The sequence below is a fragment of the Bradyrhizobium aeschynomenes genome (genome assembly GCF_013178945.1).
Lineage (GTDB): Bacteria > Pseudomonadota > Alphaproteobacteria > Rhizobiales > Xanthobacteraceae > Bradyrhizobium > Bradyrhizobium aeschynomenes.
Window position 1 is genome coordinate 1 of record NZ_JABFDM010000013.1, and the last position, 113,963, is coordinate 113,963.

104 protein-coding genes (1 of these 104 running past the window's edge) are annotated in these 113,963 nt (G+C 65.6%); 49 read left to right on the forward strand and 55 right to left on the reverse strand.

The window, feature by feature from the left end:
- On the reverse strand, nt 1–160 hold a 160-nt coding region (locus HL666_RS28325), incomplete at its 3' end, for a transposase (RefSeq protein ID WP_172184803.1).
- Nucleotides 161–329: 169 nt separating this feature from the next.
- Here HL666_RS28325 and HL666_RS34310 point away from each other — a divergent pair.
- Both HL666_RS34310 and HL666_RS34315 read left to right on the forward strand, forming a co-directional pair.
- Complete coding sequence (locus HL666_RS34310; protein WP_246741640.1) at nt 330–944, forward strand: hypothetical protein; 615 nt, start codon at nt 330–332, stop codon at nt 942–944.
- A complete protein-coding gene (locus HL666_RS34315) occupies nt 941–1,237 on the forward strand; it encodes a hypothetical protein (protein WP_246741641.1) in 297 nt (98 codons plus the stop codon). The genes HL666_RS34310 and HL666_RS34315 overlap by 4 nt, the downstream gene beginning before the upstream one ends.
- 142 nt (nt 1,238–1,379) lie before the next feature.
- On the opposite strand, the gene HL666_RS28335 is transcribed toward HL666_RS34315, so the two are convergent.
- The 17 genes from HL666_RS28335 to HL666_RS28415 all read right to left on the reverse strand — a co-directional run bounded on the left by HL666_RS28335 (nt 1,380) and on the right by HL666_RS28415 (nt 19,872).
- A complete protein-coding gene (locus HL666_RS28335; protein WP_172184805.1) occupies nt 1,380–1,757 on the reverse strand; it encodes a c-type cytochrome in 378 nt (125 codons plus the stop codon).
- Nucleotides 1,758–1,810: 53 nt separating this feature from the next.
- Complete coding sequence (locus HL666_RS28340; RefSeq protein ID WP_172184807.1) at nt 1,811–2,245, reverse strand: c-type cytochrome; 435 nt, start codon at nt 2,243–2,245, stop codon at nt 1,811–1,813.
- Nucleotides 2,242–2,787, reverse strand: a complete 546-nt coding sequence (locus tag HL666_RS28345; RefSeq protein ID WP_210262266.1) for a methylamine dehydrogenase light chain — start codon at nt 2,785–2,787, stop codon at nt 2,242–2,244. The genes HL666_RS28340 and HL666_RS28345 overlap by 4 nt, the downstream gene beginning before the upstream one ends.
- A 24-nt stretch (nt 2,788–2,811) precedes the next feature.
- Entirely contained in the window at nt 2,812–3,408 is a 597-nt protein-coding gene (gene mauD, locus HL666_RS28350) for a methylamine dehydrogenase accessory protein MauD (protein ID WP_172132030.1), read from the reverse strand.
- Nucleotides 3,409–3,415: 7 nt separating this feature from the next.
- Nucleotides 3,416–4,012 carry a MauE/DoxX family redox-associated membrane protein gene (locus HL666_RS28355; RefSeq protein ID WP_172184809.1) on the reverse strand — a complete coding sequence of 199 codons (597 nt, stop codon included), beginning with the start codon at nt 4,010–4,012 and terminating at the stop codon, nt 3,416–3,418.
- Entirely contained in the window at nt 4,009–5,148 is a 1,140-nt protein-coding gene (locus HL666_RS28360) for an amine dehydrogenase large subunit (protein WP_172184811.1), read from the reverse strand. The genes HL666_RS28355 and HL666_RS28360 overlap by 4 nt, the downstream gene beginning before the upstream one ends.
- A 134-nt stretch (nt 5,149–5,282) precedes the next feature.
- Nucleotides 5,283–7,595, reverse strand: a complete 2,313-nt coding sequence (locus tag HL666_RS28365; RefSeq protein ID WP_172184813.1) for a LamG domain-containing protein — start codon at nt 7,593–7,595, stop codon at nt 5,283–5,285.
- 10 nt (nt 7,596–7,605) lie between these two features.
- Complete coding sequence (locus tag HL666_RS28370; protein ID WP_210262267.1) at nt 7,606–9,141, reverse strand: branched-chain amino acid ABC transporter permease; 1,536 nt, start codon at nt 9,139–9,141, stop codon at nt 7,606–7,608.
- Nucleotides 9,138–10,061 carry a branched-chain amino acid ABC transporter permease gene (locus HL666_RS28375; RefSeq protein ID WP_172184815.1) on the reverse strand — a complete coding sequence of 308 codons (924 nt, stop codon included), beginning with the start codon at nt 10,059–10,061 and terminating at the stop codon, nt 9,138–9,140. The genes HL666_RS28370 and HL666_RS28375 overlap by 4 nt, the downstream gene beginning before the upstream one ends.
- Nucleotides 10,061–10,762 (reverse strand): ABC transporter ATP-binding protein, encoded by a 702-nt coding sequence (locus tag HL666_RS28380; protein ID WP_172184817.1) that lies wholly within the window; start codon nt 10,760–10,762, stop codon nt 10,061–10,063. Before HL666_RS28380 ends, HL666_RS28375 begins: the two co-directional genes overlap by 1 nt.
- Nucleotides 10,759–11,409 (reverse strand): ABC transporter ATP-binding protein, encoded by a 651-nt coding sequence (locus tag HL666_RS28385; RefSeq protein WP_311976583.1) that lies wholly within the window; start codon nt 11,407–11,409, stop codon nt 10,759–10,761. The genes HL666_RS28380 and HL666_RS28385 overlap by 4 nt, the downstream gene beginning before the upstream one ends.
- A gap of 100 nt (nt 11,410–11,509) precedes the next feature.
- Complete coding sequence (locus HL666_RS28390) at nt 11,510–12,730, reverse strand: ABC transporter substrate-binding protein (protein WP_246741644.1); 1,221 nt, start codon at nt 12,728–12,730, stop codon at nt 11,510–11,512.
- Nucleotides 12,731–12,876: 146 nt separating this feature from the next.
- A complete protein-coding gene (locus tag HL666_RS34525) occupies nt 12,877–13,773 on the reverse strand; it encodes a helix-turn-helix transcriptional regulator (RefSeq protein ID WP_172132022.1) in 897 nt (298 codons plus the stop codon).
- A gap of 430 nt (nt 13,774–14,203) precedes the next feature.
- Entirely contained in the window at nt 14,204–15,397 is a 1,194-nt protein-coding gene (locus tag HL666_RS28400) for a 2Fe-2S iron-sulfur cluster-binding protein (protein ID WP_172184823.1), read from the reverse strand.
- Nucleotides 15,394–16,224 (reverse strand): FAD binding domain-containing protein, encoded by an 831-nt coding sequence (locus HL666_RS28405; RefSeq protein WP_172184825.1) that lies wholly within the window; start codon nt 16,222–16,224, stop codon nt 15,394–15,396. Before HL666_RS28405 ends, HL666_RS28400 begins: the two co-directional genes overlap by 4 nt.
- The gene (locus HL666_RS28410; protein WP_172184827.1) at nt 16,221–18,593 is read right to left on the reverse strand and encodes a xanthine dehydrogenase family protein molybdopterin-binding subunit; all 2,373 of its coding nucleotides are present in this window, start codon (nt 18,591–18,593) and stop codon (nt 16,221–16,223) included. Before HL666_RS28410 ends, HL666_RS28405 begins: the two co-directional genes overlap by 4 nt.
- A gap of 1 nt (nt 18,594) precedes the next feature.
- Nucleotides 18,595–19,872, reverse strand: coding sequence for an amidohydrolase/deacetylase family metallohydrolase (locus tag HL666_RS28415; protein ID WP_172184829.1), 1,278 nt, complete (start codon nt 19,870–19,872; stop codon nt 18,595–18,597).
- Between the two features lie 174 nt (nt 19,873–20,046).
- On the opposite strand from HL666_RS28415, the gene HL666_RS28420 reads away from it, so the two are divergent.
- From HL666_RS28420 to HL666_RS28465, 10 genes are all read left to right on the forward strand, one after another.
- Complete coding sequence (locus HL666_RS28420; protein ID WP_172132121.1) at nt 20,047–20,532, forward strand: MarR family winged helix-turn-helix transcriptional regulator; 486 nt, start codon at nt 20,047–20,049, stop codon at nt 20,530–20,532.
- A 429-nt stretch (nt 20,533–20,961) separates the two neighbouring features.
- A complete protein-coding gene (locus HL666_RS28425; RefSeq protein ID WP_172184831.1) occupies nt 20,962–21,795 on the forward strand; it encodes a nitroreductase family protein in 834 nt (277 codons plus the stop codon).
- 24 nt (nt 21,796–21,819) lie between these two features.
- A complete protein-coding gene (locus HL666_RS28430; protein ID WP_172109412.1) occupies nt 21,820–22,674 on the forward strand; it encodes a transporter substrate-binding domain-containing protein in 855 nt (284 codons plus the stop codon).
- Nucleotides 22,675–22,806: 132 nt separating this feature from the next.
- The gene (locus HL666_RS28435) at nt 22,807–23,451 is read left to right on the forward strand and encodes an amino acid ABC transporter permease (protein WP_172132017.1); all 645 of its coding nucleotides are present in this window, start codon (nt 22,807–22,809) and stop codon (nt 23,449–23,451) included.
- Nucleotides 23,448–24,104 carry an amino acid ABC transporter permease gene (locus HL666_RS28440; protein WP_172109410.1) on the forward strand — a complete coding sequence of 219 codons (657 nt, stop codon included), beginning with the start codon at nt 23,448–23,450 and terminating at the stop codon, nt 24,102–24,104. Before HL666_RS28435 ends, HL666_RS28440 begins: the two co-directional genes overlap by 4 nt.
- 12 nt (nt 24,105–24,116) lie before the next feature.
- Nucleotides 24,117–24,884: an amino acid ABC transporter ATP-binding protein gene (locus tag HL666_RS28445; protein WP_210262269.1), complete on the forward strand. Its 768-nt coding sequence runs from the start codon at nt 24,117–24,119 to the stop codon at nt 24,882–24,884.
- Between the two features lie 24 nt (nt 24,885–24,908).
- Nucleotides 24,909–25,301 (forward strand): RidA family protein, encoded by a 393-nt coding sequence (locus HL666_RS28450; RefSeq protein WP_172184833.1) that lies wholly within the window; start codon nt 24,909–24,911, stop codon nt 25,299–25,301.
- 11 nt (nt 25,302–25,312) lie between these two features.
- On the forward strand, nt 25,313–25,915 hold the full coding sequence (locus tag HL666_RS28455; protein ID WP_172184835.1) for a DUF1989 domain-containing protein: 603 nt from the start codon (nt 25,313–25,315) through the stop codon (nt 25,913–25,915).
- Nucleotides 25,912–26,721, forward strand: a complete 810-nt coding sequence (locus HL666_RS28460; RefSeq protein ID WP_172184837.1) for an urea amidolyase associated protein UAAP1 — start codon at nt 25,912–25,914, stop codon at nt 26,719–26,721. The genes HL666_RS28455 and HL666_RS28460 overlap by 4 nt, the downstream gene beginning before the upstream one ends.
- 12 nt (nt 26,722–26,733) lie before the next feature.
- On the forward strand, nt 26,734–27,375 hold the full coding sequence (locus HL666_RS28465) for an urea amidolyase associated protein UAAP2 (protein WP_172109406.1): 642 nt from the start codon (nt 26,734–26,736) through the stop codon (nt 27,373–27,375).
- A 235-nt stretch (nt 27,376–27,610) separates the two neighbouring features.
- On the opposite strand, the gene HL666_RS28470 is transcribed toward HL666_RS28465, so the two are convergent.
- Nucleotides 27,611–29,011, reverse strand: coding sequence for an amidase (locus HL666_RS28470; protein WP_172109405.1), 1,401 nt, complete (start codon nt 29,009–29,011; stop codon nt 27,611–27,613).
- Nucleotides 29,012–29,525: 514 nt separating this feature from the next.
- A complete protein-coding gene (locus HL666_RS28475; RefSeq protein ID WP_172184839.1) occupies nt 29,526–29,900 on the reverse strand; it encodes a hypothetical protein in 375 nt (124 codons plus the stop codon).
- A gap of 403 nt (nt 29,901–30,303) precedes the next feature.
- Between HL666_RS28475 and HL666_RS28480 the strand changes: the two genes are divergently transcribed.
- The 9 genes from HL666_RS28480 to HL666_RS28520 all read left to right on the forward strand — a co-directional run bounded on the left by HL666_RS28480 (nt 30,304) and on the right by HL666_RS28520 (nt 39,997).
- The gene (locus HL666_RS28480) at nt 30,304–30,876 is read left to right on the forward strand and encodes a cupin domain-containing protein (RefSeq protein WP_311976542.1); all 573 of its coding nucleotides are present in this window, start codon (nt 30,304–30,306) and stop codon (nt 30,874–30,876) included.
- 423 nt (nt 30,877–31,299) lie between these two features.
- Nucleotides 31,300–32,316 (forward strand): ABC transporter permease, encoded by a 1,017-nt coding sequence (locus tag HL666_RS28485; protein ID WP_210262283.1) that lies wholly within the window; start codon nt 31,300–31,302, stop codon nt 32,314–32,316.
- 3 nt (nt 32,317–32,319) lie between these two features.
- Nucleotides 32,320–33,171 carry an ABC transporter permease gene (locus tag HL666_RS28490; RefSeq protein WP_172109401.1) on the forward strand — a complete coding sequence of 284 codons (852 nt, stop codon included), beginning with the start codon at nt 32,320–32,322 and terminating at the stop codon, nt 33,169–33,171.
- Nucleotides 33,171–34,133: an ABC transporter ATP-binding protein gene (locus HL666_RS28495; protein ID WP_172184843.1), complete on the forward strand. Its 963-nt coding sequence runs from the start codon at nt 33,171–33,173 to the stop codon at nt 34,131–34,133. The genes HL666_RS28490 and HL666_RS28495 overlap by 1 nt, the downstream gene beginning before the upstream one ends.
- A complete protein-coding gene (locus HL666_RS28500) occupies nt 34,130–35,122 on the forward strand; it encodes an ABC transporter ATP-binding protein (protein ID WP_172184845.1) in 993 nt (330 codons plus the stop codon). The genes HL666_RS28495 and HL666_RS28500 overlap by 4 nt, the downstream gene beginning before the upstream one ends.
- Nucleotides 35,112–36,566: an amidase gene (locus HL666_RS28505; protein WP_172184847.1), complete on the forward strand. Its 1,455-nt coding sequence runs from the start codon at nt 35,112–35,114 to the stop codon at nt 36,564–36,566. The genes HL666_RS28500 and HL666_RS28505 overlap by 11 nt, the downstream gene beginning before the upstream one ends.
- Nucleotides 36,567–36,611: 45 nt before the next feature.
- Nucleotides 36,612–38,222, forward strand: a complete 1,611-nt coding sequence (locus HL666_RS28510) for an ABC transporter substrate-binding protein (RefSeq protein WP_172184849.1) — start codon at nt 36,612–36,614, stop codon at nt 38,220–38,222.
- A gap of 84 nt (nt 38,223–38,306) precedes the next feature.
- Nucleotides 38,307–39,509: an amidase gene (locus tag HL666_RS28515; protein WP_210262271.1), complete on the forward strand. Its 1,203-nt coding sequence runs from the start codon at nt 38,307–38,309 to the stop codon at nt 39,507–39,509.
- Entirely contained in the window at nt 39,506–39,997 is a 492-nt protein-coding gene (locus HL666_RS28520; RefSeq protein WP_172109395.1) for a GlcG/HbpS family heme-binding protein, read from the forward strand. The genes HL666_RS28515 and HL666_RS28520 overlap by 4 nt, the downstream gene beginning before the upstream one ends.
- A 269-nt stretch (nt 39,998–40,266) precedes the next feature.
- Here the strand turns inward: HL666_RS28520 and HL666_RS28525 are convergent, their stop codons facing one another.
- Nucleotides 40,267–42,000, reverse strand: a complete 1,734-nt coding sequence (locus HL666_RS28525) for a winged helix-turn-helix domain-containing protein (RefSeq protein WP_172184851.1) — start codon at nt 41,998–42,000, stop codon at nt 40,267–40,269.
- A gap of 189 nt (nt 42,001–42,189) precedes the next feature.
- Between HL666_RS28525 and HL666_RS28530 the strand changes: the two genes are divergently transcribed.
- The 5 genes from HL666_RS28530 (at nt 42,190) to HL666_RS28550 (ending at nt 51,817) form a co-directional block, all read left to right on the forward strand.
- Nucleotides 42,190–45,963, forward strand: a complete 3,774-nt coding sequence (locus tag HL666_RS28530; RefSeq protein ID WP_172184853.1) for an autotransporter domain-containing protein — start codon at nt 42,190–42,192, stop codon at nt 45,961–45,963.
- 1,117 nt (nt 45,964–47,080) lie between these two features.
- Nucleotides 47,081–48,772 carry a PQQ-dependent methanol/ethanol family dehydrogenase gene (locus tag HL666_RS28535; RefSeq protein ID WP_172109818.1) on the forward strand — a complete coding sequence of 564 codons (1,692 nt, stop codon included), beginning with the start codon at nt 47,081–47,083 and terminating at the stop codon, nt 48,770–48,772.
- 149 nt (nt 48,773–48,921) lie between these two features.
- Nucleotides 48,922–50,133, forward strand: coding sequence for a c-type cytochrome (locus HL666_RS28540; protein ID WP_172184855.1), 1,212 nt, complete (start codon nt 48,922–48,924; stop codon nt 50,131–50,133).
- 72 nt (nt 50,134–50,205) lie between these two features.
- A complete protein-coding gene (locus HL666_RS28545) occupies nt 50,206–50,892 on the forward strand; it encodes a response regulator (protein WP_172109391.1) in 687 nt (228 codons plus the stop codon).
- Between the two features lie 202 nt (nt 50,893–51,094).
- On the forward strand, nt 51,095–51,817 hold the full coding sequence (locus HL666_RS28550; RefSeq protein WP_172184857.1) for a response regulator: 723 nt from the start codon (nt 51,095–51,097) through the stop codon (nt 51,815–51,817).
- Here HL666_RS28550 and HL666_RS28555 read toward each other — a convergent pair.
- On the reverse strand, nt 51,771–53,123 hold the full coding sequence (locus HL666_RS28555) for a hybrid sensor histidine kinase/response regulator (RefSeq protein ID WP_172184859.1): 1,353 nt from the start codon (nt 53,121–53,123) through the stop codon (nt 51,771–51,773). The genes HL666_RS28550 and HL666_RS28555 overlap by 47 nt on opposite strands.
- Nucleotides 53,120–54,292 carry an FIST N-terminal domain-containing protein gene (locus HL666_RS28560; protein ID WP_172109388.1) on the reverse strand — a complete coding sequence of 391 codons (1,173 nt, stop codon included), beginning with the start codon at nt 54,290–54,292 and terminating at the stop codon, nt 53,120–53,122. The genes HL666_RS28555 and HL666_RS28560 overlap by 4 nt, the downstream gene beginning before the upstream one ends.
- 217 nt (nt 54,293–54,509) lie before the next feature.
- On the opposite strand from HL666_RS28560, the gene HL666_RS28565 reads away from it, so the two are divergent.
- Nucleotides 54,510–54,881: a c-type cytochrome gene (locus HL666_RS28565; protein ID WP_172132001.1), complete on the forward strand. Its 372-nt coding sequence runs from the start codon at nt 54,510–54,512 to the stop codon at nt 54,879–54,881.
- Nucleotides 54,882–54,962: 81 nt separating this feature from the next.
- On the opposite strand, the gene HL666_RS28570 is transcribed toward HL666_RS28565, so the two are convergent.
- The gene (locus tag HL666_RS28570) at nt 54,963–57,782 is read right to left on the reverse strand and encodes a PGAP1-like alpha/beta domain-containing protein (protein WP_172184861.1); all 2,820 of its coding nucleotides are present in this window, start codon (nt 57,780–57,782) and stop codon (nt 54,963–54,965) included.
- On the opposite strand from HL666_RS28570, the gene HL666_RS28575 reads away from it, so the two are divergent.
- Nucleotides 57,745–58,974, forward strand: coding sequence for a TCR/Tet family MFS transporter (locus HL666_RS28575; protein WP_246739036.1), 1,230 nt, complete (start codon nt 57,745–57,747; stop codon nt 58,972–58,974). The two genes, HL666_RS28570 and HL666_RS28575, sit on opposite strands and share 38 nt — an antisense overlap.
- 112 nt (nt 58,975–59,086) lie before the next feature.
- Here HL666_RS28575 and HL666_RS28580 read toward each other — a convergent pair whose 3' ends face one another.
- From HL666_RS28580 to HL666_RS28590, 3 genes are all read right to left on the reverse strand, one after another.
- Nucleotides 59,087–60,313, reverse strand: a complete 1,227-nt coding sequence (locus HL666_RS28580) for an ABC transporter substrate-binding protein (RefSeq protein ID WP_172109383.1) — start codon at nt 60,311–60,313, stop codon at nt 59,087–59,089.
- 144 nt (nt 60,314–60,457) lie between these two features.
- A complete protein-coding gene (locus HL666_RS28585; RefSeq protein ID WP_172184863.1) occupies nt 60,458–61,594 on the reverse strand; it encodes an NHL repeat-containing protein in 1,137 nt (378 codons plus the stop codon).
- A gap of 95 nt (nt 61,595–61,689) precedes the next feature.
- On the reverse strand, nt 61,690–62,310 hold the full coding sequence (locus HL666_RS28590; protein WP_172109381.1) for a TetR/AcrR family transcriptional regulator: 621 nt from the start codon (nt 62,308–62,310) through the stop codon (nt 61,690–61,692).
- Nucleotides 62,311–62,488: 178 nt separating this feature from the next.
- On the opposite strand from HL666_RS28590, the gene HL666_RS28595 reads away from it, so the two are divergent.
- The 4 genes from HL666_RS28595 (at nt 62,489) to HL666_RS28610 (ending at nt 67,047) form a co-directional block, all read left to right on the forward strand.
- Nucleotides 62,489–63,379, forward strand: a complete 891-nt coding sequence (locus HL666_RS28595; protein ID WP_172109380.1) for a DUF3313 family protein — start codon at nt 62,489–62,491, stop codon at nt 63,377–63,379.
- Nucleotides 63,376–64,614, forward strand: coding sequence for a patatin-like phospholipase family protein (locus HL666_RS28600; RefSeq protein ID WP_172184865.1), 1,239 nt, complete (start codon nt 63,376–63,378; stop codon nt 64,612–64,614). The genes HL666_RS28595 and HL666_RS28600 overlap by 4 nt, the downstream gene beginning before the upstream one ends.
- On the forward strand, nt 64,611–64,931 hold the full coding sequence (locus HL666_RS28605) for a hypothetical protein (protein ID WP_172184867.1): 321 nt from the start codon (nt 64,611–64,613) through the stop codon (nt 64,929–64,931). Before HL666_RS28600 ends, HL666_RS28605 begins: the two co-directional genes overlap by 4 nt.
- A gap of 424 nt (nt 64,932–65,355) precedes the next feature.
- Nucleotides 65,356–67,047 (forward strand): hypothetical protein, encoded by a 1,692-nt coding sequence (locus tag HL666_RS28610; RefSeq protein WP_172184869.1) that lies wholly within the window; start codon nt 65,356–65,358, stop codon nt 67,045–67,047.
- Nucleotides 67,048–67,053: 6 nt separating this feature from the next.
- Here the strand turns inward: HL666_RS28610 and HL666_RS28615 are convergent, their stop codons facing one another.
- From HL666_RS28615 to HL666_RS28640, 6 genes are all read right to left on the reverse strand, one after another.
- Nucleotides 67,054–67,797, reverse strand: a complete 744-nt coding sequence (locus tag HL666_RS28615; protein ID WP_172184871.1) for an SDR family NAD(P)-dependent oxidoreductase — start codon at nt 67,795–67,797, stop codon at nt 67,054–67,056.
- A 163-nt stretch (nt 67,798–67,960) separates the two neighbouring features.
- Nucleotides 67,961–68,131: a hypothetical protein gene (locus HL666_RS28620; protein WP_172107823.1), complete on the reverse strand. Its 171-nt coding sequence runs from the start codon at nt 68,129–68,131 to the stop codon at nt 67,961–67,963.
- 10 nt (nt 68,132–68,141) lie between these two features.
- Nucleotides 68,142–69,638, reverse strand: a complete 1,497-nt coding sequence (gene purF, locus HL666_RS28625) for an amidophosphoribosyltransferase (RefSeq protein WP_246739034.1) — start codon at nt 69,636–69,638, stop codon at nt 68,142–68,144.
- Between the two features lie 59 nt (nt 69,639–69,697).
- Nucleotides 69,698–70,324 (reverse strand): CvpA family protein, encoded by a 627-nt coding sequence (locus tag HL666_RS28630; RefSeq protein ID WP_172109375.1) that lies wholly within the window; start codon nt 70,322–70,324, stop codon nt 69,698–69,700.
- A 187-nt stretch (nt 70,325–70,511) separates the two neighbouring features.
- A complete protein-coding gene (gene radA, locus HL666_RS28635; protein ID WP_172109374.1) occupies nt 70,512–72,011 on the reverse strand; it encodes a DNA repair protein RadA in 1,500 nt (499 codons plus the stop codon).
- Nucleotides 72,012–72,031: 20 nt separating this feature from the next.
- Complete coding sequence (locus HL666_RS28640) at nt 72,032–72,757, reverse strand: sulfite exporter TauE/SafE family protein (RefSeq protein WP_172131995.1); 726 nt, start codon at nt 72,755–72,757, stop codon at nt 72,032–72,034.
- Between the two features lie 253 nt (nt 72,758–73,010).
- Between HL666_RS28640 and HL666_RS28645 the strand changes: the two genes are divergently transcribed.
- Both HL666_RS28645 and HL666_RS28650 read left to right on the forward strand, forming a co-directional pair.
- Nucleotides 73,011–73,313, forward strand: a complete 303-nt coding sequence (locus HL666_RS28645; RefSeq protein WP_172184873.1) for a hypothetical protein — start codon at nt 73,011–73,013, stop codon at nt 73,311–73,313.
- A gap of 213 nt (nt 73,314–73,526) precedes the next feature.
- Nucleotides 73,527–74,357, forward strand: coding sequence for an LssY C-terminal domain-containing protein (locus HL666_RS28650; protein ID WP_311976551.1), 831 nt, complete (start codon nt 73,527–73,529; stop codon nt 74,355–74,357).
- Here the strand turns inward: HL666_RS28650 and HL666_RS28655 are convergent.
- From HL666_RS28655 to HL666_RS28670, 4 genes are all read right to left on the reverse strand, one after another.
- Nucleotides 74,354–75,859 carry an MFS transporter gene (locus HL666_RS28655; RefSeq protein ID WP_172184888.1) on the reverse strand — a complete coding sequence of 502 codons (1,506 nt, stop codon included), beginning with the start codon at nt 75,857–75,859 and terminating at the stop codon, nt 74,354–74,356. The two genes, HL666_RS28650 and HL666_RS28655, sit on opposite strands and share 4 nt — an antisense overlap.
- Before the next feature lie 56 nt (nt 75,860–75,915).
- Nucleotides 75,916–76,680, reverse strand: coding sequence for a hypothetical protein (locus HL666_RS28660; RefSeq protein WP_246741646.1), 765 nt, complete (start codon nt 76,678–76,680; stop codon nt 75,916–75,918).
- A gap of 143 nt (nt 76,681–76,823) precedes the next feature.
- Nucleotides 76,824–78,320, reverse strand: a complete 1,497-nt coding sequence (locus HL666_RS28665; protein ID WP_172184892.1) for an amidase — start codon at nt 78,318–78,320, stop codon at nt 76,824–76,826.
- Nucleotides 78,321–78,398: 78 nt separating this feature from the next.
- On the reverse strand, nt 78,399–78,548 hold the full coding sequence (locus tag HL666_RS28670) for a hypothetical protein (RefSeq protein ID WP_172109367.1): 150 nt from the start codon (nt 78,546–78,548) through the stop codon (nt 78,399–78,401).
- Between the two features lie 510 nt (nt 78,549–79,058).
- Between HL666_RS28670 and HL666_RS28675 the strand changes: the two genes are divergently transcribed.
- Complete coding sequence (locus HL666_RS28675) at nt 79,059–79,352, forward strand: GlsB/YeaQ/YmgE family stress response membrane protein (RefSeq protein ID WP_172109366.1); 294 nt, start codon at nt 79,059–79,061, stop codon at nt 79,350–79,352.
- Between the two features lie 13 nt (nt 79,353–79,365).
- Here HL666_RS28675 and HL666_RS28680 read toward each other — a convergent pair whose 3' ends face one another.
- On the reverse strand, nt 79,366–80,355 hold the full coding sequence (locus tag HL666_RS28680; RefSeq protein ID WP_311976554.1) for a helix-turn-helix domain-containing protein: 990 nt from the start codon (nt 80,353–80,355) through the stop codon (nt 79,366–79,368).
- Nucleotides 80,356–80,459: 104 nt separating this feature from the next.
- On the opposite strand from HL666_RS28680, the gene HL666_RS28685 reads away from it, so the two are divergent.
- Entirely contained in the window at nt 80,460–81,185 is a 726-nt protein-coding gene (locus tag HL666_RS28685; RefSeq protein ID WP_172131989.1) for an alpha/beta hydrolase, read from the forward strand.
- A gap of 178 nt (nt 81,186–81,363) precedes the next feature.
- Nucleotides 81,364–81,882, forward strand: coding sequence for a hypothetical protein (locus HL666_RS28690; RefSeq protein ID WP_172109364.1), 519 nt, complete (start codon nt 81,364–81,366; stop codon nt 81,880–81,882).
- Between the two features lie 58 nt (nt 81,883–81,940).
- Here HL666_RS28690 and xth read toward each other — a convergent pair whose 3' ends face one another.
- Complete coding sequence (gene xth, locus HL666_RS28695) at nt 81,941–82,711, reverse strand: exodeoxyribonuclease III (RefSeq protein ID WP_172109363.1); 771 nt, start codon at nt 82,709–82,711, stop codon at nt 81,941–81,943.
- A gap of 26 nt (nt 82,712–82,737) precedes the next feature.
- On the opposite strand from xth, the gene HL666_RS28700 reads away from it, so the two are divergent.
- Complete coding sequence (locus HL666_RS28700) at nt 82,738–82,980, forward strand: hypothetical protein (RefSeq protein WP_172109362.1); 243 nt, start codon at nt 82,738–82,740, stop codon at nt 82,978–82,980.
- A 61-nt stretch (nt 82,981–83,041) separates the two neighbouring features.
- On the forward strand, nt 83,042–83,620 hold the full coding sequence (locus HL666_RS28705; protein WP_172131988.1) for a GNAT family N-acetyltransferase: 579 nt from the start codon (nt 83,042–83,044) through the stop codon (nt 83,618–83,620).
- 151 nt (nt 83,621–83,771) lie between these two features.
- Here HL666_RS28705 and HL666_RS28710 read toward each other — a convergent pair whose 3' ends face one another.
- Nucleotides 83,772–84,350, reverse strand: a complete 579-nt coding sequence (locus HL666_RS28710) for a TetR/AcrR family transcriptional regulator (protein WP_172184894.1) — start codon at nt 84,348–84,350, stop codon at nt 83,772–83,774.
- A gap of 94 nt (nt 84,351–84,444) precedes the next feature.
- Between HL666_RS28710 and HL666_RS28715 the strand changes: the two genes are divergently transcribed.
- Entirely contained in the window at nt 84,445–85,263 is an 819-nt protein-coding gene (locus HL666_RS28715; RefSeq protein WP_172131986.1) for an SDR family NAD(P)-dependent oxidoreductase, read from the forward strand.
- Nucleotides 85,264–85,296: 33 nt separating this feature from the next.
- Nucleotides 85,297–86,604 (forward strand): SCP2 sterol-binding domain-containing protein, encoded by a 1,308-nt coding sequence (locus HL666_RS28720; protein WP_172184896.1) that lies wholly within the window; start codon nt 85,297–85,299, stop codon nt 86,602–86,604.
- Between the two features lie 55 nt (nt 86,605–86,659).
- On the opposite strand, the gene HL666_RS28725 is transcribed toward HL666_RS28720, so the two are convergent.
- The 5 genes from HL666_RS28725 to HL666_RS28745 form a co-directional block, all read right to left on the reverse strand.
- A complete protein-coding gene (locus HL666_RS28725; RefSeq protein WP_210262274.1) occupies nt 86,660–87,310 on the reverse strand; it encodes a hypothetical protein in 651 nt (216 codons plus the stop codon).
- 203 nt (nt 87,311–87,513) lie between these two features.
- Nucleotides 87,514–87,981, reverse strand: coding sequence for a hypothetical protein (locus tag HL666_RS28730; RefSeq protein WP_172109355.1), 468 nt, complete (start codon nt 87,979–87,981; stop codon nt 87,514–87,516).
- Between the two features lie 1,042 nt (nt 87,982–89,023).
- A complete protein-coding gene (gene alr, locus HL666_RS28735; RefSeq protein ID WP_172184900.1) occupies nt 89,024–90,211 on the reverse strand; it encodes an alanine racemase in 1,188 nt (395 codons plus the stop codon).
- A gap of 45 nt (nt 90,212–90,256) precedes the next feature.
- A complete protein-coding gene (locus HL666_RS28740) occupies nt 90,257–91,765 on the reverse strand; it encodes a replicative DNA helicase (protein WP_172109353.1) in 1,509 nt (502 codons plus the stop codon).
- Between the two features lie 635 nt (nt 91,766–92,400).
- On the reverse strand, nt 92,401–93,651 hold the full coding sequence (locus HL666_RS28745) for a cyclopropane fatty acid synthase (RefSeq protein ID WP_172184902.1): 1,251 nt from the start codon (nt 93,649–93,651) through the stop codon (nt 92,401–92,403).
- 413 nt (nt 93,652–94,064) lie between these two features.
- On the opposite strand from HL666_RS28745, the gene HL666_RS28750 reads away from it, so the two are divergent.
- Nucleotides 94,065–94,862, forward strand: a complete 798-nt coding sequence (locus tag HL666_RS28750) for a hypothetical protein (protein WP_172184904.1) — start codon at nt 94,065–94,067, stop codon at nt 94,860–94,862.
- Between the two features lie 60 nt (nt 94,863–94,922).
- Here the strand turns inward: HL666_RS28750 and rplI are convergent, their stop codons facing one another.
- The 4 genes from rplI to rpsF all read right to left on the reverse strand — a co-directional run bounded on the left by rplI (nt 94,923) and on the right by rpsF (nt 97,361).
- The gene (gene rplI, locus HL666_RS28755) at nt 94,923–95,516 is read right to left on the reverse strand and encodes a 50S ribosomal protein L9 (RefSeq protein WP_172109351.1); all 594 of its coding nucleotides are present in this window, start codon (nt 95,514–95,516) and stop codon (nt 94,923–94,925) included.
- A 49-nt stretch (nt 95,517–95,565) separates the two neighbouring features.
- The gene (locus HL666_RS28760; protein ID WP_172131980.1) at nt 95,566–96,522 is read right to left on the reverse strand and encodes a DUF2232 domain-containing protein; all 957 of its coding nucleotides are present in this window, start codon (nt 96,520–96,522) and stop codon (nt 95,566–95,568) included.
- A gap of 132 nt (nt 96,523–96,654) precedes the next feature.
- A complete protein-coding gene (gene rpsR, locus HL666_RS28765; RefSeq protein ID WP_006610961.1) occupies nt 96,655–96,894 on the reverse strand; it encodes a 30S ribosomal protein S18 in 240 nt (79 codons plus the stop codon).
- A 5-nt stretch (nt 96,895–96,899) separates the two neighbouring features.
- On the reverse strand, nt 96,900–97,361 hold the full coding sequence (rpsF, locus tag HL666_RS28770; RefSeq protein ID WP_172109349.1) for a 30S ribosomal protein S6: 462 nt from the start codon (nt 97,359–97,361) through the stop codon (nt 96,900–96,902).
- A gap of 344 nt (nt 97,362–97,705) precedes the next feature.
- Between rpsF and fabD the strand changes: the two genes are divergently transcribed.
- From fabD to gmk, 7 genes are all read left to right on the forward strand, one after another.
- Nucleotides 97,706–98,665 carry an ACP S-malonyltransferase gene (fabD, locus tag HL666_RS28775; protein WP_172184965.1) on the forward strand — a complete coding sequence of 320 codons (960 nt, stop codon included), beginning with the start codon at nt 97,706–97,708 and terminating at the stop codon, nt 98,663–98,665.
- Between the two features lie 33 nt (nt 98,666–98,698).
- Nucleotides 98,699–99,436, forward strand: a complete 738-nt coding sequence (gene fabG, locus HL666_RS28780; protein WP_172184906.1) for a 3-oxoacyl-[acyl-carrier-protein] reductase — start codon at nt 98,699–98,701, stop codon at nt 99,434–99,436.
- A 450-nt stretch (nt 99,437–99,886) separates the two neighbouring features.
- Entirely contained in the window at nt 99,887–100,126 is a 240-nt protein-coding gene (locus HL666_RS28785; RefSeq protein ID WP_006610957.1) for an acyl carrier protein, read from the forward strand.
- Nucleotides 100,127–100,347: 221 nt separating this feature from the next.
- The gene (gene fabF / locus HL666_RS28790; RefSeq protein WP_172109346.1) at nt 100,348–101,613 is read left to right on the forward strand and encodes a beta-ketoacyl-ACP synthase II; all 1,266 of its coding nucleotides are present in this window, start codon (nt 100,348–100,350) and stop codon (nt 101,611–101,613) included.
- A gap of 287 nt (nt 101,614–101,900) precedes the next feature.
- Nucleotides 101,901–103,181, forward strand: a complete 1,281-nt coding sequence (gene mltG, locus HL666_RS28795; protein WP_172184908.1) for an endolytic transglycosylase MltG — start codon at nt 101,901–101,903, stop codon at nt 103,179–103,181.
- A gap of 123 nt (nt 103,182–103,304) precedes the next feature.
- Entirely contained in the window at nt 103,305–104,192 is an 888-nt protein-coding gene (locus HL666_RS28800) for a YicC/YloC family endoribonuclease (RefSeq protein WP_172184910.1), read from the forward strand.
- 3 nt (nt 104,193–104,195) lie between these two features.
- Nucleotides 104,196–104,855: a guanylate kinase gene (gene gmk / locus HL666_RS28805; RefSeq protein WP_172109343.1), complete on the forward strand. Its 660-nt coding sequence runs from the start codon at nt 104,196–104,198 to the stop codon at nt 104,853–104,855.
- Nucleotides 104,856–104,923: 68 nt separating this feature from the next.
- On the opposite strand, the gene HL666_RS28810 is transcribed toward gmk, so the two are convergent.
- From HL666_RS28810 to HL666_RS28835, 6 genes are all read right to left on the reverse strand, one after another.
- The gene (locus tag HL666_RS28810; RefSeq protein ID WP_172184912.1) at nt 104,924–107,311 is read right to left on the reverse strand and encodes a hypothetical protein; all 2,388 of its coding nucleotides are present in this window, start codon (nt 107,309–107,311) and stop codon (nt 104,924–104,926) included.
- Between the two features lie 392 nt (nt 107,312–107,703).
- The gene (locus HL666_RS28815) at nt 107,704–108,762 is read right to left on the reverse strand and encodes an alcohol dehydrogenase (RefSeq protein WP_172184914.1); all 1,059 of its coding nucleotides are present in this window, start codon (nt 108,760–108,762) and stop codon (nt 107,704–107,706) included.
- A 26-nt stretch (nt 108,763–108,788) separates the two neighbouring features.
- Nucleotides 108,789–109,649 (reverse strand): 16S rRNA (adenine(1518)-N(6)/adenine(1519)-N(6))-dimethyltransferase RsmA, encoded by an 861-nt coding sequence (gene rsmA, locus HL666_RS28820; protein ID WP_172184916.1) that lies wholly within the window; start codon nt 109,647–109,649, stop codon nt 108,789–108,791.
- Nucleotides 109,646–110,647 carry a 4-hydroxythreonine-4-phosphate dehydrogenase PdxA gene (gene pdxA / locus HL666_RS28825; protein WP_172184918.1) on the reverse strand — a complete coding sequence of 334 codons (1,002 nt, stop codon included), beginning with the start codon at nt 110,645–110,647 and terminating at the stop codon, nt 109,646–109,648. Before pdxA ends, rsmA begins: the two co-directional genes overlap by 4 nt.
- Nucleotides 110,647–111,585: a SurA N-terminal domain-containing protein gene (locus HL666_RS28830; RefSeq protein WP_172131974.1), complete on the reverse strand. Its 939-nt coding sequence runs from the start codon at nt 111,583–111,585 to the stop codon at nt 110,647–110,649. The genes pdxA and HL666_RS28830 overlap by 1 nt, the downstream gene beginning before the upstream one ends.
- 120 nt (nt 111,586–111,705) lie before the next feature.
- Nucleotides 111,706–113,963, reverse strand: the 3' portion of a protein-coding gene (locus HL666_RS28835) for an LPS-assembly protein LptD (RefSeq protein ID WP_172109337.1). Its footprint extends 238 nt past the window's final position; 2,258 of the gene's 2,496 nt are visible here — the last part of the coding sequence; its start codon lies beyond the right edge, outside the window — the gene reads right to left on this strand; it ends in the stop codon at nt 111,706–111,708.

The following is a 113,963-nucleotide window of genomic DNA, read 5'->3' on the forward strand; positions in this document are numbered from 1 at the left end:
TGGCCTCCGAGACGTCCATTCCACCGAATTTGGCCTTCCACTTGTAAATGCTGGCGTCGCTCACGCCGTGCTTGCGGCACAGATCGGCGACAGGAACGCCAGCCTCGTGCTCCTTCAAAATCTCGATGATCTGCTCTTCCGTAAAGCGACTGCGCTTCATGCTCTGGTCCTCTCTAGGGGCCAGAACGAACTTCAAACTAGATTAAGCCCGAGGGGCAAGGTCACACCCATTCGATGAAACGGAGGCACTGGCCTGGCTGCGCTCCCAACCCATGGGCCGCCTGACGATCAGTGCCGCTGAGCTTGGACGGCGATGGGGTTGGAACAGGATGCGAACCGGTCGTCGTCTGAAAGCTTGGGAACGCGCTGGCCTGATCCGCCGTAACGCTGAATCAATCATTGTGACGGGCAGCGTGACGTCGACCATTGAAGAGGGCTCGGTCTCCGTTACAGAGGTCGCCGCTGTCACAGGGAAATCCCGAGCTGAAGCGTCTGGTGGTTATACGACACCAGTCAACCTCGCATCTTTGATTGTGGCTTTGGCGATGGCGAGCGTTTCGGCGGCCTTCTCCATTGATGGCCTGACAGCAATCTTCGCCGGCGCCTTTTTGCTTGTCATCATGATGGGCGCGGTATTGGAGGCCGGTAAGCTCGTCGCAGCCGCCTGGTTGACCGAGCACTGGAATTCGGCCCCGTTACTCCTGCGGTACGTCCTCGTCCTGATGATCGGAGCCCTGATGGGCCTGAACGCTATAGGCGTATTCGGCTTCCTCACCCACGCTCACCTCGACCATATGACATCTATAGATCTCACCCTTGCGCAGACGTCGAGACCCGCCTCGCAATACAGAGCCAGAAGGTTGCGGACATTGACCGGCGTACTGCGCAGATCGACGCCGCTATCGACGAGTCCACACGCCTTGGCCGTCCGGTCGGCGCGATGACAATCGCTGACCAAAAGCGCCACGAACGAGCCAACATTGCCGCTGAACGCAGTCGCGAGTCGGAGTCGCTCGCGAACTTACAGATCGAAAGGGCCAGGATCCAAGCGCTGCGACGGCGCGCCGAGGCTGAAGTGGGACCGATCCGATACCTCGCCGAGTTGATGGGGATACCTGCTACCGACATTGAGCGAGCAGTCCGGCTGCTCACGCTGGCGCTCGTCGCCGTCCTTGATCCGATGGCAGTCACGCTCCTTCTCGCCGCCGGTCTTCACAGGCTTGCGCGTTCGTCATGACCATCGCCGTTTTATCTAGAGCAAGTTCGCCTGCTCGCTTCAATCATGCTCGTTCGTGCAAACCTTTGAGCATGCTGAAGGCGTCAGCCATCCGGACCGGAGCCTCGGGCGGCAGAGATCGAGGCCGTGGGATCCGTGACTTTCAATAGGCGATCGAGATGCGCTTTTTGGCGAGTTCGACAGCGAGGGCCTGTCTGAGCGCCGTGATGTCGTCCACCGGCCTGGCTCGCAGGTGATGGACTTCTTCCGCCGTGAACGGCTTGCCCCGATCGCGCGTGGGCGTGCCCCAGACGCGAAGGACGTAGTTCAGGAGCTCCGCGGTCTCGCCATCAGGAAGGGCAGCATTCACAACGCCGGGTACGTTCGCAAGATAGAGCCGGCCCTGTTCACTGCCGGCGAAATGTCCGACGATGCCGGGAAAGGGCGGGATGCGTCCGACGGACGACCCTTCGCCATCGAGACCGTGGCAACCGGAGCAGTGCAGTCGATAGAGATATTCAGTGCTCTCTGCTGCCTGCATGCGTTCGATGGCGCCGATCGTGGTTGCTGCGATCAGGACGAGGGTCAGACATCTCATGGCATCAGGCCGGAACGGATCTGCTTGATTTCGTCATTGCCGATCGGGCGGCTGCGGGTGCGAGCGACGTCGGCGGATTTGAGCTGGACCTTGGCGCGGTTCAAGCGGAACACGTAATTGACCACGGCGGCGGTCGCTTCGTCGTTCAAACCCGGTTGGGGCGGCATCGCGCTGGTGATGGTCTCACCCCCTTCGAGCGGAAGCGTACCTGAAAGCCCGTTGATTATGACCATTGCGGGATAGTCAGGCCGCTTGGTCGCCGCGTTGGAGAGCACAGGCGAGACCAATGGCGGGGCTAGCCCGGGCGAGCCGACGCCGCCGACTTGATGGCAGGCCTGACAGGTCTCGGCGTAGATCTTGGCGCCGTCGGCAGCGAGCGCGATGCCGGGCCATGTCAATGCGGCGCAAGCGGCGAAGATTGCGGTTCTCATTTCTTGTCAGCCACGCCGACCAGTACCGACACCGTGCAGTGATACATGCTCTGGGTATTGGCCATGCACCAGTTGATGTCGTTGTGGACGCCCATGCGGTAGCCGGGGCGCTCGCCGACATTGCCGTTGCAGAGACAGCGGCCGCATGTCGTCTTGCCGCAGCAATCATTGTAGGAGACGAGATAGTCCTTGCCATCGACCGGATTGTGGCAGGTGCCGACCCAGGTGACCTTCGAAGGCTCGGCGCCGGGCGGGCAGGACGAGACGCTGCCGCCGCAGCACGAGCACAGGAAGCCATCGAGCGCGCAATAGCGCCAGTAGTCGCAACTGGCCTCGTTCGCATCCGGCTTCGATGCGCCTTGGGCATGAGCCTGCCCCGAACGGTCGAACGGCAGCACCGGGAGCAGGGCCCCGCCCACCAGCAGTTTGCCTATCCCGCTCAGCGCGGAGCGTCGGCCGATGCTCTGCGCCGAGCGCCGGAAGGCCAGCTCCGCGGCCCGGTCGAAGGCCGCCATCAGCCTGTCGATGATGATGTCGGACATCAGCTTCTCCGCATGGGGCCGTGGCTAGTGGGCGGGGTGGGGCGCATCGAGATAGGACTGGATCGAAGCGACGCCGAGATCGCGGGCATTGAACAGGCTCTCGAGCTGCTCGCGGTTGTTGATCAATCCCTTGGCGCGCACCAGCCCGTTGCCGTCGATCAGCGCGGCATAAGGCAGCCGGCTGACGCGGAACGCCAGGCCGAGCTCGCGCGAGAGCACGAAGGGAAATTTGTCCAGGCGGCGTTGCGCGACGAAGGCTCGGTGCGCGGCGATGTCGCCGTCGCCGGCGAGGATCAGGTCCAGCCAGGAGCTTTCGGCTGCGGCGACGGAGGAGAGGATCGGCAGCAGTTTCTTGCAGACCGGGCAGGTCGGCGACAGGAAGAACACCAGCTGCGAGCGGGCGCCGGCGGCGCCGATCGAAATATTGCGGCCGTCGAGCGCGGTGAGATCGAAGCGCTGCACCTTCTCGCCGACCGCGGGGCCGGAGTCGGTCATGAGGGCCCCCATCGGGGAGATCCGTTCGTACAGAATGCCGACCTGGCGCGCCAGCGCGAACACCGCGATGGCCAGTCCGAGCACCAGGATACAGAGCAGGATGAATGCGACGACGAGACCGTCCATGGTCACCTCAGTTGAACGAGCCGGAGTCGAGCCGGCGAATGACCGCCCATGTTCCGATGGTTTTTTCGGCCGTTGCGAGTAGCAGCAGCAGCACGAACACGGCCATTGGCCCGATCAGCATGTCGGACCAGCCCATTGGACGTGGCGACGTCTGCAGCATGATGGCGGCACTGACCGCGACCAGCACCGCATTTCTGGCAACGAGCGTCCAGCTGACGAGCTGGCCCTCGCCGCCGCAGCCGCATTCGATCTCGCTGCGACCTGCAATCAGGACTGCAGCCATGGCGAAGGCGTAAAGGCAGAGCAGCAGGGAGNTCAGGACTGCAGCCATGGCGAAGGCGTAAAGGCAGAGCAGCAGGGAGGCGAGGATGGCTCCGATCTGGCTTGCGGCAGGATACATCAGGCACCCAATCGCCGCGATTTCCGCCGCCAGCAGCAACGGCGCGGCGAGGGGAGCCAACGCCTCAGGCAGCAGACGATAGTCGCGCAGGTTCGCCACGAAGAGAGCGTAGCCTTGAACCTTCTCCAGCACCGCGCGTGCCAGCACGACGATGATGAAGCCGCTTGCCACCAGATGCAGAAGGGGATCGAGCTGCCAATTCATCGGGGAGCCTCGACCAAAGCGGCGGTCTCGCCGAGCTTGATGTCCGCGGAGCGCGAGACCTTTCCAGTCGCATCGATCGTGAGGCGCTCGATCTTCTGGTCGACCGGATTGATCGCGAACAGCACGGTCGGGTCAACCGCCGACAATGTCAGCGACGTCAGGTTGGCAGCCGGCGAGCGCGCCAGAAGACGCTTATTGCCGATGTCGTAGGACCAGATTTCGGCGCTCGGATTCTTGTGCGCTCCGTCCTTGTCATCGGAATGCATGAGGATATAGGCGATTTTCGCCTTTGCGTCGACGGCAAAGGGCTGATAGCCGCCCGGCGCCCAGCCGGTCGCATCGGCCGGAATGATATCGAGCGTCTCGATGGCTGTGGCGCGCTCGCCCTCCAGCGAGGCGCGCAGCAGCTTGCCCTTGAAGCTAAGGAAAATGTAGCTGTCCTGGTCGTGCTCGGCGTGAATGAAAAGAGGATCGGCGCCGGCATCGAACAGCTTACCGCTCACCTTACGGTCCGCGCTGCGCAGATTTGCCGTGATCGTGTATGTGCCCACCGTTCCGTCACCGCATAGGGTCGAAAAGCGCAGCGGCGTGGACAGTGCGGGATAGATGCCGAAACATCCAGGCGCCGGAGCCTCGAGCTGACGCTTGCTGTCGGGATCGACGATGCTGACAGAGGTTGCCGGGGTGGCGTTCTGAATGAACAGCAATCTGCCGTCGCTGGAGCGTTGGAACAGGCTGCGATAGCCGAGCGCCTGGGCACGTCGCGTCAGGATCGGAATTTCGTCGATCACCTTCAAGGTCTGGTCGTCGAACACCTGGATGACGTCGGTCCGTTTGCCGCGGGTGAGCCGCTCGTAAAAGGTCGTCGCGACATAGACGCGGTGCTTGTCGGGCGCCGCGACCATCATGCCGGCGAAGCCGGCTTCCAGCATTCCTTTGAGGCTGAGGTCAGAGGCATCGAGCACGTAGACGCGTCCATCGACCATGTGGGGAAGCGCGGGGTCGGCCACATAGACGCGGTTCATGGTCGCGGGAATCGTGCTGCTCGATGTCGCCTCCGGCTTGAATTCGGCCGCAGCGCACGGGCGGAGCATCAGCGCGAGCCCGAGCAGGGATATGAACGAAGACGACCTCATCTCAATCTCTCCGCCGCCGGGCCCCCAGTACGCCTACCCCGTCGCCTTTGCAGCAGCCAAGGCTGCGACGTGCTCCGGGGAGCAAAGCATACGATGGGACGCTCCGGCTCCGTAATGATGCATATGCATCACGATCAACGCCAGAGCTTTTCGTCGCCCACGAATTCGCTACCAGGCAGGGGGCCGGGACGTAGGAAGGCGGTCAGCACGTTGCGCATGATGGTTGCGACGTTGTTGTCGCCCCCTCTGACCGGCAGCGCCTGGCTCCAGGCGATGGAGCCGATCGATAGGCAGGCGCCGTTCGAGCCGGTCGTGAAATAGGTCATGTCGGCCCGAACCAGGGGATCCTGGGTACCGCCGCGGCCGGGGAACGCGTAGGTGATCTCCTCGGATACCAGCGGGTAATTGTCGGAATGCCCGTGCGACGAGGCGACCAGCAGCGTGTGCGGTGGCGTGCCCAGCGCCAGATCATAGCGGTCGATTTCGATTCCCGCCGCCCCGCCGAGCCCCAGCCCGAAATTGCCGATCTCTTCCCGGTCGCCGATGCCTTCGAACATCCATGCTATCAGGCGGTGAAAGGAATCCGGCATGCGCTCGAACGGCTGGCTTTCGTCCATGCCCTCGGAGGTGAAGCCGACGCCGACCAGCTTTTGCGGGGCCCGGCCGCGGGAGCGCCACAGCCCCGACCGCTCGCCGGTGCTGACGAGATAGGCTTCTCCCGGATCGGCCTGCCAAGCCCGCGAGCCGTTGTCGAGCTTGCGCACTTCCATGCAATGCGGCTCGTCCTCGCGCAAGCCCGACACCCAGTAGTAGCCGTTGCCGCCGGCATAGATCAGGCGGCCGCCCGCGCGCAGATAGTCCTCGGTGCCGTCCATCATCCGCTCGGAATAATATTCCGGATGGGTGCAGTTGATGACCGCGCGATAGGGACGCAGCGCAGCGGCCCCTTCTGCATGCAGATCGTGGTCGGTGAGGATCTCGAAATCGTAGCCGGCATGTTGCAGCCACCACAAGAGCGACAGATCGGCCGGCAGGCCCCAGGTGACACCGGTTGCTGCGTTGCGATGCCGCGGCCGCATGTTGATGATCGGTCGCCGCCAGGACGAATAGCAGCACCCCGAACCGTCGGAATGGTGATCGTAGGTCGACAATCCGAATTCCTGGAGCTTGTAGAAGTCGATATCGGCCTCGCTGAAGATCGGCGTGTGGGCGGTGATCGCCTGGGCGATCGGCGCATCGAAGCCGAGGCGCTCGTTGGCATAGGCGAGATAGGTGAATGTCGACATCAGGACCGCCAGCGGCGCGCGCGGCGTCGCCGCCCGGACGAAGAACGGAATATGGTCTTCACTCTCGCCGGCCCGCAGTCGCAGCGCGTAGACGCCACTCCTCAGATCATTCGGAATCCGCAGCGTCACGGTCGGCGACCAGCGGCAGTCGGTCAGCGCATCATCGCGGAAAGCGATGCCACCGTATTGTTTGGGGTCGAGGCGAAAGCTGTCCTCCCGTCCAGCCCAGTTCCACCCCGTCATGCCGCGCACCGGCCGGTTGACGCCGAGCGCATCAAGACCATGTGGTCCAACATCGGTGATGACATCGCCGATGCCCCTGTCGGTGTACCCGGCGCTGGTGTCCCAATGAGCGATGATCGCGTCGGTGGACGGCAGCTCGCCTTGCGCCAGAGCGGCGATCGCCTCAGGCGGCAAGGCCGTGTTGAGGATTCCGGGGCGGTCGATCTTGCCTGAATAGAGCATCCCGACGAAGCGGCCGCGGCGATCGTTCTCCTCGCTCGCGCCCGCCCACAGAAACGGGACCGACTCGTCGGGCGCCTGGGGCATCACGCGGAAGGTCTCGGCGACGCGGGAATCGTAGTCGATCGGCACCACGAGGCCGAGCAGGGAGTTGTAGCGATTGACGACACCGATCTGATAGAGTCGGGCCTCCAAGGTGGCGGCATTGAACGTCGCCGCCACGAAGTACCAGGCACGGGGACGCAGCGGCACCTCGGCGGTCACATGGTCGATCAATTCGCCATTGCCGACCCAGAACTCGAGCCGGCCTTCGGTGTTGATGCCGATGCCATAGCCCTTGCCGGACATGATGTCCCACTTCGACAGGATGGCCTGGCGGCTGCCGCCCGGCCGAGTCGGAAATACGAAGCCATAGACGGTGAAATCACCAGCAGGAACGAGGCGCCGAGAGACGTCCTCGACGACGGCGTGGGCGCCGATCTGGGTGAACTGGCGCTGTACGTTCAGGGTGACCGGAATATCGCAATCGATCTCCTCTTCGAGGAATCCGGGACCGTCCGGGTGTTCGTCGCCGTGAACGAGACGAACCAGGCGGGCGTCAACGGTGTCGGTCCCTTCGGCCGAGATCATGAAGGACAGGGTCTCGCCCTGCTTGACTGTCCAGGGGTCGCAATAGCCGTAGAGCTTCTTCTCTGCCATGGCGTCGGTCTCAGCTCGCAAGCAAGTCGTTGATTCGGAGCAGGAACACCGCGTGATAGGCCTCGTCGAGGGTCGGATAGAGCTTGTCGTCGACGAGGCGGGGCGGATGGCCGGCGCGGCCGGACAAGGCCATCACGCGATAGCTGCAGGAACGCAGCGGGCCGACCCTGAGGATGGCGTATTTGTCGGGCATCTCCTCGCGGCGGAAATAGTTCAGCAGACGATCGAGCGCGTCGGAGTGCTGGCCGAGCGGTTTGGCGCGGTGTTCCGCGATCAGGTCCGGCGTGATCGACGACTTCAGCGCATCGCGCAGCCGCTTGTCGAACAGGCGCCGGTAGATCAACTGCTTGTCGGAAATCTCGGTGGCTTCCTCGGGCATGACCTCGCCCCCTTTCTCCGTCCGCGCGGCGCGCCGCTCGCTCTTCTTCCGGTTCCTGAAGGCCTGGAATTGGGCCTTGATGCCGGTCAGTCCCTCGCGCGCCGTCAGCGCGACGATGATCATGACGGCGGTGACGATGATGATGCGAAGGGGCCCGAGGCCGATCAGGCCCTTGTCGATCAGCACCACGATCGCGGTGCCGAGCACGGCGCCCTCGGAGCGGCCGAGGCCGCCGATCACGATCATCGCGAACAGCAGCAGGAGCTGATCGAGCGAGAACACCGCCAGCGAGATCGAGCGGTAAAACATCGCATAGAAGGCACCGATGGCGCCAAGCGCGCTCGAGGCGAGCACGAAGACGAGCCAGCGCGCGCGGCGGTAGTCGATACCGACGGCCTCGGCGAAGGCTTCGTCCTCGCGCGCGGTCTGCAGCAGCAGGCCAAGTCGCTCGGTGTTGACAAGGCGAAACACCAGGAGCGCACAGAGCAGAAGGACGAACGCGCCGGCAAATCCGAGGAGCAATCCGGGTCTCTGCAGGTGCCAGGCGGAAGGGATGAAGGAGGCGACCCCGTTGATGCTGCTGTTGGACGGCGCAAGCGCCTTGATCTGCGAAATCGAAACCCGACAGATCTCGGCGATCCCGAGCGTCAACAGGGCGTAATAGAGGCCGTCGAGTCGCGTCGAGGGCAGGGCGAGCAGCAGCCCGAAGATCAGGCCTACGGCGGCTCCGACCGGCATCATCAGCGGCCAGGGCAGGCCGAGATAGACGTTGGCCGCGGCGGCGGCATAGGCGCTCAGGCCGACGACCGCCATGGTCGCCAGCGAGAAGATGCCAGCCGCCCCCACGATCAACGTCCAGATCACGTTGATGGCGGCGAAGATGCAGAAGATCGCAGCAATGTTGACGAACTGATCGGACAGGAAGGGAACGGCGATCAGCAGGCCACCGAGCCCCAACGTCCACCACAGCGGCCGTTTGTCGACGAGCAGTCGCTCGCGCTGCAGCGATTTTGGATTGTAGCGTCCGCGCCAGGCCAGCCAGTGCCGCCGGCTGAAAGGCGGCCGCCAGCGATGCCACAGCTGCCCGCCGTCCGGCTTCAGCGTGACCTCGTCCGGCCTGCGGCCGACCTTCGCATACGAGGCTGCAGGTTTGTCCGCGCGCATCATTCCCGCGTCTCGTCCAGCAGGCCGCCGAGACCCCGGGGGCGAATGAGAAGAACCAGAACGATGAAGGCGAACTGCACCACCAGAACGTAGCGCTGGCCGAGAAAGGGAATGATCCCGGTAATGGCCTCGAGAAAGCCGACCAGGATCGCGCCGAGCACGGCGCCCGGGACCGAGCCGAGACCGCCGAGGAGGGCAATGGTCAGCCCCTTGATCAGCGGCGTGGTGCCGGCACTCGGGTTCACGAAGATGCTCTGCGACAGCAGCACGGCGGCGAGGCCTGCAAGCGATCCCGTCAACATCATGACTGGAAGCGCCGTCCAGCGAGTCGATATGCCACACAAGGCCGCGCCCTCGGAGTTCTGCATCACGGCACGAATTTCCAGGCCCCGGCGGCTGATCCGCAGCCACAACAACACCAGTCCGAGGAGTACGATCGTCGTTAAGATGGTGATGGCCTGATCCAGGCGCATTGGCGTGCCGAGCAGGTTGAAGCGTCCGACGCCGAAGATGCGCGGCAGCGCCTTCTGCTGGGGCCCGAAGGCGAACAACAGGGCCTGAACAGCCGCAAGATTGATGGCAAGCGTGACGATGAGACTGCGGACAGCGAAGTTCGGCTTGTCGTGGATCGGCAGGAAGGCCACCAGATAGACGAGGATGCCGAACAGCGCGCCTGCGATCATCCCCGCCATGACGGTAAGGACCGCAAGCAGAACCATTCCGTCAACGCCTGTGCTCCAGCTTCGAATAGCCGGTGCGATCGAGTCGGCCGCGAAATAGGCGGCGTAGCCGGCCACTGCGAACGTCGCACCATAGGCCATGTTGACCATGCCGATGCTCGACCAGACCAGCGAGATGCCGATCGCCATCAGCGCATAGATGGCGGCGAGATAGAGCGCATAGATGACGAGGGTTGCGTCCATCACGCGAGCCCCACATGCCCGACCTCGCCGCGCAGGCGGCCGGCGTGCATTCCCATCATGCGGCTCACGGCGCCGGAGAGCAGCGCAACGTTCTGCTCGGTGATGACCATAGCCTTGCCCTCGAGCGGGATATTCACGAGCGCCTCGATCACCCGCTTGGAGACCTTCGGCGCAAGACCGAGGGTCGGCTCGTCGATCAGGTAGAGCCTGGCGTCCGACATCAGCGCACGGCCGATCGAGACCATCCGGCGTTCGCCGCCGGAGAGCTTGCCGACCAGGGCACCTTGCAACTCATCCAATTGCGGAAACAACTGATAGACGCGCTCGCGGCGGCGAGTGCGGTCTCGCCAGGCCGTCTTGGCGTGGGCACCGCAATCCAGATGCTCCCGCACCGTCAGCCCCGGAAAGATCGCATCGCCCTGCGGCGTCATGGCAATGCCGAGCCTGACGATTCCCGGCGTATAGCGTCCCTCGCCGAGCGAGCGGGTGCCGCCGATCTCCTTGCCGTCGAACAGGATCGAGCCGCGCTGCCAGCCGACGAGCTGCATGATGGCGCGGAACAGCGTGGTCTTGCCATGGCCATTCAGGCCGACGATCGCGAGCCGCTCGCCCGGCGCAATCGAGAAGTCGATGTCGTGAAGCACCCGCAGCGGCCCGTAGCCGGCGGACAGGCCGCGAACGGCGAGGAGCGTGCCGCTCATGCGACGCCTCCGAAATACGCCGCCTGGACCCGATCGTCGCGAAACACGTCTTCGGGCGCTCCCTCCGCGATCATCGCGCCGAGATCGAGCACATAGACCCGGTCGGCGATGGCTCCGAGCAATTCGAGCCGGTGCTCGATGAGGATGATGGCGAGATGATACTCGTCTGCGAATTTGCGCAGCAGGAGATCGAGCTCCGCGATCTCGGTGTTGATCAGTCCGGAGGCCGGCTCGTCCATCAGCAATACACGCGGCCGGCGCATCATGAGGCAGGCCAGCAGGAGCTTGCGCCGATCGAACGTATCGAGCGATCCGGCCGGCCGGTCCCAGCTGGCGTCCAGCCGCACGAGGCGGGCGGCCCATTCGGCGTCATGCGCCGACATCATCGGCGCATAGGCCTTGCGAGCGGCGCGCAAGGTCTGACCTATGGTCAGCGCATTGGGAACGACGGGGCTCTGATAGGTTCGGGCGACGCCGAGCCTGGCCCGCCGAAAGATATCGAGGCGATCGAGCCGCAGCTCGTCGAGAAAGACCGATCCTCGTTGCGGATGGTAGCGCCCGGACAGGACCTCGAACAGGGAGGTCTTGCCCGCGCCGTTCGGGCCGATCAGGCCGAGCACCTCGCCGCGCTTCACGTGGAGGGACACGTCGCTCAAGATCCGCCGGCCTCCCAGCGACAGCATGACGCCTTCGCATCCGAAGCACGCGCCAGTGGGCAGCATGGTCGGTGATCCGCGTGCGTTGCGTTCAGAACCAGGGAGCAGGCTTGATCTTGACCTCCGCCAGTTCGGCCGGTGCGATGATCTTATGCTGACCGTCCTGCACCTGCAGCAGCAGATGGCTGATCCCCGCCTTCACATCCTCTGTCTGCCAGGGATGACAGGGCGGCGCCTGTTCGGCGTTGTCGAACATATAGGTGCCGCAGACGCCCTCGTAGCGAAGCTTGCGGATCGCAGAGCCGACGGCGTCGAAATTCGACGGATCGGTTTTCTCCCACACGGTCGCGAGCAGTTTGACGGTGTCGTAGCCGCTGCCCGTATAAACCAGGCCCATATTGTCGCCGAAGCGCTTGATGTACTTGCTACGGAAATCCTTGCCCTTGCCGTCGGCGTGCGTGCCGATCACGGTCCCCCAGATCATGCCTTCGGCGCTGCCGGCGGCGAGCTTGAGAAACTCCGGCTGGCTCGGGCCATATTGCAGATAGACCAGCGAGCCCTTGACCGGATCGGCCGCGAACTGCTGGGCAAAGGTGGCGAGCTCCGCCGCGACCCAATGGTCGATGAACATGACGCCGGCATCGGAATCGTGCAGCGCACGTAGTACCGGCGACCAGTCCTGAACCGGAAACTGAATGTCGGTGACGGGACCAAGCACCCATTCGCCGCCGGATTCGGCGATGGCTTTTTGCACCGACTTGGAGATCACCTGGGTGTAGGAGATCTGCTCCTGCACGATATGGATCTTGTTGTTCTTCGGCTTCCATCCAGCGGCCGCGAGCTGTTTCAGATAGCGCACGAAGCCGTAGCCGTACCAGGTCTCGGCAGGGTCGATCTGGAAGATATTCTTGTATTTGGCGGGATTTGACTTCACGAGCTCAAGCGAGGCGATCGAGGTATTGCCGTGCAGGTAGGGGGTCCCCGACGCCGCGGCGGCATCCATGGCCGGCTGTGGAATGAGCACGAAAGCCGAGGCGATGGCATGGACCCGCTTGCCCGTCAGGGTCTGCATCGCCGACACCGTGCCTTCCGGTGTCATGATGTCGATATCGGTGACTTCCGCGCGCAGCTTGCGCCCGGCGACTCCGCCGGCTGCGTTGATCTCATCGATCGCCAGCGTGACCCCGTTGAGCCAGTCCTTCTGGTCGCCGACCCCGACGGGGGATGATTGGGCGGTAGGCACCCCGATCAAAATATCATCCGCGGCCGCGGCACGGCCGGCCAGCGAGCCGGTCAGAGCGGATGCTGCCATTCCTCCGAGCAGGGTTCTGCGTGCGATCTGCATGTGCGGTGTCCTGTCCTGACCTGCGTACGATCATCAGCGATCGTTACGGTACGGCGATGGAAGGGACCCCGGTATGATGCAGATGCATTAGGGCAGGGCGAATGGCTCGCGGTTCAGCCGGCGGCCGCGGAATGGATCAGTTTGAGCAGCGCGGCCTTGTTGCGGGCGCCGAGCTTGGTCAGCACCGCCTGGGTATGATTGCGCACCGTCGCCGGCGAGATGCCGAGATGTCGTGCGATTTCCTTATGCGTCAAGCCGTCGGCGATATGGGTGACGATCTGCCGCTCGCGCAAAGTGAGATTGTCACAAGGGTCCTTGCCGAGCAGGCGGATATAATAGAGGTGCGGGTCCGCCAGCTGAGATGCGAGCTGGATTTCGAAGCGGACTTTCTCAATCGACACGATCTGCCGCGACGAATGCCGCGGCGGCCGGGCCGGCAGACGGTCTCCCTTCCAGCCAGGCCAGACATCGCGCAGGGCACGAAGCGTCTCCGGTGAAGCGGCCAGCACACGGCCGCTCTCATTGACCAGAAGATGCTTCCCGTCTGGCCCACCCAGCGCCTTGCGCTCGACGGCCAATTCCACATGGTCCAGTGCCGCGCGCAAAAATCTGAGCTCGTTCTCGGCGAGCGTTCGTGCCGAGCGGCCGCTCCGGTAGCAGGACAGAAACAGCATCACGGGCAATCGCTTGTTGTCGACCACGATGGTCGAAAACTTGTCGATGTTGTACCTGTCGGACAGCGCGACCATGCCTTCGGTGTGGCGCGTCCCCTGGCGGTTATAGGTCGGGTATGCGCAACCGGTCTCGATGAAGTCCCGGGCAAGCAGATCTTCGTGTTTGATGTCGGACCAGAATTTCACGAAGTCGGGCGGCAGGTTACGGGAGACCGAGCCGCAGATCTCGATGGCGTCGCGGCTGAGGTCGGCCCAGCCCCCCCAATTAGCATCGCACGCGGTTGTGACACCGAGGCTTTCTATGCTCCAGTGCAGGAGATCGACGGGATCAAGCACCTGGCTGCGCTCGTACAGCTCGAGAACGAACGCGCTGAAGGTCCTAAGATCGGCTCGAGCTTCCATATCGGTGTCTCAGACCGGACGGGTGATCTCGCGAGTATCATGCAAATGCCATGCAAATTGAACCAGCCTTTTCGCGGGCTGCCAAGGCCTCTGATGCGGGCCGGTGCCAAAAAGCGATGCTGCATCAGCTAACACGTAACAGTGTCATATCAGAGCAGCGCGATAGCTCCGGAAATTGCCAAGTCGCTCCAGGGCTGCATTCCGGTGGACTTATTTGCTCTAAGAAGGACCGGTCAGGGCCAAATAGCTGGCCGTATCGGGGCTGCAGCTCGGCCTCGTAGCCTTGAGCTGCTCTGCATTTTTTGGCGCTACTTTGCCTTTACAGCCGGATGAAGATCGGAGCGGACGTTCGCGAGTGGCGGCTTCATGACCTGCGCAGGCGCCGGACGATGGCGGTGAAACGTGTCCATGCGACGTCCAGCAGCAAGCCAAATGCATCGAGGCGCTGGGGCTCGATGGTCTCCGCCGAACTGAACGTCCCGTTGATGTGCCGCTCGCAGTTTTGCGCGAACGTCGTGGTGAGGCGCGACGCCAGATCGCGCACCAGCCCATCACGCGCGATCTGCGCCAACGGACCGGTGAGGCTGTAGCCGATCGCGAGCTCGACCCGGGTGGCTCGCCCGTCGTCGATCGGAATCATACGCCAGCCGATCTGTCCGGAGGTCGAGGTGCGGCTCTGCTGGTCACGGCCCGTACCAAAGAGGCGGCCGGAGAGATCCACCGGGTTCCGTTCGATGCGCGCAGAACCGCGGAAGGCGGCCGACAGCGGACCGATGGCGACCCTGATCTCACCTTCGATACGATCCGGCGCCGGGATGTCGGTGACGGTGGCGCCGGGAAAGCATGCAGCCAGGATCTTCGGCTGACCGAATAGCGCGAAGACTTGCTCGGGCGCGGCGCTCACCGTGAACGCGGCATCGAAGCTCTTGGCGGGCACGACCTCCAGAGGATCGAGCCCATTGGAGGCTGCGCTGCGAGAAAGCTTGACCTCCGTTGCCGCTGGCCGCATCGACGAGATGGCGGTCGCGCCCGGCTGCGATCCTACCGGGCCGAGCGAAGTTCGTCCTGCACCGACCATAGCCGCGATGCCTCGCTGCCGTCGTGCTGAGATCACCGCGCTGATCGCGCGCACGATCCCCGCATAGCCGGTACAGCGGCACAGATTGCCGCTCAAGCCGACGCGGATGGCCTGCTCGTCGGCGTGGTCGAGACGCAGCACGAGGTCGCGCGCCGACATGATCATCCCCGGCGTGCAGTAGCCGCATTGCAACGCATGCTCGCGCGCAAAGGCCGTCCGCAGCTCGGCTGCGATCTCGTCCTCATCCAGGCCTTCGATGGTCGTGACGGCAGCGCCATCACAGGCCACGGCCAGCGTGATGCAGGAGCGGGCCGTAGCGCCGTCGAGCAGCAACGTGCAGGCGCCGCAGACGCCGTGCTCGCAGCCGAGATGCGTACCGGTGAGGTCGAGCTGATCGCGCAGGACGTCGGCGAGATGGGCGCGGGGTTCGATTGTGGCCTCGGCCACGCGGCCGTTGACGGTGAGCTGGATCGTCGTCACGCAGCGGCCTCCGCGATCGCCCGCGCGAGTACGGTCAGATGGATGTGGCGGGCGGCCGGATCGCTCACGCCGGCCTGCATCAGCAGGCGGCAGGCGAGGTCGCGATCGAAACGCTGCCTTACATCGGTGATCGCTCCGCCGAACAGCGATGAATCGTCGACGACGATCGGCGTCGTGTCGATGGCGCCGATGACGACCCGGCTGCGGGACAGATCCGGCTCGATCAGCACGGCGGCCATCGCGTGGGCGAATTCACCGGGCTTGCGACAGGCCTTGGCGTAGCCGAAGCGCGCCGTGGGCGACAGCGAGGGGAGACGGATGGCGGTGACGAGCTCGCCGGGACGCAGCGCCGTCTGCAGTGCGCCCTGGACGAACTCCGTCACGACGAGGTCACGCTGGGCTTTGGAGTTCGTCAGCCTCACGCGGGCGCCGAGGGCAGCCAGCGTCGTCACCCAGTCGGCGGCCGGGTCGGCATGGCTGAGAGAGCCTCCGATCGTGCCGCGGTTGCGTACGGCGCGATAGGCGATGCCGCGGGCGATCCGCGGCAGCACGCCATGGGTGACGTCGGGGATGCGGCCGTCCTCAATGTTGGCGTGGGTGACGCAGGCGCCGATCACGAGAGCATCGCCATCGCGCTCGACGGAACGAAGCTCGGCAAGGCCGGCGATGTCGACGATGCGCGGCGGCTGCATCAGACGCAGGTTCAGCATCGGGCCGAGCGACTGGCCGCCGGCCATGATCCGGGCTTCGCCATCAGCGCCCGCGAGCAGCGCGAGCGCGTCGCTCATGCTGCGGGGGCGTTCATAGGCGAAGGATGCGGCCTTCACGGTGTGCTTGCCTGTTTCGCAGCGAGCACCGCCGCGACGATCCGGCGCGGCGACAGCGGCGACTGCATCAGCTCGGCACCGAGCGGCCGCAGCGCGTCGTTGACGGCATTGGCGATCGCCGCCGGCGGCGCGATGGCGCCGCCTTCGCCGATGCCCTTGACGCCGAACATCGTGTAGGGCGACGGCGTCTCCATATGAATCAGGCGCGGTGCGGGGACTTCGGTCGGACCCGGCAGCAAATAGTCGGCCAGAGTCGTCGCCAGCGGCTGGGCTGCGTCGTCGAACGGCATCTCCTCGTACAGCGCGGTGCCGATGCCCTGCGCGAGGCCACCGAGAATCTGGCCGTCGACGATCATCGGATTGACGAGGACGCCGCCGTCTTCGACGATGACGTAGTCGAGCAGCTCGACCTCGCCGAGATCCGGATCGACCGCGACCGTCACGGCATGCGCCGCGTAGGAGAAGGTGCCGCTGTCGCGCACGGGCTTGTAGCCGCCGGTGACTTCGAGGCCGGAGGGATCGACGTCGTTGGGCAGATCCTGCGGCCGGCGGTACCAGGTGTGGGCGATCTCGGCGAGGCCCACGCTGCCGTTCGGCCCGCAGGCCCGGCCCCCGCGCCAGGTGACGGCCTCCGGCGCGAGCTGCAGCAGCTTGGCGCCGATGCGCGTGGCCCGCGCGGCAAGCTGTTCGCAGGCCGTACCCACGGCGCCGCCTGCCATCACCATCGACCGCGAGCCCCAGGTGCCGGTGGAGTAGGGCGTCATGGCGGTGTCGCCGAGGATGACGCGGATTTTGTCCGGGTCGACGCCGAGGATCTCGTGCGCGACCTGGGCAAGCGTCGTCTCGAGCCCCTGGCCATGGGAATGCACGCCGACGCGCAGCTCGAGCCCGCCGTCGGGCGTCAGGCGTGCGGTCGCCTGCTCATGGCCGGGCACCATCGGAATGCCCCAGCCGGCATAGACCGAGGTGCCGTGCGCGGCCTGCTCGCAATAGATCGAAACGCCGGTGCCGATCAGCCGGCCGTCCGGCTCTCCCTGCCGCTGGCGCACGCGCACGGCGGCAACATCAATCGCTGCCAGCGCCCGCTGCAGCGCCTCGGGATAGTCGCCGCTGTCGAAATGCTTGTTGGTGATGTTGTCGAACGGCATGTCCTGCGGCTGCACCAGATTGCGCAGCCGCACGTAGCCGGGCTCGAGCCCGGCCTCCGCGGCGACGGCGTCGAGCAGCAGCTCGAGCGCGAAGCAGACGCCGGTGCGGGCCACGCCGCGATAGGGCAGGATCGGACATTTGTTGGTCGCGACCGAATAGGTGCGGCAGCGATAGGCCGGCATCCGATACGGGCCCGGCAGGATGCTCGCGATCTGCGCCGCTTCGAGGCAGGCCGAGAACGGATACGACGAGTAGGCGCCGGAATCCACGATCGCCTCGCAGTCGATGCCGCGCAAGCGTCCGTCGCGATCGGCATAGACCGTGATGTGATAGGCGTGCTCGCGGCAATTCGCGCTCGCGCTCAAATGCTCGCGCCGGTCTTCGAGCCAGCGCACCGTCATGCCCTTGTGCATGGCGAGCCAGCTCAGGCAGACCTCCTCGGGCAGCAGGATGCCCTTATGGCCGAAGCCGCCGCCGATATCCGGCGCGATGATGCGGATGCGACCCTGTTCGATGCCGAGGCAGTCGGACAGGCCGTTGCGCACGATGTGCGGCATCTGCGATCCCGTGTGGAGCGTCAGCTGATCGAGCCGGTGATCGAAGGTCGCGACGACGCCGCGGCCTTCCAGCGGCGCCATGCACTGGCGGGCGGTCGTGATGTCGCGCGTCACCTTGATCGGCGCGTCAAGCGCGGCTGATATGTCGACCTCGAAATTCGTTTCCAGGAAGACGTTGTCGCCCCAGTGCTCGTGCACCAGTGCACTGCCGGCCGCGCGTGCCAGCCGCATGTCGTGCACCGCCGGCAAGGGCTCCAGCTCGAGCTCGACGGAAGCTGCGATGTCCTCGGCCTCGGCGCGGCTGCGCCCGACGCACATCGCCACGAGCTCGCCGACGTGGCGCACCTTGCCCACAGCCAGCACCGGCTGCTCGGAGACCTTGAAGCCGGGCAGGCCGGAGACGGCGCGGATCGGCTTGATGCCGGTGAGGTCGTCGGCCGTGAACACGACGTCGCGATATTCCGCGGGAATGTGGATCGCCCTGATCTGGGCATGCGCCACCGGGCTGCGCACGAAGGCCACGTCCTTCAATCCCGGCAGTCTGATGTCGGCGACGTATTGACCGCGGCCGCGCAGAAAACGATCGTCTTCCTTGCGCGGCAAGCGCGCGCCGACGCCGCGCGGTGCGCGATCATCCGAGACGGTCGGAGCCGTGTCGGTCACGTCAGGCCGCGACCGCTGCGGGCAGGATCGGCGCCGTCGCGTCGTGACGGACTCCGGCGCGCAGGCAGAACACCGGCTGCAGCAGCTTCTCGGCGATCACCTCGGTCTTCTCGTTGTCGCGCAGGACGAACCGGCCCTGCTGCTCGCGGAGTACGCTGACATCGGCGGCCATGTCGGGCCGCAGCGCGCCGATCTGGTCGGACAGGCCGAGCATCGCGGCGGGATTGGACGTGACCATCGGCACGACCTGCTCCAAGGTCAGACCGAGCGCGACCAGTGAGCTCATCGCCTGCACCAGGCTGAACTTGGCCTGGCCGGCGAACGGATGGCTCTCGTCGTCGGCAGGCTCGTCCGGCGTGCCCGCGGGCGCCGGCACATGTGTGTTGTAGCCGTGGATGTCGGCGCCGAGCGTATGCGGCACGATGCCGGCGTCGATCGCCTTGCGCGCCAGCCGGTAGGAGAAGTGACTGCCGTGACCGACGTCGACCTTGAGCCCGCGATCGAGCGCGGCCTGGATCACTGGATGTACCTCGCCCTTGGTATTGACGAAGCCGCCGGGATGCCGCGTGAACGGATGCGCCAGCACGTCCCCCGGCCGCAGCAGCGGGATCACGCGCTCCAGGATCGTGTCGACATCCTCGCCATTGGTGCCGCTCGTGGGCAGTCCCCAGAGCTGGCCGAAATGGACGTAGACGGGGAGCTCGGCGCGGCGGCCGATCTCGGCGGCCATCTCGATGACGCGGATGCCCCAGCGCGCGAAGCCGCCGATCTCGGCATGCGCCTTGATGCCGCGAACGAGGTCGCGGTTGGCGACCGCGGATTTCACGGTGGCGTCGATGTCAACGCAGTCGGGACGATAGAGATCAGGGTAGTAGTGGCCTTCGAGGCCGCCGACGAGATAGGCCGACAGGAACGCGTAGACGCGCGACTGCGCCGGCTCGGCGACGAAGTGCCGGAAGCCCGGCAGGGTCATGCAGGACGGGCCGCCCTGGTCGATCAGGCTGGTGACGCCCGACTGTACGCCGACCATGTCAGCATTCATGCCGAAGCGGCCGGTGACGTACTGATAGACATGGGCGTGGGTGTCGATCAATCCCGGCAGCACGAGCTGGTCGGTGACGTCGACGACGTCCCTGGCACTCGATGGCAGGATGTCGGACTGGACGGCCGCGATGCGGCCATCGCGGATGGCAACATCTTTCAAGCCATCGATGCCGGAGGCGGGGTCAATGACGCGGCCGCCGCGCAGCAGCAGGTCGAACGAGGCGCTCACGGACATGCAAGCTCTCCTTATCCGGGTTGTTGTTTGTCCCGGTCAAAGCTGTCCTCGACGAGCCGGCGCGGATGATGCGCCGACCGATTTACGAAGCATACTTCGCATTACATCAAGATCCGTGCCATAGACAGCTTCAAATTGATGCAGCGTGACCAGCGCTTATGCGGGAGCCGTTCGATGGCCGGAAGGAACAAGACGAAAGCAGATGTATCGTGGCCGCTCGAGGAACGTCCGGGCTATCTGATCCGCCGCCTGCATCAGATCCACGTCGCCCTGTTCCAGGAAAAATGTGCCGCCTATGAGATCACGCCCTTGCAGTACAGCCTGTTGACGGCGCTGGCGAAACGGGGAACGGCGGACCAGACCGCATTGGCCCAGGACATCGCCCTCGACCGGACCACCACCACCGGCGCGTTGAAACGGCTGCAGGCGCGCGGCTTCGTCGACCGCAGCATCGGCCCGCACGACCGGCGCTCGCGGACCTGTCGTTTGACCCGGTCCGGCGCGGCATTGCTGCGCAAGATCGAGCGTCCCGCGCGGGCGGCGCATCTGGCGACGATCGCGGATCTCAGCAAGGCCGACCAGAAACGGTTCATCGCCATGATGCAGGCGATCGTCGCGGCGCAGGGGCAGAGGCTCGACGCGACACGATCGCCGGACTGACCGCATCGCGCTCCGATTAGATAATGGGCACCGTGCTGCCCGAAAAGCAGCGCATCGCCGAAGTGCGGTATCGGGGCGAGGTGTGCGCTAGCGCAACTACGAAGCATGCTCCGCATTCCCTGCTGCTGCGGTTTCTTTCGCAAACGGCGCTCGTGGCTGCTCAATTTCATCGGAGATGGCCGCGACAGCGGGGGCGCGCATGCTGCGCTGCGCCGGGCTCCACGAGCTCTGGCATGTCCCTTGCTGACATCTCTCATAAGAGCTGCGCGAGAAACTGCGGCGACATGAATCCGGGGCGGCGACATCGATGTCGCAGTGCGTGGAGAGAGCGATGCGATGTCTGCCGCGGCGGGATCCGCCGATCATTGCCCTGGCCAACGGCGTCCGTTGGACGTGCTGCGCCGCGCGCGACGGAAAAAGGGCGGCCTGATGTCGGAGCATGCCGATCTCATCGCGACACGATTTGGCGACGGCGGCCCCGATGCCGGCGACGTCAACGCGAATGAATTCCTGCGCGGCGTGCTGTCCCGCAAGACGGTCCGTCGCTACAGCGACCGGATGCCGGAGGAGCGGCTGCTCGATCTGCTGGTCGCCAGCGCGCTGAGCGCCTCGGCCAAGTCGGACTTCCAGCAGGCCTCGGTGATGCGCCTGCGCGATGCCGAGAAACGGGCCGCGATCGGCAAGCTGTTTCCGAGCATGCCCTGGATCGGAGCGTCGCCGGTCTTCTTCGTTTTTCTCGGCGATGCCCGCCGGCTGCAGCGGATCGGTGAACTGCGCGGCAAGCCCGTCAAGAACGGCACCCTGGAAGGCTTCTTCAACGCCTCGGTCGACGCGGCGCTGGCGCTGCAGACGATGATCCTGTGCGCGGAGTCGGTTGGTCTCGGAACCTGTCCGATCAGCGTGATCCGCAACGAGATCGACACGGTCGCCAAGGTGCTGGAACTGCCGGACATGGTGTTCCCGGTCGCCGGGCTGTGCCTGGGCTATCCCGCCGCGGAGGGGCATGTCAGCCTGCGGCTGCCGCGCAGCGTCACCACGCATCTCGATCGCTACGGCGACGACGCGCTGCCCGCGGCGCTCGACGACTACGACCGGCGGCGCCATGCCCGGCACGCGATTCCGAAAGACCAGCAGCGCGGCAATGCCGAGTTCGGCGAGGCCGAGTTCTACGGCTGGTCGGAGGACAAGGCGCGCCAGGCGGCCAAGGCGGAAGGCGCGGCCTTCCCGCCCTATCTGCGCGCGCACGGCTTCAGCTTCGACTGATCAGTTCATATGAGGAGATGCGAGATGACCAAGCCTTCGTTTCCCCGCCTTCACGTGCCGTCGCGGCGCCTCGCGCTGGCGCTGCTGGCCGCGGCGCTGACCTTGCCGGCTGCGTTCAGCGCCAAGGCCGGCAGCATGGACGAGATCAAGAAGCGCGGCCTGATCGTCGCCACCGAGGACGATTTCCGTCCCTTCGAATTCGTCAAGGACGGCAAGCCGACCGGCTTCGACAATGAGCTGATCGAGGATCTGCGCAAATACGCGCCGTTCGAAATCAAGCAGCAGATCCTGCCCTGGACCGGCATCCTGGCCGGCGTCTCCACCGGCAAGTACGATGTCGCCATCACCGCGGCGATCATCACCAAGGAGCGCAAGAAATCGCTCGACTTCACCAGCCCGATCGCCGACGCGACCCACTATTACGTCAAGCGCAAGGACGACAAGAGCATCAACGCAATCAAGGATCTCAGCGGCAAGACCGTCGGCGTCCAGGCCGGCAGCGCGCTGCTCGGCCGTCTGCCCGAGCTCCAGGCCATGCTGGAGAAGGAAGGCGGCAAGCTCGGCAAGGTGGTCGAATACACCTCCTATCCCGAAGCCTATCAGGATCTCGCGCTCGGCCGCGTCGACTACGTCGTCAACACCATCATCAACATCAAGGCGCTGGTCGCCGAGAAGCCGAACGTGTTCGCGGTCGGCCAGCCCGTCTCCGGCAAATCCTATCCGGCCTGGGCGGTCGCCAAGGGCAACACCGAGCTGGTGGAATTCCTGAACGGCTTCATCGCCAAGGAGAAGGAAACCGGCCGCTTCGCGGAGTTGCAGAAGAAGTGGTTCGGCGAGGCCTTCCCGGATCTGCCGGTCACGTTCGAGCCGGAATTCTGAGACCGCGATCGAGGTGCCGCTGATGTGCGGGTGGCGATCGCTACGCGCCTGTGCCTTTGACGGTGAATTGACCGTCGAGGGCTCGCGGCCCGCTTCGGTGCGCCTGCCGCACACGGCGACGGATGGACGGCGATGAGCGCGGCCGACGTGCTGGCCATCCTGCAGGGCGCCGTGGTCACGGTGACGCTGTCCTTGATCGGCATCCTGATCGGATTGCCGATCGGACTTGGCCTGGCGCTGCTGCGCTGGGCCAACGTCCCCGTCATCGCCCGCGTGGTCGCCGTCTACGTCTCGGTGCTGCGCGCGACGCCGCTGGTGACCCTGCTGCTGCTGCTGTTCTTCGCGCTGCCCAATGTCGGGATCGCGATCGGTCCGGTGTCGGCGGCGATCCTGGCGCTGGTCATGAACACCTCGGCGTTCAACTGCGAGGTCTGGCGCGCCGCGCTGATGAACTTCCCGAAAGAGCAGTACGAGGCGGCGCAGTCGGTCGGCATGCATGCGAGCCTGCGCTTTCGCCGCATCGTACTGCCGCAGATCGTGCGCGTCAGCCTTCCCGGACTCGTCAACGAGATGTCGCTGCTGATCAAGGTCACGCCGGTGCTGGCGGTGGTCGGCGTCGTCGACATCACCCGTGCCGCGGTGCGGATTGGCGCCGAGACCTACGAGCCGCTGCCGCCGTTCCTGGTGGCGATCGCGATGTATGCGCCGATCGTGTTCGCGCTCGTTTCCCTGCAGCGCTTCATCGAGCGGCGGCAGCTTGCAGCCGAGGCCGCATGATCCGCGATTTCGCCATCGTCTGGAGCGAGCGCGATCTGCTGCTGAGCGGGCTCGGCAACACCACGATCCTCTCGGTGCTGTCGGCCATTGCCGGGCTCGTGATCGCCTTCGTTCTGACGCCGGCGTTGATGTCGAAGCGGCGCTGGCTGGCGCTCACGGTGCGGGTGTTCGTCGACGGCATGCGCTGCGTGCCGTTCCTGCTGTTCGCCTACATCGTCTACTACGGCCTGCCGTCGTTCGGCATCCGGCTCGACAATTGGAGCTCGGGGCTGGTGGCGCTGACCGTCTATCATGCCGCCTATCTCGCCGAGATCCTGCGCGGCGCCTGGGTGGCGCAGCCGCGCGAGCCGATCGAGGCCGGGGTGGCCTTCGGCTTCTCGGGGCCGCGTCTGTTCCGGCGCATCATTTTGCCGCCGCTGCTGCTCGCCGCGGGTCCGGTGATCGGCAACCAGATGATCCAGATCGTCAAGGACAGCGCCTTCCTCACCATCATTGCGCTGCCCGAGCTGACGCACGCCGCGAGCTCGATCCAGTCGCGCCATTATGTGCCGTTCGCCGCCTTCATCACCGCCGTGTTCCTCTATTGGGGCCTCTGTCTGGTGATCGAGGCAGGCGTCAGCGGCATCGACCGGCTGGCGTCGGCACGACGCTGAGGGGAGGCTCGGATGACCAACGACATGGCCGTGCTCGACGTCGCCGGCATCTCCAAGCGCTTCGGCGACCTCCAGGTGCTGTCCGACATCAGCTTCACGGTGACGCGCGGCGAGACGGTCTGCGTGCTCGGCCCGTCCGGCTCCGGCAAGTCGACCTTGCTACGCTGCATCAACTGGCTGGAGCGGCCCGATGCCGGCCAGATCTATCTCAATGGCGACCGCATCGGCATCAACAATGGCGGCGTCGTGATGTCCGACCGCGAGCTGTCGCGGGTCCGCACCCGGATCGGCATGGTGTTCCAGCACTTCGCGCTCTGGCCGCATCTGACCGTGCTTCAGAACCTGATGGAGGCGCCTGTGCAAGTGCAGAGGCGCCCCGCGGCCGAGGTGCGCGAGGAGGCGATGGCGCTGCTCGCCAAGGTCGGGCTCTCCGACAAGGCCGATGTGTTTCCGGCGCGGCTGTCCGGCGGGCAGAAGCAGCGCGTCGGCATTGCGCGCGCGCTGGCGATGAAGCCCGATGTGCTGCTGTTCGACGAGCCGACCAGCGCGCTCGATCCGGAGCTCGTCGGCGAGGTGCTGCTGGTGATGCGCGAGCTCGCCCGCGAGGGCCGCACGATGGTGATCGTGACCCATGAGATGGGCTTTGCCCGCGACGCCGCCACCCGCATCCTGTTCATGGATCGCGGTCGCGTCGTCGAGACCGGGCCGCCGGAGCGCTTCTTCGTCAGCCCGGACACCGAGCGCGCGCGCCAGTTCATTCAGCGCTACGCCGCCGGATAGCCAAGAGAACAGCGAGAACACGCCATGGATCCGATCTATCATCTGCTTCCCGACGCGCCGAAGCCGGTCACGCCCTACAGCCATGCGGTGCAGGCAGGCCCGTTCCTGTTCGTCACCGGCCAGCTGGCGACCGATCCCGATGACGATTCGCTGCCGCTTCCCGACGGCATCGAGGCGCAGACGCGCAAGGTGATGGACAACCTCGCGCGGGTGCTGAAGGGCTGCGGCATGAGCTTTGCGAATGTCGTGTTCGCCCGCATCTATCTGACCGATTTCAAGCGCGACTACGCGCCGATGAACGCGATCTTCTCCAGCCATTTCGACGACGCGCACCGGCCGGGCCGGACCACCATCGGCGTCTGCGATCTCGCGCGCGGCGGCATCGTCGAGATCGATATGGTCGCCTATAAGCCCTGAGGGAGAGTGCAATGGAACCGATCGAGATTCCCGCGCGGCGCGGCAAGGCGGCGTTCGTGGCGGCAGGCCAGATCGTCACCGTGATCAACACCCATGGCGAGCAGGTGGTCGATACCTGGGCGTTCAACCGTGCCGACCTCTCCGAGTTCATGTCGAACGAGCACACGCGCGCGCATTCGCTGCATCTGGTGCCGCGGCCGGGCGACGTGCTCCGGACCAACATGCGCCGGCCGATCCTGACGATGATCGAGGACACTTCGGGCGGCATCCACGACACCCTGATCGCGGCATGCGACCGCTATCGCTACGCGTTTCTCGGGCACGAGGGCCATCACGACAATTGCACCGACAATCTGTTCGCCGGCATGGCCGAGCTCGGCCTGACGCCGCCGGAGGTGCCGAGCCCGCTCAACCTCTTCATGAACATTCCGTGGGACGCCCAGGGCACGCTCGGCTTTGCCGCGCCGCCTCGCCCCGTGCCCGGCGGCCATGTGCGCCTGCGCGCCGAGATGGACCTTGTGATCGCGTTCTCGGCCTGTCCGCAGGATATCCTGCCGATCAACGGCAAGGCCGGGAAGCCGGTCGAGGCGCATTTCACGGTGACATCAGCATGAGCGGAGGAGGCAAGTCCAAGCGGGCCGCGGCCAACCGCCGCCGCTATGAGGAGCTGCGCGCGGCGGGGCAGGAGCTCAAGCAGTTGCCAGCACCGACGGCGCTCGACGGTGCGCCGGTCGCGCCGGACGCGATCATCCAGACCGAGCAGGTGCCGCCCGGCTGGCACACGACGGTGCGGCTGGCGCGCGGCGAGGGCCTGCGCATCATCGATGATCTCGGGCGCTCGAGCGTGTCGCTGCTGGCGTGGCGGACCGAGGATCCGAGCGAGCGGATCAACTGCGCCGATACGGTGAAGGTGCAGTGGAGCGCAGCACTGTCGAAGGGCCGGATGATCCTGTCGGACATGGGACGGGTGCTCCTGTCGGTGATCGAGGATACGTCCGGCGCGCATGATCTCCTGGTCGGCGGCTCGACCGCGGACTCGACGCTCTCGCCCTATGGCGAGGTGATGCGCAACACGCAGGCGAACTTCATCTCCGCGGCCGCCAAGATTGGGCTCGGCCTGCGCGACATCCCGCCCTGCGTGACCTTCTTTGCGCCGGTGACGACGGATGCGACGGGGCGCTTCGTCTGGCACGCCGCGCGCAAGCGCGCCGGCGATTTCGTCGATCTGCGTGCCGAGATGAACCTGATCGTCGCGGTCTCCAACTGCGCCCATCCGCTCGACCCGGCGCGGCCGGCCACGACCGCCCCGGTCACGCTGATCCGCCACCGTCTGCCGCCGCCCGCCGCCGACGACGTCTGCCGCACGGCGTCGCCGGAGGCGCTGCGCGCCTACGCTTTCACCGATCAGCTGTTCGTCTGAGGGAGCGTGATCATGTCATCGACCGACCCGGGCACTCTCGTCTACGCCTTCGACATTCCCGCCGAGCAGCCCTGGTCGCGGGTGCTGAAGAAGGGCCAGACGCTGCGCATCATCGACAGCGAAGGCGAGCAGGCGGTTGACGCGCTGATGTATGTCGCCGACGATTCCGCCGAGCGCTACAGCGCGCAGGATACGTTGCGTGTCCAGGGCTCCGCCTATCTCGAGCTCGGCACGCAGCTCATCTCCAACCGCGGCCGGGTGATGGCAAGGATCACCGCCGACACCTGCGGCCGCCACGACACCTCCGCGGGCTGCTGTTCCTGCGAGAGCAACGCCGTGCGCTTCGGCGAGGCGACACGCTACCAGCATGCCTGCCGGGAGAACTTCATCCTGGAGCTGTCGCGACACGGCCTGACCAAGCGCGACATCGTCTCCAACCTCAACTTCTTCATGAACGTGCCGATCGAGCCCACCGGCAATTTCACCGTGCTGGATGGTCCCTCAGTGCCGGGCAACTATGTCGACGTCACCGCCGAACTGGACGTGCTGTTCGTGATCTCGAACTGTCCGCAGGTCAACAACCCCTGCAATGGTTTCGATCCGACGCCGATCCGCGTCGAGATCAGGGAGGCGGCTGCGGCTGAGATGTCCTGAACGGCCGTTTCCGAAGTCCTGGCACATTGATCATGGTCACCGGCTGTCATCGTCCGCGAAAGCGGGCGATCCAGTACGCCGTGACACCTCGGTGAATCTCTTCTGCCGCGGAGTACTGGATGCTCCGCTTTCGCGGAGCGTGACCGCAATGGAGATGGCGAGACCTCGATCGGGAAGCGACCGGTTCTAACGAACGCTCGTCTAGTTCTGCGGGCGAACCTGATCGCTGTCCGTATCAGATCCCGGGATGACGCTTGTGCCAGTCGGTGACGCGCTGAAACGCATCGCCGGCGCGGACCAGGCTGGCCTCGTCGAAATGACGGCCGACGAACTGGAAGCCCACCGGACCGCCATTCGCAGCAAAGCCTCCCGGCAAGGTCACGGTCGGACTTCCCGTCATGTCGAACGGGCAGGTGAAACGCAGCAGGCCACCGATCAGCGAAGCGTCCTCGCCGAGTGTCGCCATCTTGGCGAGGCTCGGCGCAGCAAAGGCCTGCGCCGGAACCGCAAGCAGATCGATGGACTCGAACAACACGCGGACCGCGCCGCGAAACGCCTCGCGCCGAAGCACGATCTTCTGATAGTCCCTGCCTGATTGTTGCCGGCCGAGATCCAGCAGGCCCGCGAGTCCGGGACCGTACTCGTCCTTGCGCGCAGGATAGGTGTCCTCGTGCGCGACCGCGGCCTCGATGCCACAAAGCGGGAACCAATCGTCGATGATCGCCTGGGGATCAGGGAATTCGATCTCCTTGATCTCAGCACCGAGATCGGCCGCCACACGCAGGCCTTCGGCCAGCGCGCCGGCTGCGTCGCTGTCGGTGCCTTCGCTCGTCCAGCGCCTGTCGATCCCGATCCTCACGCCCCGGAGATTGCCGGAGAGATCGGCGAGATAGTCGGGCACAGGCAGCGGAACCGAGGTCGTGTCCTTGGGATCCTGTCCTGCGATAACGCCAAGGATGGCACCGCAGTCGACCGCGCGCCGCGCCATCGGCCCAATGTGATCCAGCGTCGCCGCGAGCTCGTACGCGCCGTAGCGGCTGACACGTCCCCAGGTCGGCTTGAGTCCGGTGACGCCATTGGCTGCGGATGGGAAGCGGATCGAGCCGCCCGTATCCGTGCCGAGCGAGCCGAAGCAGAGGCCGGCTGCCGTAGCGGCGCCGGACCCGCTCGAGGATGCGCCGGGCCATAGATCTGCATTCCAGGGATTCTTTGGCGGATCGATCTTCGGATGATGATCGGCGTAAGCGCCTTCGGTCTGCTGTAGCTTGCCAAGGATGACGGCGCCGGCATCCTTCAGCCGCGCGACCACCGTGGCGTCCTCCGTCGGACGGAAGTCACGATGAATGGTCATGCCGTGCGCCGCCGGCGCGCCCTTGGCCCAGCACAGATCCTTCACCGCCACCGGCACGCCGTGCAGCGGTCCCCTGATCTTGCCGGAGGCAATCTCTGTCTCGGCCGCCGCAGCCTCGGCGAGCGCGGAGTCCGCCATCACATAGGCGAAGCTCTTGAGCTTGCCGTCGAGTTGCTCGATCCGCCCGAGCATGGCCTTGGTCACCTCGACCGGCGACAGCTCCTTGGCCTGGATCTTCCGCCCGATATCGACGAGTCCGAGATAGTGGAGATCTGTTGCTGCCATCGTTCTTTCCTCTCTCGCGATAAGGTGCACGCTCGCACTCGGACATGCGTTGCCGTTCTGGCCACGCGGACGCATCGGACGCTTCTCAAGCGGCAAACGAAAAAAGCCATCCGTACCTCCCGAATGAGGCAACGAATGGCTTACATGCCGCGTCCATGATTCTCGTCAGGGTCCGTCTTCAAACGAAGCGTCTAATGCAAGGAGCCGGACGACGTCGGCCAGATCAGTGCATGCCACGTTCGACGAGGACACCCTTCAAATAAGGTAGATAACTGTCCCTCGCATTGTCAACGAAGGAATCCAATCTGGCCGCGGTTCTGTGCGAGGACGGCGACATTGTGCCGCTCGCGCGTTAACTGATCATTCCCTGCGTCGAGATGCACGGGATTGAGTTCGCGAAGATGTGCGCAGAAGGACGTGCGATCGAACTCGGTAGGACAATTGGCGGCGGTCGGTGCCGGCGGCCGGCCAGGGAGGCGCGGCCGCCGTTCCGAGGTATCGATCAGGATAGGCCTCAGCGGCAATTCCAGGTCGTGCCCTGGGCGCAGACCGCATTCGGGCTGTCGCCGCCATAGACCTGATAGGGGTATTCGCCCTTGCGATAATAGCCGTAGGCGTTCGGGTTCGGGCCGTAATAGGACGGCGCCGCGTGGTAGGCCGGGCCGCCATAGACCGGACCATCATAATAATCGTAGGCGTCGCGGCTCGCGGCGATCGCAAGACCGGTGCCGATGACGCCTGCCGCGATCGCTGCGCCGGCCGCGGCGCCGCCGCCGTGCCAGCGGCCATTTCGCGCGTCGGCACTGGTCGGGCTCAAGGCGCCGATCGCGAGTGCGGTCAATGAAGCGATGACGGCCGTGCGGCCGAGCAGAGCAGGTTTGGTCGACATGTCAGGCCTCCAGTGAAGTATGCCGTAATCAGCGGATATGTCTGGTGTTCGCGGTCTGCCAAGAGCTGTCGACGACTGTCAGAACCGAAAGACACCATACGGATGAGAAGTGTCAGCTCGGGACCTGACCTCGCGCGCGCGGCGCTAGCGGTGCCACTCAGGCGAATGTCCAATCCTCCGAACTAGAACTTCAACTTGCCTTTCGGGTTCCGGCCCGGCGAACACCGTGCTTTGCTCGCGTGAACCGCGGATATCAGCCGATTGGCGGGGAGGCGGTGCGGCCTGGCTCAACGCGGCGCAGCGATCAGATGCCCCTGATTACCTTTCGGTCCGCACAACATGCTGGTAAATCACGTGATTATTATGCATAGATCGGTCAGCTGAAATTGCTGGAACCCGCTGCGTGAGCTCGGAAAGCACATTGGATATCGGTCCGCGCCTTCGGCGCGCCCGTCTGGCCAAGGGAATGCGGATGCGCGACCTTGCGCACGTGGTCGGCTGCGATGAAAGCATGATCTCCAAGATCGAGGCCGGCAAGGTCATGCCGTCGCTGCCGATGCTCGACAAGATGGTCCACGCGCTCGACCGCGACATGGCCTCGTTCTTCGGCCTGAGGGTCGACGACTACAAGCTGGTGCAGAAGCCTGAGGATCGGATGAAGGTGCCGGTCGATGCGCTGCGCGGCGGCGAGGGCGTCATCTACGAGCGCCTGGTGCCGGTGGCCGCAGGGAATTTGCTCGAGGCGAACATTCACGTCGTCGCCCCCGGCGGTGAGAAGGTCGATCTCATCACTCATCAGGGTGAGGCTGTCGGCTATCTCGTGTCCGGAACCATCGAACTCACCATCGACGACACGACTTATCTGATGACCGCCGGCGACTCCTTCTTCTTCAAGGCCTATCTGACCAACAGCTATCGCAACGTCGGATCCGACGAGGCGCGGATCGTCTGGGTCAACACGCCTCAGGTCCACTAGATCATGAGGCGATTCCACGGAAGCGCATCATGGTCCTATCCCTTTGTTTGAGCATGATCTTCCCGGAAAACCGGTTTCCACTTTTCCGGATCATGCTCTAGGTCGATTGCAGGCATCGGTCATCTCGCTGATCTCTGCGCGATTGCATGAATTTCATGCATGTGGCGAGAACGGAAGCAATGAGCGTAAAGCGCGCTGAGTTCCGCAGTTCTCCATGCAACAGAATTGGCGCACAACCCGCGAGCTTTTCCTCCAATCCTGCAGTTGAAAAGGCCGCTGCGACGGTGGCATAGCGTTTGCTTGAATTCGACAGGATTGTGATGCATGCCAATTGCCCCTGGCTGCGTCCGACTGTCGATGGGGCCTCACCCGTTGAGGCGCGCGGCGCAAGCCGTCGCCGCGGCGATGATGGCAGGCGAACCGCTGATGGCTTTCGTTTGGAAACGACTGCTCGGCACTATCCCGAGCCTGGTGGGCGTCGTCGTTCTCACGTTTTTCATTTCGCGCGCGCTGCCCGGAGATCCCGCAGCGTTCTTCGCCGGGCCTGCGGCCAATGCCGCGTCGATCGCCAGCATTCGCGCCACGTTAGGACTGGATCGTCCGCTGCCGGCGCAGTTCGTCAGCTACATCGCCGATCTCGCGCACGGCAATCTCGGCCGCTCCCTCACGACCGGGCAGCCGGTGCTGACCGATCTGCTCGAACGGCTGCCCGCATCGCTGGAGCTGTCGTCCTTCGCGCTACTGTTCGCCATCGGCATCGCCATTCCGATGGGAGTCTGGGCGGCGACCCGCATCAATGGCGGCGTCGATCATGCCTGCCGCGCGCTGGTCACCGTCAGCGCCGCCTTTCCGACCTTCTTCGTCGGCCTTCTATTCGTCTACATCTTCTACTTTCTGCTCGGCTGGGCGCCGCAGCCGCTCGGCCGGCTCGACGAGATCGCCTTCTCGCCGCCGCCCCGCGTCACCGGCGCCTATACGATCGACGCCGTCATCGCGGGCGACTGGCCGGTGTTGCGCGCGGCGTTGGCACAACTTGTCCTGCCTGCGATCTCACTCGGCCTGTTCGCACTGGCGCCGATTGCGCGGATCACGCGCGCCGCGATGCTCGAGGCGCTGAGCAGCGATTTCATCCGCACCGCGCGGGCCAGCGGCCTGCCGGTGCGCAAGATCCTGATGGCCTACGCCTTCCGCAATGTGCTGCTGCCGGTCTCGAGCGTGCTCGGCATGGTGTTCTCCTTCCTGATCGGCTCCAACGTGCTGATCGAGCAGGTGTTCGGCTGGCAGGGCGTGGGCGCCTATGCGGTGGCAGCGGTCATCGCCTCCGATTACGCGGCGGTGCAGGGCTTCGTGCTGATGATGGCCGTGCTCTACGTGCTGCTCAATCTCGCGGTCGACGTGTTCGCAACGCTGGTCGATCCCCGCGTCCGGTTCGAGGGCTGAGCGATGAGTCTCGTCACGCTCGCCCGCAACACCGGCTACGCGTTTGGCGAAAACCGCCTCACGTTGGTCGCCGCGATCATCCTGGCACTGCTGACGCTGTGCGCGATCTTCGGTCCCTCCATCGCGCCTTACGATCCTCTGCTCACCTCGGCGACGACCAAGCTCGCGCGCCCGAGCCTGTTGCATCCGTTCGGCACCGATGCGCTCGGACGCGACATCCTGAGCCGCGTCATCGTCGCGACGCGGCTCGATCTCGGCATGGCGGTGTCGGCGGTGGCGCTGTCCTTCGTGGTCGGCCTCGCGCTCGGCGCGCTCGCCGGCTATTTCGGCGGCTGGACCGATCGCATCATCGGCCGGGCGATGGACACCATCATGGCGTTCCCGCTGTTCGTGCTCGCGATGGGCATCGTGGTGGCGCTCGGCAACAGCGTCGCCAACATCATCATCGCCACCATGATCATCAACCTGCCGTTCTACTGCCGCTTCGCCCGCGCGGAGGTGAACGTGCGGCGCGAGCTCGGCTATGTCGAGGCGGCGCGCATGGGCGGCAATGGGCCGCTGCGCGTGCTGATCAACCACATCGTCCCGAACATCCTGCCGCCGATGATGGTGCAGGCCTCGCTCAACATGGGCTGGGCGATCCTCAATGCCGCCGGCCTGTCCTTCATCGGGCTCGGAGTCCGGCCGCCGACGCCGGAATGGGGCATCATGGTGTCGGAAGGCGCGAGCTACATCATTTCCGGCGAGTGGTGGGCGTTCATGTTCCCGGGCGCGGCGCTCGTGCTCGCGGTGTTCTCCTTCAACATGCTGGGTGACGGGCTGCGCGATCTGCTCGATCCGAGAAAGCGCGTGTGATGGCGCAGCTCGAGATCGATAATCTCTCCGTGGAATTTCGCACCCGGCACGGCGTGGTACGGGCACTGGATGCCGTCAGCCTGTCGGTCTCGCGCGGCGAGATCGTCGGCGTGGTCGGCGAAAGCGGCTCCGGCAAATCCGTCACCGCCTACACTGTCATGGGCCTCAACGATGCCGCTGCACGCATCACCAAGGGCGCGATCACGATGGGCGGCATCGATCTCTTGGCGGCGCGCCCCGAGGCGATGCGCGAGCTGCGCGGACGCGAGATGGCGATGATTTTCCAGAGCCCGCGCACCGCACTCAATCCGATCCGCAAGGTCGGCAAGCAGATCGAGGACGTCCTGCAGGAACATGCCGCGCTGCCGCGGCGCGACCTGAAGAAGGCGGCGATATCAGCACTCGCGCGGGTGCGCATTCCCGATCCCGAACGCCGCGCGGAGGCTTATCCGTTCGAGCTCTCCGGCGGCATGTGCCAGCGCGTGATGATCGCGATGGCGCTGGCCTGCACGCCGTCCGTGCTGATCGCCGACGAGCCGACGACGGGGCTCGATGTGACGACCCAGGCCGTGATCATGGACCTGATCCGGGAGATGAGCCGCGCGACGCAGATGTCGACCCTGCTGATCACCCATGACCTCGGCCTCGCCGGCGAATATTGCGACCGCATCGCCGTCATGCATGCCGGCCACATCGTCGAGATCGCGCCGACCGAGGAGCTGCTGGAGCGTCCGGCGCATCCGTACACGCGCCGGCTGCTGGCGGCCACGCCGGTGCCGGATTCGCGGCTCGACGATCTCAATGCCATTCCGGGCCATCTGCCCGATCTGCGCGGCGCGCTGCCGCCGTGCCGCTTCAGCGGACGCTGCGAGCTGAGGCAGCCCATCTGTGACGAGGCGGAGCTGCCCTGGACCGAGTTGTCGCCCCAGCACCTCGTGCGTTGCCGGTTTCCGCTGTCATGACGGCGCTGCTCGAGCTCAGGTCACTGTCCAAGTTGTACCCGATCAAGCGGGCGGGGAAGGGGGCGAACCTTCATGCGGTGGACGATGTCAGCCTGATGATGTCAGCCGGAGAAAGCGTCGGTCTCGTCGGTGAGTCCGGCTGCGGCAAGTCCACTATGGTGCGCCTCCTCGGCCGGCTGATCGATCCCACCGCGGGCCAGGTCCTGATGGATGGCGAGGATCTCACCGCGATCGCGCAGGCGAAGTTTGCCGCCTCGCCGAACCGGCGGCGCATCCAGGTCGTGTTCCAGGATGCGACCGAGAGCCTCAATCCCTCCTTCCGTGCCTTTCAGGCGATCGCCGATCCCTTGAAGCGGCTGCTCGGCCTCAGCGACAGCGCCGAGATCGCGCGCCGCGTTCATGCCACCGCCGCCCTGGTCGGGCTGCCGGACGAACTGCTGCAGCGCTATCCGCATCAGCTCTCGGGCGGTCAGCGCGCGCGCGTCGGCATCGCGCGCGCGGTCGCCGTCGAGCCCTCGCTGCTGATCCTGGACGAGCCGACCTCGGCGCTCGACGTCTCCGTGCAGGCCGTGATCCTGCGGCTGCTCGCCGATTTGCGCGCGCGGCTGTCGATGAGCTATCTGTTCGTGTCGCACGATCTCAACGTCGTGCGGCTGCTCTGCTCCCGCGTGGTCGTGATGTATCTCGGCAAGATCGTCGAGATTGCGCCGGCGGAGGCGCTGTTCACCGCGCCAAGCCATCCCTACACGCAGGCGCTGGTCGCCGCGATCCCGGATCCCGCGCGGCGTGGCGAAGCGCGGCCCCGGCTCGACGGCAGCCCGGCCAGCCCGATCAATCCCGATCCCAACGTCTGCCGCTTCTACGGACGCTGTCCGAAGGCGGCTGACCTCTGCGCCAGCGCCATGCCGCCGCTGCGCGCGGTGGGACCGGATCATTTCGCCGCCTGCCACTTCGCTGTTTCACCCGCTGGAGGAAACGATGAGCGCTGACAACGAAATCTGCCGCATGGACGCCGTCACCGTTGCGGCGAAGGTCAAGGACAAGACTCTCTCGGCCACTGAGGTCACCGAGGCGGTCCTGCGCCGCATGGACAAGCTCGAGCCGCACATCCATGCCTTCTGCACGCCGACCCCCGACGTTGCGCGTGCTGCGGCCGCCGCCGTCGACGCGAAGATCGCGGCTGGCGAGGATCCCGGCCTGCTCGCCGGCGTGCCGATCGGCATCAAGGATCTGGTCGCGACCAAGGACATCCTCACGGTGATGGGGTCGCCGCTCTACCGCGACTTCGTGCCGGATGAGGACGACATCGTCGTCGAGCGCCTCAAGGCCGCTGGCGCCGTCATCATCGGCAAGACCAATGTGCCGGAGTTCGGCTACAGCGGCGTCGGCCACAATCCGGTATTTCCGGCGACGCGCAATCCTTGGAATCTCGACATGACGTCGGGTGGATCGAGCGCCGGCTCGGGTGCCTCGGTCGCGTCAGGTGTCGCGCCGTTCGCGATCGGCTCCGACGGCGGCGGCTCGATCCGCATTCCCTCGGCGCTGTGCGGCCTCTACGGCATCAAGGCTTCGATGGGCCGCGTGCCGCTGTATCCGGGCTGCCGCGACGAGCGCTATCCCGGCGTGTCGAGCTGGGAATCGCTCGAACATGTAGGCCCGATGAGCCGCACCGTGGCCGACTCCGCGTTGATGCTGAAGGTCATTACGGGACCCGATCCGCGTGATCGCTACTCGATTCCATCAGCCGATTTCGACTACGTCGATGCCACCAAGGAGAGCATCAAGGGCCTGCGCATCGCCTATAGCGAGGACTGGGGCTATGCGCCGGTCGACCCGGAGGTCCGGCGCGTCGTCTCCGAGGCGGTGCGCGTATTCGAGACCGATCTCGGCTGCACGGTCGAGCGCGCCAATCCGGGCTGGGACGATCCGTTTCCGCATTTCTGGACCATCGTCGCCGGCGACACCGATCTCACCGGCATGCGCCGGATGATGAAGGGGCGCGAGAAGGAGATGTCGCCGCATCTCGTGGCGCTGTTGCAGCGGCAGTGGACGGCGGAGGAGTTCACCGATGCCAAGATGATCCGCCAGATGGTCTGCAACCGCATGTGGCGGTTCATGGCCAACTACGATCTCCTGATCACGCCTACGCTCGCGGTGCCGGCCTTTCCGCTCTACATGCAGGGGCCCGAGATCATCGAAGACAAGATGGTCACGACCGGCGACTGGCTCTGCTTCACCTTCATCTGCAACCTCACCGGCCAGCCCGCCGCGACGATCCCCGCGGGCTTCACCAAGACGGGCCTTCCTGTCGGCATGCAGATCATCGGCCGCCATCTGGCGGATCGGACCGTGCTCGCCGCCTCCGGCGCCTTCGAACAGGCGCGCCCATGGGCTCACAAATGGCCGAAGCTTTTGACCGAGCTCGGCCTCTGACACTGCCTCCACCCCCACCTGAAACATCCAGAAAGGACGCACGATATGAAGCTCTATCGCAGTCTCGTTGCAGCGGCGTTGCTCACAGCGTCCGCTGTGCTGCCAGGCGCCATCGCGCATGCGGAGATCGCCAAGGACACTTTGGTGATCGTATCGGAGATGGGCCCCAACGGCCTCGACACGATGGTGCCGACCGCCAACGATCACAGCCGCATGGTGGTCTGGCAGGCCTATGACCGGCTCGTCAGCCATGGCGAGAAGACGCTGGCGGACGGCACGGTGTCCTACGACGCCAAGATCATGACGCCGGAGCTCGCCGAGAGCTGGGAAGCCAGCGAGGACGGCAAGACCTACATCTTTCATCTGCGCAAGGACGCGACATTCCACGACGGCACGCCGGTCACCGCCAAGGACGTCAAATGGTCGTTCGACCGCGCCATCGCCGCCGGCGGCTTTCCGGCCGTGCAGATGGCGGCCGGCTCGCTGGTCAAGCCCGAGCAGTTCTCGGTGGTCGACGATCACACCTTCAAGGCCACGTTCGACCAGTTCAACAAGCTGACCATGCCGGACCTCGTCGTGCCGGTGCCGGTCATCATCAACTCCGAGCTCGCCAAGAAGCACGCCACCGCGCAGGACCCGTGGGCGTTCGACTGGGTGTCGCGCAACGATTGCGGCGGCGGCGCCTACAAGGTCGAATCGTGGACGCCGGGACAGCAGACCGTCTTCACGCGGTTCGACGCCTGGAAGTCCGGACCGCTGCCCAAGCTCAAGCGCGTGGTCTATCGGCAGATCGCCTCGGCCGGCACGCGCCGCGCACTGCTGGAGAAGGGCGACGTCGACATGTCGGTCGGACTGCCGCCGAAGGACTATGCCGAGTTGGCGGAGCAGGGCAAGGTCACGATCATCGGCGTGCCCGTGCAGAACGACCTCGTCTTCGTCGACATGAACGTGAAGATCGCCCCGTTCGACAATCCGAAGGTGCGTGAAGCGATCTCCTACGCCATTCCCTACAAGGAGATCGTCAGCTCCGCGCTCTACAACCGCGCCAAGCCAATGTTCGGCGGCGATCCGGCAAAGCCCTATCCCGACGCGACCTGGCCGGTGCCGATCAAGCACGGCCAGGATCTCGCGAAGGCCAAGCAGCTACTCACCGAGGCCGGCTTCCCGAACGGCTTCAAGACGACGCTGTCGATCGACCTCAGCGAGTCCACGGTGCGTGAGCCGACCGCGATCCTGATCCAGGAGGCCCTCAAGAACATCGGTGTGGAGCTGACGATCGAAAAGGTGCCAGGCTCGAACTGGTTCGCGCAGATGGCCAGCAAGACGATGCCGATGGTGATCGCCGAATTCTACGGCTGGCTCGATTATCCCGACTACTTCTTCTTCTGGACGTTCCATGGCGGCAACAATTCGGTATTCAACACCGCCAACTACGTCAATCCCGACCTCGACAAGGTCATCGACGAGGCCCGCTTCACCCGAGATCCGGAAGTTTACAAGACCAGCCTGAACAAGATGGTCGACATCGTCATGACAGATCTGCCGCGCATCCCGCTCTACACCCGCTTCGCCGACTACGCGATGCAGAAGAACGTCAAGGGCTTCGAATATTGGTTCCACACGCATCCGGACTTCCGCAAACTCTACAAGGAGTGACGCGGAGTGAGCGGACAGCAGGCGCGCCCGGGCCGGGCACGCCTGCCAGCATTTCAGAATACTCTTCGGGCGATCGGGAGATCCATGGTGCAGGACACACTCGGAGCCTTCCTTCCTGGCACGATCATTCAGCGTCCGCCGCATCGGTCGGGGCCGTTGTCGGGCCTAAGTTTCGCGGTCAAGGACCTGTTCGACGTCGGCGGTGACGTCACCGGCTGCGGCAACCCGGATTGGGCGGCTAGTCATGACACCCCGGAGACGGATGCCTGGGCGGTCGACGCGCTGCGCGGCGCCGGTGCGACGCTGATCGGCAAGACCATCACGGATGAAATTTCGCTCGGGCTGCTCGGCATCAACAAGTTCTACGGTACGCCGCTCAATCCGCGCGCGCCAGATCGCGTTCCCGGCGGCTCCTCGAGTGGCTCCGCGTCTGCCGTGGCCGGTGGACTTGTCCATGTTGCCTTGGGCACCGACTCCGGCGGCTCCGTGCGCACGCCCGCGAGCTTCTGCGGGATCTACGGCCTGCGCCCGACGCACGGCCGTATCTCGGTCGCCGGCCTGATGACTCAGGCGCCGTCGTTCGACACGGTGGGCTATTTTACGAGGGACGCGCAGACGTTCAGCCGGGTCGGCGCCGTGCTTCTCGGCGAGCCGATCGCGGACGCCTTGCTCCCGGAGATCGTCATTGCATCTGACTGTTTCGCGCTCGCCGATGCGCCGGCCTGGGACGCGCTGCAACCGGTTGTCGGCCGGCTCGGCAATGCCACGGCAACCCATTCGTTGCCTCTGGCTGACGGTGAGCTGCTCGACTGGGCACGCCATCAGCGCGTCCTGCAGAAGAGCGAATTCCACGCGACGTTTCGCGACTGGATCGATCGGGTGAACCCGCGCTTCTCCTCGGAGGTGGCCGGCGCCTTCGCTGATGACGGCCGCATCACGGTGGACGAACTCGCTGCCGCCAAGGCGTTCCGCGCGGCCGCCGCGAAGCGTCTCGACGATCTCCTGGACGGGCGGCGCATGCTGTGTCTGCCGACCTCGCCCATTCTGCCGATCGCGCGCAATGCGCGTCTGTCGGAGATCCGCGCTGCCGTGAACCGGATCGTCGATCTCACCTGCATCGCCGGACTGACGGGGCTTCCGCAGGTGAGCCTGCCTGTGGCGACATCCGGCCCGATTCCGGTTGGGCTGTCTTTGATCGGCTGGCGCGGCGGCGATGCGCCGCTGATCGCTGCAGCGCGCACGCTGGCCCGGGACTTCTCCATTGGCCTGTTCGAGGAGCAACCATGACCGACGTCAAGGACACGAGGACGCTGACGCTTCCAGGTGGGCTTAAGGTGCTGAACGCGGCCATCGCGGAGGCGACGCGGATCGGACAGCCCATGTGCATTGCTGTTGTCGATAGTGGCGGCAACCTGCTGGCGTTTGGGCGCATGGACGGTGCGAAGGGACTGAGCGTGACCTCGTCGATCAACAAGGCGCGGACCTCGGCGCTGTCGGGGACGCCGACGGGCGGGGCTCATGCGGACGTGGAAATCCAGGTCACCCTGGCGCATGAGAGCCGCTGGACCAACCTGATCGGCGGGCTGCCGATTTGCGTCGACGGCTTCATCCTCGGCGCAGTGTCGGCGGGCTCCGGGTCTGGTGCGCAGGATCTCGCCGTCGCCCGCGCTGGCGCGGCCGCCATCCCCGGCGCCGACATGTACATCGACTTCAAACCCATGGGGGCAGAAGATACAGGGATCATCAGGGGGACGACGCACCAGGGGCAGGTCTGACCACCCAATCTCCTGCGTGAAAATGCCTGGCGATTAGCTCGAAACCAAGGTGCGGTTATGTGGGAATTGGCGGTCTGAAGACGGCGGTTGTGCTGAAGAATACTGGCGCCAGAAAGTGCCCATCTCCGTTCGATAAGCACCGTTTCGGTCCGCTTGCGAGATAAGCCATTGAAATCGCAACCGACGTCTCCGCCCTCCGAGCGCACCAAGCACAATAAGTCAGATATGAAGCGGATTTCAGCGCGCGCCAGTTGATGCGCTAGCGGGCCTTACTGCTCCGGCAAGCCTGCATCGACCATGGACTGAACGATGCGAACCGAGGCTGCGAGGCACACCGGGCTCACATTTTTCCAAGGCGGCGTGACGTTGAGTTTCGTCGTGCCGGGACGCAGCCTCAGTCCCTCCGCCATCGCCGCTCTCGCCTCCTCGAACCGGCCCGATCTCTGGTAGGCAGCGGCGAGCAGCATATGCGAGCGGCCGGTCGCCGGCGTAATCGCGATCGAGCGTTGCAGCCATGGCAACGCCTCCTCGTCGCGCCCCATCAAGAGATTCGCCCAGCCCGCGCCGAGCAGCCAGGTCCAGCGCGAGGCCGGCGGCGTGTCGTAACGATCGGCTTGACGGAATGTCGCGAGCGCATCGTCGAAGCGGCCGAGAAAGATCTGCCCGAGGCCGATCAGATAAAGCGCAGACCCGTTCCACGGATCGAAGCTCAAGGCTTTGGCGCAGGTCACCAGACTTTTGACGAAATGGTTGGTGGCGCTGAGGAAGCGGCAATGGGCCTCGAGCACCGGAATGGAATTCGGCTTCGACCGTAACGCCCGCTCAAGCGTCGCGTTGGCCCTGGCCTCGACCGCGACCGCTTCCTCTGGGCTGAACCAGACCATCTGGATTCCGCGCATCTGCAGCGAAGCAAGCGCGACGGCGAGGTCGACATTGTCAGGATCCTCCGTGAGCGCATTTTGCAGCATCGACTGCGCCGCGCCATAGCGCTCGCGCGTGGTTTGATTGATCGATGCGAGCGCCTGCTCGAGGGCAACCTTGTCACCGCCCGCGGACGATCCGCGCGGGCTGGACGACGGCGCGCTGGGCACCAGCATTTCGTTGAGGCGGCGGGCAAGGACATGACCCACGCCGGCGGCGAGGCGGGACTGCGCAAGCTGCGCGTCCGCCTCGTCAGCGGCGACCGAAGCGGCGGCGACCGCCTGAACCTCGCCGGTGGTCGTCTTGATCATGCGCGCCCGCAGCGTCCAGGATTGATCGCCATGCTGCAACTCGCCGCGAATTTCGTAGTCGGATGATGCGGCAGGCAGCCCGGTGGGTTCGACGCCTGCGACCGCCGCCGATCGTGGCGCGACCACGCTGACGTTCTGGATCTTGGCAAAGCCGTCCACGAGGCGGCCGGTGACCTCCGCCGCCATCACCGCGCCGCGCGAATCGCTGCTGGCGTCAACGATCGGCATCATGGCGATGCGCGGCGGCGTTCGCCTGAAGAGGAGGTCCGGCTTCAACACCGGTGCAGCCACCGCAAGCCCCGCGATCGCACCAAGCCCGGCCACTGCGGCGACCATGGCCCGCCGGCTGAAACCGAAGACTGAGCGTTGCGACGTTGCCTGTATCACGGCACCGTTGGTGGGCGCCGGCGAACTGGTCTCCACGGCCTCCGCGAGCGGAGCCACCTCGCCTCCCGCCGTGACCTCGGGCTCGACCTCAACCTCCGCCGTCAGCAGATAACCGCCGCCGGATGCGAGCCTGATCAACTGCCGCCGATCGTCGCCGAGCGCTGAGCGAAGCTCACGGATGCACTGGAACAGGCTGTCCTCGCCGACGTGAACGTTCGGCCAGACCGCCTCCATCAGCTCCTGCTTGCTCAGGACCCGGCCGCCGCTGGTGGCGAACAGCCGCAGCATCTCGAAGGTCTTCGGCCGTAGCTTGATCGGCGTGCCATCGGCCCCGCGAAGCTCCTCGCGCCGCTGGTCCAGCTCGAAGCCGGCGAAACGAAGCAAATCATCCCCCAAACGCGTTTCTCAAAATGGCCCGTATAGCGGAAGTCTGTCCGAAATGCCCCAAAGTCGGTTCTGAAACCGAAATATCAGAAACTTTCAGAAATGGGGCGCCCCCACATCAGGACACCCCTTCCGCCCAATGCGATGAATTGGGGCGAAGACTTGCGGACCCTGTGATTGGGGGAAGTGGTGAGGACCGGGAAAGATCATTTCAAGGCGACCCGCCGCCTGCGGGCCGCGCTGCTGGCGTCGTCGGCGCTGACCTTGGCCTGGATGCTCGCGGCCACGGGGCCGGCGCGGGCCCAGGATGCCACTTGGCTCGCCACTCCGGGATCGAACGATTTCTACGACGCAAACAACTGGACCCCGGGCAGCGTGCCGACCGGCACGGCCACGTTCGGCGCCTCGAACACGACCGCGTTGACGCTGGGGTCTTCCGGTACCTTCGGCGGCTGGACGTTCAATGCCGCAGCCTCGAATTATGCGTTCGATATCGCGGCCTCCACGACCCAGGATTTCACCGGAGCCGGCATCGCCATCAATGGCGGCAGCGCCAGCATCACCAACCTCGGCAGCCTGACTTTCTACAACGCCAGCACTGCCGACAGCGCCGCCATCGCCAATGGCGGGTTCATGGAGTTCCGCAACAGCAGCACCGGCGGCAGCGCCGCCATCACCAACAGCAACGCCCTAAATTTCGTCGAGACCAGCACGGCCGGCAATGCCACCATCACCAATAACAGCGTCATGCTCTTCTACGGCAGCAGCACGGCCGGCAGCGCCACCATCACCAACAATGGCGGCCTGGACTTTAGCGGAGCCAGCACGGCGGGCAGTGCCAATATTTTGAACAACCACTATCTGAACTTCCTGGGCACGAGCACCGCCGGCGGCGCCGCCATCACCAACAATGACACCCTGACCTTCCGCGACGCCAGCACGGGCGGTAGCGCCACCATCACCAACAGCGGCACCTTGCAATTCCTCGACGTCAGTTCGGGCGGCAATGCCGCCCTCATCAACCAAGCGGGAGGCACTGTCGATATCTCGGGCGTCGACACGTCGATGACCGCCGGGTCGATCGCGGGAGCCGGCAACTACATCCTTGGCTCCAATCGGTTGATTGTCGGCTCGAACGATCTCTCGACCGAGGTGAGCGGCGTGATCTCCGGCATCGGCGGCAGGCTGGACAAGACCGGCGCGGGCACGCTGACGCTGACCGGCGCCAACACCTATACCGGTGGCACAACCATCACCAGCGCCTCCTCCAGCAGTCGCAGCACGTTACAACTCGGCACTGCCAGCCGAGCCGGCTCCATTCTGGGGACGGTCACCGTCGGTGATTGGTCCACGCTGAATGTCGTCAACGCCGACATGAGCGGCACGTCGATCACGAGCAACTTCGGTTACGTCGATTTCCGCAATGCCAGCACCGCAGGCAGCGCGACCATCGCCAACAACAACGGCGTCCTGAGTTTTCACGACACCAGCACGGCCGGCAGCGCCACCATCACCAACGATGGCACCGTGCATTTCCAGGACGCCAGCACGGCGGGCAACGCCACCATCACCAACAACGGCTACCTCGACTTCATCAATGGCAGCACGGCCGGCAACGCCACCATCATCAACAGCAGTTTGAGCTCCGGCCTGACTTTCGACGAAGCCACGGCGGGCAGCGCCATCATCATCAACAACTCATACCTGCTTTTCGCCCGCACCGGCACGGCAGGCAACGCCACGATCGCCAACACTGGCGGCATGGATTTCATTGATACCAGCACGGCGGGCAATGCCACGATCACCAATGCCGGCACCATCCAGTTCCTCCAATCGAGCGAGGCGGGCAGTGCCAGCATTGCCAACACCGGCAGTCTGCAAGTCTTCAGCAGCGCTGGCCATGCCGCCATCACCAACAACAACATCCTGGACTTCCGCGGCAGCGGCACGGCAGCCAGCGCCGCCATCACCAACGCCAACGCCGGCGTTCTGTCGTTCTTCGATTTCAGCACGGCGGGCAACGCCACCATCACCAACAATGGCAGCCTGCAATTCCACAACACCAGCACGGCCGGAAACGCTGCCCTCATCAACAACGCCGGAGGCATCGTTGATTTCTCGGACAGTTTCGGTCCGGGCAGCCTCCAGAGGCTGAGCGCGGGATCGATCGCCGGAGCCGGAAACTACCTCCTCGGCGCCAACGAGCTGACCGTCGGCTCGAACGATTTTTCGACCGAGGTGAGCGGCGTCATCTCCGGCAGTGGTTCGCTGGTCAAGACCGGCGCGGGCATGCTGACCCTGACGGGCGCCAACACCTATGCCGGTGCGACACGCGTCGACCGCGGCGTGCTGCGCGTGGACGGCTCGATCGCGACCTCGAGCGGGGTGACGGTGAATGCGAACGGCACGCTGATGGGCACGGGAACGGTCGGCGGCACGGCGATCACCAGCGGCGGCTCGCTGCTGGGCGGCAACGGCACCGCCAGCACATCGCTCGCGATCTCCGGCAATCTCGCGTTCCAGTCGGGCGCCCGTTATCTCGTCGAGGTCAATCCGGCGACGGCCTCGTTCGTCAACGTGACCGGCGCGGCGACACTGGGCGGCGCTACCGTCAATGCGGCGTTCGCGAGCGGCTCCGTCGCCAAGCAGTACACGATCCTGACCGCCGGCAGCGTCAGCGGCGCGTTCAACCCGCAGGTCGATACCAACCTGTCGTCGAACTTCCGGACCGAGCTGAGCTACGACGCCACCCACGCCTATCTGAACCTGACGCTGAGCTTCGTCCCGCCGCCGGGCAGCGGACCGGGCGGCAATCAGCAGAATGTCGGCAATGCTCTCGTCAACTCCTTCAACGGCAACGGCAGCATCCCGCTGGTCTACGGCTCGCTCACGGCCGCCGGCCTGACGCAGGCGTCCGGCGAGACCGCGGCGGGGTCGCAAGCGACCACGTTCCAGGCGATGGGCCAGTTCATGGGCCTGCTGACAGATCCCTTCAGCACGGGCCGCGAAGCGGCGGCATCCGCGCCGCCGGCCTATGCCGACAACGGGCCGGCAGGCGCCGCGCGCGACGCCTATGCGATGCTCGCCAAGGTGCCACCGGCCAAGACCTTCGAGCAGCGCTGGAACGTGTGGGCTGCAGGCTTCGGCGGATCGCAGACCACGGACGGCAGCACCGCGCAGGGATCGAACAGTGTGACCAGCCGGCTGTTCGGCACCGCCGCCGGCGCCGAGTACGCCTTCTCGCCACAAACGCTGGCCGGCTTCGCGCTCGCCGGCGGTGGCACCAGCTTCTCCGTGACTGGCGGTGGCACGGGCCGCTCGGACCTGTTCCAGGCCGGCGCCTATCTCCGGCACACCAATGGCCCGAGCTACATCACCGCGGCGCTGGCCTATGGCTGGCAGGATGTCACCACCGATCGCACCGTGACGCTCGCCGGCGTCGATCGCCTGCGTGCCGAGTTCAATGCCAATGCCTGGAGCGGACGTATCGAGGGCGGCTATCGCCTCATTGCGCCGTGGGCCGGCGGCTTCGGCCTGACTCCATATGCCGCGGGCCAGTTCACGACGTTCACCCTGCCGGCCTATGCCGAGACGGCGGTCTCGGGGAGCAACGCCTTCGCGCTGGCCTATGCCGCCAGGAGCGTGACCGCCACGCGCAGCGAAGTCGGCCTGCGCACCGACAAGTCCTTTGCCATGCAGAACGCGGTTCTCACCCTGCGCGGCCGCGCCGCCTGGGCGCACGACTTCAATCCGGACCGTTCGGTCGCTGCGACGTTCCAGGCGCTGCCCGGCACGAGCTTTGTCGTCAGCGGCGCACGACCGGCGGCGGACTCCGCGCTCACCACTGCCTCCGCAGAAATGAAATGGCTGAACGGCTGGTCCGCCGCTGCGACCTTCGAAGGCGAGTTCTCCCATGTGACGAAGAGCTATGCCGGCAAAGGCGTCGTCCGCTATGCGTGGTGATGACTTTGGCAAGCCATCGAAATCGCAGTAGATGCGACCGCCGTCCGAGCGCACCATCCCTCTCTCCCCTAGTTCAAATCTGTTTGCGGTTTGTTGAGGCCTCGCGCCCTTCGTTCGGGCGAGGGGCTGCGGTCCCGCGGCGCGATCGCGTCCGAGTTGTGCCGCTCGTTCCGCCCTCGAGAATGAGAGGGCGCGGGGAATGCCGGGCGCTGGCCGCACCCATGGCCCGCCTGCTGAAAAAATGCAGGCGGCAGGAACCACAGGTTCAGCCGAGACATCCCGGCATTCCCCGCGCGATGGTTTTCACGCTTATGTCGCGATCTCCCCGGTGTCCGGCTTTTTAGCCACCGTCGCCCTCGGGATCATCGCCCGACGACTTGGCGCCAGCATCGGGGCGCCAGGACCACGCGTCTTCACGTCCGCACACCTGCCGTTCGTCGGCGAGCCCGTGAGCCCGCTGCAGCACGCCTGCGGCCACCGCATCCCCAGACCCCACGTCTCGTGACGATCGCGAAGCGCCCCTCTCGGCGAGTCCAGGATGGCGATACCCAACCATATATTCGGAAAAATAGCAACAAGATTATTTTCTTCAGAAGGTCTGGACGGGCCCAATCAGCTTGATCACAGCTCGTGCGACCCCGCGGAGTGCGAGGCGTCAGCAGGCCAAAGGCGAGCTTTGCGCCGGCTTTCCCTGTCCGGCACCGAGCCCTGCGTATTCCAGCGGGCGGCCGCGTCCGAACCAGAAGATGCCGCCGTGCGGCCCGGTTTGTTCGAGGCGTCATCTCGAGAGAGGGCGTCCCTCGGCGTGCAACCGCGAGGACGCCAGGCTGCAACGAGACCGCGCAGTGGAGGCGCGCCTGTTCATCCCGGCAATGACGATCCTTCCGCACACAGGTGATGAAATTTCGGTAAGTCGATGAACGGTCGTGATAATCGGCGTTCGGCCCCGATCCCGCGCGCCTACTACCTTCCGCCTATGAGAGCCGGGCAGAGCTGATGCTGTAATCGCCCCGTTGCTCGCAGCGCGACCGCTCATCTCGGGCCTGGCGCACGCGCCATACGACCACAACAAAGACATAAGCGGAGGGAACTGATGAACTTCACGAGCAGGAGATTCTTGGCTGGCATCTCGACGGTTGCGTTCCTCGTTGCTGGCACGCTGGGCGTTCGCGCCAACGACACGGCGCTGAAGGCTGCCAGCGAGCCGGGCGCCTGGGCGATGGCGGGGCACGACTACGGCAACACCCGGTTCAGCCCGCTGAAGGAGATCACCACCGAGAACGCCGGCAAGCTGTCGCTGGTGTATTCGTTCTCGCTGGCCTCGCTGCGCTCGAACGAGGCCTCGCCGATCGTGATCGGCAACACGCTCTACGTCTCGACCTCATGGGGACCGAAATACGTCTATGCGCTGGATGCCGCGACCGGCGCGCGCAAATGGACCTACGAGCCTGAGATTCCGGACGACACGCTGCAATATGCCTGCTGCGACGTGAACAGCCGCGGCATCTCCTATGCCGACGGCAAGCTGTTCGTCGGCAGGCTCGACGGCAAGCTGACCGCGCTCGATGCCGCCACCGGCAAGGAGCTGTGGACGTCCAAGGTGGTCGACTACAAGCAAGGCTCGGTGATCACCTCGCCGCCGCTGGTCGTCCGCGACAAGGTCATCACCGGCTTCGGCGGCGGCGAGTACGGCGTGCGCGGCTCGCTTCAGGCCTACGACATCAACTCCGGCAAGATGGTCTGGCAGACCTACACCGTGCCCGCGCCCGGCGAGCCCGGCAGCGAGACCTGGAAGGGCGACACCGGCCTGCATGGCGGCGGCGCGGCCTGGCTGGTCGGCTCCTACGATCCGAAGAGCGACACGGTCTATTGGGGCACCAGCAACCCCGGTCCCTGGAACACCGCTGTGCGCTCGACCGGCAATGGCGATTTCGGCAAGCTGACCAATCTGTATACGGCGTCCACGCTGGCGCTCGATCCGAACACCGGCAAGATCAAGTGGCACATCCAGACCACGCCTGCCGATGCCTGGGACTATGACGGCGTCAACGAGGCCATTCTCGCCGACCTCAAGCTGGGCGGTGCAGCCGTTCCCACGCTGATGAAGGCCGATCGCAACGGCTTCTTCTTCGTGGCCAATCGCGAGACCGGCAAGGTGATCTCGGCCGAGAAGTACGTCTTCGCCAACTGGGCGCAGAAATGGGACACATCCACGCTGCGCGCGGTCGAGGATCCGGACAAGCGGCCGGGCCCCGGGCATCCCGTCAAGGACGTCTGCCCGAACCTGATCGGCGGCAAGAACTGGCAGCCGATGTCGTACAATCCGGACACCGGCCTGGTCTACATCCCGACCAACAACGTCTGCATGGACTGGTCGGTCAGCGACGTCTCGTACAAGCGCGGCGTGTTCTATCTCGGCGCGGAATTCCCGACCAAGGAAGGGCCCGGCGGATTCCTGGGTGAGCTCATCGCCTGGGATCCCGTGAACAACAAGAAGGTCTGGTCGATTCAGGAAGACCTTCCGTTCAACGGTGGCACGCTGAGCACCGCCGGCGGCCTGGTGTTCTCCGGCAACCTGCACGGCGATTTCCGCGCCATCGACGCCAAGACCGGCAAGATCCTGTGGAAGAAGAATCTCGGCTCCGGCATCGGCGCCGGCCCGGTGACCTACTCGGTCGACGGCAAGCAGTACGTCGCCGTCGTCGTCGGCCGCACCGCCTCGATCCCGGCTTTCCTGGGCGAGATCGGCAAGAAGATGACCAACGCAGCTCCCGAAGGCGGCGCCCTGTTCGTGTTCGCGGTCCAATAGCCGCAACTGCCGCGATGGCCGCGCGTGTCCCCGGCCGCGGGGACACGCGCTGCGCTCAGCCAACCCGCGTCGAGCGCACGAAGGAAGACGTCCCGTTCGCGAGGGCGAGCCGTACCATCCAAACAACAAACAAGATCGAGGGACCGAGGATGCGCCTGAATCGCCGACAGACTGGCTCGAATGGACGGGCCGCCGCCGAACCGGCAGCACGCGCGACGGCTCTCGTCGCCTTGACGGCCTGCACCCTGCTGGCCGCGTCGGCCGCAGCCCTGACTCATGAGATGGAGCCGCTGCGGCTCTGTGCGGATCCGACCAATCTTCCGTTCTCGAGCGACAACGCAGCGCAGCCGGGATTCTATCTCGAGATCGGACAGGCGCTGTCACGCGAGCTCGGCCGCCCCGTGACGTATAACTGGTACAAATCCTATTTCGGCAAGCGAACCGTGCGCGTGACGCTGCTGGGCAAGCAGTGCGACGCGATGATCGGCCTGCCGCTGTCAGCGGACTTCATGGGGCCGGCAGTAATCTTCTCGAAGAAGATCGCGACCGAAACCTACGCGCTCGTCAGCCGCGAGACGCTGGTCGTCCATGGCATCGACGACCTTCGTGGCAAGCGGGTCGCCGTGCAATATCAGACCACGCCGCAGAACCTGCTGGCCCAGCTTGATGACATCGAGAAGGTGACGGTGCTGACGCCGGACGAGGGCTTGGCGGCGCTGGCGAAGGGCAAGGTCGACATCGCCTTCGTCTGGGGACCGGTCGCAGGCTGGCTGAACAAGACGACCTACCAGAGCAGCTTCCGGATCCAGCCGGTCGAGGGCGAGGGTCTGTCCTGGGATGCCGCGATCGGCCTCGCCAAGAGCTCCACGCAATTGCGCGATCAGATCGACGCTGCATTGCCGAAGCTCGCAGCCGGGATCGCCGAGCTGGCCGTCAAATACGGGCTGCCGAGCGAGCCGTCGATCAGGCTCGGCGCCGTGCCCCGTCCGATCAGGCTGGCGTCGCTGATCGAGCCTGCTCGGCTTCTGCACCAGCCGGTTGCCGAGTCCGTCGTGACGAGGGTTTCGGACTCGACTGCGGGCCACTCGAAGACCGAGGCGGTGACGCTGGGCAAGGAGATCTTCAACGGCACCTGCGCGCATTGTCACGGACCCGACGCCGTGCAGGCCGAACGTCGCATCGACCTGCGACGGCTGCAGACCCGCTACGGCGAGGACATGCGCGACAGGTATTGGACGACGGTGCATGAAGGCCGCCCCTCCAAGGGCATGCCCGCCTGGAAGGAGGTCTTTACCGACGACCAGTTCGAGAGCATCTATTCATTCCTGCTGACCGTGCAGACGTCCGAAACGGCCAACTGAAGGAGGCGGACACCGGGCGGCCCGATCTGTCGGGATCATCCGGTCCGTGCCGGCGGCAAGTGAGAGTCGGACATGACGCGCTTTCTGATCATCGACGATCATCCGTTGTTTCGCGAAGCGCTCGGCAATGCCGTGCGTCTGGCGCATCCGGACGCCGAGATCTTCGAGGCGCTGTCGATTGCCGATGCGCTCAACACCCTTGCAACGGGGCCCGACATCGACCTTGCGCTGCTCGACCTGACGCTTCCCGACGCCGTGGGCTTCTCGGGGTTCCTGCGGTTGCGCGCGACGCATCCGCGGCTTCCGGTCGCGATCGTCTCGAGTGAGGAAGACCCGAACGTCGTGCGCGAGGCGCTGTCGCTCGGCGCCGCCGGCTATCTGCCGAAGTCGACCTCGAAGCGTGAGCTGACGTCGGCGATCGAGCGCGTGCTCAGCGGCTCGATTTCGGTCCCGAAGGACTTCGTGCCCGCAGCGGAGCGACAGGGCAACGGCTCCTCGCGTGCGCTGCAGGCGAGGCTGGCGGAGCTGACCCCGCAGCAGCTTCGTGTACTCGACCTGATCAGACGAGGCTATCAGAACCGGCAGATCGCCGGCGAGCTCCAGCTCGCGGAGTCGACCGTCAAGGCGCACATCACCGAGATCCTGCGAAAACTCCGCCTGTTCAGCCGCAACAAGGCCGTCATCGAGATCGGCAAGATCGCGCTGCCGGCGCCGGCCGACCGTCAGGGACCGCGCACCGCCTCGCGCAGAAACCCGTAGCGGAATTGCTGCGGCGCAAGACGTCGCGGCCGTCGCGACATCGCCGACGTCTTGGACGTTGATTGCGACCGACCTCCGCGCTATCGCTGTTGCTCCGGCCCTGACATCGGTTCGAAGACGCAGCGCGCGCACTGGTTTGAATGTCAGGTCCGCGACAATGACCAAGCTGGATCTCCGGTCCGGCCGGGGAGGGGACAGGCACGTGGCTCGATTGCTCATCATCGAGGACCATCCGCTGTTTCGCGAGGCGCTGGAGAGCGCCATCCGCGCTGCTCTGGCCGATGCCGAGATGCGCGAGGCGACATCGATCGACATGGCCGTCGATCTTCTTTCATCCCCGGCGAGATTCGACCTGATCCTGCTCGATCTCGCGACACCCGGGACGACCGGACTCTCCGGCGTCATTCGCGTGCGCAAGGCTGCGCCGCGCACGCCGATCCTCGTCGTGTCAGCGCATCAGGATCCGGGCCTCGTCGCCCATGTTCTCGCGCTGGGTGTCTCCGGCTACATCTCGAAATCGACCTCCAAGCTTCAACTGGCCGATGCGATCAAGGCGGTGCTGTCAGGCGACGTCCATGTCGAAGCCGGCTCGCTCGGCACCGGCGCGCGCCGCGCCAGTCTTCCTGCTCGCGATCTCCTGAAGCGTCTCCACGAACTGACGCCGCAGCAGCTGCGTGTGCTCGATCTGATCCGCTGCGGTCTGCAGAACAAGCAGATCGCCTATGAGCTCGGGATCTGCGAGACCACGGTGAAGGTCCACGTCTCTGAGATCCTGCGCAAGCTCCGCGTCATGAGCCGGACCAAGGCGATCGTCGAGATGGAGAAGATCGACTTCGTCAACCTCATCAGCGGACCGCGGCCGAGCGGCGCCGACGAACTCATGACAGCAGGAACGACAGCAGCGCGCGAAGCTCCGCAGGCCTGACCGGCTTGGTCAGGATCTCGAGGCCGTATTGGCTTGCTTCCCTGGCTGCGTCGTCGGAATAGTCGGCGGTCACGATCATGGCCGGAACCTCTCGGCCGAGGAATTGACGAATGTCCCGGATCGCGGCAAGCCCGCTCTCGTCGCCTTCCAAATGGAGGTCCGCGATGATCGTCTCGGGGATTGCCCCGAGCGCGCTCAGGCGCAGCAGCGCGTCCGTCGTCGACACCGTGGCGACAACGTCGCAGCCCCATTTCTCCAGCAGACTGACCATGGCATCCGCCGTGGCCAGATCGTTTTCGATCAGCAGGATCTTTGCGCCTTCGAGCCCGCCGAAATCATGCTCGACGTGCTCGGCAGGATGCGGATCCGGCAGTACGGCGGCCGGGTCCGCCCGGTCGAGCGCGAGCCTGAACGTCGAGCCGTGATCCATTCGCGACGCCAGCCCGACCTCGTGGTTCAAGGCGTTGGCGAAGCGGCGGACGATCGACAGGCCGAGCCCAAAACCGGCCTGGTCTTCGGCGCTCGGCTGACCGCGCTGGAATTCGAGAAAGATCGCCTCCTGCTGCGGCCCGGGAATGCCCGGGCCGGTGTCGTAGACCTCGATCCGAACCCGGTCTGCGCCCGGTCCTCGCCGACATCCCATGACGACGCCGCCCTGTCGCGTGTAGCGCAGGGCGTTCGCGAGGAGATTCTGCAAGATGCGCCGCAGCATCATGGCATCCGAGACCACCGCCACGGAGCAGGGACAAATGCGCAAGGACAGGCCGCGTCTGGCCGCGATAGGAGCGAATTCGCGTTCGAGCGGCTCGAACAGGCTCGAGAGCAGAATGGGCCTCATGTCGGGGCGCAGGGCTCCGGCATCGAGCTTGGCAATCTCCAGCAGCGACCGCAGCAGATCCTCGAGGGTGGCCAGCGAATGGTCGACCTGGCCGACCATGGCCGTGCCACGATCGGACGAGACCTCGTCGGCCAACGTCGACAGCGTCAGCCGCGCGGCATTGAGCGGCTGAAGCAGATCATGGGTGACCGAGATGAGAACCGAGGACTTCAGGGAACTGGCTGCTTCGGCCTGCTGCTTGGCGCGAAACAGGTCCTTGTTCGCCGTTTCGATCGAATGCAGCGCATCGCGCAACTGCCGCGTCCGCTCGCGAACCTGGTGATCGAGCGCGATCGCCGTTTCGAACAGCGAGAATGCATTGAACTGCTGGTCCATCGAGCGTTCGACCCGGGACATCAGAGCGGCATTGATCTTCCTCAGTTTGGCCGCCTCGCGCTGCAGGTCGTCCGGAGACCCGGCACCGGTCATTGCTGCGCTCCCGGACGCTTGCCGATCGCGACCCCCGTCAGCGTCTGATTGACGTGCATCGAGCCGTACTGCTCGCCATAGGTATGGAATCCGACGATCCGGTTCTCGCGGTAGAGCTCGGACATTTCCCGCGCAAACTGGTGCTGCTCGGCGTCAAGTCGCCTGAGAATGCATTCGAAGCCGATGAAGATCGAGACCTCGCCGATGTCGTCGCGGACCTCGGCCAGCATCTCTCGGGCGGCCGCCACGGAGTTGCGCGACCTTGCGGCCGTCAGCACCATGCCCTCGTCGATGGCGCAGAAGAACCGGAGCGAGCCGTCCGGGCTCACCCGCTGAATCGAGCGCGCGAAATAGGATCCTCCCACGCGCACCAGGACCGGATGGGCCGCAAACAGGAACGGGTCGAGCTCGGAATCGGCGATCCCGATTGCGCGACAATATTCCTCCGCCGCCGGCTCGGCGTTGAGCTGCTTGACGATGCGCTGCTCGAGATCGGCCTCCGTCACCACCATCTTGGTCGAGGTCGGCTCGAAATTGTCGCATTTGAACAGCCGGAACGGCAATGAGGTCCTGATCAGGATGAGGACAGCCATGTCCGTGTGAGCTTTGCCGTCGTGAAAGACCCAGGTCTGCTCGAAGCGCAGACCATCGCCGGCCGACCCGCCAACCAGGGGAATGTTGTCGAGCGACGCATAGATCGCCGACATGATGGCCTCCTCGCGCTGACACATGCCGTCGATCAGGACGAGCCCAAACACGCTCTCGCCGTCGCGGCCTTCATGCTGCGACAGATCCTGCCTCAACTGGAGGCCCAGGCGCCGGCCTTCGTCGACGCGAAAGCCGGACAACCCGAAGATCGGCTGTGCGAACACGGTGAAATCGTCGGCGGCAAAGCCGAGCGCGACGACACTGTTGTCGTCCCAGCCATCGGGCGACAGCTCTCCAGCCGTGGTGCAGCCATACACGGGGATGTCCGCAAGACGGATCGTCATCTCCGACATGAACGCGTTCGGATCGTAGTGGGGCGAGAGGAAGATCAGCACCATGGCGAGGCCGTCGGCAGGTAACTGGCCGCAGATGTCGGCCACCGCAGCGGCCTCCGTCGCAGCCTTCGACTTCGCCGCAATCACGCCGGACGGACGCGCGGGCCGAGGATCGGCGTTTCCCACCGGGCACCTCCCTGAACTACACTTTCGAGCATCGTGTTGCAGATCGTTCGTTTTTTTAGAAGATTAGGCGAATTGAGCAGCAACGGCAACTGCGCGGCTTGATCCAGGACAAGGACTTGGACCGGGCAGTCGTCCGATCATCTGCGCGGATCTGCTCATGGTCTGGCCGCGGGGCTGGCCCGCGCCCGCTCCGGGGCGAAAGAGGGGAAGGATTCACATGCTCCGCCGCATCGCTCTTGCCGCCGTTCTCGCCGGCCTGGCCCCGAGCGCGCACGCGCTCGACGGAGATGCCGCCGCCGGGAAAAGCATCTTCCAGCGCATCTGCCACAACTGCCACTCTGCCGAGATCGGCGTCAACAAGGTCGGACCGAGCCTCTGGAACGTCGTTGGACGGCAGCCAGCCGCCGTGCCGGATTACGCATATTCGGAGAGCATGAAAAGGAACAATGCGCCCTGGACCGCAGCGGCTCTGGACGCCTATATCGCCGATCCGCGCGGGGATGTTCACGGAGTCAAGATGTACTTCAAAGGACTGGCGGACGCGAAGGAGCGGGCCGACGTCGTCGCCTATCTGTCGACGCTGAAATAGCGCAGCCGGGCAGGATAGCTCTCGTACCTGGCCTGCTTCCTGCCTCAGTGCACCCAACAGCGCATGATGCACGCCCCGGGCCTAGTCGACAGCTGAATGGATCGTGAGGTCGCCGGACAGCTCGGTCTCGTCGGATTGTTGCGAGGGCGCAACGCGCTCGTAGACAAACCTGTTCGTGACATCGCCGCCATCGGCTGACACGCTGATCTGATTCCGTTCGCTGGAACCGCGATATCGCAGATATCCCCCGCTCTCGAGCTTCAGGCGGATATGCTCGCCGCCGGGCAACTCGTCGAGCGTGAAGGTGGAGTCCGGCCCAACGCCGTCACCATCGGGGGCCATGTAGTTGTCTTCTCTCTTGCGCAGATGCTTGCCGTTGCCGTTGTCGGCCTTCAGAGCGAAACCGCCACGGTCGGCAGCGACCACCTTGAACAGGCAGAAATAGTCGCGGGCAGGTTTCGAGGCGTACAAGCAGTCGCGGTTCTCCCAGTAGCGCGAGAGATACAGGCCGTTCGAGGCCTTCAACGCGATCGTGTCGCCGGCTTGAAGAACGTGCTCCGCGACCCGGGCCAGAACCCAGTTCTTGATGCCTTCATCCACCGTGCAATGCGGCTGATTCCCGGAGGGGACGTACCATTTGTTGAACGGTGTCTCACCCGGCTGCACCGTTCTCGCCTCGAACGCGTAGGCGTCCTGACGGGGAACGCCGAGCGCACTGTGAACCGGGATGAAGCAGTTGACCTCGTAGTGCAGAGCCGCTCTCTGAGGGCAGATCAATGCGTCGTAGATCGTTTTGAAGTTCTTGGCGAGGCCGCCGGCGCAGCCGTCGCGCGTGTAGAAGCCCTGGGCGTCGGAGTCCACAGAGTAGGAGACGCGCGCATTGCGCGTCTGGTCCCACATGTAGAGCTCGGCATAGTAGGTCTTGGAATTGAAGATCTTGTTCGGTGTCGCCCAGAGCTCCACCTTGTAGACGGTCGGTGAATCCGTTCGTTCGATGGAGAGGGTCTTGGCGCCGCCCGGAATGCTGACGACATGTGAATCGAGTGCGCCGTTGCAGATGGCATACTTCTTTGGTCGAGTCGGATAGCCGTGGAATGCGAGCGCCTCCAGTTCCGCGTAGAACTTGCTGAACTCCGGCTTGGTCAATGACTCCCGTTCGCCATCCCAGCGCCAGACCTGATGGATCAGCATCTGCTTGGCCGCAGGATAATTCAGCAGCGTGTCGGGATCCGGCTGGCGATAGGCGAAGAACCTCGCCGTGATCTGAGCGGCGAGCGGCACATTGGCCGCCTGATGAGGCGAGTCGAATGTCGTCAGGGCCGCGACGTCGCCGGGGTCGAGCCGCTGCTGCTCGGCGTAGGCGAGCGCATAGCGGGCGATCAGGCCGCCCATGCTGCCGCCCATGGCATGAATTCGCGGCCGGCCTTGCGCGCCGTTGTCACGGATCCAGTACAGCGCCTGGAGATAGACGAACGCGTTGCCCTGAATCGGAGAGCCGCGTTCGTCGAAAATCAGGATGACGAGATCGTAGCCGGCGACGCGCAACTCGTCCGCAAGCTTGGCATTGGGGTTGTTGCGCTCCCCCGTGAACCCATTGAAATAATCGTAGATGGCGTTTGCATCGTTCTTGCCCGGAAATCCCTCGGCCAGCAGCAGGGGCTTTCTGAGCTTTCCGCTCCTGTTGCTCCAGGCCCAGTAGACGTGCATCACGCCCTGGTAGAGCTTGCCCTCGTGGGCGATGCTCGCCCTCACGTGAATCCGACTGGCCGGGACGGGCGCGCCGTTGCCACGCTCGGGGGGAGTCGCGTGCCGAGCGGCATCCGCCACGATGAATCGAAAGGCAGCGCAGCGGGCCTCGTCACCGAACCATGCTCGCAGCACGATGCGCTGCTCGCCGGCTTCGTCATACGTCACGATGCTTTCGGTGTCGAACAGGGCGGGCCGAAAGCCTCCACCGTCGCCGAAATCGATCTCGAGACGGTCCGGCAATTCGCCGTTCGAGACGTAGAGCGTCCTGTCCAGCTTGAAATGCACCTCGAGCCCGTCGTGCACCTCCTGCTGGCGGGAGACGCCCCAATAGGCCGGAGGCAGGATCGCACAGGCGGCGAACGCGGTCCTGGTTTCGATCATGTCGGAGATGTCGGTCCCCGGCGGCAACTCCAGAGCTGCCTGATCGCGGACGGCCCGGCGCAACGCACCCGCCAGCCTGCGGTCCGGGGCCTGGTATTGCACGTTCAGAACGCCGATCGCGACCGCGCCTTGCTGCGAGTCCGCGAGGTCGAACATGGCGGAAAGCGGCGGAATGGTCTGCTCCGCCGCAACGGCCAGCTCACCGTACATCGCCTCCCATTGCCGTTGGTCGATGGTGTCGGCGTAGAGAGCACCATCCCGCAGATTTGCGAGGCCATTCAATCCAAGCAGGATCGGGATGTTCCGGTCTCGCCCGGCTCTGGAGCGCTGGGTCGCGATGAATTCATCAAGGACGCTGGAGCAGACGGTCTCGCGCTCGGCTGTCAGAATGGCGGACATGGTCGTCTCCTTGCCTCCAGACGTGCTGGCGTGCGTGATTTCGTCGAACCGGCATTCACCCTCGAAGGTATTAAGTTGCATGGTGCTATCTCTGGTCGAGATAGCCAAATGGCTACCTGTCGCCGTTGCGCCGGGAGCATCGAAACTGCGACGGGTCCCCGCGATGGAACTCGTCTGGATCGTCGCGGGCTTTGCCGTGTCGCGCGCCTCCTGAGCCTTCCGGATTGCCGGCCTGGGCCGCGCGTGTATAAGTCGGCGGCTCGTGCCGCGGCTGCCGCGGACGGTTGTCCGATGGCAGGTCATGGTCGAGAGCGACGTCAACAGATCCGACGGCATGCCGCAGCCGCCGCGCCGCGGCGCCGTTGCCTTCATCTTTGTCACCATTCTGCTCGACATGCTCGCGCTCGGGCTGATCATGCCGATCCTGCCGAAGCTGATCGAAGGCTTCGTCGGCAACGACACCGCGCAGGCGGCGCGCATCTTCGGCCTGTTCGGCACCGCCTGGGCGCTGATGCAGTTCGTGTTCTCGCCGGTGCTCGGCAGCCTGTCCGACCGGTTCGGGCGGCGGCCGGTGATCCTGTTGTCGAATTTCGGGCTCGCGGCGGACTACGTGCTGATGGCGCTGGCGCCCTCGCTCGCCTGGCTCTTTCTGGGGCGGCTGATCTCCGGCGTCACCTCGGCCAGCATCTCCACGGCGTTTGCCTACATCGCCGACCTGACGCCGCCGGAGCGCCGCGCAGCGATCTTCGGCCGCATTGGCGCGGCGTTCGGCGCCGGCTTCGTGCTGGGTCCGGCCACCGGCGGACTGCTCGGCGACATCGATCCGCGACTGCCGTTCTGGGCTGCAGCAGGGCTCAGCTTCGCCAACGCCCTGTATGGATTGCTGGTGCTGCCGGAATCGCTCTCGCCCGAACGGCGCAGTCCATTCCGCTGGCGAACCGCCAACCCGCTCGGCGCGCTGCAATTGCTGCGCTCGGACAGGACGCTCGCCGGACTCTCCGCCGTCAACTTCATCACCCAGCTCGCCCATGTCGTGCTGCCGTCGACCTTCGTGCTGTATGCGACCTATCGCTATGGCTGGGACACGCGCACCGTCGGCCTCACGTTGGCGATCGTCGGGGTCTGCGCCATGATCGTGCAGGGCGGGGCGGTCGGGCTGATCGTGCGCTCGCTCGGCGAGCGCGGCGCGCTGATGCTGGGACTGTCGGCTGGCGCGGTGGGATTTCTGATCTTCGGCCTCGCGCCCACGGGAACGCTGAGCTGGCTCGGCATTCCCGCGATGGCGCTGTGGGGCGTGTCGGGTGCTGCGATCCAGGCGCTGATGACGCGGCTGGTGGCGCCCGACAAACAAGGTCAGCTGCAGGGCGCGACGTCGAGCGTGCAGAGCATGGCCCAGCTTGCCGGACCGTTCCTGTTCACGCTGACCTTTGCCTATTTCATCGGCGCTGCCGCGCCGGTGCATCTGCCGGGCGCGCCGTTCCTGCTGGCTGCGGCGCTGCTGATCGGAGCACTCGTGATGGCCGTCCGGACACTGCGTGCGGGCAACGAAAAACCCTCATCCTGACACGCGGAGTTGAATGCGTGTGGGATGAGGGTTGATCGGGACCGGGGGCCTCATGGTTGGAGATGGCGCGAGGCGCCTCATCACCATGAGGGTCCGTCGAGGGGCCGCAGGCCTACTTCTTCACCAGCGGACAGTCGCTGGCCTCGAGCGGCTTGGCGGCGTCCTCCGGCGCGATCTTGGCGATCAGCTTGTAGTAGTCCCACGGATATTTGGACTCTTCCGGCTTCTTGACCTCGAAGAGATAGGCCGGGATCAGGCGGCGGCCGTCGGCGCGCAGCGGGCCCTTGCCGAACAGCGGGTCGTCGGTCGGGATCTCCTTCATCTTGGCCACGACCTTGGCGCCGTCATGCGGATTGCCGCCGAGCGCCTCCAGTGCCTTCAGGTAATGCAGCGTGCCGGCGTAGTTGCCGGCCACCGTCATCGACGGCATCGTGCCCTTCGGCGACAGCTTCTGGAAACGCTTCGACCATTCGCGGGTCTGGTCGTTCAGATCCCAGTAGAACGATTCCGTGAACGTCAGGCCCTGCGCGACCTTCAGCCCCAGCGCATGCACGTCGTTGACGAACAGCAAGAGCGCGGCGAGCTTCTGGCCGCCCTGGACGATGCCGAATTCGGAGGCCTGCTTGATCGAGTTGGTGGTGTCGCCGCCGGCATTGGCAAGCCCGATGACCTTCGCCTTCGACGACTGCGCCTGCAGCAGGAAGGACGAGAAGTCGGCGGTGTTGAGCGGATGCTTCACCGAGCCCAGCACCTTGCCGCCGCTGCTGGTCACCACGGCCGAGGTGTCGCGCTCCAGCGCGTGACCGAAGGCGTAGTCGGCGGTGAGGAAGAACCAGCTGTCGCCGCCGGCCTTGGTCAGCGCCTTGCCGGTGCCGTTGGCGAGCATGTAGGTGTCGTAGGTGAAGGAGATGGTGTTGGCGTTGCAGGCCTTGCCGGTGAGGTCCGCCGTGGCGGCACCGGAGTTCAGCAGGATCGAGTTCTTCTCCTTGACCAGATTGGAGACGGCCAGCGCCACGCCCGAGTTCGGCGTGTCCATGATCACGTCGACCTTCTGGGTGTCGATCCACTGCCGGCCGATGTTGACGCCGACGTCAGGCTTGTTCTGGTGATCGCCGCTGATGACCTCGATGGTCCAGCCCTTGGCCTTGAGGCCGGAATCCTCGACCGCCATGTTGACGGCCGCGACCGAGTTGGGGCCGCCGATGTCGGCATAGAGGCTCGACATGTCGTTGAGCACGCCGATCTTGACGACCTTGTCGTCGGCGAAGGCGGAGCCGGCAAAGCAGAGCGCGGTGGCAGCGAGCAGCGCGGCCATCCGGCGCGTATGAGACGTCGTCATCAAAGTCCTCCCTGGTGTCGTGTCGCGGCGGGGTTTGTTGGGCGCCCCTTGCCGTCTGTCATCCTGGATAGCCGGTCTCGTGGGTTGCGGCAATGCGCCAATAGGGGGGAGGGGCGCCCAAGCTTTGTGCTGATGGCGTGAGCGTTAACGCAGGGCGTCCGAGGTCAGCCTGAATTTCTGGATGCGCTTTCCGGTGTCGACCTCGGCGGTATAAACGTTGCCTTGCTTGTCGACGGCCATCGCATGCACCCAATGGAACTGGCCGGCATTGCGGCCATTGTGACCGAAGCTCCCGACCACGCTGCCGTCGGCGCGGCGGATGATGCGGATCTCGTTGTTCTCGCCGTCCGCGGACAACAGATAGGTCTGCTTCGGATCGGGCCAGATCGCGACGTCCCACACCGCGCCGTTGCCCAGCGTGTTCTTCTCGAAGAACCATTCCGTCACGAAGGTGCCGTCCTTCCTGAACACCTGGATGCGATCGTTGATGCGGTCGCAGACATAGACGAGGCCGTCGTCGGCGATCTTCACGCAATGTACGGGATTGCCGAACTGCTGCGCCGCCGGCGCCTTGGGATCGTAGGGCGGCTGCTTGGCATCGTCGGGAGTGCGACCATACGCGCCCCAATGCCGCTTGTAGGCCAGCGTCGTCGCATCGAACACGATGACGCGGCGGTTGCCGTAGCCGTCGGCCACATAGATCTCGTTCGCGTCCTTGTCGATCGCGGTCTCCGCCGGCTTGCCGAGCTGCGTCGTGTCGTTCGAGCCCTTGCTCGGCGCAATCGCTCCGATCTGTGCGACGAACTTGCCGTCTACGGTGAATTTCAGGATCGCGTTGTCGTTGTCGGCATTGCCGCCGATCCAGACGAAGCCGCGCTCGTCGACCTCGATGCCGTGCTCACGGCCGACCCATTCGTAGCCCTGTCCTGGGCCGCCCCAGGCGCGCAGCAGATTGCCGTCGACGTCGAATTCCAGCACCGGCGGCGCCGGAATGCAGCATTTCGAGCGCGGCGGATTCAGCGCTGCGCCCTTTTCGTCGTCGGTCAGCGAGCGTGGCCGCTGGATGACCCAGATGTGGCCCTGGCCATCCACGGTGACGCCGCCCACCTGGCCGAGGATCCAATTGTTGGGCAACTGCTTCGGCCAGGACGGCTCGACGGCGAAGGCCGGGATGTCGGCGGCGCTGACGCTGCGCGGCAGCAAAAGAACGGTGGCCGCAATCGCCGAGACAAGCATCATCAGGGCAAGATCGATCGCTCGTCTGCGCGGTGCTCGCGTCATGGCATCCTCCCCCCGAGATCGGCTGCGGTCGGCCGCTTTGTTGCAAGCAGTCAATCGTGCGCAGGGGAGGGTGTCAATTGAAGTGCAGGCGGGCGTCAGGTGTGAGCGGCCGTGTGCCTGGTCGCCGAGGGCGGCGCAAGGAAGCGTCTCAGCATGATCCGCAGATGCGCACTGCTCGCCGGAATGTCGACGGCCGGATTGCGGATCGGCAGCGCGCGGGCGCCGTCGACGATGGCGAGCAGGAGATTGGCGGTCGCCTCGGGATCGAGCCCGGCATCGACCTCGCCACGCTGCTGCGCCTGGACGAGGAACTCGACCAGGAGCGTACGCATCGCGCACGTCTGGGCGTGGACGATCGCCGCGAAGTCGGGATTGCGGCAGGCCTCCGCCAGCGCCTCGGTGCTGAGCATCTGGGCCTGCGGCTGGTGGAGGCTGGTGTTTTCGAGTTCATGCACCAGCGCATCGATCACATCAGGCGCCGCCAGCACGGCCTGGAGCCGGGCCGCGGCATGGCTGAGGTTCATCTCCACCAGCGCCTGGATCATGGCCTCCTTGCTCGGGAAGTAGTGATAGAGGTGGCCCGGGCTGATTTTGGCGGCAGCGCAGATGTCGGTGGTGCTGGCGCCGTGAAACCCGCTCCTGACGAAGCACGACAGCGCCGCCTGGAGAATCTCCCGGCGCTTCTGCTCATGCTTGACCGGATCGACCTTCCGCATCGCTTCAATTCCGCCGCCCAACTCTCGCCAAAATCGCAGGCTCCCGACAACTCATTGTAATATAAAATAATATTTCGCGCCGCTGTAATCTAGAGAATTTGATCTAGCTTTGTTGGACAAGTGCCGACGCTTGTGAGAATAAATAGAGTAAGTTCTCTATCAATGGGTTTTCCGCGTCATGCGTGTCGCCTCGCTGCAGTGGACGGCGCTTCTCTCCGTGGCCTTGGCGCAGTCGGGTTGCGCGACCGCACCGCTGGAACGCGCCGGTTCGCTGCGGAATTACGACCGGCTCGCTGACGCCAACGGTCTCCTGACCCGGGCTCAGATCAAGGCCAACAAGCAAGAGTTGATCGAAGCGAAGACCATCCGGATCGAGCCGACCGCATTTCCGCCGCGTCCCGACGTCACCCTGGACGAATCCGAGCGCAAGCTGGTGGCCAATGTGATCAGCCGCGAAATGTGCCTGCGCTTGAGCGAGCGCTTCCGCATCGTCTCGCCGGGAGAGGATTCCGACCTGACGGTGAGGGCGACCGTAACCCACGCGACCGCCACCAATGCGACCGCATCCGCGGCCTCGCAGGCGGCCTCGGTCGCCAAGAGCGTGGCGCTTCCGGGCGTGCCGGTGCCCGTGCCGCGGCTTCCGGTCGGGCTGGGAACATTGTCGGTCGAGGCCGAGGCGCGCAACTTCGCCGGTTTCCAGGCCGCCGCGATGGTATGGGCGCGCGGCGCCAATTCTGTCTCGACGGCCCGCATGGCCAATGACGGCGATGCCTACGATCTCGCGTCCGAGTTCGGGGCCGATTTCGCCAAGCTGGTCTCGACCGGCGAGTCGCCGTTCGGCGGCCTGCCGTCGCTGCCGTCGGCATCGAGCCTGCCGGCCAAGCTGGGCGGCGCGCCAAAATATGCCGCCTGCGAGCAGTTCGGGCGCTTTCCCGGCGTGAAGGGGTTTGTCGGCGCGGGTCTTGGCCTGCCTCCGGGCTGGACCGACAAGGGCGCCGAGGAGGCGAGCTCCACAGCGCAACCGCCGCCGCCGGTGGTCGCGCGCATGGAGCAGCAGCCCGCGCGATGACCCCGGCCGTTGATGTCCGCACCGTCGTCTCGCGTGTGTTGCTGACGCTCGCCGTCGCGCTGCCGCTGGCGGCCTGCGCCGCGATCATGCCGCGCAACGCCGCGCCCGAGCTCGCGGCCGCCAGCGCCGAGCCGGTCGGTTTTCGCGACGTGCGCTATTGGGGCGATGAGCCGGCGCCGCGCTTTGCCGAGGCTTCCGTGCAGCGCGCCTCGGCCATGCTTCCCGCCCAGCGCTCGCTGAACTTTCTGGCGATCTCCGGCGGCGCGGAGAACGGCGCGTTCGGCGCCGGGCTCCTCGTCGGCTGGAGCGAGGCGGGCAACCGGCCGAACTTCGACATGGTGACCGGCGTGAGCTCCGGCGCGCTGATCGCGCCCTTCGTCTTCCTCGGGCGGGCGCATGACGACCGGCTGCAGGAGGTGTTCACGGCTTATGAGCGCAAGGACATCTTCACCTCCAACATTCCCGGCCTGTTGCAGGGCTCGGCGCTGGCCGACAACACGCCGCTGTCGCGGCTGATCGAGAAATATGTCGATCGCGAGTTCCTGCGCGACGTCGCCCGCGAGAGCAGCAAGGGCAGGGTGCTGCTGGTCGGCACCACCAATCTCGACGCGCAGCGGCCGGTGCTGTGGGACATGGGCCGCATCGCCGCCGCCGACACGCCGGAGGCGATCGAGCTGTTCCGCAAGGTGCTGCTGGCCTCGGCGACGGTGCCCGGCGCGTTCGCGCCGGTGCGCATCAAGGTGCGGATCGGCGACACCGACTATGACGAGCTGCATGTCGATGGCGGTGTCACCCGCCAGGTCTTCATCGGCCCCTCGGTGCTGCGCCTCGTCTCCGGGCGCGGCCCGCGCCGCACCGTGAACGGCGCGCATCTTTACGTCATCCGCAATGCCCGCATCGATCCGCAATTCGAGAGCGTCGGTGCCGACGTGCTCTCGGTGACGCAGCGCTCGCTCGCCACGCTGATCAAGAACCAGGGCATCGGCGACATCTACCGGATCTATTCGGTAGCGAAGTTCAACGGCATCGACTTCAACCTCGCGAGCGTTCCCGGCGATTTCCAGGTCAAAGCCGACGGCCCGTTCGACCGCACCTACATGACCGCTTTGTTCGACCGCGGCCGCGACATGGGCCGCCGCGGCTATCCCTGGGTGAAGGCTCTTCCGGGCCTGCAGTCCAACGAGCATGGCATCACGGCGCAACTGCCAGCGCCCACGATGGCAGCCGCGCGATGACCTTCGCGATGTGCCGTTCCGGCTTCGGAGTCTCCATGCGCGCGGCGCTGGCCTGCTGGCCGCTGCTGATCATCCTGCCGCTCGCCGGTTGCGCAACCACGAGCACACCTGCGCCAAAAGCCGGCGGGCAGTTTCACGACACCTACAACTATCTGCCCGTCAACGACGTGCCGCACGACGATCAGCGGCCGGTGCTGTCGGTGGAGCAGCAGGAGAAGCTGCGCAAGGAGCTGACGGCCGTCCGCGATCGTCAGCTGCCGGCCGCCGTAAAGGGGACGCCAGCGAAGCCTGCACCGGCGAGTCCTGCTCCGAAATAGGCGGTGGTGCCGATCTGCCACGATGTCTGTCATTCACAAAACTGTTGATGGAGCATCATGAGGTAGGAAGCGCCAACCAAGTCCTCCACCGTCGTCCCGGCGAACGCCGGGACCCATACCGCGTGATGTGCGTGGGGATAGAAGTCTGAGCTGCCATCATCTGAAAACATGACCGCCTGTGGTTATGGGTCCCAGCGTTCGCCGGGACGACGGCTGTGGGTGTTGCAAAAGCCGGGCATGATCCGGTCGCGTAGCGGCAGGCGGGACGTCAAGGATGCGGCGCTGATCGTCGCCTCCGGTGCCACGAAAATTCCTTGTCGCGCGAGCACGGAGGAGATGACGACAGCCTCAATTGCGCCGTGCATTGTCTGGCTTATTCCACTGCGCTACGACGTCGCGCATGTTGCAGGGAAAGATGATCCGCATGCTCCGGTGGCCGCTTGGCCTGACGGCCGCGATGGGCCTGATCCTGTCGGCTGCTGCCGAGGGGCAGGCCGTCGATTGTGGTGCGGCTCCCACGGTCAAATGTCTGGCGTCCACCGTCTTCAGGCTCGCCAAGACGTTGCCGGAAGACAGCTTCGTCCGCCGCCAAGTCACCTTCGCCGAGCAGGAGCTGGCGCCCGGCGACCTCAAGGTCGCGCTGTCGCATATTCATTCCGACGCTCCGGATTCGCCGCCGTGGGAGGATATCGATTGGATCGCGCAGGCCGGACGTTTCGACCGCGCGATCGAGCTGGCACGGCAGCGAGCCTCGGCGGTCGAGCGCCTCGGCGGACTCGCCGAGGTCGCCAGTCAGCTCCTCGACAAGGAGCAGACGGCCCGCGCCGCGAAGCTTGTCGACGAGGTCGAACGCGCCTTGCCGTCGCTGAAGGCCGAGGAGAGCGACGAGTATGCGAGTGTGATCCCGCAGAAGGTCGGCCGTCTCAGGGCGCGGCTGGGCCAGATCGATCGTGCGACGCGCCTTTTCAAGGGCGGCGGTTTGGGCTCGGTGAGCGAGTTGCTCGACATTGCCGAAAAATACCCGGTCGCCGTGAGTCTGCGTGAACTGGCTTGGCAGGAGGCCGAGAGCGCCAACGAGCCCTATGCCTGGGAGTTGATGCTCAAGGATGCGTCCACGCGTGGGCCGAGCGACGTGTCCGACGCCGTGCGTCGGATCGGCGATCGCCTGTATGGAAAATTGAATGCCGACAGCGCGAACACCGCGGCGGAGCTGGTCCGTTTGCTCCTGAGCGCCGGCCTGCGGGAGCGCGCGGACAAATTGATCGATCCCTGGCCGCAATGGGTCAATGGGCGAAAGTCGCAGGAGCAGTGCAACACGCTGATGGCGCTGCTTCCGGTGCTCGTCGACCTCGCGCGCGATCAGGATGTCGAGAAGGCAACGCATGCCGTCGAGGACCCACGCGAACGGACTCAATGTATGAGCATTGCCGCGAATTCCTATTTCCGGATCGGCCGTACCGATCGTGCCATGAGGTTCGATCGCGAGGCCTTGTTTGTTGCGCAGAACGCCCCGGCATTCGAGGCTAGGGATCGCGTCGAGCGCGATTCCATTCTGCACAATCTCGCGCTGATGCGAGCCGATCACGGTGATATCGAAGGTGCGCTGAACGTCGTCGCCAAGATCAGCGATGAAGCCAAGATGCGCGACGTGACGGCATGGGTGGTGACCCGCGCGATTCTCGGCGGGCATGGACCGGTGGCCGGTCCAGCCATTGCAGCGGTGCAGCAGCAGGCGCGGACGACCCAGGACGCCCGCCTGTGGCTGGAGGCGGCGAGCGACTGGTCCCAGATCGACAACGAGACCGAGGCGCGCAGCGCTCTCGCCGAGGCAATGAAGCTGATCAAGCAAGGCCAGCCGTCGCTCAATCCGAACGACATCAGCCTCGCGGCCGAGCTCACCTGGCGCATCGAAGGCAAGGAGGATCCGCGTGCGATGCTGGCGATCGTCGATCAACTCGGCATCAATGATCCCAATGCGATCGACCGCCTGGTCGAAACAATGAGGTCGATTTCACCGGCGGCTGCCGTGCAACTCGCCAGTCGGCAGACCGAGGTCGAGCGCCAGATCGACGAACTCGCGGCCATCGGCGAGGCGATCGCCGGAGCTGCGAAGTAGCCTGTCTTACGCCGGCGGCTGAAAACTCTTCAGCGTGCGGGTCTTGTACTCGTAGATCTTGCCGGTCTCCGTCCAGGACGGCAGGCACATCGGCAGGATGAACTCGGCGACCTGCTCGGGCGTCTCCAGCGTCATCGGGTCCTCGCCGGGCATCACCGTGGCGCGCATGCGGGTGCGGATCGGGCCCGGGCTGAACAGGTTCACGCGCAGCGGCGTGCGCTCGGTCTCGTGGGCCCAGACGCGCGCCAGGGTCTCCAGCGCGGCCTTGGTGACGGCGTAGGGGCCGAGATAGGCCTGCGCCTTGTGGGCGGCGCCCGAGGTGAGGAACACGGCGCGGCCGGCGTCGGAGGCCTTCAGCAGCGGCTCCATGCAGCGGATGAGCTGGAAGTTCGCGGAGAGATTGACGGCGACGACGTCGTTCCACGGCTTGAGGTCGATATGGCCGAGCGGCGACGACGGGCCGGGCACGGCGGCGTTGCCGACGAGGATGTCGAGCTTGCCGTGGCGCTCATGCAGCGCGGCGCCGAGCCGGGCGATGCCGTCGCTGTCGGTCATGCTGAGCGGCACCAAGGTGGCGCCGTTGCCGGTTTCTTTGCGGATCTCGTCGTCGAGCTCCTCCAGCCCTCCTTGCGTGCGGGCGACGGCCACGACATGCGCGCCGGCGCGGGCGAGCGCGCGGGCGGTCGCATGGCCAATGCCGCGCGAGGCGCCGGTGATGAGGGCAATCCGATTGGCGAGGGGAAGGGTCATCACGATGATCTCACGGCCGTCGTCCCGGCGAACGCCGGGACCCATACTCCGCGGCGGTTATGATGGAGTTGGCTGGTTGTGGCTAGTGCTGTCCGCCAAACCGCTGTCGGTGATTATGGGTCCCGGCTTTCGCCGGGACGACGCACAATCTTTGATGCGCCCCTCACGTATCGCTGCCACCATCGCCGTAGTTGGCCTGGCCGCTGCGATCCGGCCGATCGTCCGGCGTGACCTTCAGGCCCTGGCGGGACGCGAACACGACGAACGCAAGCAGGAGCGCGTCGCCGGTCGTTGCAAGGAGCTGCAGGAGCACGCTCACGGCCTGCACGCTCACGGCTTGAGCCTCAGCTCGCCTCGGCCAGCAGCGACAGCTGCTGCTGGGTCGGCTCGACCAGCGACTGGTCGGTGAGGTGGGTCGGGTAGCTGCCGGTGAAGCAGTGGTCGGCGTATTTCGGCGCGGCGGGGTCGCGGGCCGGCTCGCCCATGGCGCGGTACATGCCGTCGATCGACAGGAACGCCAGCGAATCGGCGCCGATCAGCTCGCGCATCTGCTCGAGCGAGTGCGTTGCCGCCAGCAGGCCGCCGCGGTCCGGCAGGTCGATGCCGTAATAGTCGGGGTAGAGGATCGGCGGCGAGGCCAGGCGGAAATGCACCTCGGTGGCGCCGGCGTCGCGCATCATGCGCACGATCTTGCGCGAGGTGGTGCCGCGCACCAGCGAATCGTCGATCAGGATGATGCGCTTGCCTTCGATGGCGGCGCGGTTGGCCGAGTGCTTCATGCGCACGCCGGATTCGCGGATCGCCTGGGTCGGCTGGATGAAGGTGCGGCCGACATAGTGGTTGCGGATGATGCCGAGCTCGAACGGCACGCCCGAATATTGGCTGTAGCCGATCGCCGCCGGCACGCCGGAATCCGGCACGGGCACGACGACGTCCACCTCGGGGTGGCTCTCGCGCGCCAGCTGCGCGCCGAACGCCTTGCGCACCTCGTAGACGGAGCGGCCGCCGACCACTGAGTCGGGGCGGGCGAAGTAGATGTATTCGAACACGCAGGGACGCGCCGGCTTCGGCGGGAACGGCTTGTGGCTGTGCATGCCGGTCTCGTCGAAGATCACGACCTCACCCGGCTCGATGTCGCGGATGTAGCGGGCGCCGATCATGTCGAGCGCGCAGGTCTCCGAGGCCAGGATCGGGCAGCCTTCGAGCTCGCCATAGACCAGCGGACGAATGCCGAGAGGATCGCGGGCGCCGATCAGCTTCTTGTTGGTCATGCAGACCAGCGAGTAGGCGCCTTCAAGTGCGCGCAAAGCCTCGATGAAGCGGTCGATGAAGTTGCTGCGGCGGGAATGCGCGACCAGATGCAGGATCACCTCGGTGTCGGTGGTCGACTGCATGATGGCGCCGGCGCGCACCAGCTCGCGGCGGAGCGTGAGGCCGTTGGTGAGGTTGCCGTTGTGGCCGACGGCGAAGCCGCCGGCACCGAGCTCGGCGAACAGCGGCTGCACGTTGCGCAGGATAGTCGCGCCGGTCGTGGCATAACGGACATGGCCGATCGCGGCATTGCCGGGCAGTCGCTCAATCACCTCGCGGCGGGAGAAGGTGTCGCCAACCAGGCCGAGGCGGCGCTCGCTGTGGAAGCGGGCACCGTCATAGGACACGATGCCGGCGGCTTCCTGGCCGCGATGCTGGAGCGCATGCAGGCCGAGCGCGGTGATCGCGGCGGCATCATTGTGCCCATAAATGCCGAACACGCCGCACTCCTCGCGCAGCGTGTCTCCGTCTAGGTCTGGGTCTCTCGTGTAGGCTTGAGGTCCGAAGTCCAGATCCGCCTGGATATCCATTTGGGCTTCGCCGGAAGAATCGTGGTGCTGGTCCATCGCGCCTCTCTTCTGGGCTTGGCTCACTTGGCCGCGGGTTTCTCGATCAGCTTCTTCAAGCTGTCGCGGGCAGGCTTGCTGTACCCATCGCCGCCCGCTGCGGGCGACTCGGTGTCAGTCTGGTCGTCGTCCGGCTTGTTCTTCTTGAATTTCTTTAAAATGGTGTTCTCGGGATCATCAGGCAAGAGCGACATCAGCCAATCCCCGGTTCCCTGCAGGACGACGCGGGACTTGGCGGAGGTGACCCAGTCCGGACGCTGCTTGTCCGGCACCAGCCAGCTGAAGAACAGGAAGGCGACCACGACGATCAGCAGGCCGCGGCCCAATCCGAACAGGAATCCGAGGGTGCGGTCGAGCGCGCCGATGCGCGAATCGAGGATCATGTCGGAAATCTTGACCGTGATCACCGAGACGATGAGCAGGGTGCCCACGAAAGTACCGGCGACGACGACGACGCTCGCGACGGTATCGTTGTTGAAGTAGGTCTTGGCGGTCGGCAGCAGCTTGGAGAATGAATAAAGCGTGACCAGGGCAGCCGCGCCCCACGCCGCGATCGAGAGGATCTCGCGCATGAAGCCGCGGACCATCGCGAGCAGCCCAGACACCAGCATCACGCCGAGCAGGATGAGATCGAGGATCGTTATCGGCATCGGCTGCTCAGGTCCGCTTCACAGGTCCAAGGTTCGCTTCAAGGTTCGCATCGAATCGACCGAGGACCGATCCTCCGCGTGGAGGAAAGCAGGGTTCCCCGGCAAGTCCGGAGGCGGCACGCGATGGCCTGCGCGCGCCCGGTTGCGGCGTTGTATAGCGGCGAGTCACGCGAACGTCACGGTCCGCCTAGCCGTCCTGGCGGCGGAATCTCGCTGGTGTGGCATTTTTTTCGGCATGGCTGGGGCCACGGCGGCCCTGATCGCGCGAATCCTCGTCGTCCCGGCTGCCGGCTTGACGTGCACGCGGGGTGCCGCGGGCGGCAATGTCAGCGACCAGCGACGTCAATCCGCCGACGGTATTGAGGTTAAGCCCGGCGTCGCCGCCGGCCTCGCCGCGTGCGCGTTCCGGCAGCACCACGCGCAGAAAGCCGAGCTTGGCGGCCTCCTTCAGGCGCGCCGAGGTCTGTGCCACCGGGCGGACCGCGCCGGACAGCGAGATTTCCCCGAAATAGACCGCATCCGGCGGCAGCGGGGCATTGACCAGCGAGGAGACCAGCGCCGCGGCGGCGGCGAGGTCGGCGGCCGGCTCGTGGATGCGCAGGCCGCCGGCGACGTTCAGATAGACGTCGTGGCCCGACAGCTTGACGCCGCAATGCGCCTCGAGCACCGCCAGCACCATCGACAGCCGGCTCGGATCCCAGCCGACCACGGCGCGGCGCGGGGTGCCGAGCGAGGTCGGCGCCACCAGGGCCTGCATCTCGACCAGCACCGGCCGCGTGCCCTCGATGCCGGCGAACACTGCAGTGCCGGGGCTGCCGAGGTCGCGCTCGGACAAAAACAGCTCGGAGGGATTGGTGACCTCGCGCAGACCGAGGCCGGTCATCTCGAACACGCCGATCTCATCGGTCGGCCCGAAACGGTTCTTCACCGCGCGCAGGATGCGGAACTGCTGCGAGCCCTCGCCCTCGAACGACAGCACGGCGTCGACCATGTGCTCAACGACCCGGGGGCCTGCGATCTGGCCGTCCTTGGTGACGTGGCCGACCAGGATGATGGCCGCGCCGGATTTCTTGGCAAAGCGAATGAGCTTCTGCGCGGAGGCGCGCACCTGGGTGACCGTGCCCGGGGCCGATTCCACGGTGTCGGTCCACATCGTCTGGATCGAATCGATGACGATCAGCCGGGGCACGGCGCCCTCGGACAGGGTCGAGATGATGTCCTCGACCGAAGTCTCGGCCGCCAGCTGCACCGGCGCGTCAGCGAGCCCGAGGCGCTCGGCGCGCAGCCGCACCTGGGCCACGGCTTCCTCGCCTGAAATGTAGACCGCGCGATGGCCGGCGCGCGCCATCATCGCGGTGGCCTGGGTCAACAGCGTGGACTTGCCGATGCCGGGATCGCCGCCAACCAGCAGGATCGAGCCGCGCACGAAGCCGCCGCCGGTGACGCGGTCGAGCTCGGTCATGCCCGAGGACAGCCGCGGGGCGTCGATGCTCTTGCCGGTCAGCGATTCCAGCTGGAAGGTGCGGCCCTTGCGCTTGGAGCGCAACGACACCGGCGCCGAGGTCGCGCCCGTCGTGTCTTCCTCCGCCAGCGTGTTCCACTCGCCGCAGGCCTCGCATTTGCCCTGCCAGCGCGAATAGGCCGCGCCGCAGTTCTGGCAGACGAAGGAGAGCGTGGTCTTGGCCATGGGGCTGAGAATCGATGCGGTCAGGAATGGATGGCGTTCCATAACATACTTAGGCCCGCGGCCAGCATGATGCCATCCATCACCACGCGGAACACATCGGGCTTCATGTGCAGCACGAAGCGCTTGGCGACGAAGGCGCCGGCCATCAGCGAGCCGCCGGCGATCAGGCCTTTCAGCAGGATGTCCGGCGTCAGCGCGCCGAAGCGCTGGAAAGTGACGGATTTCGAGAGGTAGAGCCCGAGCGAGCTCGCGGCCTCGGTCGCAAGGAATGCGCCCTTCGATAGCCCGTAGAACAGGAACAGCGGCACGCTGAGCGGCCCGGTCGAGACCACGATGCCGGTCAGAAATCCGATCACCGCACCGCCGAGCGCGAGATGCCAGCGGTTGGCCTTGATCTCGTGCCGCGCCAGCCAGTGCCGCACCGGCACCATCGCCATCAGGAACAGTCCGATGGTGATGTCGACGGCCTGAGAGGGCAGGATCAGCAAGGTGCGCGCGCCGAGCGCCGCGGCCGGGATGCCCGTCATCGAATAGGCCGCGCACGCCCGCCAATCGACCTCGCGCCACCATGCCAGGATGCGCGACAGGTTCGCCATCACGGCAGCCACCGCCATGATCGGCACGGCCTCCTTCGGGCCGTACTCGTAGGCGAGCACCGGCATCAGCATGATCGACGAACCGGTGCCGACGATGCCGGACAAGGTGCCGGCGACGAGACCGACCGCGAGGACGAACAGGAAGCCCAAGAGTGTTGTCCTCCGCGGTGATGAGGCGCGAACCCTCCACACGTCATTGCGAGGAGCGAAGCGACGAAGCAATCCAGGGCGACGCCCGCGGCCCTGGATTGCTTCGCTTCGCTCGCAATGACGATGGGGGGAGCTGCGCCGGTGGTTAACGGGTGGTTCGCGCCGACTCGAAATCGCCGATGATTGTGCGTCCGCATCATTAAAAGTTGAAGCGTATTCCTCGCATGTCCGCTGATCTTGCCGGACGATGACGATGAGCAAAACGCCAATGTCCTTGCAGGTGCGGCCGTCCATGACGGCAACCGCCGATGCGCAGTTCCCCTGGTTCACGGCCGCGATGCTGGCCATGGAAGCCGCAGAGGTCATCCGGCTCCGGCTGGAAAAGTTCGCGCGCGGCGAAGCCGATGCGGGCGAGGAGGCGGAGCTGATGGTCAGCGAGAAGATCGCCGCAGCCCTGGAGGCGACGGCGAAGCTGATGGCCGGCGCGAGCCCGGCGGCGGTCGTCGATCTCTATCGGGATTATGTCGCGGCCAACGCCGAGCGGCTGTCGGCGTAAGCCCCGCGCAGTCCGATTGCGTTGGACTGCGGATGTCGAGCAACCGAGCGCGGACGAGCTGGTCGAAATGCCGCCGACCGGGCCGTTTCATGTGTTCAGGTGCGGTGTTGCCATTGTGATGGAGATCGGACACCTTCCGGAAAACACCGACTGCTGCTCACTTCCTTTCGTCGGACCGATCCAGTGCGACTGCTCTTACGCCTCCTGCAACGCGTGCTGGTCGCCGGGCTCGGGATCTTCACGGTCTGGCTGATCGTGTTCGTGGTGTTCGAGACGGCGAACCGCAGGCTGCCCTGGATTGTGGCCGTCGGCGTCAGCTACGCAATCGCCGCCTATGTCGTTCTGCCACGCGTCATCCGATTGAGTCTCAGGATACTTCAGAGCCGGCGGGTGCCCAGCTACACGATCACCAGCGATGGATTGCCCGGCGACCCCGTCAATCTCGCCCTGATCGGCACGCTTCGACAGCTCCGTGCGAGCTTTGCTGCGATCGGCTGGTGCGAGGCGGACCGATTGGGGCCGGCAAGCTCGTGGGCCATGGTTTGCGCCTTCGTTCTCGCCAGGCCGTACCCCAGCGCTCCTTTCAGCACCCTCTATCTGTTCGGTCGCGGCCAGGATATCGGCTTCCAGAAAGCCATCGGCGATAGTCCGCGAAAGCGTCATCACGTCCGGTTCTGGGCCGTTGACCTCGCCCACGCCGAGAAGAGCTGGGAAGCTGGCGATTTCTGGTCGACGACCGCCATGCCTGCGGCCGATGAATCCGTCCTCTGGGTCGGTGCCGGCACGAAGGATACGGGCCTGTCGCTGACCCGGCTGACCTTTCAGATCACGCACGCCACCGATCCGGATGCCAATGCCGAGCGGGACTACATCATGGCCGAACTGACCAGGACACGATTGATCGAGTCCGTCGAGCTGTACAAGGCCGGTCAGAGCCTGCCCAAGCGGGTCAATCACTACGTGACGGACGGCGACATCGCGTTGGCCAGCGTGGTGATCGCCACCAATACCGACGCGCATCAGGGGTCTTCGCCGCCGGCCTAGGGGACATGCTGACGAGCCGCGTTCGCGGCCGTTCGCTCCGCTCGGGGGCGGACCAGGACGGCGGTGCCGAGCAGGACGACCATCGCAGCGCAGACGACAGTCAGGAACGCCTGATCGAAGGCGCGATGGGCGTGCGAGGTGACGATGGCAGCGAGTTCGGTCGGCAGCCGCTCGGCGGCGATCAGCGCCTCGTCGATGCTGTCGCGCGCAGCGGCGGGAATGCCGAGGCCGTCGGGCAGAACCATGAACGCGGTATAGACTCCGGACAGGATGCTTCCGAAAATGCTGATGCCGATCGTGCCGCCGAGCTCGAACGACACCTCCTCGATCGACGCCGCCATGCCTTCGCGGCCTTCCGGCGCGTGATTCATCACGGCGTTGGAGGCGGCGGCAATGGATGCGCCGAGCCCAAGCCCGTTGATCGCGATGCAGATCAGTTGCAGCGCCAGGCTGGCGTTGTAGCAGAGCAGGTAGCCGGCCGCGCCGATTCCGGCGATCAACAGCGCGCCGGACATCGTGGCGGCAGCTCCCACGCGACGGAGCATGAGGCTCGCGAGCGGCCCGCCGATGAACGCACCGAGCGGGGCCGGCAGGATGTACAATGCCGCCTGCAGCGGCGAGTAGCCGAGCACGAGCTGCAGGCGCTGGCTGATCGCGAGCTCGGTGCCCGCGATGGCGAGTGACGCCACGATCGCGGTGATCACGCTGAGTGTGAACTCGGCGTTCCGGAACAGGGTGAAATCCAGCAAAGGATCCTTGAGCTGCAATTGGCGGCGTACAAAGACCGTCAACATGATGGCCGTCGCGACAGCCGTGCCGGCGAGGACGACATAGGGAGACTGGCGACTGCCGAGCTCCTCGACGACGTAGGCGAACCCGATCAGCCCCGCCATCACCTGCGCTGAACCGAGGAGGTCCCAGTCGCGGTCAGCTCGATCGGCCGGTGCAGGAATCAACAGCAGGCCGGCAACCAGCGCCAGCACGACCAGCGGCACGTTGATGAGAAACACCGAGCCCCACCAGAAGTATTCCAGCAGGACGCCGCCGACCAAGGGGCCGACGGCCGCGCCACTGGATGCGACGGCTCCCCAGATGGCGATAGCCAGTGCCCGTTCGTGATCATCGGAAAAGGTGATGCGAATGATCGACAGCGTCGCCGGCATCATCAGCGCGGCGCCGACCGCCAGCAGGACACGCCCGCCGATCAGGGCCATGGCGGTTGGCGAATAGGCGGCCACGACCGAGGCCAGTCCGAAGATGATGAGGCCGGCGACGAATGTCCGCTTGTGCCCGATGCGATCGCCGAGCGAGCCGAAGCCGGGAAGCAGACCGGCAACGACAAGCCCGTAGGACATGACGATCCACAATTTCTCCGAGGCGGTTGCTCCGAGCTCATAGGTTAGGCTGGGCAGCGCCGTATACAGCACCGTCATGTCGATCACGACGAGCGCCAGCGCGCCGGAGACGGTCAGGAGGATGAGCCAGCGATTGCGTTTCGACATCGGCGCGCCTTGTCAGGTCCGGAATGATCGGGTCGGCGTCCCATCCGAGCGCAGCCTCACTTTGGGAACAGCAAGGCGAGGCTTGCCCTAAACTGCCAAGGCGATGCCTGTTCGGGCTTGAGCAGGTTGTAGTAGACACCGATCTCTGCATTGATCGGCTGCTTGTCGACCATGAACAGCTTGCCCACGCCCACGCCGACCGGCACGATCCAGCGATCATGACCCTTCGCGAGCCAGTTCGCCGTGATGATGGGACTCGCGCTGATGTAGGACCCGTCGGAGAAATTGTAGGTGACGAAGTACTGCAGCATCATCTGGTTCACCGGCGCTCGGTCGCTCGGACCGGCAAACGACCAGATGTTGTTGGCGAGCACCCCGAGCACCCACGGGCCCGGCATGGTCAGCGCGACGATGGTCGGGCCCGCGCTCCATCTGCCCGAGCCGAGGGTGGGGTCGGTCGCCGACGGATAGGAGAAGGTCGGGCCGACACCCCAGATCAGGGCGCCCGAATGGGACGGGGTGAGTGCGAAAATCTGGTTGATGTCGCCGAGGCCGCCGATCCGGCCTTGCTCATGGGAGAAGCGCACTTGCGCGATACCGGGAATGGTCGTGCGCGTCACCAGATTCCATTCGGCATTGAGCCGGAACGGGATGACCGGCTCGATCTTGAAGACGTCGGCCGTCTGCCGTTGCGGACCCGTGTTGGGCATGGCGATATTCTCCAGCCCGACGCTGATCGTATCCGCGATCGGGTTTTGCGCCGCCCTCGCGAGATCTTCGAGCGAAGGCGTCTTGTGCTGTGCCGAGTTCTGCTGTGCCAAGGCGCCAGCGCCTGGGCACAATGCTGAGATCAGCAACAGGAGGACCACCGGTCGAAAGCGTCTCGGATGCATTTCCGACCTCACTGTCGAAGCACTGTTCTCGCAGCCATTGTCTCGCAGCGCTCCGTTTCGTCACTATGCTGTCAGGTGAAGGTCGGGAATCGCTCGCCGGAGAACAGTGACCGCCGCAGACGAGACCAGTTCGATGCGAACTGGAACGTGTCGAGGTCGCTGTATGTCTGGCCGATCACCTGCATGCCCGAAGGCATGCGGTCCTCGACCAGGCCGAGCGGGACATCGACGACCGGATACCGGTTGAGCAGATTCCAGTGCCACGTCAGCGCCAAGTTCAGGCCGGTGCCCACCCACGGGTCCACCTTGTTGTCCTTGCTCTTGAACATGTCGGCCCCGACGAGAGGCGTTGCCATGGTCGGCATGAGCAGGATGCGGTAGCCCTTGCTGAACACGCGCTGCTGGACCTGGCGATGCAGCCGCTGCAGCAACTCTTCGGCCTCTTCGGCCTGGCGCGGTCCGACCGGGCCGACCTGGTCGAGCATTTCAGTCATGTAGGGCGAGAGCTGATCGCGATGCGCATTCGAGATCTCGATCGCGGTGCCGATGGACGTCGACATCAGCCCACGGATGAAGACCATCTTGTGGGCCTTCGTGAAGCCGCAGTCGACCTCGTCCACCGTGCAGCCGGCGGCGCGCAGCGCCTCGATGCCTTTCAGCATCGCTGCCTTCACCGACGGTATCACGTCCGCAATGCCGGCGCCCCAATCCACGGCGATGCGCCATCTGGAGAGGCGCGGATAACGGGTGGGATAGTCGAGGCGAGGGCGCATCGCGGCCATCACCCGCTCGGACGGACCGACGATCGCGTTCTGGAGGCGGACGAGGTCGTCGAAGCGCCGCGCCATCGGGCCCGAGGTCGAGAACGGGATTTCTCCACCGGCGACGCGTCCGAACGGCGGCCTGAAGCCATAGAGACCACATTGGGAGGCGGGAATTCGGATCGAGCCGCCCATGTCCGAGCCGAGGGCGAGCGTCGTGAAGCCTGCCGCCAACGCCGCGCCCGATCCCGCCGACGACCCGCCTGGAGAGTATTCGAGATTCCATGGATTGCGTGTCGTGCCCCAGGCGCGGGTGGATGCGCCGAGGAAAAGATAGAATTCCGGCACGGTTGTCTGGAACGGCATGACGGCGCCAGCGGCCTCGAGCGAGTCGATGATGGCCGCGTTCTCCGTTGCCGGCGGCGAGTCCTTGTAGATGAGCGAGCCCTGTGTCGTCCGCCAGCCCGGCCTGGAGAATTCGTCCTTGATGGCCACCGTGACCCCTTCGAGAGGTCTCGGGTTGCCTCGCCGATAACGGTCTTCGGACTGCTTTGCCTCTTTCAGCGCCTGGTCGAAGTGCTCGTAGGTGATGCAATTGACCTTCGGGTTGTAGGCTTCGATCCGCTTGATCTGGGCCTTCAAGAGATCGACCGGCGACGCCTTCCGGGCCCGGAACATGGCGATGAGATCGGCGACCGGAGCGTAGCAGAGCGGATCGGCGGACTCGGCCCGCGCGCCCGGCAAACCGAGTTCGGACGCGACCAGCGCCGCTCCCGCGCCTTTGATGAGCGTTCTTCTGTCGATCATATACGCCTCCGCATGTCCGGGAATGGGTCCGAGTCTGTCGACGTGGTCCTGAAGGTGACGGTCCGAGTGTCGCTGGATTCAGCTTCGCTGGTCGTGTCCGACCGGGCCGTCGCGAAACACGATGTCGGTCTTGCCGCCGCCGGTCGCGGCGAACGCCGCACCTGCCTGCACGAGCCGGCGTCGCGACGGCTCGGCCTCGTTGACGAATTCAGAACCAAGCGGGAGCAAACCACGGAATCCTGGCCAGTTGCACGCGATGCACGTGCATTCGATCTTGCACGCTCTGCGGGAAAGACACTATTTCCGATTCCGAGGATGATATGAACTCGGGGGAACTACGTAGTAGCGTGCGAAGCGTTCTCATGAGCTGCTCGCGTTCGAGACGATTAGATTTGAATGAATGTAATTTCGAGAAGAAGACGAACTTTTCGAAGCGGAATTGCCAGTTCGAAGCAAGCAGGGCCGCACCACATTGTCGTGGGCGATTGTCGTGGACGCCGGCGCATCACTGGTTTCGCGATTAGGTCGCGAACTCATCCGGTCTGCCGCGTTCAGCGCCCGGCAACGAAATCGATGTAAGCTTGCAAGTGCACGATTCGTGCGGCTCTGCGGGCAAGATTCTGCCTGCATCCGTGTCGCAACTGGCGGTCCCGCTTCGCTCGGCAATGTGCTCTCATGATCTTGCCGCTAGCCGTGATGCTTCAGCCGAGGGGCGACCGCAGACCGACGGAGTGAAGAATGTTCACACTGGTACATGCGGGGACTTGGCTCGTCGTCGGCCTGATCGGCGGCGGCCTTGCCGGAATCCTGGTGAAGCGCCGCCGTTCAGGTTTTGGGCTCCTGACCAACATCGGATTGGGATGCGTCGGCGCCCTCATCGGCGGTGTCTTGTTCAACCTGTTCGGGTTGTTTCCGGGCATGGGCAGCATCGTCGTTTCGCTGCGCGATGTCGTCGCGGCGTTCGTCGGCTCGCTCGTCCTGTTGGCGGCAATCTGGTTGTGGGGTGCAGCCCGCGAACCCAGCCCGCGCTGACCCCAGGCGGTTGTCAGTCTGAGTGAGGCGCGGTCTCCGCGCGCCAGTCGCGCGGGCGCAGGCCGAAGCGCTGCTTGAAGCGGCGCGAGAAGTGCGACAGATCCGAAAATCCCCAGTCGAAGGCGATGCTGCCGATGTCGCGGCCGGCGCAGGCGGGATCGCGCAAGTCGCGCGCAATGCCGTCGAGCCTTCGTTCCATCACGAGCTCCGAGAAGCTGGTGCCGGCGCGCGCCAGCAGCTTGTGGACGTAGCGCTCGCTGATCCCCACGCGGGCTGCGATGGTCGCCACGGTCAGGCGGGGCTCGCGCAGATGCGCATGGATCGCGCGGCGCAACGCCAGCGTCGTGGCATCGGCGAAGGAGGTGGTGGCCAGCGCCTCGCGGCGGTGGCTGCGCGACAGGCTCAGCGCCACGAGGTCGAGCAGCACGCCGAACAGAGCCGCTGCATCGCCGGGCGCGAGCCGCAGCGCATTGGCATTGAGCGAGCGCGCAGTCTCGACGATCAGCGCGCCGACGCAGGGGTCGTCGGACAGCCGCGCCGGCGCGAGGTCCGGCACGGTCGCCATGCGGTCGCACAGCGCCGTTGCCGGGACGCGGAACGAGATCACGCCGAGCGAGGGACCGCGGTCGTGCTGCAGCACGAAGGTCCGGTCGCTGTCGAAGATCCCGACCTGTCCGGCGGACAGGCTGACCTCGCAATCGTCCTGCAGGATGGTGCATCGCCCAGCCAGCTTGAGGTTGAGATAGAAGCATCGCTGGCCGGAGGCCGCGATATCCGCGCGTGAGCGGCGCACGACGTGCTCGGGAAAGGTCACGCGGTTGATGGCGCCGTCGCCGACGACGATGCTCTGCACGTCGGCAGCGAAGCCGATGCCGCGCGCGGGCTCCGGCGTGAGGTTCATGAACGCCTGGCAGATCGCCTCGCGATAGTACGAGAACTGCTCCTGCGGCCGCACCGCCGCCGTATTCCAGCTTCGCTGACGTTCCTGCTGCACGGGCGGCACCGGTTCACTCCGAGACCAATTGGGTTCAGTTGCAGCCAAGCGCGGCAGATGCCGTCCGGCCATCATTCCTTGCACCACGTTCAAGAGTGCAAAGGAACCTCACCATGTCAACCTACGTCCTGGTCCACGGCGCCTGGCATACCGGCGCCGAGTTCGAGCCGGTCGCGGCGCCGATCCGCGCCGCTGGTCATGTCGTCCACCTGCCGACCGTCAGCGGCAACCGGCCAGGCGACGCCAAGACAACCGGGCTCGACGAGGCCATCGCCTCGATCTGCGACTACTTCACCGAGCACCACATCACCGACGCCGTGCTGATGGGCCACTCCTATGGCGGCATGGTCATCACCGGCGTCGCCGACCGGATGCCGGAGCGCATTCGCCGGCTGGTCTACTGGAATGCGTTCGTGCCCAACAATGGCGAGTGCCTCAACGACATGGTGCCGCCGCACTACGTCGCGCTGTTCGACGCCGTCGCGGCCGAGCGCGGCGACGGCTCGGTGGTGCTGCCATTCCCGGTCTGGCGCGAGGCCTTCATCAACGACGCCGATCTGACCACCGCGACGCGGACCTATGAGTTGCTCAATCCGCATCCCAACAAGACCTTCACCGATGCGATCAAGCTGAAGACCAATCCCGCCGAGATGACCATCGCCAAATCCTACATCAACTGCACCGAGGACACGGCGTTGCCGCACAGCCTGCCATGGCATCCGCGGCTCTCGGGCAAGCTCGGCCTGTTTCGCCTGGTGCAGGTGCCCGGCAGCCACGAGCTGTGCTTCTCCGATCCGGCGCGGCTGGCGCAGGCGATCATGGATGCGGGCCGGGACTGACAGGGCCAGGGACTTGATAAGGCAGGAGCGCTGACCGTCAGCCGTGTGGCGGTCGTGCACGAAAATCCCCGGTTGTGATCCGCCTCACATTCGCCGCCGCCGGGACCTGCAAGATTAATCTCCGATGAACGGACCCGGTTGGTCAGCAATCCCTGCCGAAGCATCGGAGATCGCAGTCATGGCCCAGCTCCATCTGACGTCCTCGTCCAAGGTTCTCGCGTCCGAGGCTCTCAGCGACACCTCGAACGCGCCCGCTTCCGTCGCCAAGACGGGCTGGACCACTGGCTGGCTGGCGATGGCGGCCGGCGCGCTGACCACGGTGTTCGCGGCGATCGGCGCCGTGAACAGCGTCATTCCCGCGGTGTCGAACATCGGCTCGGCCACCCTGGACATGCTGAACCTGCCGGCCTGCTTCAGCTATGCCGATCACTTCGGCGGCACCCAGAGCAGCTTCCGCAAGGAGGGCAACCTCTGGCGCGAATATCCGCGCGGATCGGAGACCTTCAGCTACGAGTTCAAGGAGATCCGGCGCACCCGCCAGGAGATCATGCTGTGGAACGTGACGCCGCGGCCGAACGTGCCCGATGCCGCCAGCCTCGTCGTGCATCTGCCGGTGTGCGGCGGCATGGCGGTGCTGACCGAGGGCCTGCCGGAGCGTTCGACCAAGCTTCAAGAGACCTGGCCGGAGCGCAGCTGATCTCGTCGTGTCCCGACATTTGGTCGGGCCTGCGGATGAGGCGGCACGGATCTCGGAGCTATCTGAGCACGATCCAGGCCGGAGCATGATCGCTGGCGCCATCCTCGCCGCGGATGGCGCGATCGACGCCGGCCTTGCCGAGGCGCGGGGCAAGAGCCGGGCTCAGCAGCAGATGATCGAGCCTCAGGCCGGCGTCGCGCGGCCAGCGGTTGCGCTTATAGTCCCAGAAGGTGAACATCGGCGCGTCAGGATGGAGCGTGCGGATCGCATCGCACCAGCCCTGATCGAGCAGCGCCTCGAAGGCGGCGCGGCTCTTCGGCTGGATCAGCGCATCCTTGTCCCATGACCGCGTCGGGTAGATGTCCTGCGGCGTCGGCGCGACGTTGTAGTCGCCGGCCAGCACGACCGGCAGGTCGTCCTTGATGAACTTGGCCGCATGCCGGTGCAGCCGCTTGAACCAGGCGAGCTTGTGGTCGAATTTCGGCCCCGGCTGCGGATTGCCGTTGGGCAGATACAGGCAGCCGACGACGATGCCGCGCACCGCGGCCTCGATGTAGCGTGCCTCCCTGTCCGCCGGCGCCCCGGGCAGGGCGGTGCGCGTCAGCACCGGCTCGGACTTGCGGGCGAGAATGGCGACGCCGTTCCAGGTCTTCTGCCCCTGCCACACCGCGCCGTAGCCGGCCTTGGCGATCTCATCGATCGGAAATTCGGCCTGCGCGCATTTCAGCTCCTGCAGGCAGACGATGTCAGGCCTGGCGGTTCGCATCCAGGCCAGCAAATTGGGGAGACGTCGTCTGACATTGTTGATGTTGAAGGTCGCGATCTTCATGATGCTTCAGCTGAGGGAAAGGCCGGATGAAAAAGCTCGCAATCGCAATTTTGTTCACGCTGACGGTTGCCGCCGTCCCTGCGGCGCACGCGCAGCGGCAGCCGACCGACGAGGAGCGCGCCGCATGCCAGGCCGATTACGACAAGTTCTGTCTCGGCCTGATCCCCGGCGGCGGCCGCATCATCGCCTGCCTCACGCGGAACTATGCGCAGCTCGCCTTCTCCTGCAAGAAGATGCTGGACTCCTACAAGGCCGAGGCCAAGGAGTAGACCGCGCGGATGCGGTCTGCCCTAGCGCTGCCAGTTTGCAAGTCACCCCGCGAGCACCATCATGGTCAAAGCGCCGATCCCGCATCCGATCCTGTCGACCTCGCGGCTGACGCTGCGCCAGTTTCGAGCCGATGATGCCGAAGGGATGCATCGCTGTTTCAGCGACGCGGGCGCGATGCGCTTCTGGGACCACGCGGTCCACAGCAAAGCCAGCGAGAGCGAGCGGAGCGTCCGTCGCTTCATCGATTGCACGCCGACCTACTATCGGTTCTGGGCGGTGGCGGAGGCGGCGAGCGACCGCTGCATCGGCATGGTCAACTATCACGACGGTCACATGCGCAGCCGGCGCGTCACGATCGGCTACATCGTCGATCCCGCCCGGCAGCGCGAGGGCATCGCCTTCGAGGCTGTCGGGGCAATGCTCGACTTCTGCTTCGGCGAGCTCGGCCTGCATCGGGTGCAGGCGTTCATCCACCCAGACAACACTGCCTCGCGAAAACTCGCCGAGAAGCTCGGCTTCCGCTGCGAGGGCCGGCTCCGCGATCATCTGCGCGTCGGCGGCGAATGGCGCGACGAGATGCTCTATGCGCTGCTGGCGAAGGATGATCGGGGATGGAAGCAGAATCCGCTGCTGGCGTGAGCGCAGTGACGACAGGGAGCCGCCTGTGGATGTGGCGCCGAATGGTGTTTCGCGCCATACGGTGAGGGTTTGGTGCAGCGTCACCGAAATTCCCCGATACCGTGCTCGACGCCGCGAATGTGGCGCCCACCAAGGGGCATAAGCCCGCTGCTCAATCGAGCACGAGCTTGTCCTGTGCGGCCGCAACGATCTCGTCCTGCAGCGCCGAGGGGCGGAGCGCGCGGGCCATCACCACGGTGCCGATCAGCATCGTCAGCATACGGATCGCTTCGCCGCGCGCCCCGCGCTCGGCCGCGCCGCGCGCGACGAGGCCGGCCGCGACGCGGGTGATCAACTGCTCGGCGCCGTCGGCGAATTCGACGCCGAGCACGTCCGGTATCCGTCCCGCGTCGGCGCCGAAGCCTGCCGCCGGGCAGCCAAGGCCGGGGTGGGCGATGTGCTCGGCCGAAAGATAGCGCGCCACATAGGCCGCGAGCGCCGCTTCGGCACCGCCGGTGTCCGTGTCGCGGTCGATGCCGCCGGCCATGGTCGCGAAGGCGTGCCGGGTCGCGGCGGCGAGCATGTCGTTCTTGGACGCGAAGTGCCGGTAGAAGCCGCCCTGGGTCATGCCGGCGGCGCTCATCACGTCGGCGATGCTTGCCCCGGCCACCCCGCGCTCGCGCAGCAGCCGCGCGGCCGTATCGACGATTTTCGCTCTGCTCTCAGCGGTTTGTTCGCGGGTCTTGCGCATCTGATCGAACCTGTCTCGTGGCGCTTGACAATTTAGCGGTCGTTCGACATCTTTGCAATTAGCGTTCGATCGTAATCTAAATTGGATCTGACCGATGACCAACCGATCGCAGCGCCCGCTGGCGCAGGCGGAGCGCCTGAGGCGGGCCTATGGTGCCCATGCGGTGGTAACCGGCGCCTCAGACGGGATCGGCCGCGCGTTCGCTATGCGGCTGGCGGAGGCTGGCTTCGGCCTCGTGCTGGTCGCACGGCGCGAGGCCGTGCTGGAAGCGCTGGCCGCCGAGCTCGAATCGCGCGCAGGCACTCGCCCTGTCGTGATCTCAGCCGATCTCTCGGTGCCGGAGGACGTCGCCCGGATCGAGCGGGAGACCGCGCATCTCGATGTCGGCCTGCTGGTCGCGGCCGCAGGCTTCGGCACCTCGGGCCCGTTCGTCGAGGGCGATCTTGCAGCCGAGCTCGACATGATCGACGTCAACTGCCGCGCGCTGGCGCAACTCACGTATCTGTTCGGCCGGCGCTTCGCCGCGCGACGGCGCGGCGGCATCGTGCTGATGAGTTCGCTGGTCGCGTTCCAGGGCGTGCCGCGCGCCGCCAACTACGCGGCGACCAAGGCCTTCGTGCAGAGCCTCGCCGAGGGGCTGGCACCGGAGCTCAGGCCTGTTGGCGTCGACGTGCTGGCCTCGGCGCCGGGGCCTGTGATGAGCGGCTTCGGCCAGCGCGCCCGCATGGCGATCGCGAGCGGGCAGACGCCGGACGAGGTCGCCGTCGGCACGCTCAACATGCTCGGACGGCGCACCACGGTGCGGCCCGGCTTACTCGCCAAGGCGCTGGAGGCCAGCCTGATGCTGCTGCCGCGCTCGGCCCGTGCCGCGATGCTGGCGCGGGTGATGGCCGGCATGACAAAGGCGGCGTGAGTGGACCAGTCCCGCAGCCCGGAGCGCGAAGCCATGACGACCGCCACGCCGCCCGCCGCTGCCGTCGCGCCGTTGCCGCGGCTGTCGGCGGCCGAGCTGCTCGATCTCGCGCGTGCCTGCGGCGCCGATGATTGCGGCCTCGCCTCGATCGACGATCCCAGTCTTGCCGAGGACCGGCCCTACATCCTCGCAGCGTTTCCAAAGGCGCGCACGCTCCTGGTGCTGGTCGGACGGATGCATCGCGAGCCGGTCCGTTCGCCGGCGCGCTCGGTCGCCAATCTCGAGTTTCACCGCTCCGGCGACCACATCGACGAGGTCGCGCGCGGCATCGTCCGCGCGCTGGAGGATCGCGGCATCCGCGCGCTCAACCCGGCGATGGCGTTCCCGATGGAGATGGACAACTTCCCGGACCGCGCCTGGATCGTCTCGCACAAGCGCGCCGCCGAGGCGGCCGGGCTCGGCCGCATGGGCATCCATCGCAGCGTCATCCATCCGCGCTTCGGCAGCTTCATCCTGCTCGGCACGGTGCTGATCGCCGCCGAGGTCGATGCCGTCGGGACCCCGCTCGAGCATAATCCGTGCCTGGAGTGCAAGCTGTGCGTCGCCGTCTGTCCGGTCGGCGCGATCAAGCCCGACGGAGCCTTCGACTTCTCCGCTTGCCTCACCCACAACTATCAGCAGTTCATGGGCGGCTTCGTGAACTTCGTCGAGGACATCGCCGAGGCCAAATCGGCCAAGGACCTGCGCGGCCGCATGAGCTACGCCGAGACGGTGACGCGCTGGCAGAGCCTGTCCTATGGGCCGAACTACAACGCCGCCTATTGCCTTGCGGTCTGCCCGGCCGGCCATGACGTCATCGGGCCTTATCTCGCAGACCGCAAGCAGCACGTCGCTGATGTGCTCGAGCCGCTGACGCGCAAGACCGAGCCGGTCTATGTCATGCCCGGCAGCGACGCCGCCGACTACGTCGCTCGGCGCTTTCAGCACAAAAAGATCCGCTTCGTGCGGTCGAGCGCGCGGGCGACCTCGATCCGCGGCTTCCTCCAGGGCATGCGGCTGACCTTCCAGCCGGGCAAGTCCAAAGGCCTCGATGCGAGCTACCACTTCACCTTCACCGGCGCAGAGCCGGCTGAAGCCACCGTCACCATCCGCGACCGCCGGCTGACCGTGCAGCCCGGCCATGTCGGCAAGGCCGACCTCAGCATCACCGCCGATGCAACGAACTGGCTGCGCTTCCTCGCCAAGGAGATCTCGGTGGCGCGACTGATCCTGACGCGCACGCTGAAGCTGAAGGGGCCGGTGCGGCTGATGGCGGCGTTCGGGAAATGCTTTCCGTCCTGATGGAAGACAGGCGTCATCACGCAAGGGATGCGCGCGAGGAGTCGCTTCAACGCTGTCACACGATCTGGTCGGATCGGCGATCCTGGCGAGGCTGTTCCCGCTCCATCGGGTGATCGTCATCCGCCAGCGTGCTCTTGTTCGATCGGACGCCGGAGCTGGAGCCGTCGCTGTCTCCCGAGGCCGTCGAGGCGGCGGCTGGATGGTCAATTTGCTGCTCCCCCGACGGCGGTGAAGTTGGTTGCGGCACATCGTCGTCGCGCTCGTTGCGGAAGCGCCGACGCAGCTTTTCCCCCTGGTCGAAGATGATCCCGAGCAGCCAGCCTGCGATCGGCCGCGCGATCGCACGGAACGATCGGGCGATGATGAAGCCGCCCTTGACGTTCTCGATCGGGAAGGCCAGCGCGTTGATCAGCGTATCCGCGGTTACGTGCCTGTAGTTGTTCGCCAGATGCTCGGAATTGATCAGCATCTGGATGGTCGGCTTGTCGTCGTCGCCGTTGATCAGGACCTTTGCAAAGAACCTGTCCGACCCGGTCAGCTCGTTGGCAGCCGCCGCAGGAAGGGGATGCAGGCGCACCAAACTGGCTTCGGTTTCCTTGCGGTAGTGGATCGCGAGCGTGAGCTGGCCCATCTGCACGGCTGCCAGCAGCGCGTCGAGATAGCCGGTATCGATCTCGGGGCGCTCGAATTTGACGCCCGGCACCATCTCGATGATATCGAGAATGCTGCCAAGATCCGCCGCCGCCGCCGCGCGGGTCGCCAGGCTGGCGGCGAGGTCGGCAATGGCGCCGGAGGCTTTCGCGAACTGCCCGCCGACGCTTTTCGCCGCGCCGCTGGCGATTTCCTTGAGTTTGGAGAACAAAGCAATGTCTTTCGTTGGACGAGGGACCAATCATTGACCTGAGGCGCCTAGACTCGTCGGCTTCTCCCAACTCCAGCAAAATATCTAGGCTTCGCCGTCGCAGCCTCAAGGTCCGACATCGCAATGAACGGCCAAGCCGCGAACTCGCCTGCCTCTTCGAACTCTTGCCATCGCCGAGCCTTGCGGCGTTCCCACCAACCGAAAGTTAGGATGTTCATCGGCCAGTTCACGATTTGAAGGAACGAGTATTCGGGCCAGAGATACTCATTGCGACTGTGCAGGAACACGATCCACTTTGCGATGTTGCGTCGATCACGGCGGGATATCTTGTGCCGGCCCTTTGCATAATGGCTCTTTGTATCGTCGTAGAGTGTCCATGCGGCCTGCTTGACGGCAACCGCTCCGCGATCGCGCCAATCAACCTCGACCTCATCCAGAGTGTCGTTGTCGATCCGTCCGGCGACGTAGCGCCGCAGAGCCAGGGCCAATCGAACTCGGGACTGCTCACAAATCATGCGCCGGTCTCGCTTGCAGGCTGGAAGACGTCCATATCACATCATCCCGAACACGATATCCAGAAGCCGCTGCCGATCTGCCCGACAGGGTTCGCATTCGTGCGCGGAGAAGTCGGATTTCTCAGCGAATTCAAAGCGACTTACCTTGTCCAGTGCTGCGCGGAAAAATATTCATCTTTCGTTTTTCCGAAAATTATGATTGTATAGCGCCGTCCCGCCTCGATACGAGGGGCGCATCGCGATCGTCACGACACGCGGGGTGGGATGCGGTGGGCGCTTCGGGTCGCAGCATGGCTTGGCCGTGCGGACGAACGGCACGGAGCGCACGTCGAAAACGTATGGTCCTGGCATCTCGACGCTGATGCTACGCCGGCGGTGACGATGATCCGCCGGTCACGGGGGCAAGACAGCCGATCCCCGGGGAGAGTACGCATAAGACGTAAGGCCATCGCGCAGGGAATGCCGGTTGACCGGCTGGACCTGTGGTTCCTGCCGCCTGCATTTTTTTCGCAGGCGGGCCATGGGTTGCGGCCAGCACCCGGCATTCCCTGCGCCCTCGTTTGATAGGAGGGTGAAGATGAGATGTACGACTCGGCGCGAACGGCGCGCGAGAATGAGGAGGCGTGGCCTCCAATGAGATCGAATGGTTGCACCTCACACTCGATCGTCGTTCCCGCGAAAGAGCGGATCCAGTACGCCGCGGCCGATCGAGGACTCACAACGGTCTCTGGAATACTGGATCGCCCGGTCAAGCCGGGCGATGACAGCGGAGAGGGGCGGGCAATGGTGCGTCCGCATGCAGCCCCCACATCAGCCCGGAGTGCTTCCGCCTTCGCTCTTCGAGCTGCGCCCTGATGAGATCGATCGCACCTCACACTCGGTCGTCATCCCCGCGAAGGCGGGGATCCAGTACGCCGCGGCCCATCGAGGACTCACAGCCGTCTCTGGAATAGTGGAACGCCCGGTCGAGCCGGGCGATGACAGCGGAAGTTGGCGCACGGGCCCGGCATCGCGTGGTTGGCGAAGCGTCGCCGTCAGACAATCAGCTCTCCGCCGCCGCCGCGTCGCCCTTGTAGATGCGGTGATAGCGCCGGCCGAGATTGGTCAGGACTTCGTAGCCGATGGTGCCGAAATGATGCGCGAGCTCGTCGACGGTGATGCCTTCGCCGAGCAAAGTGGCGAAGTGGCCGCGGCGGGCGGCTTTCGGCGGCAGGTCTGTCACGTCCACCGCGATCAGGTCCATCGACACGCGGCCGGCGACGGGACAGCGCTGGCCGGCGATGATGACGTCGGCGCCGCGGGTGCCGTCGTTGGACGAGGCGGCGCGGAAATAGCCGTCGGCATAGCCGGCGGAGAGGATCGCGATTTTCGTCGGCCGGCGCGCGGTCCAGGTGCCGCCATAGCCGACGGCGTCACCGCGGGCGAGGTCGCGCAGCTGAACGATGCGAGCCTTGATCTCGGCGACCGGCAGCATCGGGTTGTCGGCCTCCGGCGTCGGGTTGACGCCGTAGAGCGCCGCACCGGGACGCACCATGTCGAACTGGAAGGAGGCGCCGAGGAAGATGCCGGAGGAGGCGGCGAGCGCAGCCGGTACGCCGGTGAAGACGCTCGTGACCTCTCGGAATGTCGCGAGCTGGCGCGCATTCGCGGGGCTGTTGACCTGCTCGGCCGAGGCGAGATGGCTCATCACCAGCGTGATGCCGTGGTCGCCGGTCTGAATGCGCGGGATCATGCCCTGCGCATCGATCGGGGGCAGGCCGAGCCGGTTCATGCCGGTGTCGACATGGATGGCAGCACCGCCCTTCCATCCCGTGCGGCGGCAGAACATGTCCCACTCGGCAAGCTCATTGAGATCGCCGATGACGGGGCGGCAATTGATCGCCGCGTAGTCGTCGCCGGTGTTCTGGAAGAAGCCGTCGAGCACGTAGAGCGCGGCCGTGTCGGGCAGCGCGGCGCGCGCGGTCTTGGCCTCGCCGAGCGTCGCGACGAAGAAGGTCTTGCAGCCGGCGGCCGCGAGCGTGCGCGCCACCTGGGGGATGCCGCAGCCATAGGCGTCGGCTTTGATCACGCCGGCGCATTCGGCCGGCACCGCCGTCTTTTCCAGCTTGCGCCAGTTGGCGGCGAGCGCGTCGAGATCGATGGTCAGCACGCCCGTGGCGCTGGCCGGAACTTGGCTGACATCGTCAGCCAATGCGGGATGCTCGGGAGGTTTCGGTTCGGGAACACTCATGGGGCGCTTTTACGCGCCGCAGCGTCTGCGTTCAACAGCACACGGTCAATAGTCGTGGTTCTGCTGCACCATGCCGTCATGGGCGAGATCGCCGAACCGGGTGACCGAGGCGTCGAAGTGCAATTCGACCGTGCCGGTCGGGCCGTGGCGCTGCTTGCCGATGATGACTTCGGCCTTGCCGAGCGCCAGATCCATCTCCATCTGCCATTTCTGGTGCTCCTCGGTGCCGGGGCGCGGCTCCTTGGCGGCCAGATAGTACTCGCCACGGTACACGAACAGCACGACGTCGGCGTCCTGCTCGATCGAGCCGGATTCACGCAGGTCCGACAGTTGCGGCCGCTTGTCCTCGCGGTTTTCGACCTGACGCGACAGCTGCGACAGCGCGATGATGGGAACGCTGAGCTCCTTGGCCAGCGCCTTCAGGCTGGTGGTGATCTCGGTAATTTCCTGCACGCGGTTGTCGTTGCCGCGCTTGCCCGAGCCCGACAGCAGCTGGATGTAGTCGATCACCAGCAGGTCGAGGCCCTTCTGGCGCTTCAGCCGGCGGGCGCGGGCCATCACCTGCGCGATCGAGATGCCGCCGGTTTCGTCGACATAAAACGGCAGCGACTGCAGCTCGATCGAGCATTCGCGCAGCTTCTCGAAATCGGCCTCGGTGATGCCGCCACGGCGGATGTGGCTGGAGGGAATGCCAGAGCGCTCTGCGATGATACGGGTGGCGAGCTGCTCGCCGCTCATTTCGCACGAGAAGAATCCGACCACGCCGCCCTGCGCGGCCCGATAGGTGCCGTCGGGCTGCAGTTCCGGAACATAAGCCTGGGCGACGTTGTAGGCGATGTTGGTGGCGAGCGAGGTCTTGCCCATGCCGGGACGGCCGGCGAGGATGATCAAGTCCGAATGCTGCAGGCCGCCCATCTTGGCGTCGAGATCGCGCAGGCCCGTGGAGATGCCCGACAGCTTGCCGTCGCGCTGGAACGCCTTGGCGGCCATGTCGAGCGCGGTCGTCAGCGCCTGCGAGAATTTCTGGAAGCCGCCGTCGTAGCGGCCGGACTCGGCGAGCTCGTACAGCCGGCGCTCGGCATCCTCGATCTGGTTGCGCGGCGCGAAGTCGACCGGCGCGTCATAGGCGACGTTGACCATGTCCTCGCCGATGCCGATCAGGTCACGGCGCAACGACAGGTCGTAGATGGTGCGGCCATAGTCCTGAGCGTTGATGATCGTGGTCGCCTCGGCCGCGAGCCGCGCCAGGTATTGCCCGACGGTCATGCCGCCAAGATCGACGTCAGCCGGCAGGAACGTCTTCAAGGTCACGGGCGTCGCGACCTTGCCCATCCGGATCAGGCTGCCGGTGGTTTCGAAAATGGTCTGATGCAGCGGTTCGAAGAAATGCTTCGGCTCGAGGAAGTCGGAGACACGATAGAATGCGTCGTTGTTGACCAGGATGGCGCCGAGCAGACCCTGCTCCGCCTCGATGTTGTGAGGCGCGCTGCGATAGGCCGGCGTGGCGGCGTCCGTAGGAGCCAGCTTGAGAACGTTCGAATCGGTCAATGCCATGGATGCGTGTTTAGCAGCTTTGAAGGGGAGGGGATAAAGCGCCAGTCGCTGCCTAAGCGGAAGCGAAAGCTGAGCGCTATTCACCGTCCGGTAAATCTGGTGGATGAATCCGGACTCGCCAGATGCCGTGCTTGACGGGATCAGGGAGACTCGCGGCCGCTCGCGGTGGAACGGAACCCCGGTTCAATCATGGGGCGAGAGCCGCCGCGCAACCGCTAGTCTCGGTGCGAGCGAGACTGGGGGAGACGGGAGAAGAAGCCGGCAGCGGTCAGCCCGCGCAGGTGCGGCCTTCCGGGGGGTGCGTGGCGTCAGACCAGCAGCAGATAGAGCAGCGCGATGAGGGATGCGCCCACGCCGGCGGCAATCAGCGCGTAGTCGGTGCTGAAGTCGGTCTTGGGTTCCAACATGGCTTGCGTGGGGCTCTGGGACATGCCGGAACATTACGGCCGCATATTCACGGGGTCTGTGAGCCAGTTCACAGATCGAACGATTTGTTCGAAAGTTTGAGACGGATCGCTGCGATCTCGCTTTTGGCGTGCGCCTCATCGGATGAGCATCTCGAAATTGAAGTTGGGGCCGCAAGAGAGTTGAGCGGAGGCTTTCGATGGCTCGTCAATGATCGCAGCTCGCGCTCACTACTCTCCTGCCATCCGCAGTGCCGGACGGGTGCTGCGCTCGAGCGTGCGCAGCCGGGCCTCCTCGTGAGGGATGTAGTCGCGCGTCATGGGCACCACGCCCTGGCGCCTGGTCAGCTGGATCTGGAAGTTCATCATGTTCTGCTTGCGGAATGCCATCTCCGCACAAGCCAGGTAGAACTCCCACATCCGCGCAAAGCGCTCGTCATAGAGCTGCACGGCCTCCTCGCGGCGGGCCAGGAAGCGCTCGCGCCAGGCTTTCAGCGTCTGCGCGTAGTGCAGCCGCAGGACCTCGATGTCGCAGACCAGGAGGCCGGCGCGCTCGATGGCCGGCAGCACCTCGGAGAGGGCCGGGATGTAGCCGCCGGGGAAAATGTATTTGGCGATCCACGGATTGGTGGCGTCCGGCCCCTCGGAGCGTCCGATCGAATGCAGCACCATGATGCCGTCCTCGTCGAGCAGCTCGGCGCAACGGCGGAAGAAGGTGTCGTAGAAGGCGACGCCGACATGCTCGAACATGCCGACCGAGACGATGCGGTCGAACGTGCCGGGCACGTCGCGGTAGTCCTGGAGCAGAAAGCGCGCGGAGGCGGAGAGGTGCCGTTCCGCGGCGCGGGCCCTGGCGACTTGCAACTGCTCGGTCGACAGCGTCACGCCGGTGATGTCGGCGCCGAGAATCTCCGCCAGATACAGGCCGAGACCACCCCAGCCGCAGCCGATGTCGAGCACGCGGTCGTTGCGGCCGATCATGAGCTTGGCGGCGATATGGCGCTTCTTGGCGAGCTGGGCGTCATCGAGCGTCGCGTCCGCACGCTCGAAATAGGCGCAGGAATATTGCCGGTCGGCGTCGAGGAACAGCGCGTAGAGCCGGCCGTCGAGATCATAGTGGTGGGCGACGTTGTGGCGCGCGCGTTGTTGGATGTTGAGCTGACGCAGCAGTCTGATCCCATAGCGCAGCCACCATTGCATCTTCGCCCATCGCGGCACCATTGCCGGCTGATCCATCACCACCGCGAGCAGGTCGGCAATCGAGCCTTGCTGGATGACCAAGGAGCCATCCATGTAGATTTCGCCGAGCGCGAGCTCTGGGTTGGTCAGGATCCGGCGCTCTGCCGCACGGGTGAGGAACCTGGCAGCGACGGGCGCGCCCGTGCCATCGCCGCAGCGGAATGTCGCACCGTCAGCGGTCGTGAAGCTGATCGAGCCGCGGCAGATGAAACGACTGAGGAGACGTCGCAACAAACGGTCCATCCACACCACCCAACGAGTTATCCCCGTGAGATGCCGATCTTTCCCGCTGTTGCACACGACGCATGTCGCCCCGTTTGGTTCCCATGTCCTCTCAATCTATGTTAGTCGTTGGGCATAGGTGGTGCCCCTCGGGTGAACACAAAGCGGTTATTTCAAATGAGATTGAGCGATGGACATCTCCGCGCAGCAGGATCTGTGCGCTTTCATTCCCTCGCCAATTCGCTAAAAAGGCGCCCGCCGGTTGCAAGACCGGCAGCCGGAATATGAGAGCCGGCAGTGGGCTCATGGGTCTGCCGTCGCGGGCGAAGCGGCCGCGGTTGTCGGTCGTTGCGTCCGGGCGGTGAAGAGGAGCATGGCGGCGGTATCGGGCAGAGACCGCGTCGTGAGGGCGAAACGATAGCTGGAGAATGAGGATGGTGGGCCGAGCGCTCAATTTGGCGGCGGCGGTGGCCGTGTTCTGCATGATGCTCGCGAATGGGGCCGCGGCGCAGGAAAATCTGGATGCAGGCAAGACGCCTTCTCAGCTCTACAACGGCACCTGCGTGGTCTGTCACAAATCTCCGCGCGGCCTCGCCAAGAACACGTCGGCGAGCTCGCTGCCGGGGTTCTTGCGGCAACATTACACGACCAGTCCCGAGATGGCCGGCGTGCTCGCCAACTACCTGATCTCGAACGGCGCGGCCGATGCGCGCTACATGGGACACTCGGGCAAGGACGGTAAGGAGACGCGGTCCGAGCGCCGCGCCCGGTCGGCCGTCACCGAGCCTTCCGAGGCGAAGCCTGCCGCCGAAGCGGACGGCCAGGCCGAGCCACGCCGCCGCTCGCGCCACCATTCGAAGCGTTCGGACCCATCGGCGCCGGCCGAGCCGAAGCCCGAGGCCGGAGCGGACGGCAGGGATCCGGTCGCCGGGCCCGCCGATGGCGAGGGCAGCGCGCCGGGCAAGAAGGGCAAAGTCGGCAAGCGCAAGAAGCCGGCCCAGGAGGGAGCCGCTGCGGATGAGATGCGCGGCGAATCCACCGGGGCCACCCGGCCGTCGCCGGCGCGCGACGACAGTGACGCCCGCGCCGAGCCGCCGAAGGTGGAAACACCGAAGTCGAGCGACGCCGCGCCGTCGCTGCGCGCCGACCCGGTGCCGCCGGTGACGCCGGCCCCGGCGACGACGCAGTCGGTGCCGTCGGATCCCTCGGTGCCGTCGTCGCCATCGCGATGAGGCGACTAAAAAGCCCGGCTCGCTGAGCCGGGCTTTTCTGCAAGCGGCGCTGGAGGGCGCTTATTGCTCGGCGGTCTCGCCGGCAGTGCCCTCGTCCTGGGCCTCCGGATCGAAGAACTCGCCGGCGGCGGCGATGGCCTCGGCGGCGGCGTCGCGGTCCTCCTGGCGGGTCGAGATGTCCTCGCCGCGCTTGATGCGCTCGGCCTCGTCGGCGCTGCGGGCCACCGTCACGGTCACCGAGGTCTCGACCTCCGGGTGGATCGCGATGGTGATCTTCTGCTGGCCGATGGTCTTGATCGGCGCATCGAGCCAGACCTGCGGGCGGCTGACGGTGATGCCGTCGGCGGCGAGCGCTACGACGATGTCACGAACCGAGACCGAGCCGAACAGCTGGCCGGATTCGGAGGCCTGGCGGATGATGACGATGTCGCGGCCGTCGATCTTCTCGGCGACCTTGGACGCCTCGCCCTTGGCCTTGATGTTGTTGGCCTCGAGCTCGGCCTTCATGCCCTCATACTTGGCCTTGTTCTCGGCGGTCGCGCGCAGCGCCTTCTTGCGCTTGAGCAGGAAGTTGCGGGCGAACCCGTCCTTGACCTTCACGATCTCGCCCATCTGGCCGAGCTTGGCGACGCGTTCCAGCAGAATGACTTCCATCGATGTTCTCCTTGAGATGTTCGGAAGCGGTTGGTGTGAGGTTGAAGGTCTACGGCACCGGCAACGGCGGCGGTTGCCGCGGGCCGAAGCGGTGGCGGAGGTCGAAGGCGGCGTCGGCGAGGCCGAGGACGACCATCGCCAGCACCGGCCAGATGAACAGCACGATGACGACGTAGATCGAGCCCAGCCACAACGCGCGGCTGCGCAGCGCCAGCGTGAGCGTATGCAGCACGGCGAAGCCGGTCAGCGCGTAGGCCATCAGCAGCGCCGCCGCGATGATGACGGCCATCAAAGCAGGAAGACCGCTGCTAAAGGCGAAGCCGATGGCGACCAGCAGCGCCACCAGCGTCATCGGCGGCAGCGCGGTGGCTCGCAGGTCCGGCCAGGGCCGCCGCAGCCGACCGGAGGTCGCGGAAATCTTGCCGGCGAGCCACAAATTGAGGCTCAGCGTCAGAGTCGCGAACATCGCCGCCCCTCCAGGCGCGATTCGGATGAGCGCGTCGATCCACCGGTCAGCGTCCGGAGGCAACGGAGAGTCGGCGGCGTTCAAGATCCGGGCGAGCGCGCGGCGCAGGGTGCCGGTAATCGTGTCGGCATCGGTGCCGAGCGTCAGCAGGGCGGCCAGTGTCGTGAGCGCCGCCAGGGCGGAGATCCACAGCAGGATGCGACCGATCGGATACCATTCGATTGCACCCGGCGCGTCGGGCGAGGTCGCCTCAGCAGGACGGCCGAGCATCACGAGGTGCCCGAGCCACCAGGCGGGCAGTGCCACGGCCACGACGAAGGCGATGCAGTAGGGGAAGCTGACGAGGAGGCCGAGCCCGATCGCCGCAGCGATGCCGCCGATGCTGGCGTAAAGCGGGCCCCAGGCGATGGCGGTCACCATCAGCGGCAGCGGCGCCAGATAGAACAGGGCAAGCGAGATCAGGACGCCCGAGACGATCGAGGCGAACATGACGGCGGCGGCGGCGCCTGCCGCGAGCGCGATGAGAATCGGTGCGATCATCAGCTGTCCCGCTCCCTTCGAGCGGTTAGAGGCCTCGAGGCCCCAACCATCGGCAACCGGACGACCCGGAAGCCTTATGAGAATTCCAGTCAAGAGAACCGGCGGCGCGAGGCCGCCGGTTTGACGCTGAAATCAGCGAATGACGTAGGGCAGCAGGCCGAGGAAGCGGGCGCGCTTGATGGCACGGGCCAGCTCGCGCTGCTTCTTGGCGGACACCGCCGTGATGCGGCTCGGCACGATCTTGCCGCGCTCGGACACGTAGCGCATCAGCAGCTTGGAGTCCTTGTAGTCGATCTTCGGCGCATTCGGACCCGTGAACGGGCAGGTCTTGCGGCGGCGGAAGAACGGGCGACGTGCGGGGGCTTCAGCCATTGATCTTACTCCTCGTCCGCAGTTTCTTCGTCACGGGGCCGGCGCGGGCCTCGATCACCACGGTCACCGCGATCGCCACGGAAGCCGCCGCCATCGCGCTCACCACGGAAGCCACCGCCGCGGTCATCGCGCTCACGATCGCGATCGGCTTTGCGCATCATGGCCGAGGGGCCTTCCTCAAGCTCGTCGACGCGGACGCTGAGGTAACGGATGACGTCCTCGCTGATCCGCTCCTGACGCTCGATCTCGGCGATCGCCGCGGACGGCGCCTCGATATTGAGCAGCACGAAGTGCGCCTTGCGGTTCTTGTTCATGCGGTAGGTGAGGGAGCGAACGCCCCAATTCTCGGTCTTCGTGACCTTACCGCCGAGACCCTCGACGATACCGGTCATCTGAGCCGTCAGTTCTTCCACCTGCTGGGTGCTCGCGTCCTGACGCGCGAGGAAAACATGCTCGTAAAGCGGCATGGCTGTCCTTTCCAAGTTGGCGCAGATCCCGGCGTCAAGCCCTTCGAGCCCTTGTGGAAAGGACTCGCAGACGTCAGCTCAGAAGGCGGAAACACGGGACGACGGGCCGACTGGCCCTGCCACATCAAAGTCGCCTGGAATAGCAGGTGAAACTTGCTGGGACCGTCCGTTCAGCTCCCGGCTCGGGATCCACGGATGGCGGGCCTTATACCGATTTTCGGCGTCAAGGCAAGGGAAAGTGGTCGAATTGCGCCCGTCACGCGCTTGACATGACAGCCGTTGCCAGTGTCTTTCCGGCCAAAGTTACTCAATTCCAGGGATTTTGGAACGTTCAGGGGGCGGCCATGACGGCAGCATTCACTTTTCCGGGGCAGGGGTCCCAGGCCGTCGGCATGGGCAAGGCGCTCGCGGACGCATTTCCGGCGGCCCGCGCCGTGTTCGACGAGGTCGATGCTTCCCTCGGCGAGAAGCTGACCGCCATCATCTGGGATGGTCCGGCCGAAACCCTGCAACTGACCGAGAATGCCCAGCCCGCCCTGATGGCGGTGTCGATGGCGACCTTGCGGGTGCTGGAGACGGAGGCGGGGTTCTCGGTCGGCCGAGACGCGGCGTTCGTCGCCGGCCATTCTCTCGGCGAATATTCGGCGCTTGCGGCTGCCGGGAGCCTGACGATTGCCGATACCGCCCGCCTGCTGCGCACCCGCGGCCTTGCCATGCAGAAGGCCGTCCCGGTCGGCGTCGGCGCGATGGCGGCGCTGCTCGGCATGGATTACGAGGCTGCGGTCGCCGTGGCCGAAGAGGCGGCCCAGGGTGAGGTCTGCCAGGCCGCGAACGACAATGGCGGTGGCCAGGTGGTCGTCTCCGGCAACAAGGCTGCCGTGGACCGCGCCGTCGAGATTGCACGTGCCAAGGGTGCCAAGCGCGCCATGCTGCTGCCGGTGTCTGCGCCGTTCCACTGCCAGCTGATGCAACCGGCCGCCGATGTGATGGCCGAGGCGCTGTCGAAGGTGACGATCAAGGCGCCGGCCGCGCCGGTCGTGTCCAATGTTCTGGCCGCGCCGATCAGCGATCCCGACGAGATTCGCCGTCGTCTGGTCGAGCAGGTCACGGGGACCGTGCGGTGGCGCGAATCGATCGCCTATATGGCGGGCCAGGGCGTGACGCGATTCTTCGAGATCGGTGCCGGCAAGGTGCTGAGCGGCCTGGTCAAGCGGATCGCGGAGGGCGCAGTGGGCGTCGCCGTCGGCGGGCCGGCGGACATCGCGGCCGCCAAGGATGCGCTGGCTGCAGCCAAAACGTCGTAGAGCGTCGCGTAAGGCGGCATTGAGGAGAGTTGGATGTTCGATCTGAGTGGCAGGACCGCGCTGGTCACCGGCGCGACCGGCGGCATCGGCAATGCGATCGCGAAGGCATTGCATGCCCAGGGGGCGACCGTTGCCGTGTCCGGCACGCGCCGCGAGGTGCTGGAGACCTTGGCGGGCGAGTTGGGCAACCGCGTGCATGTGCTGCCTTGCAACCTGTCGGATGCCGCCGAGGTCGAGGCGCTGGTCCCGGCTGCAGAGCAGGCCATGGGGCAGGTCGACATCCTCGTCGCCAACGCCGGCATCACCCGGGACAACCTGTTCGTGCAGCTGCGCGACGAGGACTGGGACGAGGTGATCAAGGTCAACCTCACCGCCACCTTCCGCCTGTCGCGCGCCGCCACCAAGCTGATGATGCGCAAGCGCTTCGGCCGCATCATCGCGATCACCTCGATCGTCGGCGTCACCGGCAATCCGGGGCAGGGCAATTACACCGCGTCCAAGGCCGGGATCATCGGCATGATCAAGACGCTCGGCGCCGAATACGCCAAGCGCGGCGTCACCGCCAACTGCATCGCACCCGGCTTCATCAAGACGCCGATGACGGATGCGCTCAACGAGAAGCAGCGCGAGAGCATCCTGGCCAAGGTGCCGGCGGCGCGCCTGGGCACGCCCGAGGATATTGCTGCAGCTGCGGTGTACCTCGCTTCCAACGAGGCCGCCTATGTCACGGGTCAGACCATCCACGTCAACGGCGGCATGGCCATGATCTAGCTCTTGATCTAGCTCCTGGCCCGCGGCCCGGAATGCGGCGAAAAGACGTCGCGCTTACGGGCCGGGGCCGTGTGGTCAATGATTCGCGTGTATGGTAACCGAGCCGCTCACGGGGGCACGAAGAACGCCATTGCAGGATTTCCAAACCCTGTATATTGGCGGGGCGAGCTGCCATCGTTCGCCGGGCCTCCGTCCGGCTGGTGCTGCTGATCCGGGTTCCTGTTCGAGCGTCCAGGATCGGAGGCGTACCGGCCTCATGGAGTGTGTGGATTGGAGTTTGTGAGTGGCCCCGTTTCCGAAGTTTTCGGACCGCATGTTGTCCGCCAATTTCGGTAAAGGGGCGCTGCGGGGCAAATCTGGTTTTGCGCGATCGCGAAGGAAGTTTGACGGCCGGGGTGATGCGGATCATCCGGGGGTCGGGTCTTAAAGGAACAAGCACGAGGTTGAACGATGAGTGAGATTGGCGAGCGGGTTAAGAAGATCGTGGTCGAACACCTTGGTGTCGAGCCCGAGAAAGTGGTCGACAACGCGAGCTTCATTGACGACCTCGGTGCCGACAGCCTCGACACGGTCGAGCTCGTCATGGCTTTCGAGGAAGAGTTCGGTTGCGAGATCCCGGACGACGCCGCAGAGACCATCCTGACGGTCGGCGACGCCACCAAGTTCCTCGAGAAGAACGCCAAGAGCTGACGCTCCGGCGAGAGTTGCGCGAAACCGGCCGATCCGTCTTGCGCGGTCGACCGGTTTCTTGCTGTTGGCGGCATGCGATGAGCCGTCATCCGGCGGCCGGCAAGGCACCATTCGGACGCGATGGCCGGCCCAGAACGTGTTGCTCGAACAATTGACCCGAGGTGCCGCGACGGCCGTCAGCCGGTTCACAAGCGCTCAAGGTCGGGTCTGGAGAAACGAACATGAGGCGGGTTGTCGTCACTGGCCTTGGCATGGTTTCGCCGCTTGGCTGTGGTGTGGAAACGACCTGGCAGCGGATCCTTCAGGGCAAGAGCGGTGCGCGCGTGATCGAGTCGTTCGACGTCTCCGATCTGCCCGCCAGGGTGGCCTGCCAGGTGCCGCGAGGCGCTGGCAATGACGGCACGTTCAATGCCGATCAGTGGATGGAGCCGAAGGACCAGCGCAAGGTCGACGACTTCATCATCTTCGCCATGGCGGCTGCGCGTCAGGCGCTCGACGACGCCAACTGGCATCCCGCGACGGAAGAGGACCGCTGCGCGACCGGCACGCTGATCGGCTCCGGCATCGGCGGCCTCTCGGGCATTGCCGACACCGCGATCCTGCTCAAGGAGCGCGGCCCCCGGAAGGTCTCGCCGTTCTTCATTCCCGGACGTCTGATCAATCTCGCCTCGGGCTATGTCTCGATCGAGCATGGGCTGAAGGGCCCCAATCACTCGGTGGTCACGGCCTGCTCGACGGGCGCGCATGCGATCGGCGACGCGAGCCGGCTGATCGCGCTCGGCGATGCCGACGTCATGGTCGCCGGAGGCACGGAGTCGCCGATCTGCCGAATCGGCATGGCCGGCTTCTGCGCGGCACGCGCGCTCTCCACCGGGTTCAACGAAACGCCGGAACGGGCCTCGCGGCCCTACGACAAGGATCGCGACGGTTTCGTCATGGGCGAGGGTGCCGGCGTGGTCGTGCTCGAGGAGTATGAGCACGCCAAGGCGCGCGGCGCGCGGATCTACGCTGAGGTCTGTGGCTATGGCCTGTCGGGCGATGCCTATCACATCACCTCGCCATCGCCCGATGGTGACGGCGGTTTCCGCAGCATGAGCGCGGCGTTGAAGCGTGCCGGCATCACGGCCGCCGACATCGACTACATCAACGCCCACGGCACCTCGACGCAGGTCGGTGACGAGATCGAGCTTGGCGCGGTCGAGCGTCTGCTCGGCGATGCCGCCTCGAAGGTCTTGATGTCCTCGACCAAATCATCGATCGGTCATCTGCTCGGAGCTGCGGGCGCCGTCGAAGCGATCTTCAGCATTCTCGCGATTCGGGATAACATCGCTCCGCCGACGATCAATCTGGAGAACCCGTCGGTGCAGACGGCGATCGATCTCGTGCCGCACGCGCCTCGCGAACGCGAGATCAACGTGGCGCTGTCGAACTCGTTCGGTTTCGGCGGCACCAACGCCTCTGTGATCCTGCGGCGCGTGGTGAGCTAGTGCGGAGGGACGGAAGGCCGTGCGGACCGATAGTCACTTGGTCACGCGGATATCCGACTGCAGCCACACTAGAACCCAAGACTTCGCGTGTCTTGACTTCGCGTGTCTTTCTCGGTGTCCGCTTAGGACGCCGATACGGTAAGCGGATGTGCATGGCGGGGAGGTCCGGCGAAAACACCTTTTCGCCGTATTCAATGACGAATCGTTGAGATGGGCGTGGACTTCTGGTCGCTTGCGTTGGGGAGCGCACGGCCGCGACGAGAGCGACAGGACTGAAGGTTGCATCGATGAGTGAACGGCCGCCCATCTCGCCCCGCAGTCCGCGCGCAGCGCTGGAGCCCGAACGCGTGCCGCCGCCGCCGCGCCGCTCCGAGCGGGCACGCAACCCCTTCGTGGTGGTCGGCAATGCGATCATCACGCTGCTTCTGCTCGCGATGGTCGGGGCGGGTGCTGCATACTATTATGGCCGGCAGATGCTCGAGGCCGCCGGGCCGCTGCAGGAAGACAGGATCGTCAACATTCCTCAGCGCGCCGGCAAGCGCGACATCGCCGATGTGCTGGCGCGCGAAGGCGTCATCGACGTCAATCCCTGGATATTCATCGGCGGCGTCTACGCATTGAAGGCGAGTTCCGACCTGAAGCCGGGCGAGTATGCGTTCCAGAAGAATGCGTCGCTGCGTGACGTGATCGGCGTGATCGTCGAAGGCAAGGTCGTGCAGCATGGCGTCACGATTCCCGAAGGCCTGACCTCCGAGCAGATCGTCGCCCGCCTGTCCGACAACGAGATCTTCACCGGCAGCGTCCGCGAGATTCCGCGCGAGGGCACGCTGCTGCCGGAGACCTACAAGTTCCCGCGCGGCACCAGCCGCGATCAGGTCATCCAGCGCATGCAACAGGCGCAGAAGCGTGTGCTCGCCGAGATCTGGGAGCGCCGAAGTCCCGATCTGCCGGTCAAGACGCCCGAGCAATTGGTGACCCTGGCCTCGATCGTGGAGAAGGAGACCGGCAAGCCGGACGAGCGCAGCCGTGTCGCCGCGGTGTTCGTGAACCGGCTGAGGCAGCGGATCAAGCTGCAGTCCGATCCGACCATCATCTACGGCCTGGTCGGCGGCAAGGGGACGCTGGGACGTCCGATCAAGCGCAGCGAGATCACTCAGCCCTCGCCCTACAACACCTATGTGATCGAGGGCCTGCCGCCCGGGCCAATCTCGAATCCCGGCCGCGCCTCGCTGGAAGCGACGGCGAATCCGGCGCGCACGCGCGATCTGTATTTCGTGGCTGACGGCACCGGCGGCCATGCCTTCACCGAGACCTACGACCTGCACCAGAAGAACGTCGCGAAGCTCAGGGCGATGGAACGGCAGACCCAGAACGACACCGTCGAGCCGGACGAGGCGTTGCCTGCCGTTGCCGGCGGAGCGGTGGATCCGGCGGCCGGGGCAACCACTCCCAGGGCGCCGGCGGGGGCGAAGAAGCCGCCCGCCAGCCGTGCCCCCGGCGGCGCTGCTCCCGGCAATGGGGCACGGCAGGGCGCCGCACAGCCGACCCCGCCGGTCGTTCAGCAATAATTTCCCACGCAGGCCGGCCGCGCAGAACCGGGCTTAACATTTGCCCAAAAGCCCGTAAGGTTCGCGCACTTTTGGCGGGGCGAGTCTGTCCCCCGCTGCTGATGTGCCGGAGAGATTGACGAAATGGCGCTGTCGAGCATGACCGGCTTTGCCCGTAGCCACGGGGCAAGCGGTCCCTACTCGTTCGAGTGGGAGTTGAAGTCGGTCAATGCCAAGGGATTGGACGTCCGGGTGCGCCTGCCGCAGGGCTGGGACGAGGTCGAGGCGTTCGCCAAGAAGCGCGCCACCGAGGTGCTCTCCCGGGGCACCGTCTATGCGAACCTCACCGTGAAGCGTGCCGAGACCGGTACGACCGTGCGCATCAACGAGGACGTGCTGGCTGCTGTCGTGAAGGTCGCGGGCTCGCTCGCCGGCAGGATCGATGCTGTCGCGCCGAGCATCGATGGCCTGTTGTCCATCAAGGGCGTGATCGAGGTCGCCGAGCCGGAGAGCGACGAGGCCGAGGACAAGGCTGCCAAGGACGCCGCTATGGCGTCGTTCGAAACTGCTCTGAAGCATCTCGTCGAGATGCGCCGGCGCGAGGGCGACACGCTCGGGCAGATCCTCAACCAGCGCGTCGACGAGATCGAAACGCTGGCGAAGAAGGCGGAAGCATCGCCCGGCCGCAAGCCCGAAGCCGTCAAGGCCCGGCTCGCGGAGCAGGTTGCGGCCTTGCTCGAAACGTCCGATCGCTTCGATCCCGATCGCCTGGCGCAGGAGGCGCTGCTGATCGCGGCCAAGGCCGACGTGCGCGAGGAGCTCGATCGCATCGCCTCGCACATCGCGCAGGCGCGCGAGATGCTCGGCAAGGGCGGACCTGTCGGCCGCCGGCTCGACTTCCTCTCCCAGGAATTCCACCGCGAGGTCAACACCACCTGCTCGAAGTCGAACGACATCGAACTGACGAATACGGGACTCGAGATGAAGACCGTGGTCGAGCAGTTCCGCGAACAGGTCCAGAATCTGGAGTGATCCATGGCGGCTCACGACGGAAGCTTTGATGGAGTCGAGCGGCGCGGCCTGATGTTCGTGCTGTCATCGCCTTCAGGGGCGGGCAAGACGACGCTGTCGCGCCTGCTGATCGAGCGCATGTCGGGCCTGCGGATGTCTGTCTCGGCGACGACGCGGCCGATGCGGCCGGGTGAGGTCGACGGCCGCGACTATCACTTCGTCGACCGGGCGCGCTTCGAGGACATGGCCAAGCGCAACGAGCTGCTCGAATGGGCCACTGTGTTCGACAACCGCTATGGCACGCCGCGCGCGCCGGTCGAAGCGGCGTTGTCGGCGGGCCAGGACGTGCTGTTCGACATCGACTGGCAGGGCACGCAGCAGCTGCGCGAGAAGGCGCGGCAGGACGTGGTCAGCGTGTTCATCCTGCCGCCGTCCGCCGCCGATCTGGAGAAGCGTCTCCACACGCGCGCGCAGGACTCCGATGAGGTCATCCGCGGGCGCATGAGCCGGGCCAGCCACGAGATGAGCCACTGGGCGGAGTACGACTACATCGTCATCAACCGCAACGTCGACGACGCGTTTGCCGAGGTGCAGTCGATCCTCAAGGCCGAGCGCCTGAAGCGCGAGCGCCGGACCGGGTTGACGACCTTCGTCCGCGAACTGCAGCGCCAGCTCGAAAGCTGACGTTCCCTAGTATGCTTGTTTGAGCATGATCCTTCGGAAAACCGGTTTCCACTTTTCCGGGTCATTCTCTAGGCTCTGCGGCCGAGGCGCGCCAGGATGTCCTGGATGCCGTCGAGCGACTCGTCCTGCTGAATGTTGCGAGGCCGAGGCCGCAGAGCCGGCGGCCGCGGAATGAAATCGAGCGGCGGGGTCGCCGGATCCTCGAACGGCGTCGGCGCGAACGGGGGCCGTTGCTGTGGCGCCCGCTGCTGATGCGGCTGCTGCGGCGTGTGCCGCTTGGGCTGCTGCTGCGGTGGTGGTCTGTCGATGAGGGGCGGTGCGGCCGGGATCGATGATCGCGATTCCAGCAGACTCATGAGCTGCGCGGCAGGATCATCGTGGATCTGCAAGACGGGCTGCGGCGCCTCGACGGCAAACTCTTCCTGGGCGTCCCGAGGCGGCTCCGTCTCCAGCTCGTCCTCCGGCAAGGAGAAGCGCGACTGCAGCAGATTGATCAGCGCTGCCGCGGGATCGTCGAGGTCGTCGTCAGCAGCGGCCGTGGGCGCCTCCGGCAGGGCTGCCGCATCAGCCGATGCCATGTTGTCATCCGTCTGATAGGCGGGCTGCCGCGCTGCATGCGCGCGAAGCGTAGCGATCAGCGCCGCGGCAGGGTCGCCCGATTCGGCCTCCACTGCGCCGGCGGCGGCAGGCTGATCCGATGTGGCAGGTCCGGGCTGAGCCGCCAGCTGGCGGCTGCGCAGACGATTCATGAGCTGTTGCGCGGCTTGAGATTGAGACATGGCGGCCTCCGCCGCGGGCGGCGGGGGCGCTTCGACGGCGACGGCTACCGACGGGCTGTCGCCGGTCTCGTTCGTTGCTGCCTGGGTCGTCCGCCGCTTGGCTGCGCGCGACACCAGCAGCGCGGCAATCACCTTGGCGGCGTCGAGCGGAGCTGCGCCCGCCGACGGCGATGCGGCCTCGCTGGTGCGGGCCTTGCGTAGAGCCGACACGATCTCGCTGACGTCGACGGGGGCCGGTGGTGCAGCCGGCGCGGGATCCTGGGCCGGAGGCGCGGGAGGCGGGGTGGTCACGAAGGCTGGCGTTGGAATGGCTGCTGCAGAGCTTTGTGGCGCCGACCAGGAGCTCGGGGCTGGTTCGGCCGGTGCCGCGTGAGCGGGCGACGCCTGGGGAGCGAGCGCCGCCGCCGCGCTGGCTTTGGCAGCCGCGATCTTGACGGCAGCGGCTTGCGCCGCAGCCATCTGGGCAGCAACCATCTGTTGTTGTTGCGTCGGCGGCGCTGTGGGCGCCATCATCGCAACAGGAGCCGGCTGAGCGGCGGCCGCTGCCATCTGCTCGGCGACGGCAGGCGCACGCCGGGCTGCGGAGCGGTCGGCGAGCTGGTCCGCAGCCTGCCACACGGCGTCGGTGCTCTGCGGCCGCTGCATGTCCATCGCAGCGTCGAGCTCGCGCCGGCGTGCCGAGACGGGCTGACGATGGTCCGGGTGCTGTGGGGATGCCGCCTGTCGGTGCTGACGCGACTCCAGGTGCTCCGGCTGGGATGCCGACAGCCGCGCGCTCGCAAGGTCGAGCGCGGAGGCCGGCTGTGAGCCGCGGCCGCTATCGGCCTGAGGCGCATGGGCCATGCCGCCGCGACCGGCACGCATTCCCGTCGGCGCCGCCTTGGATCGTGGCTTGGTGCGGGCGCGGCGCAATTGCACCGCATCCTCGTGCCAGCTGCCGTTGCGCCGGCGCCGCCGTCCCATGCGGCTGAGCCGGTAGAGCGCGCTGGCGAGCAGGCCCGAAATTCCGAGTGCGCCGATCACCACCAGCATCAGCATGTGGATCGGCGCTTCGGGCTTGGTCGCTTTGGACGCGGCGGCACTCTGGCCGTCGCTCGCAGAAGCCGCGGTGGCGCCGGCATCGGCACCGGCATTGCCGTCATCGGCCATGGCTGCCGGCGCCGTATCCATCGGCGTCGTATCCGCCTGTTGCGGCGGCGCCGACGGCCAGGGCGAGGCATCGAGGCTGCGCGGCAGGCTGGCGTCCGAGGCCGTCAGGGTCGTGGGTGTGATGGCGAGATTCTGCGGCTTCGGGGTGCCCCTTGGGTCGACGCCGGTGCGCAGGCGGGATTGCGGCAGCTCGGCCATCGCGTCGGCGCCAGAGCGCAGGGTTGGACCATCGGTACGTCGCGGTGCCAGCTTAGGGGCGGCGGGCTGGGCGAAGTCCCAGGGGGCCGGCTGCTGCGTCGCGCGGGCAGGCGCGGCGATCTCGCGGCCATTTGCGTCCTTGAGATACCAGCAGCGGCGATTGGTGCCGCGGTCGAAACGATAGTACCAATGCTGAGCGTCGGACTTGTCGCCGGTCGGCTCCGTCAGGCATTCCTCGGCCGTCACGGCAGCGCGCGGCAGCGCGAACAGTACGGTCGCTGCAATGCCGGTCGCAATGGCAAATGCAACTCCTGCCGTTCGGCTTGCCATTGACGACTCCGGATACGCTTACGCAACGGCGCGTTCTCGGAAACAAGTTGGGTGGCAATGAGCCGCAATTCCGGATTAATTCTGGCTCGGTCCTTTCGTGCCCGAGTGCGGCTTTTTTCCCACAAGAGATTCTGTCTGCCTTCGCGGTTTTGGCCGCGATGTCGCGCCAAATCGGTCGCATCGGTGACGACCGACGGCATGTTTCACCCTCCGCGATCAGGGAGATGGCGCCGACAACCGCTAGGTTTGTGGACGAACGATCTGTGGACGGGACGCAGGGCATTGCGGTCGCATCACCCTCCGCCTGATCGCAAGGTGGCCGGGGCGAGGGGAGCAGCAGGCGGCGACGGTGCAAGACCTGCGGCCGCCTGCGCGATGATGGCCACGGCTCATCAGTTCGTGAGGACCACCCGCCCGACCACGTGTCCGGCCCGCAGCGCATCGATCCACTTCTGCACGTCGCCCATCGGCTCCTCGCGCATCGGCGGCGGCTTGATCTTTCCGGCGCGGGCCAGCGCCATCAACTCGTGCGCCTCAGTCAGGGTGCCGACCATGAAGCCTTCGATGGTCATGCGCTTGTAGACCCATTGAACCATCGGCAGGGTGAACTGGCCCCCCATCAGTCCGGACACGACGATCTTGCCGCCGCGTGCAACAACGGACACCGCGAAGGCCATCGACTTCTCGTTGCCGGCGAAATCGACGACCTCGTCGAAGCCGCCCTCGGTCTCCTTGAGGATGCGCTTGATCACATCCGGTTCGGCCGGGTCGTAGGCCGTCGCTGCGCCATTCTTCAGCGCCGTCTCGCGCGCGGCGGCCGAAAGATCGGCCACCGAGATCGGCTGCTTGAACATCGCCTGCGCGAACGACAGCCCCATCATGCCGACGCCGCCGAGTCCGATCAGCAGCAGATTGCGCTGGCGCGGCCGGTCCACGAGGCGCTTGAGCGCGCCATAGGCCGTGACGCCGGAGCACATCAGCGTCGCGGCCTGGTTGACCGGCAGCGGATCGTATTCCAGCAGATACTTCGCATCCGGCACCAGCACGTGGGTGGCGAAGCCGCCGTCGATCGAGACGCCGAGGAAGCGCTGCTTGGCGCACAGATTCTCGTCGCCATTGACGCAGTCGCGGCACTGGCCGCAGCCGATCCATGGAAAAACCGCGCGCCGGGCGCCGATCAGCTCCTTCGGCACGTCCGGTCCGACCTCGTCGACCACGCCGGCGATCTCATGGCCGAGCGTGAAGGGCAGGGTCATGCCGCGCGTCGTGTCCAGGCGCTTGCCATTGCCGAGATCGGCATAGCCATCCTGGATGTGCAAATCGGAGTGACAGAGGCCGCAGCGCTCGATGCGAACCAGAACTTCGCGGCCTTGCGGCTTCGGTGTCTCGACGATCGTCTCGCACAGCGGCGCGTCGAACTTGACGAGCGATTGGCGGCGCATCAACGCCATGATGAATCTCCCTGAAATGCTTGTTGTTAGGTCTTGTTGTCGTTGCGACTATTGGTCAATTCGCGAGCCATGGCAACAAAGCCGGACACCGGGATGGTCTCGGCGCGACGGGTGGGATCGACGCCGGCGGCCGCTGCCAGCCGCGCGGGATCGGCAGGCAGGGACTTCAGGCTCTGCCGCAGCATCTTGCGCCGCTGGCCGAAGGCGGCGGCGGCGACCTGCTCCAGCGCGCGGCGGTCACACGGCTCGGGCGCCGCGCGGGGCACCAGCCGCACCACGGACGAGGTGACCTTCGGCGGCGGCACGAAGGCGGACGGCGAGATGTCGAACAGGATCTTGGTCTCGCAGCGCCAGTTGGCGAGCACGCCCAGCCGGCCGTAGGCCTCCTCGTTCTCGCGCGCGACGATGCGCTCGGCGACCTCGCGCTGGAACATCAGCACCATCATGTCGTACCAGGGCGGCCACGGCTCGGCGGAGAGCCAGCCGATCAAAAGGTGCGTCGCGATGTTGTAGGGCAGGTTGGCGACGATCTTCGCCTTGGTGCTTCCGAGATAGGGAGCGACATCAAAGGTCCGTGCATCGCCGCAGACGATCTCCAGCCGCCCGGGATAATGGTCGGCGATCGCCTGCAGTGCAGGAATCGCGCGCTCGTCGTGCTCGACCGCGATCACATGGCGGGCGCCGAGCGCGAGCAGGGCCCGCGTCAGGCCTCCCGGACCCGGGCCGATCTCCACCACGGTGGCGTCCTCCAGGGGACCTGCGGCGCGCGCGATCCGGGCCGTGAGGTTGAGATCGAGCAGGAAATTCTGGCCGAGCGCCTTGCGTGCCGACAGCTGGTGCTCGCGGATGACCTCGCGCAGCGGCGGGAGGTCGTCGATCGCGCTCATGACGATTGGCTGGCCATGCGCGCGGCGAGCTGGAGAGCCGCGATCAGGCTCGCCGGGTTGGCGGTGCCCTTGCCGGCGATGCCGAAGGCCGTGCCGTGATCCGGCGAGGTGCGGATGAAGGGCAGGCCGAGCGTCACGTTGACCCCTTCGTCGAACGCCAGCGTCTTGATCGGGATCAGCGCCTGGTCGTGGTACATGCAGACGGCGCAATCATAGCTCTTGCGCGCGGCATCGTGAAACATCGTGTCGGCCGGCAGCGGCCCCTGCACGTCGAGTCCCGCATTGCGCAGGGTCGCGATCGCCGGCGCGATGATCGTGTCCTCCTCGGTGCCCATCGTGCCATCCTCGCCGGCATGCGGATTGAGTCCGGACATGGCGATGCGCGGCCGTGAGACGCCGAAATAGCGCCGCAGACTGGCGGCGACGATGCGCGTCGTCGAGGTGATCAGCGGGCTCGTCAGTTGCTCGATCGCCTCGCGCAAGGACACGTGGATGGTCACGGGCACGACGGCCAGCGTCGGTGACCACAGCATCATGACGGGCTGCGGCACCGCGCCGCCGTCGGCAGCGAGCTCGGCGAGGAATTCGGTGTGACCCGGATGCGAGAAGCCGGCGCGGTACAGCACGGCCTTGGCGATCGGATTGGTGACGACGGCGCCGGCCCGTCCGGCCCTCACATCGGCAACGGCCTGGCGGATCGCGCCGATGGCGGCCTCGGCGCTGGTCGCATCGGGGCGGCCGGGCAAGGCGGTAACGCGATGACCCGTGGAGACCACGGGAAGTGCCGCTGCAAAGGCCTCCGGCGCCTGTTCGGGTCGCACCTCGGCGACGGGAACGGGGAGATCGAGCAGCTTGGCGCGCTGCGCCAGAAGAGCCGGGTCGCCGAGCACGTAGAAGGCGGGGAGACCGAGTGCATTGCGGCGCAGCCAGGCCTGCAACGTGATGTCGGGTCCGATGCCTGCGGGCTCCCCCAGGGTTAGCGCAAGGGGCTTGGTCATCAGCGATATTCGATCATCGCCGCCTTGCGGACTTCCTGCAGATAGGCCTTGGAGGTCGCCTCGTATTTCTTCGCGTACATCTGCTCCTTGATCTCGCGCTTCTTCGGCGTGTCGATCGTCGTCGGCGTGCGCGCGCAGAGGGCCACCATCTGGATGCCCTGCTTGGTGGCTTCAGGCGGGGTCAGATGGCCGATCGGCGTGTCGTCGAGCAGCTTGCGCAAGTTCGGCGGGATGTCGGCAGAAGTCTTGATCACGATCTCCTTGATCACGGCATTGGCCGTCGTTCTAAGGATGGAGTTGGCGTCGGCGCAACTCTGGATCCTCGCGCGCAGGGCTTCCGCTTCCTTATGCCGGACTTCCATCGCGCCCTGATTGGACGAATTGGCGACGATCAGAACCACCGGCTGCATCTTGTACTCGAACGCCTGGCCCTGCTGGTCCGAGTCGCCGCCCGCCGCCGCGACGGCTGCAGCCACGTCCTTGTCGGAGACGATCAGGCGTTCCTTGTAGCGGCCGCGCACGAGGCTGGTCCAGACGATCTCCGCCTTGATGCGGGCCTTGAGCGTCTCCGGCCGGACGCCCTGGCTCTCGAGCGATTTGGTGAGCTGATCGGCATTGAGGCGCATGCGGGAGCCCATGCCGGCGTAGGACTGGTCGACGTCAGCGGAGGTCGGCTCGACGCCGAATTTCTTGCCTTCCTTGATCTTCACCTTGTCGTCGATCAGCTCGTTGATGACCTCCTGGCGAGACTGCTGCTTGCGGGTGCTCAGGAAGTTCAGCTTGGTGCGCTGCTCGACGTCGTAATTGGTGATGGGATCGCCATTCACCATGACGACGATGCTCTGAGCCTGGGCCGAGATCATGCCACAGCCCCAGACCAGCGCGGCAACCGCGCAGATCGTCAGGGCCCGAAGGCGAGGAGGGAACGCAATCGTCATGGCCAAGCTTCGCTGTTCGCAATGGATCCAACTGAAAGCGGCGCCACGGCTCTCAACCGCAAGACTCTCGACGCGGGCCTCTTCTCAGACCCAAGGGAGCCGGCCGGAGACTGGCGCGCGCTACTGAAGGCCCCCAGCCCCGGTTCCCGTCGACGAGGAATTGGCGAGTGTCCGGAGTCCGATCTGGAGCATATAGGCATGGCTCAGAACGGGGGCGGTGGTGCCTGTCGTGTAATTATACGACGTTACATAGTTGGCGGCCAGCACGAAACAATCGTCCACGTAGCCCGCACCGATCACATACTGGTTGATCTTGTTGGCCGCGAGGTCCCACCGCGCAGCACCGGTCACGACCCAGTTCGGCGCGACCTTGACCGAGCCGCTGCCCAGGATGCCCTCGCGTCGGGCGAGGTAGCCGATCGCCGGATCGGCGGCGTAGTTGCCATAGGTCAGAGCCATCGACCAGCGGTCGAAGTTCGCCTTGGCTTCCGCCTCGAAGCGCTGGACGTTCAGGTTCTGCTGATCGAACCGGCTGCGCATGCTGAACGTGTAGGTCCGGTTCGGCGAGTAATCCACCCGGGCCACGTAGTCGGACACGTTCTTGTCCAGGCCGGAACCGATGGCGGTGTTGTTCATGTCCTGAACGGCGAACGAGTTCAGGCCGAACAGGTGGTAGGACTGGCCGAACAGCACGTTGATGGTGCCGCCGCGGTCGAACTGCGTGGTCGCCTGCACGCCGACATTGGCGCGGCCGCCGCCTTCGACGCGGTCGTAGCCGGAGAACTTGTCGACGCTGAACAGGTTGCTGGCGTCGAACACCATGCTCTGGGCGTCCTCGTTCGGCAGCCGGCCGGCATAGGTTTCGTTCGGCCGGATGATCACCTGGGCGATCGGCTCGATCGTGGTGGTGCCCCACGGCTGAACGTTGATGAACGGGTAGCGGTATTCGAGGCCGACGGTCGGCATCAACCGCAGCGCCTGGGTGTCGCCGGTCGGCAGGAAGTTGCCGACGCCCGGCTGCGCCGTGACGTTGGCGTTGATCGCGTCGGCGCGCAGGATCGCGAACGGCGTCCAGATCTGTCCGTAGGGATCGGTGAACGACTTCCGCCACTGTGCCTGCGCGCTCAGGCGCGTATAGGTTCCGGGCGTGGCACGCAGCAGGCACTGGGTCGGCAGGCGCGCCAGCGGGTCGGCCGACGTCGTCGTGCACAGGCCATTGGTGTTGGCCGTCGTCGTGATCGGATCGAACACCGCCTGCTCGCGGGTCAGGTTGACGAAGTTGGTCTTGTAGCTGAACTCGCCGCCGAACACCGGGTAGTTGAGCACGTTCGAGTAATCCAGCACCGGATAGACGATCGGAACCGTCTGCTGGTTGCCGGAGAAGCTCAGATAGTGGATCGCCCGGACATCGAAGAAGCTGCGGCTGCCGACGCCGGTCAGATACAGTTGCGAGATCGCTTCCGTCGGCAGGCTCATGAAGGAGTTGAACGGATCGCGATACTGCGCCAGCCGGTAGTCCGACAGGAACATGTAGTCGGACAGCAGGATGCCGTCCCAGCCGAACACCCATTTGTCGTTGAGCGCGAACTGGCCCTTGGTGTCGACGCCGCCGCGGAACTGGCGGTCGCCCGGCTGGCCGGCGAACGCGTTGCGGTTCAGCTGGTCGATGCCGTACAGGCGCACCTGATAGCCGCCATTGCTGAGGCGCTGGCGGAACTCGGTCTGCACCAGCACGCCCTGCTTGGAGGTGATGCGCGGCGTGAAGGTCGCGTCGTAATCCGGCGCGATCGCCCAGTAATAGGGGATGTCGACACCGAAGCCGTAGCCACCCGTCTGGGTGAAGCCCGGCATCAGGAAGCCGCTCTTGCGCTTGACCGTCGGATCAGGCGTCGAGAAGTAGGGGATATAGGCCAGCGGGACGCCGAAGAATTCGAGCTGGGCATTCTCGAAATACAGCATCTTCTCGGTCTGGTCGTGGATGATGCGCGCACCCTTGACCTGCCACAGCGGCGGCTTCTTCGGATCGTCCTTACAGGGCGCGCAGGCTGTGTACACGCCGTTCTCGAAGACCGTGTAATTGCCCTTGGAGCGGTCGGCGCGCGTGGCCGCCATCCGCGTCTGGTCCTCGGTCTCGACGCGCAGCGAATCGACGAAGCCGTCGCGGTAGTCGTCGGACAGATCGAGGCTGTTGGCGTAGGTGATCTTGCCGTCGGCGTCGGTCATGCGGATGTTGCCTTCCGCATGCAGGCGCTTGGTCTTCTGGTCGTAGATCACCCGGTCGGCCTCGACCGAGGTGCCGTTGTAGAACAACTGGACGTTGCCGACCGCCGACACGCGCGAATTGTTGTAGTCGTAATCGACCTCGGTCGCCTGCACCA

Bases quoted from the DNA above. Each gene is read 5' to 3' on its own strand.
- HL666_RS34310 (WP_246741640.1), top strand. From the start codon at position 330: ATGCGAACCGGTCGTCGTCTGAAAGCTTGGGAACGCGCTGGCCTGATC.
- HL666_RS34315 (WP_246741641.1), top strand. From the start codon at position 941: ATGACAATCGCTGACCAAAAGCGCCACGAACGAGCCAACATTGCCGCT.
- HL666_RS28335 (WP_172184805.1), bottom strand. From the start codon at position 1,757: ATGCAGGCAGCAGAGAGCACTGAATATCTCTATCGACTGCACTGCTCC.
- HL666_RS28340 (WP_172184807.1), bottom strand. From the start codon at position 2,245: ATGAGAACCGCAATCTTCGCCGCTTGCGCCGCATTGACATGGCCCGGC.
- HL666_RS28345 (WP_210262266.1), bottom strand. From the start codon at position 2,787: ATGTCCGACATCATCATCGACAGGCTGATGGCGGCCTTCGACCGGGCC.
- mauD (WP_172132030.1), bottom strand. From the start codon at position 3,408: ATGGACGGTCTCGTCGTCGCATTCATCCTGCTCTGTATCCTGGTGCTC.
- HL666_RS28360 (WP_172184811.1), bottom strand. From the start codon at position 5,148: ATGAGGTCGTCTTCGTTCATATCCCTGCTCGGGCTCGCGCTGATGCTC.
- HL666_RS28365 (WP_172184813.1), bottom strand. From the start codon at position 7,595: ATGGCAGAGAAGAAGCTCTACGGCTATTGCGACCCCTGGACAGTCAAG.
- HL666_RS28370 (WP_210262267.1), bottom strand. From the start codon at position 9,141: ATGATGCGCGCGGACAAACCTGCAGCCTCGTATGCGAAGGTCGGCCGC.
- HL666_RS28375 (WP_172184815.1), bottom strand. From the start codon at position 10,061: ATGGACGCAACCCTCGTCATCTATGCGCTCTATCTCGCCGCCATCTAT.
- HL666_RS28380 (WP_172184817.1), bottom strand. From the start codon at position 10,762: ATGAGCGGCACGCTCCTCGCCGTTCGCGGCCTGTCCGCCGGCTACGGG.
- HL666_RS28390 (WP_246741644.1), bottom strand. From the start codon at position 12,730: ATGGCAGCATCCGCTCTGACCGGCTCGCTGGCCGGCCGTGCCGCGGCC.
- HL666_RS28415 (WP_172184829.1), bottom strand. From the start codon at position 19,872: ATGTCCGTGAGCGCCTCGTTCGACCTGCTGCTGCGCGGCGGCCGCGTC.
- HL666_RS28420 (WP_172132121.1), top strand. From the start codon at position 20,047: ATGGCCGGAAGGAACAAGACGAAAGCAGATGTATCGTGGCCGCTCGAG.
- HL666_RS28425 (WP_172184831.1), top strand. From the start codon at position 20,962: ATGTCGGAGCATGCCGATCTCATCGCGACACGATTTGGCGACGGCGGC.
- HL666_RS28430 (WP_172109412.1), top strand. From the start codon at position 21,820: ATGACCAAGCCTTCGTTTCCCCGCCTTCACGTGCCGTCGCGGCGCCTC.
- HL666_RS28435 (WP_172132017.1), top strand. From the start codon at position 22,807: ATGAGCGCGGCCGACGTGCTGGCCATCCTGCAGGGCGCCGTGGTCACG.
- HL666_RS28440 (WP_172109410.1), top strand. From the start codon at position 23,448: ATGATCCGCGATTTCGCCATCGTCTGGAGCGAGCGCGATCTGCTGCTG.
- HL666_RS28445 (WP_210262269.1), top strand. From the start codon at position 24,117: ATGACCAACGACATGGCCGTGCTCGACGTCGCCGGCATCTCCAAGCGC.
- HL666_RS28450 (WP_172184833.1), top strand. From the start codon at position 24,909: ATGGATCCGATCTATCATCTGCTTCCCGACGCGCCGAAGCCGGTCACG.
- HL666_RS28455 (WP_172184835.1), top strand. From the start codon at position 25,313: ATGGAACCGATCGAGATTCCCGCGCGGCGCGGCAAGGCGGCGTTCGTG.
- HL666_RS28460 (WP_172184837.1), top strand. From the start codon at position 25,912: ATGAGCGGAGGAGGCAAGTCCAAGCGGGCCGCGGCCAACCGCCGCCGC.
- HL666_RS28465 (WP_172109406.1), top strand. From the start codon at position 26,734: ATGTCATCGACCGACCCGGGCACTCTCGTCTACGCCTTCGACATTCCC.
- HL666_RS28470 (WP_172109405.1), bottom strand. From the start codon at position 29,011: ATGGCAGCAACAGATCTCCACTATCTCGGACTCGTCGATATCGGGCGG.
- HL666_RS28475 (WP_172184839.1), bottom strand. From the start codon at position 29,900: ATGTCGACCAAACCTGCTCTGCTCGGCCGCACGGCCGTCATCGCTTCA.
- HL666_RS28490 (WP_172109401.1), top strand. From the start codon at position 32,320: ATGAGTCTCGTCACGCTCGCCCGCAACACCGGCTACGCGTTTGGCGAA.
- HL666_RS28495 (WP_172184843.1), top strand. From the start codon at position 33,171: ATGGCGCAGCTCGAGATCGATAATCTCTCCGTGGAATTTCGCACCCGG.
- HL666_RS28500 (WP_172184845.1), top strand. From the start codon at position 34,130: ATGACGGCGCTGCTCGAGCTCAGGTCACTGTCCAAGTTGTACCCGATC.
- HL666_RS28505 (WP_172184847.1), top strand. From the start codon at position 35,112: ATGAGCGCTGACAACGAAATCTGCCGCATGGACGCCGTCACCGTTGCG.
- HL666_RS28510 (WP_172184849.1), top strand. From the start codon at position 36,612: ATGAAGCTCTATCGCAGTCTCGTTGCAGCGGCGTTGCTCACAGCGTCC.
- HL666_RS28515 (WP_210262271.1), top strand. From the start codon at position 38,307: ATGGTGCAGGACACACTCGGAGCCTTCCTTCCTGGCACGATCATTCAG.
- HL666_RS28520 (WP_172109395.1), top strand. From the start codon at position 39,506: ATGACCGACGTCAAGGACACGAGGACGCTGACGCTTCCAGGTGGGCTT.
- HL666_RS28540 (WP_172184855.1), top strand. From the start codon at position 48,922: ATGCGCCTGAATCGCCGACAGACTGGCTCGAATGGACGGGCCGCCGCC.
- HL666_RS28545 (WP_172109391.1), top strand. From the start codon at position 50,206: ATGACGCGCTTTCTGATCATCGACGATCATCCGTTGTTTCGCGAAGCG.
- HL666_RS28555 (WP_172184859.1), bottom strand. From the start codon at position 53,123: ATGACCGGTGCCGGGTCTCCGGACGACCTGCAGCGCGAGGCGGCCAAA.
- HL666_RS28565 (WP_172132001.1), top strand. From the start codon at position 54,510: ATGCTCCGCCGCATCGCTCTTGCCGCCGTTCTCGCCGGCCTGGCCCCG.
- HL666_RS28575 (WP_246739036.1), top strand. From the start codon at position 57,745: ATGCCGCAGCCGCCGCGCCGCGGCGCCGTTGCCTTCATCTTTGTCACC.
- HL666_RS28570 (WP_172184861.1), bottom strand. From the start codon at position 57,782: ATGAAGGCAACGGCGCCGCGGCGCGGCGGCTGCGGCATGCCGTCGGAT.
- HL666_RS28580 (WP_172109383.1), bottom strand. From the start codon at position 60,313: ATGACGACGTCTCATACGCGCCGGATGGCCGCGCTGCTCGCTGCCACC.
- HL666_RS28585 (WP_172184863.1), bottom strand. From the start codon at position 61,594: ATGACGCGAGCACCGCGCAGACGAGCGATCGATCTTGCCCTGATGATG.
- HL666_RS28590 (WP_172109381.1), bottom strand. From the start codon at position 62,310: ATGCGGAAGGTCGATCCGGTCAAGCATGAGCAGAAGCGCCGGGAGATT.
- HL666_RS28595 (WP_172109380.1), top strand. From the start codon at position 62,489: ATGCGTGTCGCCTCGCTGCAGTGGACGGCGCTTCTCTCCGTGGCCTTG.
- HL666_RS28600 (WP_172184865.1), top strand. From the start codon at position 63,376: ATGACCCCGGCCGTTGATGTCCGCACCGTCGTCTCGCGTGTGTTGCTG.
- HL666_RS28605 (WP_172184867.1), top strand. From the start codon at position 64,611: ATGACCTTCGCGATGTGCCGTTCCGGCTTCGGAGTCTCCATGCGCGCG.
- HL666_RS28610 (WP_172184869.1), top strand. From the start codon at position 65,356: ATGCTCCGGTGGCCGCTTGGCCTGACGGCCGCGATGGGCCTGATCCTG.
- HL666_RS28615 (WP_172184871.1), bottom strand. From the start codon at position 67,797: ATGACCCTTCCCCTCGCCAATCGGATTGCCCTCATCACCGGCGCCTCG.
- purF (WP_246739034.1), bottom strand. From the start codon at position 69,638: ATGGATATCCAGGCGGATCTGGACTTCGGACCTCAAGCCTACACGAGA.
- HL666_RS28630 (WP_172109375.1), bottom strand. From the start codon at position 70,324: ATGCCGATAACGATCCTCGATCTCATCCTGCTCGGCGTGATGCTGGTG.
- radA (WP_172109374.1), bottom strand. From the start codon at position 72,011: ATGGCCAAGACCACGCTCTCCTTCGTCTGCCAGAACTGCGGCGCGGCC.
- HL666_RS28645 (WP_172184873.1), top strand. From the start codon at position 73,011: ATGAGCAAAACGCCAATGTCCTTGCAGGTGCGGCCGTCCATGACGGCA.
- HL666_RS28655 (WP_172184888.1), bottom strand. From the start codon at position 75,859: ATGTCGAAACGCAATCGCTGGCTCATCCTCCTGACCGTCTCCGGCGCG.
- HL666_RS28665 (WP_172184892.1), bottom strand. From the start codon at position 78,320: ATGATCGACAGAAGAACGCTCATCAAAGGCGCGGGAGCGGCGCTGGTC.
- HL666_RS28675 (WP_172109366.1), top strand. From the start codon at position 79,059: ATGTTCACACTGGTACATGCGGGGACTTGGCTCGTCGTCGGCCTGATC.
- HL666_RS28685 (WP_172131989.1), top strand. From the start codon at position 80,460: ATGTCAACCTACGTCCTGGTCCACGGCGCCTGGCATACCGGCGCCGAG.
- HL666_RS28690 (WP_172109364.1), top strand. From the start codon at position 81,364: ATGGCCCAGCTCCATCTGACGTCCTCGTCCAAGGTTCTCGCGTCCGAG.
- xth (WP_172109363.1), bottom strand. From the start codon at position 82,711: ATGAAGATCGCGACCTTCAACATCAACAATGTCAGACGACGTCTCCCC.
- HL666_RS28700 (WP_172109362.1), top strand. From the start codon at position 82,738: ATGAAAAAGCTCGCAATCGCAATTTTGTTCACGCTGACGGTTGCCGCC.
- HL666_RS28705 (WP_172131988.1), top strand. From the start codon at position 83,042: ATGGTCAAAGCGCCGATCCCGCATCCGATCCTGTCGACCTCGCGGCTG.
- HL666_RS28710 (WP_172184894.1), bottom strand. From the start codon at position 84,350: ATGCGCAAGACCCGCGAACAAACCGCTGAGAGCAGAGCGAAAATCGTC.
- HL666_RS28715 (WP_172131986.1), top strand. From the start codon at position 84,445: ATGACCAACCGATCGCAGCGCCCGCTGGCGCAGGCGGAGCGCCTGAGG.
- HL666_RS28720 (WP_172184896.1), top strand. From the start codon at position 85,297: ATGACGACCGCCACGCCGCCCGCCGCTGCCGTCGCGCCGTTGCCGCGG.
- HL666_RS28725 (WP_210262274.1), bottom strand. From the start codon at position 87,310: ATGGTGCCGGGCGTCAAATTCGAGCGCCCCGAGATCGATACCGGCTAT.
- HL666_RS28730 (WP_172109355.1), bottom strand. From the start codon at position 87,981: ATGATTTGTGAGCAGTCCCGAGTTCGATTGGCCCTGGCTCTGCGGCGC.
- alr (WP_172184900.1), bottom strand. From the start codon at position 90,211: ATGAGTGTTCCCGAACCGAAACCTCCCGAGCATCCCGCATTGGCTGAC.
- HL666_RS28740 (WP_172109353.1), bottom strand. From the start codon at position 91,765: ATGGCATTGACCGATTCGAACGTTCTCAAGCTGGCTCCTACGGACGCC.
- HL666_RS28745 (WP_172184902.1), bottom strand. From the start codon at position 93,651: ATGGACCGTTTGTTGCGACGTCTCCTCAGTCGTTTCATCTGCCGCGGC.
- HL666_RS28750 (WP_172184904.1), top strand. From the start codon at position 94,065: ATGGTGGGCCGAGCGCTCAATTTGGCGGCGGCGGTGGCCGTGTTCTGC.
- rplI (WP_172109351.1), bottom strand. From the start codon at position 95,516: ATGGAAGTCATTCTGCTGGAACGCGTCGCCAAGCTCGGCCAGATGGGC.
- HL666_RS28760 (WP_172131980.1), bottom strand. From the start codon at position 96,522: ATGATCGCACCGATTCTCATCGCGCTCGCGGCAGGCGCCGCCGCCGCC.
- rpsR (WP_006610961.1), bottom strand. From the start codon at position 96,894: ATGGCTGAAGCCCCCGCACGTCGCCCGTTCTTCCGCCGCCGCAAGACC.
- rpsF (WP_172109349.1), bottom strand. From the start codon at position 97,361: ATGCCGCTTTACGAGCATGTTTTCCTCGCGCGTCAGGACGCGAGCACC.
- fabD (WP_172184965.1), top strand. From the start codon at position 97,706: ATGACGGCAGCATTCACTTTTCCGGGGCAGGGGTCCCAGGCCGTCGGC.
- fabG (WP_172184906.1), top strand. From the start codon at position 98,699: ATGTTCGATCTGAGTGGCAGGACCGCGCTGGTCACCGGCGCGACCGGC.
- HL666_RS28785 (WP_006610957.1), top strand. From the start codon at position 99,887: ATGAGTGAGATTGGCGAGCGGGTTAAGAAGATCGTGGTCGAACACCTT.
- fabF (WP_172109346.1), top strand. From the start codon at position 100,348: ATGAGGCGGGTTGTCGTCACTGGCCTTGGCATGGTTTCGCCGCTTGGC.
- mltG (WP_172184908.1), top strand. From the start codon at position 101,901: ATGAGTGAACGGCCGCCCATCTCGCCCCGCAGTCCGCGCGCAGCGCTG.
- HL666_RS28800 (WP_172184910.1), top strand. From the start codon at position 103,305: ATGGCGCTGTCGAGCATGACCGGCTTTGCCCGTAGCCACGGGGCAAGC.
- gmk (WP_172109343.1), top strand. From the start codon at position 104,196: ATGGCGGCTCACGACGGAAGCTTTGATGGAGTCGAGCGGCGCGGCCTG.
- HL666_RS28810 (WP_172184912.1), bottom strand. From the start codon at position 107,311: ATGGCAAGCCGAACGGCAGGAGTTGCATTTGCCATTGCGACCGGCATT.
- HL666_RS28815 (WP_172184914.1), bottom strand. From the start codon at position 108,762: ATGGCGTTGATGCGCCGCCAATCGCTCGTCAAGTTCGACGCGCCGCTG.
- rsmA (WP_172184916.1), bottom strand. From the start codon at position 109,649: ATGAGCGCGATCGACGACCTCCCGCCGCTGCGCGAGGTCATCCGCGAG.
- pdxA (WP_172184918.1), bottom strand. From the start codon at position 110,647: ATGACCAAGCCCCTTGCGCTAACCCTGGGGGAGCCCGCAGGCATCGGA.
- HL666_RS28830 (WP_172131974.1), bottom strand. From the start codon at position 111,585: ATGACGATTGCGTTCCCTCCTCGCCTTCGGGCCCTGACGATCTGCGCG.